The sequence below is a fragment of the Salinispora vitiensis genome (assembly GCF_000378825.1).
GTDB lineage: Bacteria > Actinomycetota > Actinomycetes > Mycobacteriales > Micromonosporaceae > Micromonospora > Micromonospora vitiensis.
In genome coordinates this window covers 863,063-975,997 of record NZ_KB900388.1, presented here as the reverse complement: position 1 = coordinate 975,997, position 112,935 = coordinate 863,063, and the positions used below count along the sequence as shown (strand labels likewise).

Genomic DNA, 112,935 nt, shown 5'->3' with positions numbered 1-112,935 from the left:
CGACGCTGATGGTGCGCTCCGCAGCGGCGCTGAGCACCCCGGAGAGCTACGCCAATCACCTGGCGTTCCTGTGCATGGACCTCGGTGATCCGCAGCTCTACGAACGTGCCCTGGCCATTCACCACACGCAGCAACGAATGATCGAGCAGCTCCTCACCGAGGCAGTGGGCACCGGCGAGCTGCGCACCAACCGTAGCCCCGCGACACTGGCCCGCACGGTGCAGGCGGTCACCGCCGGAGCCGGCCTGAACTGGGCGCTGGAGCGCGAAGGCCGCCTCGAACAGCGGCTTCGGCAGGAGCTCAACGCCGTACTCGCGCCCCACCTGCCGCCGCACGCCGACCCTGATCTGGAGGAGTCATGACCATTGACGTACGCCCGCTGGCCGGAAAGGTGGCCCTAGTCGCCGGCGGCACCCGCGGCGGCGGACGGGGCATCGCCGTCGAGCTCGGCGCCGCCGGCGCCACGGTGTACGTCACCGGACGAAGCAGCACCGGCGAACGCTCCGACCTCGCCCGCCCGGAAACCATCGAACAGACCGCCGAGCGGGTCACCGCCGCCGGCGGACTGGGCATCGCCGTCCGCACCGACCACAGCCGTCCCGACGAGGTCCAGGCGCTCATCGGCCAGGTCGCCAGCGAACAGGACGGCCAACTCGACATCCTGGTCAACTCGGTATGGGGCGGCGATCCACTCACCGACTGGGAACATCCACTGTGGGAACAGGAACTCGACACCGGGCTGCGGCTGCTGCGGCAGGCGGTGGAGACCCACATCATCACCAGCCGTTACGCGCTCCCCCTCCTGGTCGCCCGCCGCAGCGGCCTGGTGGTGGAGGTGACCGACGGCAACACCGCCCGCTACCGCGGCAGCCTCTTCTACGATCTGGCGAAGTCCGCGGTCATCCGCCTCGCCGTCGCCCAGGCGGCTGAGCTCAAGCCCCACGACGTGGCGGCCGTAGCCATCACGCCGGGCTTTCTCCGTTCGGAGGCCGTGCTGGAACACTTCGGTGTCACCGAGGCCAACTGGCGCGACGGGGTGGCCCAGGACCCGAACTTCGCCCACTCCGAAACCCCGGCCTACCTCGGTCGGGCTGTCGCCGCGCTGGCAGCGGACCCCAACATCCTGGCCAAGACCGGGCGCGCGCTGGCCACCTGGGGCCTCTACCGGGAGTACGGGTTCACCGACGCCGACGGCAGCCAACCGGACTTCGCCGCCCACTGGGCCCGAAACCTGGCCGAACAGTACGGGCCCCTCGGGGAGCCACTCTGACCCGCTGCCGCTGCCGGCGCACTTCGGCGGCAGCGGCATGGTGTTCGGTCGTAACGGGTATGGGCAGAGCATGATTCATAACACGATCGTGACGGTGGCTGAGAAGAATCCGGATTTCCGAAGGGTGCTGTGGACCGGTAAGCACCTCCAACTGGTGGTCATGACGATCCCGCCCGGGGGTGAGATCGGCGACGAGGTGCACGAGCACGCGGACCAGATTCTGACCTTCGTCAGTGGCGCCGGCGAAGCGCGGGTTGCCGGCGAGAAGCGCGAAATCGTTCGGAGCAGTCAGATCGTGGTGCCGGCCGGCACCAGACACAACTTCATCAACACCGGGCAAAACCCGTTGGTGCTCTACACGATCTACAGCCCACCGCAGCACGCCGACCAGGCGGTGCACCGCACCAAGGAGGAGGCCGACGCGGCCGAGACAGCGGGCGCGGACGAGCCGCCGACCCGCTGAGCTCCGGCGGGTCGCGGCCTCCGGCGGTCCCCGGGTGTCAGGACTGTCGGACGAGTGCCACCCCGATGTCGCCAAGGTGCCGGGCGTTGAACCGCCGAATCCCCGGTCGCCCTCTTCGGAGGGCGATCGGGGATTCGGGTGGATCAGGAGGACACCTTCAGGAAGTACTTGAGGAGCTTCGCGGTCTCGACGGGCGCTCAAGGCTCGGGAGGTGCCGGCCGCACGGCAGTGGTACGTGCCGGGCGCCGGGGAGGCGATCACTCCGGTTCATGGCAGACTGCCTCGACGTTGTTGCCATCCGGATCGCGGACAAAAGCACCGAAGTAGTTCGGGTGGTATTCCGGCCAGATTCTGGGCGCATGCAACACCTCCGCCCCCGCCGCCACCGCGGCGTCGTGGAACGCCCGTACGGTGACCCGGTCAGCCGCGGTGAAGGCGATGTGCACCTCGACTCCCTCGTCCGCGCCGCTCAGCGGATAGAGCCAGAAGTCAGGAGTGCTGGTGCCGTAGCCGACCTGGGTCGGGGACTCCAACAGGCGACGCCCCCCAAGTGTGGCCAGGACGGCGTCGTAGAAGACACGACTGGCGTCGAAGTCGCGCACATGGATGCCAATGTGGTTGAGCACCGTAACTCCTCAGGGGAAACCGGGCCAGCGGAACCGGACCGGGTCACAAGGTTCAACGAAGCCAGGCTAGGAAGGGGGTGCGACACTTCCACCGCCTCGACCGGGCCAGCCGCCCCGCGCACGGTCGGTCGCCGTCACCACCAACCGAGAGAGCTTCCGGTGACGGAGGTCTCAGGTATTGCGTGCTACCACACACCTACCCATAGGGTCACGGTGATCTGGTTGACGCTTGGGGGCGAGCCACGTGCAGTACGTACGTTTGGGCAGGACAGGGCTGAAGGTCTCGCGGATCTGCCTGGGAATGATGAGCTACGGCGATCGCAGCAAGAGCGACGAGTGGGTGCTCACCGAGGAAGCCGCCGAACCTATCGTCCGGCGGGCGGTGCATGCCGGAGTCACCTTTTTCGACACCGCCAACATCTACTCGTCAGGAACGAGTGAGGAGGTCACCGGCCGCCTGCTAGGCAAGATCTTCTCGCGGCGCGACGACTACGTCCTCGCCACCAAGGTCTTCTTCCCGATGGGCAGGGGGCCCAACGACGGCGGGCTGTCCCGCAAGCACATTCACACTGCCATTGACGAGTCACTGCGCCGGCTCGGCACCGATCATGTGGACCTTTACCAGATCCACCGCTGGGACGACCAGACACCGATCGAGGAAACGATGGAGGCCTTGCACGAGGTGGTGCGCGCCGGAAAAGCCCGGTACATCGGCGCCTCCAGCATGGCCGCCTGGCAGTTCGCCAAGGCGCAACACACTGCCGAGATGTCCGGGTGGACCCGATTCGTTGCCATGCAGAATCACTACAACTTGCTCTACCGAGAAGAAGAACGGGAGATGATCCCGCTCTGCCGCGACCAGGGAGTCGGCGTCATCCCGTGGAGCCCGCTGGCCCGTGGACTGATCGCCCGCGCCGGAGCGACCGAGGCAGCCACCACCGCTCGCGTGTCCAGCGGCGACGCCGACCGCAGGGAGGCGTTGTACGGGCGCGGCGACGAGCGGATCCTCCACCGGGTGGCCCAGGTCGCCAACGAGTGCGCTCTCCCACCAGCACAGATCGGTCTCGCCTGGCTACTGAGTAAGTCTGGGGTGACCGCCCCCATCGTCGGGGCCACCAAGGAGCGGCACATTGATGATGCTGTTGCGGCGGTAGACGTTTCGCTGACCGAGAAGCAGATCGACTACCTCGAAGAGCCCTACCAGTCGCAGACCATCCGCATGTAAACATGCGGTGAGGACCGCCGGAGGAAGGTGGCGCGGGGTGCGGCGCGCAGCCCGGTGCGCGGGCTTTGACCGCGAAGTAGATGCCGTGTTCGCCGAGGAAAGGCACGGTCGTGCAGGCGGATGGACACTGAGATCGATCGCAGCCCGGCCTACCTGTCCTGCTCATCGCCATGGTCACGGCCGACACCGCGGAGCGCCGCGATGCAGGCGGCCACTGCCGGGTGGCCTCCTGCGCCCTTGCGGTACGCGATCCGGGTGCGTCGTCGGATGGCGACAGGTGCGAGGTGGACCCCCGCGGGCGGTTGCCCGACGGCGAGTTGGGGCACCAGCCCGACGCCTTGGCCAGCGGCCACCAGGGCCAGCATGGCGGTGAAGTCGTCGGCGTGGTGGCGCACGGTGGGGCGGAAGCCGGCCAGTTCGCAGGCGTGCAGGGCAACCGAGTGGCACAGCGTCCCCTGGCTACCCACGATCCACTCGGCATCGCGCATCGAGTGCATCGGGTCGCCTCGAAGATCGGGCTCCATTTCGGTCGACAGGGCGAGGAAGACCGTTTCCTCCAGCAGAGGCGTCGAGTCCAGCGCCGGATCCGGATCAACCGGCACGATGTCGTAGTCGTGATCGAGGGCCACATCCAGGCGACGGTCGCGCAGCGCATCGGGCACGGCGACCGGGTCCAGCTCGGTGACCATCAGATCGAGCGCGGGATGGTCGCGGGCCAGCACGACCAGGGCCGGTGCCAACACCGTACGCACGGCGCTTGGATACGCGCCGATGCGCACCGTGCCGAAAAGTCCCCCGCGGGCGGCGGCCAGCGCGGCGTCCGCCGCTTCGAGGGCGGCAAGGACCGCCTCGGCGTGTCCGACCAACGCCTCCCCGGTGGAGGTGAGGGTGACTCGGCGGCCGGCGCGTTCCAGTAGCGCGACGCCGGCTTCTCTTTGCAGCGCGGCGAGCTGCTGGGAGACGGCGGATGGCGTGTAGGTGTGCGCCTCGGCGACGGCGGCGATGGTGCCCAGGCGGGCCAGGTCGCGCAGCAGGCGCAGGCGGCGGACGTCAAGCATCAGCAAATCTTACGTATCTGGTCAGTAATCAAAACTGGTTCTTCATACTTGCGACCGGCAGGCTGAAGGCATGATGCTGACCGGACTGTACGTACCGCTGATCACGCCGTTTGACGATCGGGGTGCTGTCGCCTTCGACGCTCTGACCGCTCTCGCCAACCAGGTCTTGGAAGATGGAGCAGCCGGCCTGGTGGCCCTGGGCACCACCGCGGAGCCGCACGCTCTCACCGACGCCGAGCAGCAAGGCGTGGTCGATGTCGTCGCGGCGGTCTGCCGCGAGCGCGCAGCCCAACTTCTGGTCGGCGCGCAGACCCTCGAGGCACTACGGGTGCTCGGCGGACGGCCGGAGGTCACGGCGGCACTATGCCTGGTGCCGCCGTTCCTACGGCCCGGCGAGGATGCCGTACTCGCGCATTTCGCCCGACTGGCCAAGGAGTCCCCCGTGCCGCTGGTTGCCTACCACGTCCCGTACCGCACCGGGCAGTCGCTCTCCACGGGGACCCTGCGCCGGCTGGCTGGCCTGCCCGGCGTGGTGGGAATCAAACACACTGTCGGCGGCATCGACGCCGACACCATCGCCTTCCTCGCTGACGTACCACCGGGTCACTCGGTACTGTGCGGTGAAGACGTGTATGTCTCCGCGCTGCTTGCTCTTGGTGGGCACGGTGGCATCCTCGCGTCTGCACATGTCGCCACCGCCGACTACGCCTCGCTGATCAGGGCCTGGCAGGCCGAAGACATTACCCGGGCCCGATCGCTCGGCCACCGTCTCGCCACCCTTTCCACAGCGCTCTTTGCCGAACCCAACCCGTCCGTCATCAAAGCGGTACTACACGGCCAGGGGCGCATCCCCACGCCGGCTGTCCGCCCACCGCTGTTGCCCGCTACGCCAGCGGCCACGGCACGGGGCCTGGAGCAGGTGCACGGACAGACCCGCAGGTAGCTTTCCCGTACGTGGCGGGCATTCCTGCGGCGTACGCCGGTACGGAAGCCGCCGCCCCGGCAGCTGATTGACCGGGGCGGCGGTTCAGGTCCGGGTGCAGGGGCGGTCAGAAGTCGTCAGCGGTACGCATCCGGTCCCGGATCCAACTGCCGGCCGGCTTGAGCGGGCCGGTGCCGCCGAAGTCGCCGCTGGCGCACGTTCCCGTGGTGAAGACCGCGCCGGAGCGGAAGTCGTCGGAATAGTTCCAGTTGACCCAACTGATCTTCTTGCTCGCCATCAGGTCGAGGTAGCGCTGGGACATGGTGAAGTCGTTCGGACCGTCGCCGGTGTACTGCTGGGTGCCGAACTCGGTCACGAAGATCGGGATTTGGTCGGCCGCCGCCGCCAGGGTGTTGTAGTACAGGTCGCCGTGCGAGGCCGCGTAGAAGTGAAAGACGTACATCAGGTTGCTGGCCGCCACCGGGTTGGCGGTGATGGCGTCCACGCCGCCGCCGCTTCCGGAGACCCCGAGCGACGACCAGTCGGGGGTGCCGACCAGCACCACAGCCTCCGGGTCCCGCTCCCGGATCACCGGGATGACCTGGTCGGCGTAGCTCTTGACCGTGCCCCAGCTGACCCCATTCGGCTCGTTCGCGATCTCGTAGAGGACGTTCACCTTGTCCCGGTGCCGGTCGGCGATCTCGGCGAAGAAGGTCTGCGCGCGCGACAGGTTGTAGTTGGGGTCTCCCGGCGTGAGCATGTGCCAGTCGACGATCGCGTAGAGGCCGCGGGCGGTAGCCATCTCGATGTACTCATGGACCAGGTCGGTGAAGCCACGCGGGTCGGTCTCGTAGCCACCTTCCTGGATGTACATCGAGATCCGCAGCACGTCGGCGCCCCACTGCTGGGCGAGGACGTCAAGGGAGGCGTTGGTCGCGCAGTTGGCGTACCACTGCAGGCCGTGCGTGCTCATGCCCCGCAGTTGGATCGCCTTGCCGTTGTCGTTACAGAGCTGTTCACCGCAGACCCGCAGCTGTCCGTTCGCCGCAACCGGCGTGCTACCAGGGGGCGCGGTGGTCGGTGACGGTGAGGGTGGACTGGTCGTCGGAGGAGCTGTCGGCTGGCATGGCTGGCCGTTGAGTCGACAGCCGCTCGGACTGCCGGCGCCGGAGCCGAGGAAGCCGAACGTCACGGAAGCCCCCGGTGCGACCGTGCCGTTCCAGTGCTGGTTGGTGAAACGGTAGTCCTGCCCGTCGCGGTCCATCAGCGCGTTCCAGTACGTGCCGATGCTGGTGCCCGCCGGCAGGTCGAAATCGACCTGCCAGCTGTTCAGAGTGCTGCTTCCCCCGTTGGTGATGGTGTATCGGCCTTCCCAACCACTACCCCAGTCGGAAACCTTGACGAACGTCGCGCTCGGCGCGGCCGCCGCGGTGGCGGTGGTGGTGGCCACCATGGCCCCCGCGGCCACGACCGCGAAGACGCCGGCCAGGGCCACAGTCCTCATGCCCAGCTTCATCGGTCCTCCTAGAGACATCGCCCGATCAGCTCGGCCGTGGCTGGGTCGGGACAGGGACTCCACGTGACACGCTTTGTTAATCTACTTAACTGTATCGTGACCTGTCTATAACAAACGTGGCCTGGTTCTGCCCGACTATCGTGCTCACGGATGGGAGTCGAGGCGCTGGGTCGAACCCGCCGCCAGCGCCTCAGAAACGTGCTGTAGGCCGCTGCGGATCATGCCGCCGTACTGGTCGTCGGGAAGGTGCGTAACCAGACTCTGGGCCTGCGCCAGGTACTTCCGCGCTCGCGCGGGATTGCCCAGACGTCGGTGATCATCGGCGAGGTTCAGGTGCAGTGAGGGCAGGAGAAGCCGCACCTGCCACGCATCGTCGTACCGCCGGGCGCGGTCGTCGGTAAGGTCATCCGCGGCGGCGAGGGCACGCTCGTCCCACTCGAGTTCAGCCTGGGTGGTGTCCTGCACATCGGCCAGGTAGTGGGCCAGGGTGCACCGGTGTAGCGCGTCGCCGGTGGCGCCGATCTGCTCCCAGAGCGCGGTGAGAGCGTCGCGGGCTCGGACCCGCTGCCCGGATCGGCCGAGCTCCACCGCGGCGCTGATGCTCGCCATCGTCTCGTCGGGGGTGGTTCGCGCGGACTGGTCCATGGCTCTCCTCAGGTTTCGGATGGTGGGCTGGCCGCTACCGGCATCACCACGGTGGTGAGATCGCCGTCATCGGCGCAGCGGAGAACAGCGGGCAGGTGGGGTTGGCTGATCTGCAGCATCACGTCCGGCCCGATGCTGGCCGTCAGCGCCGGGTACAGCGTGGCGGCGCGGAAGCTGATCGCCACCGGCGCACCGGTGATGTCGGCGGGAACCGCTCTCGGCCTCCCCCGCGTCGCCGACGACGTCACGGTCAGGTCGGCGTTCACCACGCAGTCGAGCCGTACCTGTCGATCATCGGCGATGGCGGCCAGCAGTAGGTCCCGCGGCGCGACCACCCGGGTCCGCACCTCGGGCAGTCCGTCCAGGACGATCCGGTACGCGGGGAAGGCTCCCGCGACTGTCGCCAGCCGCCGTTGACCACCGGGCCCGGTGAGCTGGACGCCCGAATCGCCGTACTCGAGTCGCAGATGCTCCTGGTCGTCGATCCACGGTCGCGCCCCGTCCAGCTGGACCGCGTCCACAACGGCCATCGCCGGCACCCGCCGCCCGTCGGTCGGCAGCGACCGGACCGCCAACCGATACCGGTCGGTCGCCACCAACCGCAGCTCATCCTCGCTCATCTCGACGAGCACTCCGCCGAGCGCGGGAATGCCGGCGCTGGTGTCCGCGGCCGACGCCACCTGCCCGATCGCCTCGGCAAGTAGCTGTCCGGGCAGGACCAGCACGGCATCTTCCCGATCTCGGATCAGACTCAGTGCGGCGGTACGGGCGACGCGGGCGTCCTCGATAGCGCGCTCCATTGAGCTCAAGTGGGCGGCCAACAGCTGCTCGGCCACCGTGGCGGGGCCGGCAAGCACCCGCCGTACCTTCCCCAGCGGCAGCCCCACCTTCCGCAGTTGACGGATCAGGTGGACCTCGTCGAGCTGATCCGGCGAGTAGTACCGGTATCCGGTGATCGGATCGACCGTACGGGGGCGCACGAGACCGCAGTCGTCGTAGAAGCGCAGGGCGCTGGTGCTGACCTGCGCAGCCCGCGCGAAAACCCCGATCGTCATCCGATCGTCTTGTGCTGCCACGCCGACCATCCTGAGCCTTCAACCAACCTGAAGGTCAACAGCCGTGGACTCGTCACGAACTGCCTACCCGCGCCGCACGCCGGTGATCGGACTACCGGGTCCCGTCGTCGTCATCGCGGACGTTGATATTGGTGAGAGCGCCTATTCGACTGTCGCCGGTTCCAGGCCAGTCATCACCATCCGTGATGCTGGTTGAGTCGTCTGACGCCTCGCTGGAAAGGGGCGCCGCACCATCTAAGTGAGATGGTCATGGGTGGAGGGCAGCGAAGAGAAGGCGGTCGTGCATCTCACCTCGGATGTGCAGGTAGTCATGGAGGTGGCCCTCGTACTTCATTCCGATCTTCTCCAGGACGCGGCGGGAGGCGACGTTAGCCGGGTCGCACGTGGCAGCGACCCGGTGCAGTCCTGCCTGTTCGAAGGCGTAGGTGAGCACAGCTGCGGCTGCCTCGGTGGCGTAGCCCTGACCCCAGGCGGATTTAGCCAGGACGTAGCCGAACTCGCCGCGGCGGTGGGCAGCGGCGGTGACCCGGAGCTCGACGGCGCCGATCAGGGCGCCCGAGCGTTCGACGGCGAACGGATGGACGCCGTCCGGCGGGTTCACGGCCAACGAGACGAAGGTCTCCGTGTCAGCGGGACTGTTCGGGCCCCAGTCCATGTAGCGGACCACCTCGGAATCGCCGGCATAAGCGTGGACGGCCGAGACGTCCTCGAAACGGAAGGGCCGCAGGCAGAGACGGGCTGTCCGCAGTTCGTTCACCGCGCCCACCCTAGACGGTCGTTCCATGCGATCACCGGCGAGCAGGCCACCAAACTGGAGAACGTGCTGCGGGTGCCGGAGGGGCAGCGCCGTTCGCAGCTGGATCTGTGGCGGCGTGGCCCGACCAACCCGACGGGCCGGGGCCTGGTGAAGTCGTTGGACCGGCTGGCGGAGATCGCAGGGTTGCACCTGGGTGCGGTGGATATGGCCGCCACGGGTGTGCCGACGCGCCGGTTGATCGAGCTCGCCCGCAGGAGTTCGATGACAAGGCGCCGAGGCTGGCCGCGCTGAGGTACCAGCGCAAGGGCCGAGCGCAATGCGGCCAAGGCGGTGGTGAAGCGGGCGTCTGGGCAGGCCCGGCACGCTCGGCCTTTCGAGGGCGGCCGGCCACCTCTTGCGTTTCGGTGATCACAGGTCGGCCAGCCGTCTGCGCAGGAATGCCCGCTCCCGCTCGTTCGCGGTGAGTTCGAGCGCTGTCTGGTAGGCCGTTGCGGCCTCCGAGGCCCGGCCGAGCCGGCGAAACAGATCCGCTCGCGCCGCCGGGAACAGGTGATAGCCGCGCAACGGTTCGGCGTCCAATGCGTCCAGGGCCACCAGACCAGCCGCCGGGCCGTCGCGCATGGCCACGGCCACGGCGCGGTTGAGGTCGACCACCGGCGATGGGGACACCCGCGCCAACACGTCGTAGAGCGCCACGACCTGCGGCCAGTCGGTCGTAGCGATATCGGCGGCCTCGTCGTGCACGGCAGCGATCGCCGCCTGTATCGCGTACGGCCCATAGCGAGGCCCGCGCAGGGCGGCCACGACCAAGTCCCGACCCTCGGCGATGCGATACTGACGCCTTGGGTCTTGAGTTGCCGGGCATACTCGATCTTGGCGGCGGGATGGGCGACGGACGGCCGACGTGCCGGCCCATTCGACCCCGCGACAGACCCGCGAGCTCACTGTATCCACTTCCTTACGGGCCGTCCCGGGCACTCGTCAGGCTGTCGAGGTGCTCGGCGAGCAACGCGCGGAGGCGGCCGGGCGGCATGAGCTCGGTACGCACCAGCGCGTGCAGGGTGAGCCCGTCGAGCAGGGCATGCAGTCGGGCCTTCTCCGCGCCGAGGTCGGCACCCCGGGCCACCAGCCCGGCCGCAGCGAGGGCGTCGACAGCGACATCGACGACCCCCCGGACGCCGTCGTCGGCCTCGCTGAGCCGCGCCTGGGCGGCCGGGTCAACCTGGGCGTGCAAGGTCAGCCACAGCCACACCTCAGCCGCTCTGCGGCGCTGTCGATCCAGCGGCAGGAACTCCTCCAGCACCCGCTGAACGGTCTCGCGGGGCGGCCCGGTCCAGCTCTCCGCGGCGAAGCGTTCGGTCGCCTTCGCGATCACATGTTCCATGGCGAAGGTCAACAAGTCGGCCTGGGTGGCGAAGTAGTGCCGCAACGCACTGGGTGACCAGCCGGCCTCGGCGGCGATGCTTCGCACCGTGGCCGCGGCGACGCCATCGCGGTAGACGACGCGCCACATCGCCTCGGCCAACTCGGCGCGGCGCGCGTCGTGGTCAACGATCTTCGGCACGGCTCCTCCGGCAGTCGATGACAGCCCCTGCTACGGTGATCGTACAGCGTGCCAAAAAGGGGGTCTGGGGTGCTCATCGCGGTGATCGTCGCCTGTGAAGTGGCCTTCTGGCTGCTAATCGCGGCCGGGCTGCTGGCCCGATACCCGCTTCGCCTTCCCCGCGTCGGCGCCGTCCTGCTCCTGGCGGTCCCGGCGGTCGACCTTGTCCTGCTCGCCGCGACCACGATCGACCTCCGCCGCGGCGGGACCGCCACCGCCGCGCACGGCCTCGCCGCGGCGTACCTCGGTTTCTCCGTGGCGTTCGGTCACCGCATGGTCCGCTGGGCCGACGTACGCTTCGCACACCGTTTTGCCGGCGGGCCACCACCGACTCGGGCGCCCCAGTACGGGCCGGAGCGCACCCGACACGAGTGGCGCGAGTGGGGTCGGGGCCTGCTCGGCTGGGCTGTTGCCTGCGCTCTTCTGCTCGCTGGTATCGCCTTCGTCGGCGACGCCGAGCGGACCCAGCAACTCTGGGGGTGGATCGGGAAGCTCAGCCTGGCGATGGTGATCTGGCTCCTCTTCTGGCCCCTCGCGTACACGGTGTTTCCCAAACGGGAACCACGCCGCCCCGCCAGTGCTGCGGGCCCAGAGGGATGAGTCGTCAACCGGGGCAGCTCCGGTGCTGGTCGGGTCAGACCAGCACGCCACCACCAGCGCGAAACGGTCAGGTATGACATCAGCCCAGCGGGACCCGAGCAGTTCGATCTTGTCGGTGTTGGAAGAACTCAGCGTCACCTGGCGCCGGGGCGGCCCGCCGACGCTACTCACGATCAGCCATCGGCCGCCGAAGCCGACCGTGCCCGCCGTCCTCGCCAACGGCGTCGACGGGGATGGCCCGCTCGAACTCCTGGCCCACTGGCTCGAACAGTGCCGCCGTCATCGTGGCATCGGCAACACGCAGCGGGACCTCGGTGTTGACGCGGTCGCCGTCTCGGGCGAGATCGACGGCCAGCACCTCGGCTACGCCATGGACCGCACCGGCCGGGAGTACCTCGTGCGGGGCCAACGACACGGTACCGAACGGCACCGCAGCAGCGGCACGGATGTCGCGGCCCGCACCCACCTTCCTGCCCTTCTCACCGAGCGGCTCGCCGAGCTGGTCTGGCGGCTGGCGGGCCCGCCGCCGCCCGCCGCCGGTTCTCGGATCCGCGACATGTGGCCCACCGCCGGGCTAATCGACCTGGACGAGGACGAACTCCACGAACGCTACGCACTGCCCTCCCCCACCGAGGGTCACGTACGCCTCGTCGCGGTGTCGAGCATCGACGGTCTCGCGGCGGTGGACGGTTCCAGCGCCGCCCTGACCAGCAGCGGTGACCAGCGGGTCTATCGCCTGATCAAAAGAGACGCCGACCTGTTACTGCTGGGAGCGAACACGGTCCGCGCCGAGCAGTACGGGCAGACCGCCCTGTCGGCTCCCGAGATCGCCCGTCGACGAGCCAACGGCCTACCGTCTTATCCGGCCGTCGCGGTTGTCACCCGCAGCCTCGACCTCGACCTGAGCGGCCCGTTGTTCCAGCCCAGCATCGGAGGTCACGGCCAGCCACGGCCGATCCTGATCGTCCCCGCCGCTGCGGCGGCCGGGGCCAGCACGGCGGTCGCCGAAGCCGCCGAACTCCTGGTCGCCGGCGACTACAACGTCGACCTCAACCAGGCAATCCAGCTGCTTCGACAGCGGGGGCACCGACGCATCGTCTGCGAAGGTGGCCCCGCACTGGCCGGCCAGCTGGCCCAGGCGGACCTGCTCGACGAGATCTGCGTGACGATCACGCCGCAGCTGCTGGCGGTGGCGGGCCCGCGGATCACCGCCGGCCCGGCGGGGCGGCCGGCGGGCGGGCAGTGGCAGCTCCACCGGTCCCTCCTCGACGAGCAGGGCAACCTGTTCCTCCGCTACACCCGCCCTGGCCCGTCCGGCCGGGCCGACGGCCCCCCGACGGTTTGACGTTCCTGGACGCGGCCGCACCGTGGCGGACGTTCGTTCAGGATTCGCTGGAAGATCCGATAGTCCTGCCAGGCACCGTCGACATGCAGGTAGTTGGCGGCGGTGCCGATCAGCGTGAACCCCGCTTTGGTGAGAACGCGCTGACTTCCTCTGTTGCGCACGAGGGTGCCGGCCTCAAGCCGGTGCAGGTCGGCCACTTCGTCGGCGAGGCGGCAGGCGTGCTGAACAACTCGAGTGGCGAGCCCCCGCCCGGCATAGCCACGGTCGACCCAGTAGCCGAGGTTGGCGCTTCGGAACCGTCCGAGTAAGACGTTGGACAGCGTCAGCGTCCCCACAACCCGGCCCCCCTCCTCCAACACCCAGGGCAGAGTCTGGCCCGAATCCAGGAGCCGGAGCTGATCCTGCACCCGACTCCGCTGCCCCTCCATCGTGAAGTAGGCATCCGCCCGCCGTGGCTCCCACGGCTTGAGGTACTCACGATTGAGAAGGTATGCCTCGGTCAGCGGCCCCGCATCGGACTCCTCCACCAGACGCATCACGATCGCATCGACCAGGGGGATCGGAGGGATATTCACACTCGCCAGCCTAGTGCCCTGGCGGCGATGCGCCAGGGCTGGCGCATCCTGGGTGGATTGTGGCAGGTTGAAGGCGACGCGACTGGCGGCACCGAGGATGGAATGACCATCGGGGAGCTCGTCGGAGGGTCGACCGCCTGGGCCTTCCGTGGGGGCAAGGTGAACCATGTCCACGTCAATGTCGATGTCGGTCGCCCGGTCACTGCCGGGTGGACCGGTAGCCGAGCAGATCCTGGCCGAGGTGGCGCAGGAGGTCACCCAGTTACGAGCGGCCGGGATGACCCCGGCCCTGGCCACGGTGCTGGTGGGCGACGACGACGCGAGCGTCGGATACATCCGGATCAAGCAGCGCCAAGCCGAGCAGTTGGGGTTCGCCTCCCCACACGTGCAGCTGCCGGAGTCGGCGTCGCAGGCGGACCTACAGGCGGTGGTGACGCGGTTGAGTGCGGACCCGGCGGTGCACGGCGTGTTGGTGCAGCACCCCGTTCCCCGGCACCTGGACTTCGACCGGGCGATGCAGGCGCTGGATCCGGAGAAAGACGTGGACGGGATGCACCCGGTGAACCTGGGCCGGCTGGCGTTGGGGCTGCCGGGACCGGCACCGTGCACGCCGGCGGGAATCGAGGCGTTGCTGGCGTACCACAGGGTGCCGGTGGCCGGCCGGGAGGTGGTGGTGCTGGGTCGGGGTGCCACGTTGGGGCGTCCGCTGGCAATGTTGCTGGCGCAGAAGCGGCCGACGGCGAACGCCGCGGTGACGGTGGTGCACACCGGGGTGACGGACTGGCCTCGGTACACCCGCCGGGCGGAGATCCTGGTGGCGGCGGCGGGGGTGCCGGGTCTCGTACGCCCGGAGCACCTGCGTCCGGGAGCGGTTGTCGTCGGTGGTGGGGTGCGGTACGCGGGGCGGCGGCTGCTGCCGGACGTGGACGAGGCATGCGCGACGGTGGCGGGGGCGATGACTCCCCGGGTCGGCGGGGTCGGCCCGACGACGGTGGCGATGGTGTTCCGTAACGCGGTGCGGGCGGCACGGCATGCCCTGACTCCACCGCACCCCGGTGAAGGCGAGCACTCGACGCGGACACCGGTACGGCCCGCGGGTTCGAGCTCCTCGGACGGGAGCTAGCTTCGCCCGGGGGTCCGGGGTGCCACCGGGGTGGAGACGATGAAGGAACTGGTGGTCTGGCCGTGGAGCAGGAACCGGTCGAGGACCGCCGCCAGGGCATCCACGGCAGCTACGTGCACCTTGAGGAGGAAACAGTCCTCGCCGGAGATCCGGTGGCACTCACTGACCTCGGGAACGCGTTCGGCCAGGTCTGCGATCTTTGACAGCTGGCCTGGACCGGGTTGGATCCGCACCCAGGCGGCGACCGGGAGGCCCAGGGCCGCGGGGTCGATATCGACGCGGTAGCCGCGGATAACCCCGGCGTGTTCGAGTCGGTGCAGCCGCTCTCGTACCGCCGGCGCGGACATGCCGACCTGGCGCGCCAGCTCGGCGGCGCTGGCGCGTGGATCGTCGTGTAGTACGCCGAGCAGGCGGCGATTGGTGTCGTCGAGCAACGAATTGCTATCTGGAAGGCCAGTGGGGGGTCTCGGCTCCCGATACGTCATCGTCATGCTCCTTAAGCCTTCGATTGTGCATGGCGCTAGGCGCTGTCACCTTCGACGATAGGGCAATGCCACGATCAGTTCTGCGCTCGGACACCCGGACGTCGACGGCCGCATCGCGGATACCACCGCAGGCGTACTTTGTCGTCGGCTCGGTGTTTCACTATCTCGGTCCAGCCTTCGCGGTACTGCTCTTCGTCCGTGTGGACGCCCTGGGCGTGGCGTGGCTGCGAATCGCCGCCGCCGCCGCGGTGTTCGCGTTGTGGCGGCGGCCGTGGCGACACTGGCGGCACCTGGACCGGCCCGCCCGCCGGCTACTGATCGGCTGGGCCGCCGTCCTGGCGGCCATGAACAGCGTCTTCTACCTGGCGCTGGAGCGGCTGCCGTTGGGCACGGTCGCGGCAGTCGAATTCCTACCGGTCATCGTGTTGGCGGCCTACGCGGCCAGAACCCGCCGAAACCTGCTCGCGTTGGTCTGCGCGGTTGCCGGGGTGTACCTGCTCACCGACGTCCGCCTGGTCGCCGAACCGCTCGGAATCGCCTTCGCCGCGGCCAACGCCGTGCTGTTCGCCGCCTACATCGTGCTCGGGCACCGCGTCGCCCGCGGTCAGCAGCTGTCCGGCATCGACGGTCTCGCGCTGTCCATGCTGATCGCCGCCGTCCTCGCGTTACCGGTCGGCATCGTTGACGCCGCACCCGCCGCCTTGGACGTGGTCGCCCTGGCGGCCGGGGTCGGTGTCGGCATCACCTCGTCGGTCATCCCGTACGTCGCCGACCAGCTCGCCATGGCCCGGCTGCCCCGGGCCACCTACGCCCTCCTGGTCTGCCTGTTCCCGGCGACCGCGACCGTGGTCGGGGTCGCCGTGCTGGCACAGGTCCCCACCGCACCGGAGATCGTCGGGGTGGGTCTGGTGATCGCCGGGATCGCCGTCCATCAAAACAGTGAGCCGCCGCGACGACAGCGGGCCCGCACGTGACAGCCGGCCACGCCACCGGCAGCAGCCACGGCATCTAGACTCGGCGTCCGATGGACGAGCAGGCCACCCCCACCGACTCCCGCCCCTGTGCCCACTGCGGACGCCCGGTGCCGCAGCGGGCCGGAGCGGGTCGCCCCTTCCGCTACTGCCGGGACAACGACGGCGCTTGCCAACAGGCCGCCCGGAGCAGCCGGATGCGACACCGCAACGCCCCCGGGCTACCCGGGCAGGTCGCCCGCACCTGGGAGGCGGTGGACCGACTCGACCAGATCGTGGTGTCGCTCACCGAGACGCTGCACGCACAGCTGTCCCCGGTCGGGGTGGAACAGCAACTGGCCCAGGCGCGCGCCGACGCGGCCAACCAGGTGGCGGCGGCGCAGACCGACCGGGACGAGGCGCGCCGCGCCGCCGAAGATGCCACCGCCGCCGCTGTGCAGGCCCGGGAGCGGGCCCGCAGCGCCGCCGCCGAGCAGGAGCGCGCCCGCGCCGAAGCGGCCGGCGCCGTCGCGGAGGCCACCGCCGCCGCGGAACACGCCGACCAGTCCCGTAAGGCTCGAGACCAGGCCCGCCAGGAGGCGAGCGCGGCACAGGCGCTACTGGGGCAGGCCCAGCAGGACCGCGACGCCGCGCGGGCCAGGGAACTCGATGCCCGTACGCAGCTACGCAGCACCGACGCCGAACTCACCGCCCAGCGGCAGCACGCCGCGGACCTGGTCGCGGAACGCGACGCCGCCCGCGCTGACGCCCAACAGGCCGCACAGGCGCAGGCCACGGCGACCGAACAGGCCCGCGGACACCGCGCCGACGCGCAACAGGCCCGCCAGGACGCGCAACGGGCGCAGGAGCGGGCCGCGGCGGCGACGCAGGAGCGGGACCGGGCGGTGGCCGACCGGGACCGGGCCGAGGCGCACCGTCAGCAGGCGGTGGGCGACACGGAGCGGGCGCACGCGGACGCGGCGACCCTCGCCAAGCAGGGCGAAGCACTACGCGGGCAGCTGACCGCCGCCCAGCAGGACGTGACCACCGTGCAAGGCCAGCTGGCGGAGCTGACGGCGCGGCTGCGGGCCGCCGAAGGCGACCGGGACGAGGCGCATCGGCGGGTCGCCCAGCTGGCTGACCAGGTCGCCCAGCTGGCGGCTGCCCTGGCCCACCGGGAGGCGTCCACGCCCGTACGCTGACGCGCGGGCGACATCACCTAGGTTCGGCCACCTGGCGAGCTTTCGGCCAGGTCGGGGCGATCGAACTTTTGGCCAGGTCGGGGCGACCCCCGCCGGGCCGGGCTACCTTCCGGCTACCCTGGTTGCCGGCCCGTCACGTGTCACCGGGCGGGAATGGCCCGACGGACACCGACTGTTACACCGAAACAGACCAGCACCACAACCGAGGGGAAGACGATCATGGGCGAGCGCATGCTGCGCGGAAGCCGTCTGGGCGCGGTCAGCTACGAATCCGACCGTAACACCGAGCTCGCGCCGCGTCAGACCCGCGAATACCTGTGCGCCAAGGGTCACCAGTTCGAGGTGCCGTTCGCCGTTGACGCCGAGGTCCCGATGACCTGGGAATGCAAATTCGACGGCAGCGTCGCCCGGCTGGTTGACGGTAACGAGCCGGAGCAGAAGAAGGCGAAGCCGCCCCGCACCCACTGGGACATGCTGTTGGAGCGGCGATCAATCGCCGAGCTCGAGGACATTCTTGCCGAACGGCTCAAGGAGGTCCGCACCCGCCGCGGCCGCGCCTGAGCCATCCGACCCGACACCCGCCCTGGGCCATCCCGCCCGGGGCGGGTGCCGTGGTCTCGCGGGTCAGCCCAGGCAGGGCACCGGGGTCGCGCGGCTGCCCGGGGCGCCGGTCACGGTCGGCGGGTGCGGTCGGATGTCCGCAGCTCAGCCCTGCCGGGGCTCGACGATCTCGCCCTCGATGGGTTGGCCGCCGTCAACCACGGTCGGCTCCGCCGCCGGCTGCTGCGGGGCACCCCGGTGCACCCGCACCCGGCGCGGCCCGAACAGGTCACCGGCGACCATCGACGATACTCGTCGCTCTGTCGTGCGGCGAACCCCCGCGCGGGCAAGTTGGCGCACCGGCGGCACCAGCAGCACCAGCCCCAGCGCCCCACTGAGCAGCCCCGGAGTGGCCAACAACAGCGCGCCGAGCAACCCCACCAGACCATCGGTGACCTGCGTGCCCGGCGGTTGACCAGACCGCGCGGCGGTCTGGAAGCCCCGCCAGGCGCGCATCCCCTCCCGGCGCAGCAGCGCCATGCCCAGCAGCGATGCTGCGAACACGGCCAGCACCGCAATCCCGAACCCGGCAGCCCGGCCGACGGCCACGAACACCGCCAGCTCCACCAACGCCGCCAGCAACAACGCCAACGGTACGAACCTCAGTCCCCGGCGCATCCTCACCTCACCACCCGACCGCCACGCCCCCACTGCCCGGTGCCCCGGGTGGAGTACGTCGTCCCGCCCGTCCAGCATGACACGGCCACGCCGCCGCCAGCCCACACCACCGCCAGCGGCCGGGGCGCGGGCGCCACCGGGCAGCGGGAGGGGGAGAGTGGCACTACGGCCAACGCACCTGACCCGTGGGTGTGCCGTGTAGCCCTCGGCGCAAGGCCAGCCGCCGGTCCGCCACCGCCCACCCGGTGATCCGCCACAACGCCTCGGCGACGATGAACGGACTCATCTTGCTGCTACCGCGTTCGCGCTCGGCGAACGTGATCGGCACCTCCACGATCCGCGCACCGGCCCGGTGCGCCAGCCGGGACAACTCCACCTGGAAGGAATACCCCTGCGAGCACACCGACGCCAAGTCCAACGCGTCCAGGGCACTGAGCCGATACACCCGGTAGCCGCCGGTGGCGTCGGAGACCGGCATTCCCAGGGCCAGCCGTGCGTACAGGTTGCCGCAGCGCGACAACAGCAGCCGCCGCAGCGGCCAGTTGAGCACCTGCGCGCCCCGGGTCCACCGGGACCCGATCACCACGTCCGCATCACGGGCCGCAGCCAGCATCGCCGGCAGGTCCTCCGGGGCGTGCGAGCCGTCGGCGTCCATCTCCACCACCGCGTCGTAGCCGCGTTGGCGCGCCCACCCAAACCCGGCCAGATAGGCGGCACCGAGCCCCTGCTTACCCTCCCGGTGCAGCACGTGCACCTGCCGATCCCGCCCGGCGAGGGCCTCAGCGACGGCACCGGTGCCATCCGGGCTGTTGTCGTCGGCAACCAGAATGTCCACCGACGGCACCGCCCGACGCACCCGTTCCACAATCCAGGTCAGGTTGTCGGCCTCGTTGTAGGTCGGGATGACCACGAGCACCCGTCCCACCCCGGGATGACCGGTCTCGTCACGCACCGTCCTGCCTCCCTCACGCCGGCGTACCGGCCGTTGCCGCACCGCGGGCACGTCGCCGCACCCCGGCTGCGGCCAAGGCCGCCACGGCCAGGACCGTCAGCGCCACCTCCGGCCACAACCCGACCCGGGTCGCGACGGTGTCGCCGTCGGCCAGGTACAGCTGCCGCACCACGATCGCGCGGGTGTTGAACTCGGTGGCGTCGCTTACCCGCCCATCCGGGGAAACGAACCCGGAAACGCCGACCGTCGAGGCCATCAGTGCCGGACGACCATGCTCGACCGCCCGCAGCCGCACCATGGCCAACTGCTGCCGGGCCTCAGCCACATCGAAGGTGGCGTTGTTGGTCTGCACCACCAGCAGCTGCGCCCCACCGGTAACAGTGTCCCGGACCACCTCGTCGTAGGCGACCTCGAAGCAGATCACATCACCGAGCACCACCGGACCGGCGGTCAGCACGCCCGGGGTGCTACCCGGCACGAAATCAGACCGCACCCGGTCAACCTGCGTGCTGACCAGGCGGGCCACCTCACGAAACGGCACATACTCGGCGAACGGCACCGGATGCCGCTTCGTGTACAACTGGTCGAGGTCCGGGCCGGTCCCCGGCCGCCACAGTAGCCCCGCGTTGCGTACCTGCCCCTCGCCCGGGCCGCGCAGCACCGCCCCGACCAGGATCGGCACACCCACCGCGTCGGCGGCAGACTGGATTCGGTCCCCGGCGGAAGCGTCCTGCAGCGGATCGATGTCGCTGGAATTTTCCGGCCACACCACCAGGTCAGGGCGGGGTCGGGCGCCGGAAGCCACCTGGTCGGCCAGCTCGAGGGTGGCCTGGACGTGGTTGTTCAGCACCGCCTGCCGTTGGGCGTTGAAGTCCAATCCCAGCCGCGGCACATTGCCCTGCACAATCGCCACCGTCACCGCCTCCCCACCACCGGCGGCGCGGATCGGCACGAGCAGCCCCACAGCCGGCACCGCCAGCGCCGCCACCACCGCCCCCGCCACCGGCGTCCACCGCCGGCCCGGGTGCCGGTACGCCGCCCAGCCCGCCCAGGCGGCGGCCACCAGCAGCCCACCGATCACCGCGACCACGAAGGTCACCAGCGGCGCCCCGCCCAGGGCAGCAAAGCGCAGCAGCGGCGACCCGTCCTGGCTGAACGCCAGCCGACCCCACGGGAAACCACCGAACGGAGTGCGGTCACGCAGCGCCTCCTGCGCCACCCACAGCACCCCGGTCAACACCGGCCACCCCCACCGGAACCGGTCAACCAGCGGAGAAACCCAGGCGGTGGCCGCCCCGAGCAGCGCCAGATAGCCGGCCTGCAACAGCGACAGCAGCACCCACGGCAAGGAGCCGGTGTGCAGGTTGGTCCAGCCCAGCAGCGGGGCGAAAAACGCCAGCCCGGTCAGGAACCCGAGGCCAGCGCCGGCACGCGGACGCCGACGGTGGGTGGCACCGGCCAGCAGGGCCACCCCGACCGCCGCCAGCGGCCACACCCCGTACGGCGGAAACGCCAGCAACATCGCCACGCCCCCACCGACCGCCGCCACGATCGCAACAGGCAGCGGCAGCCGACGTTCCCGCATCATTCCCACAGCCCTCGCCGGCATGTCCACGATCACCTGCCGAAGGGTACCCGGCCTGGTCCGCAGCGCTCCGCCGGTGCAGACCACGGCGGCCTCACTTTGACCGGCACCCCGGGGAAAACGGAAATCGGGGCGCGGCAACCGCCGCACCCCGATGCTCCCAGGCCCTTCCCGGCCGGTGGGGCGAGAATGGGACGCGCCGACCTTCGGACCGACCGGACGGCAGACTGGCTGCCCCCGCCTGGCCGTTGTCTACTGGCCGTGCCTCTCACCCTGCCCGTACACCGGTAACCGCGGCCGGTCCGCGCCGCCCCGCCGACCCCCGCCCGCTGGACCTGGCCGCCGCAACCACACTCGGTGTCGCTCGGCCAGCGGACGAAGGGACGAAGCGAACAACAGCCGCTTCCCGTAGTAGGACTCAAAGACGGTACGTGCTCCCCCCGGGGCGCTGTCAACCCGGCCCCGACGAGTCGTCGCCACCACCCCGGCGTGTCGCGCCATCCGCGCCGGCCAGCCCACCCCAGCCAACCGCAAATCGGGCAACCAGGGACATGCGCCTAGCCCCCCGCGCGCAACCGGTCAACAAGAGCGCGCGCCGCGACCGGTTGCTCGGCGCCGAGTAACCCGGCGGCGGCCAGCACATAATCCACGTCAACGACCGGCCGGGCGGCACGCGGCAACGGCCACCCGCCGGCGTAATCGGCCAGCACCCCCGCGAGCATCCCCGCAGCGTCCGCGGACCCGGCATGCCGCAGCACCCCACCCGAACCGACCAGCAACCGGACATCCCGCAGATCCCGTCCCGCGCGTTCACCGGTGGCCGCCCCGCGGGCGTGCCGCCGCAACGCCACCGTGGCCGCCAAGGCAGCCAGCCGCGTATCTACCGCCCGCTGTGCCCCACCCACCGGAAGATACGCCGGGTCGTCGGCGCGCCGCTGCGCCGCCACCGCCAACACCTCGGCGTCGGCCGCGTCGAGCAGCCGCTCCTCCACCGCCGCCCGCACCACACCCGGGGCGCTCCACCGCACCCCCAGGTCCCCCTCGACGGTACGGGCCCGCCACAGGCTGCCCGCCACCTCCCGGCCCGGCCCGCTCTCCCGCTCATCCGGCGTCAGCACCGAGTACACGTCGGTGGTCGCCCCACCGACATCCACCACTGCCAGGTCACCGTCGAGCGTGTCCGCGAGCAACTCCACACCGGTCAGCACCGCATCCGGGGTGGCCGCGCGCACCAGCCGTGGAAACCGCGGGCCCCGCGACAGCCGCTTACCGCCGATCACATGCCGCAGGAACACCGCGCGGATCGCCGCCCGCGCCCCAGCCGGCGCCAACGCCCCGATCCGGGGCAGCACATTCTCCGCCACCGTCACCGGCACCCGCGCCGACACCAGCATCGACACCAGGTCGTCGCGGACCTCGGCGTTACCGGCGAGGACCACCGGAACCCGCCAGCGGGCCCGCGCCAGCCGGGTCGCGTTGTGCGTCAACGTCTCCGCGTCGCCGCCGTCGGTACCCCCGACCAGCAGCAGCACATCCGGGCGGGCCGCCCGGACCGCCGCGAGACCCGCCGCGCCGAGCCGACCCGCAGCCACATGCACCACGTTCGCCCCCGCCGACAGCCCCACCCGACGGCCCGCCTGCGCGGTCACCAACTGTTCGTAGCCGACCACCGCCAACCGCAGCCCGCCCCCGGCAGACGAACACACGTACCACGGCGCGTCCCCCACCGGCAGGCCGTCGGTCGCCACCGCGACCGCCGCGTCCAACCCCCGCAACACGTCACTGCCCACCGTGGTGGGCACCGCCGCCGTCGCCACCAGACCCGCGCCGTCGAGATCGACCACCGCCACCTTCGTGAACGTGGAACCGACGTCCGCGCAGATCGCGACGTTCACGCCACCGGCGGCACGACCACCGTGCCCGTCGCAGAAACCGCCATGATCGGCGGATCACACACCTGCGCGGCGGACTCCCCCCGCTCCGGACAGGCCCGACACACCACCACACAGCTCAACTCCAGCGTGCGGCTGCGCGTACCCACCCGGATGACCCGACCGGTCACCTCCACCACGTCACCGGCGCGCACCGGCGCCAGGAACCGCACCTCCGCATAGCCGGCGAACAACCCCTCATCCCCGTCGGTCCGGATGCAGACCTCCGTGGCGACGTCCCCGAACAGACCCAACGCGTACGCCCCATCGACCAGACTGCCCGCGTAGTGCGCATGCGAGTAGGGCACATACCGTCGGTGCGTCACCGTCACCCCGACCCTCGGGTCACTCATACCGTCGCCGCCCTCCGGCTTGTGATCAACGCATGGACCAGGTAGGAGGCCACCTCAGCCGGGGTGGTGCCACGGCCGAAGATCCGGTCCACCCCCAACTCGGCGGTCATCGCCTCGTCGAAACGCGGCCCACCGACAATCAACAACGGCCGCTTCCCCGCCGGCCACGCCTCCCGAACCGCCGCCGACAGCTCCCGCGTGTTGTGCAGATGCGCATCCCGCTGCGTGACCACCTGCGAGACCAACACCGCATCCGCCCGCTCCGCCCGAGCCGCCGCCACCAAATCCGGCACCCCCACCTGCGCGCCCAGATTGCTGACCCGCAACTCCCGGTAGTACTCCAGCCCCTTCTCCCCGGCAACGCCCTTGACGTTAAGAATCGCGTCGATCCCCACGGTGTGCGCGTCGGTGCCGATACACGCCCCCACCACCGACAGCTTCCGCCGCAGCTGCCGCTTGACCACCGCGTTGACCTCCTTCGCCGACAGCAACGGAAAGTCCCGCTCCACCACCCGCACCGCCGCGGTGTCCACCAGATGGTTCACCCGCCCGTACACCACGAAAAAGGTGAACCCGTCCCCCATCGGCCGGGCATGCACCAGCATCGCCGGATCGATGCCCATCTTCCCGGCCAGCTGAATCGCCGCCCCCTCGGCCCGCTTGTCATGCGGCAGCGGCAACGTGAACGACACCTGCACCATGCCGTCACCGGTCGTGTCCCCGTACGGCCGCACGACCTGCTTCTCCGGCACGACCGTCACGACCCCGCCCCTTCCAGGATCTCCACCGCCGGGTTGTAGTAGTCGCCCTCATGCCGCGCCACCCCGTCCAGCCCCCTACCCCGGTCCGCCGGCCGCTTCATGATCCCGAACGTGCCCTCGCCGATCGCCGTCAGCAACGACCGCTCCCCGATCCGCTCCAACAACTCCACCGCCGAACCCAACACCTGGTGCGCCCGCTGCTGAATGAACCCGCCCGAGGCCGGCACGAAATCCTCGTGCAGCCCACCCGCGGCACCCAGCACATACCGGACGTTCTGCAGGGCGATATCCCGATCCGACAACCACGGCGTCACCACCGCCTCGGTCATCATCCCCACCAGCAGAATCCCCTGCCCGGTCAACGCCCCCACCAGGTTGAAGAAACCATCGAGCAGGTTGCCCCGAAACACATCCCCGGTCATGTGCTTCGTCGGCGGCATCCACTTCAACGGCGCATCCGGGAACAACTCCCGCGCCAACAGCGCATGCGCCAACTCCAACCGCAACGACTCCGGCACATCCGGGTTGACCTCAAACGCGTGCCCCAACCCCAACTGCCAGTCCGCCAACCCCGCCTCATGCGCGAAGTACTCATTGAGCAGCTGCGACACCGTCACCGTGTGCGCCTCGTCCACCGCATCGGCAGTCGTCAGATAGTTGTCCTCACCGGTATTGATGATGATCCCCGCCCGAGCGTGCACCTGCCGGGAGAAACGCTGATCGACGAAGGTACGGATCGGATTGATATCCCGGAACAAGATGCCATACATCGAATCGTTCAACATCATGTCCAGCCGCTCAAGGCCCGCCAACGCCGCCATCTCCGGCATGCACAGCCCCGACGCGTAATTCGTCAACCGCACATACCGGCCCAACTCCCGCGACGACTCGTCCAACGCCGCCCGCATCAGCCGGAAGTTCTCCTGCGTCGCATACGTACCGGCAAAACCCTCCCGAGTCGCCCCCTCCGGCACATAGTCCAACAACGACTGCCCCGTAGACCGGATCACCGCGATCGCATCCGCCCCCGCCCGAGCCGCCGCCTGCGCCTGCGGAACATCCTCGAAAATATCCCCCGTCGCCACGATCAGATAGATCCACGGCCGCCGCCGCGGATCCCCGAACCGTCGCACCAACCGCTCCCGCTCGGCCCGCCGCCGATCAATCCGCCGCACCCCCGCCGCGACCGCCCGCCGCGACGCCCGCCGCGACGCCGTCGCCGCCCGCCCCGCCGGAACCTCAAACCGCACCGACCCGGCCGCCGCCTTCTGCGCCAACAGCGTCACATCCGCCAACTGCTCCCGCGCGAGAGCATCAAAGACCGGAGCAGCCACCCCATGCCCCAAGCCCACATCCGCGACCACCGCATCCACCAACCGGTTCACCCACGGAATCCCATCCGGATCCGCCCCCTGCACCCCGGCCAGCCGCAGCACCGCCCGCTCCACCGACACCGTCGTGTGGCTACGCGCCAACTCCACCACCGGCGCCCCAGCCCGAGCAGCCAACTCCCGCGCCCGCGCCACCAGCACCGGATCCAGATCGAGCTTCCCGGTCACAAGCCGCCCTCCCCATAGATCACGGCACCACGCAGCACCGTACGTCGACACACCGGCAACGGCGTCGGATCCGAAGCACCCCGCGCCTCCGGATCCTCCGCCTGCAACACCGGCAACCCCCGCTCCACCCCCGCCGGGGTATCCCACACCGCGAACGTCGCCGGCGCGCCCAACGCCAACACCCCGTCACCATCCCGCCGCACCGCACGCCAGCCACCCCGCGAATGCGCCGCGAAAGCCGCCCGCACACTCATCCGCTGCGCCGGATTGTGATGCGCCACCGCCGCCCGCACCGACCCCCACGGATCCACCGGAGTCACCGGCGAATCCGACCCGAACGCCAACGACACCCCCACCGAATGCATCGACCCCAAAGGATTCGCGGCCAACGACCGATCCGGCCCCAACCGCGACTCATACATCCGACCCGCGCCACCCCACAACCGGTCAAACGCCGGCTGCACCGACGCCACCACGCCATACTCCACAAACCCGGCGATCATCTGCTTGTTCACGAGCTCCGCGTGCTCCACCCGGTGCCGAGCCGCCCGCACCCGATCCGTGCCCAGCCGCTGGGCCACCGCCGCGAACCCCGCCAACACCGTCGCGATCGCCGCATCCCCAATCGCGTGAAAACCGCCCTGCACCCCGTACCTCGCGCACCCCAACAAGTGATCCCGCACCTGCTCCGTCGACAGATACCCGTACCCGCACCCACCCCCATCCGCATACGGCACCGTCAGCTGCGCCGTCTGCGCCCCCAACGCCCCATCAGCGAAGACATCCCCACCAGCACCCACCGCACCCAACTCCCGCGCCCGCTGCGCACCACCCAACTCACCCCAGTAGCCGTACACCTCCGGCACCCCCACCCCGGAGATCCCCAACAACTCCGTGAAATCCTCCTCGCCGGAAATCTCCGGCCCACCACACTCATGCACCGCCGCGATCCCCAACGACGCCGCATGCCGCAACGCCGCCCGCTGCGCCGCCGCCCGCTGCACCCGACCAACCGTGCCAAACGCCGCCGCCCGCACCACATGATGCGCATCCCGCCGCAACCACCCCGACTCGTCGAAACCAGCCGCGGCAACCACCCCCGGGCACGCAGCCAACAACGCCGTCGACACCAACGCCGAATGCATCGACGCCTGCGACAGATACACCTGCCGCCCGGCCGCCGCCCGGCCCAACTCCTCCGCCCCCGGAGGTACCGGCACCGGCCAGACCGACTCGTCCCAGCCATGCCCCAGCACCACACCATCAGGCGGCAACCCCTCGGCGAACGCCGCCACCGCCGCCAACAACTCCCGCCCCGACCGCACACCCGACACATCCAGCCCCGACAGCCCCAACCCGGTGTCGGTCATGTGCACATGCGCGTCAACGAACGCCGGCGTCACCAACGCCCCATCCAGCTCCACCACCTGATCGGCAACCGGCGCATCAGCGTCCGCGCCCAACCAGGAAATCCGGCCATCAGCTACCAACAAGGCAGTCGCACCCGGGTCAGCAGGGCAATGCAGCACACCGCCGCGGTACAGCGTCGAGGGGTTCGTCATGGCAATCAGTCTGCCGCCAGCCGCGCCTCGAAGAGACGACGCACCCCCGGTTCGCCCCGCACCAGATCCAACGCGAACTCCGCGTGCCCCGGCGCATACCCGTTACCCACCAGCATCGTCACATCCGCCGCCAGGCCCTCCGCACCCAACGCCGCCGCCGCGAAACTCGTCGCCATCGAGAAAAACACCACCGTGCCGCCGTCAGCCGTGGCCAACACCGCCCCATGCTCACAACCCGGCGCATCCACACACACCACCGTCACATCCGCCGGCACCCCCAGCGCCGACGTCACCGCCGTCGACAGCGCCACCGGATCCCGCGCATCGGCCAACACCACCGCATCCGCCAACCCCGCCGCCGCCAACGCGTCCCGCTCCCCCGCCACCGGCACCACCCCGACGGTCCGCGCCGCGCCCGCCCGCCGCGCCGCAGCCAGCGACAGCGACCCACTCTTGCCCGCACCGCCAATCACCGCGACGCTGACCGGCCCAGCCGCCCCCTCCCGCGCCCGCTCGGCCACATACCGCTCCACCACCCGCGCGGTCAGCGCCGGAGCCCCGCACACGTCCAGCGCGGCGAGCGACAACTCCGGATGCAGATCCGCCGGCAACACCGCCGCGATGGAGCGGGCAAACAGAATCGCATGACCGTCACACGGGACCTGCTCACTGCGCCCATCCCACCGGGCCAGCCCATCCGCAACGGCCAACGGCGTCAGCGTCAGCGACACCAGAGTCGCCACCCGGTCGCCCACCCGCAGCCCCAGCGGCGACCGCCGACCAGCCTCCTCAACCGTGCCGATCAACATGCCACCCGAGCCGGTCACCGGGTTCTGCATCTTGCCCCGCGCGGCGATGATCTCCAGCACCTCGGCGCGGACCCGCGCGCCGTCCCCGCCGTGCTTCTCCCGCAACTGCCGGAAGCTCGCCGCGTCCAGGTTCAGCCGCTCCACCCGGATCCGTACCTCGTTCGGGGCGATCGCCGGGCTCGCGTCCAAGCGCCAAGCCCCCTGCGGCAACACCCCCGCGGGCTCCAGGACGCGGTGCAAACCCACCGGTGAAATCACGCCGACCTCCCTGTCCAGCCGCCTGAAGCCCGGACCGCGACTCGCAAAGCGGGAAAACTTACGGCAGAATAGTTACTTCACCGGATAATTTCCAGACCTACGGAGCCACTGATCATCCACACCACCACCCATAAGGAGGGGGCCGTGACCCAGACCCACCCCGCGGAAACCATCTCCGCAGCCCAGCCTGCATCCGCCGCCCCCACCACGGGCCAACCCTACGAATACCGACGAGCCCCCCTCGTCGAACCCGACTGGACCCGCTTCCCCGGCTGGCGCCACATCAGCCGCGACCAGTGGGAATCCGCCCAATGGCAACGCACCAACTGCATCAAGAACATCAAGCAACTCCGCGCCGTCCTCGGCGACCTCGTGGGCGAGACCTTCTACGCCGACCTGGAAGCCGACCAGAAGGCCCTGGCCACCATGTCCATGCTGTTGCCACCCCAGATGCTCAACACCATGGTGCCCTTCGAGGCGATGACCACCGACGCCCTCTACGCCGACCCGATCCGGCGCTACATGGTCCCCGTCGCCTCCGACCGACGCACCGACTGGCCCTCGCACCCGTACGCCAGCCGCGACTCCCTCCACGAACACGACATGTGGGTCGCCGAGGGCCTCACCCACCGCTACCCCACCAAAGTACTCGCCGAACTACTCTCCACCTGCCCGCAGTACTGCGGGCACTGCACCCGGATGGACCTGGTCGGCAACTCCACCCCCGCCATCGACAAACTCAAACTCACCCTCAAACCCGTCGACCGCTACGACGCCCACATCACCTATCTCCGGGCCCACCCGGGCGTCCGTGACGTCGTCGTCTCCGGCGGTGACGTGGCCAACGTGCCGTGGAAGAACCTCGAGTCGTATCTGATGCGCCTGCTCGACATCGAGACCGTGCGCGACATCCGGCTCGCCACCAAAGCCCTGATGGGCCTGCCCCAGCACTGGCTCCGGGCTGATGTTGTCGAAGGCCTCGAGCGGGTCGCCCGTACCGCCGCCCGCCGCGGCGTCAACCTCGCGATCCACACCCACGTCAACCACGCCCAGTCCCTCACCCCGCTGGTCGCCAAAGCCGCCCAGACCGCCCTAAACGTCGGGGTTCGCGACGTCCGCAACCAGGGCGTACTCATGCGCGGCGTCAACGCCACCACGCCCGACCTACTTGATCTCTGCTTCGCGTTGCAGGGCGAAGCCGGCATCCTGCCGTACTACTTCTACCTCTGCGACATGATCCCCAACGCCGAGCACTGGCGGGTCCCGGTCAGCCACGCCCAACAGCTCCAACACGACATCATGGGCTACCTGCCCGGCTACGCCACTCCGCGAATCGTCTGCGATGTTCCCTTCGTCGGCAAGCGCTGGGTGCACATGCTCACCGAATACGACCGAGAGCGGGGCATCTCGTACTGGACCAAGAACTACCGCACCTCCATCGAGTCCGCTGACCTGGAGGCGCTCAACAAGCGGTACGCGTACTACGACCCGATCGACACCCTGCCCGAGACCGGTCAGGCCTGGTGGGCGGCCCACCGCGACGACTGACCCACCACGATCCGCCGCCCAAGTGACCTAGTGGGCGGCACCGGCTACGGGGATCCGGCCGTAGCCAAAACCAGTCGCAACCACGACGGGCCCGGCAGCGACTTCCTGCCGGGCCCGTCGTGGTCAAGCGGTCATGTCACCGCGCCCCAGTCTGATCCGACTGCTCAGCGCGCTCCTCCGTGGCCTGGCGAGCACGGGCGTCGTCCCGCTGCTGGACCCCTTCGACCCGCAGCCGCTCGTCGCCGCAGACATCGCCTACCCGTTCCTTGGTGGCGCCGGTCAGCTCGTCCACCAGGTTCTTCGTCTTGGTGGCGAAGCCCATCGCCGTCCTCCCCTCGTGGCGTTTCGGCCATCGCCATCGGGTTTCCCGTGCCGATGGCGGCTACTCGTCTGGGTCAGTGAGCGAGGGCGCATCGCGTAGTGCATCCTAGGATGCTAGCCAGGAAGAAACGCAGGCCCGGTGGTTGACTGAACGCATGGGTGAGCTCCTCCTGATCAGACACGGTGAGACCACATGGAGCGCCCGTCGACGACACACCTCCTACACCGACCTCGCGCTGACCCCCGACGGCGAACGACAAGCCCGCGCACTCGGCCCGATGCTCACCGGCCGGCGCTTCGCCACCGTCCTGACCAGCCCCTGCGCCCGCGCAGTGCGTACCGCACGGCTCGCCGGCCTCACCCCGACCGGGACGGACAACGACCTCGCCGAGTGGAACTACGGGGAAATCGAGGGCCGCACCACCGCCGAGGTCCACGAAGAAGACCCCGACTGGAACCTCTGGACCGACGGCTGCCCCGGTGGCGAGTCTCCCCGCCAGGTCGGTGCGCGGCTCGACCGACTCCTCACCCGACTGGGCCCCGTCCTCGACCACGGCACCGTCGCCGTGGTCGGACACGCGCACAGCCTCCGGGTGCTCACCGCCCGGTGGCTCGACCTACCGCCCTCCGCCGGGGCGCTGTTCCGGCTGGAAACCGCGACCGTCAGCGTGCTCGGCCACGAACACGGCCGGCCGGTCATCCTTCGGTGGAACCAGCCGGCTCCCCCGGCCCCCGCGGCCGCAACCGCCCGGGCCCCTGGGCAGTGAACTTCGGCGGCCGGCCCTCGTACGGCGTCGACAACACCACCGTGGTCCGCGTGGTAACACTCGCCGCCATCCGGATCTCCTGCAGCACCCGCTCCAGGTCGGTCGGCCCGGCGACCCGCAGCAACAGCAGGTAGAAGTCCTCCCCCGCGACCGAGTAACACGAATCGATCTCCGGTAGGTGGGCCAGCCGCTCCGGCGCGTCATCCGGCTGCGAGGGATCAAACGGCCGAATCGCTACAAATGCCGTCAGTGGTAGGTCCAGCGCCTCGAAGGACACCCGAGCCGTGTACCCGCCGATGACCCCACGCTGCTCCAGCCGGCGGACCCGCTGATGCACCGCGGAGACCGACAACCCCACCCGCTCCGCGAGGTCGGTATAGGACAGCCGGCCGTCCACGGCAAGCTCCGCGACGATGGCCCGGTCGATCTCCTCCACGGCGAGCAACCTACCGGGAAAAGGCCCACCACGCGACGTTGGGTCACCAGAACAACGCGGCGGCCGCGGGTCCGCCCCCTCCGTCAGCCCTTCGCCAGCGCCCGGGAGATCACCATACGCTGGATCTGGTTGGTCCCCTCAACAATCTGCAGCACCTTCGCCTCGCGCATGTACCGCTCCACGGGGTGATCAGCGACGTAGCCCGCACCGCCCAGCACCTGCACCGCGTCGGTGGTCACCCGCATGGCCATATCGGTGGCGAACAGCTTCGCCTTCGCCGCCTCGATCGAGTACGGCCGACCGGCGTCGCGCAGCCGGGCCGCCGCAAGCATCAGGGCCCGGGCCGCCGAGATCTGGGTGGCGGCATCAGCGAGCAGGAATCCCAGCCCCTGGAAGTCGACGATCGCCCGGCCGAACTGCTGCCGCTCCCGGGCATAGCCGACCGCGTAGTCCAGCGCCGCCTGGGCCAGGCCAACCGCGCAGGCCGCGATCCCCAGCCGGCCCGAGTCCAGCGCGGACATCGCGATGCCGAAGCCCCTGCCCTCCCCGCCGATCAGCCGCTCCGCCGGCACCCGCGTCCCATCGAAGACGACCTGCGCCACCGGAGAAGCGTGCAGCCCCATCGTGCGCTCCGGCAGCTGCGGCTCGATCCCAGGCAGGTTCCGGTCCGCGAGCAGGCAGGAGATGCCCGACGCCCCGGCACCGCCGGTACGGCAGAAGATGTTGTAGAAATCCGCCACGTGGGCGTGCGTGATCCACGCCTTCGTGCCGGAGACGACGTACTCCTCGCCGTCGAGGACGGCCCGGGTGGTCAGACTCGCGGCATCCGAACCGCCCTGCGGCTCGGAGAGACAGTACGCGCCCAGCAACTCCCCACCGATCAGCTCGGGCAGCAGCTTCCGCTGCTGCGCCGTGCCGTACTCGGCGAGTGGGAAGCAGGACAGGGTGTGGACGCTGATCGCCTCGGCGGCCGCGAGCCAGCGGCTGGCCAGGATCTCCAACACCTGCAGGTACACCTCGTACGGCTGGGCGGCGCCGCCGTACTCCTCCGCGTACGGCAGGCCGAGCAGGCCCGACCGACCCAGGGTGCGCAGCACCTCCCGGGGGAACTCGGCGCGCTCCTCGTGGTCGGCGGCCTTCGGCGCGAGCTCCCGGTCGGCGAGTTCGGTGGCCAGGTCCAGCAGGTCGTGGGCCTCGTCGGTGGGGAGGATCCGGTCGACAGTCATGGGTTGATGAGCTCCGTGGGGGGTGGGGTTGAGCCGTCGCGCCCACCAGCTTAACGGTCGTTCGGCTCGCCCCACCGCCGCGGCACCGGAACGCGCAGCGGAGGTCATCGGCCGGTCCCCCGCTGCCCACATCCACGCCGATGTCGGTGCGGTGTGCCAGGCTGTCCCGCATGCCAGCCCCGCTGATGCTCGTGGACGCGCCCAGCCTCTACTTCCGGGCATACTTCGGCATTCCGGAGTCCGCCGCGGTCGGGCCCGACGGCCAACCGGTCAACGCGGTCCGCGGCTTCCTCGACATGTTGGCGAGCCTGGTCCGCACCCGCCGGCCGGGCCGGATGGTGTGCGCGATGGACCACGACTGGCGACCCCAGTGGCGGGTGGCCCTCCTGCCGTCGTACAAGGCGCACCGGGTGGCGCCGGAGGGGGGTGAGGTGGTTCCCGACACGCTGGGTCCGCAGGTCCCGGTGATGCTCGACGTGCTCGACGCGCTCGGCGTAACCACCGTCGGCGCCACCGGCTACGAGGCTGACGACGTGCTCGGCACCCTCTCGGTCACCCAGCCGGGCCCGGTCGAGGTGGTCTCCGGCGACCGCGACCTGTTCCAGCTGGTCGATGACGCCCGGCGGGTGCGGCTGCTCTATGTCGGGCGGGGGGTGGCGAAGCTGGCAGACTGCGACGACGCTGCCGTCCAGGCCCGATACGGGGTGCCCGCCGCCCGCTACGCCGACTTCGCCGCGCTGCGCGGTGACCCCAGCGACGGTCTGCCGGGGGTTCCCGGCGTCGGTGAGAAGACCGCGGCCCGGCTCGTTGACCGGTACGGCGACATCGCCGGTGTGCTCGCCGCCCTGGACGATCCGGCTGCCGGTTTCGCGCCGGGGCTACGGGCGAAACTCAGCGCCGCGCGGGAGTACCTGGCCGTCGCCCCGACGGTGGTCCGGGTCGCCCTCGATGTGCCGCTGCCCGCCCTGCCCACCGACCTGCCGGCCGCACCGGCTGACCCCGATCGGCTGCTCGACCTCGCCGAGCGGTGGAACCTAGCCGGCGCCGTCCGGCGCCTGGTTGACGCCCTGGCCCACCGCGCGGACTGACCGCCGTCGCCAGCCGTCCCCGGCGCGCGGTGCCGGGGACGGTGCGGTGCGGTGCGGGGGGGGTGCGGTGCGGGGGGTGCGGTGCCGGACGAGAGGTGACTCGTCAGGCGGTGGCCTGGTAGGAGAGCACCCCGCGGTTCACCGCGACGATGGCCTGCCGCGCGGTGCTACGCAGCTCGGAAGAGGCGCCGCCGGACTCGGCCAGTTGGCCGAGCAGGTCCACCACCTGCCGGGCCCAGCGGACGAAGTCGCCGGCCGGCATCTCGCCGTCGATGTGGCCGCTGACGAGAACCTTCGCGAGTGGCTCACCACGGGCCCAGCGGTAGACCGGCCAGGCGAAGCCGAGATCCGGCTCCCGGGTCACGGTCAGCCCCTGTGCCGCCTCGTCGGCCTCGATCTCCCCCCACAGCTTCAACGTCTCGTCAACCGCCGTCGCCACCGCGCCCCGCGGCAGCGACGCGCGCTCGTCAACGTCCCGGCGGGCCTCGAAGACCACCACCGACACCGCCGCCGCCAACTCGGCCGGGCTGAGCCCATTCCACACGCCACGACGCAGGCACTCGGCGACCAGCAGATCCGCCTCCGTCCAGATCCGGCTCAACATCCGACCGGCGTCGGTGACGCCCCCGTCGACGGCCAGGTAGCCGCGGGCCGTCAACAGCGCCACGATCCGGTCGAAGGTGCGGGCCAGGGAACCGGTCCGGCCGGTCACCCGCTGCCGCAGCTCCTCGGTGTCCTTCTCCAGCCGGCGGCGACGCTCCGCCCAACGGGCGTGCTCCTCCCGTTCCGGGCAGGCGTGGCACGGATGGCGGCGCAGCTCGGCGCGGAGCTGCACCAGCCGGTCGTCCTCCCCGCCACCGCGCCGCGACCGGCCACCCCGCCGGCTGCCGTGCCGGTTCAGCCCGGTGCCGCTGACCGCGGCGGCCAGGTCCCGGCGCGCGGCCGGGGAGCGGTGGTTGAAGTGTTTGGGCACCCGAATCCGGGTGAGCACCTCCGCCGGGGTGGTGAAGTCACCCGGGCCCACCCGGCCCGCCCAACGGTCCTGGGTCAGCACCAACGGACGGGGCTCCCCGAAGCCGGCGGCCGCCGGGTCCAGCACCACCGCAAGGCCAGCGCGCCGGCCGGACGGCACCCGGATCACGTCGCCGACCCGCAGCCGCTCCAGCGAGACGATCGCCGCCGCCTTCCGCTGGCTCTGCCCCTGCCGGGCCAACTCCCGCTCCCGGTCGGCGATCGCCACCCGGATCGCGAAGTAGGCGTCGAAGTCACCGTGCTGGCAGGCCGCCTCCACGCCGTACGCCTGGACCGTCTCGGTGTTGCGCTGCACCTGCCGCGCCAGCCCGACCACCGACCGGTCCGCCTGGAACTGCGCGAACGAGGATTCCAGCAACGCCCGGGCCGGCTCCGCGCCCACGCTGCCGACGAGGTTGACGGCCATGTTGTACGACGGCCGGAAACTCGACCGCAGCGGGTACGTACGGGTGGATGCCAAGCCAGCCACGTGCCGCGGGTCGGTCTCCGGGGACCAGACCACCACCGCGTGCCCCTCCACGTCGATACCACGGCGGCCCGCCCTGCCGGTGAGCTGCGTGTACTCGCCGGGCGTCAGGTCCACGTGCGCCTCGCCGTTGTACTTGACCAGGCGCTCCAACACCACGCAGCGGGCCGGCATGTTGATGCCCAGCGCGAGGGTCTCGGTGGCGAACACCGCCTTCACCAGCCCGCGGACGAACAGCTCCTCGACGACCTCCTTGAACGCCGGCAGCATGCCGGCGTGGTGCGCGGCGAGGCCCCGCTCCAACCCGTCCAGCCAGTCCCAGTAGCCGAGCACCGACAGGTCCTCGCCCGGGATGGTGGTGATCCGACTCTCCACCACCCGACGGATCTCGGCCCGCTCCTCCGGTCCGGTGAGCCGCAGCCCGGCGGCGAGACACTGCTGCACCGCCGCGTCACAGCCGGCACGGCTGAAGATGAACAGGATCGCCGGCAGCAGCCCCTCGCGGTCCAGCCGGTCGACGATGTCCGGGCGCATCGGCCCCCGCCAGCGCGGCCCACGCCGACCCCCCGGGCCGCCACCGCGCCCGTCCCCCAACTCGAGGCGGCGCAGCGTGTCCCGGGTGTAGCGCAGCAACTCCGGATGCACATCGTGCTTGCGCGCGGCGTCGGCGTCGTGGAACAGGTCGAACATCCGCCGGCCAACCAGCATGTGTTGCCACAACGGCACCGGCCGGTGCTCGCTGACCACGACCTCGGTCTCGCCGCGCACCGTGACCAGCCAGTCGGCGAACTCCTCCGCGTTGGACACCGTCGCCGACAGCGACACCAGCGTGACCGAGGCGGGCAGGTGGATGATCACCTCCTCCCACACCCCGCCGCGGAACCGGTCGGCGAGGTAGTGCACCTCGTCCATCACCACGTACGCCAGCCCCTGCAGCGTCGCCGAGCCGGCGTAGAGCATGTTGCGCAGTACCTCGGTGGTCATCACCACCACCGGCGCATCACCGTTGATGGCGTTGTCCCCGGTGAGCAACCCGACCTGGTCGGCGCCGTGCCGGTCAACGAGATCGTGGTACTTCTGATTCGACAACGCCTTGATCGGCGTGGTGTAGAAGCACTTGCGGCGCCCCGCGTCAGCCGAGGTCCCGCCCCGCAGCGCCAGGTGGACGGCGAACTCACCGACGACCGTCTTGCCGGCGCCGGTGGGGGCGCAGACCAGGACGCCGCTGCCGCGCTCCAACGCCTGGCAGGCCTCCCGCTGAAAGTCGTCGAGGTCGACGCCGAGGTCGAGGGCGAACTCGTCCAACGCCGGGGACAGGGGGGCCTGTGCGGCCCGGCGGCGTGCCGCGGCGTACCGCTCGGCGGGGCTCGACATGGGACCAAGATTAGTGCGTGCCGCGCCGGTGCGCCCCACGAGGCCGTCCCGTCCGGAGCCGTCCGGGGCGGTCGGTAGGGTGCACGGCGTGCCGGACCGTACCGAACCCGCTCAGACAACCGCCCCGGGTCGTGCTGTTTCCCCGACGGCATCCCGCCGTCCCGTGGAGGCGGTGCTCTTCGATTTCCACGGGACGCTCGCGCAGGTGGAGGAGGCTACCGCCTGGGTGACCGCGGCGGCTGCCAGCTGTGGAACCGCGCTGGACCGAATCCGCGCCACCGCCCTCGCCGACCGGCTGGTCACCGCCGGCCGGGCCGGGGGGCCACTGCCCCCGCGGGTCCCGCCCGCGCTGGCCGAGCTCTGGGCCGACCGGGACCTGTACCCGCATGCGCACCGCGGCGCGTACACCGGACTCGCGGCGACGGTCGACGCCGGGATCGACGGGCTCGCCGACGCGCTCTACGAGCGGTTGCTGGTGCCCCAGGGGTGGGTGCCGTACCCGGATACGGCCCCCACCCTGGCCGCGCTGCGCGCCGCCGGGGTACGGGTGGGTGTGGTCAGCAACATCGGTTTCGACATCCGGCCGCTCTTTGCCGCCTGGGGGCTCGCCGACCTGGTGGACGGGTACGTGCTGTCGTACGAGGTGGGGCGCTGCAAGCCCGACCCGGGTATCTTCCTGCACGCCTGCGGGACGCTGGCCGTTGACCCGGAACGGGTGCTCATGGTTGGGGACACCCCCGCCGACGCGGGCGCGGTGGCGGCCGGCTGCGCGGTGCTGGTGCTCCCGCCCGGCGAGGCGGGCCGGCCGAACGGGCTCGGCGCGGTGCTGGACTTGGCGGTGCCGGGCTGACCGGCGATCAGCGCAGCAGCCGTACCGCCGCCGGGGCCGCGGTGACCGTCACCGGCAGTTCGGCCACCGGCTCCCCGTCGGCGTAACCGGTGATGCCCGCGGCGGCCACCTCCACCGTCCGGGCCCGGAAGCTGCGCACCAGCGGGTGGTCAACGTGCGTCCCCGGGTAGATGCGGCGTTTGATCCGCAGCAGCGTACGCCGGTTGAACCGCCCGCCGACCACGACGTCGAGCAGCCCGTCGGTCGGGTCGGCGGCGGGGCAGATCCGCATCCCACCGCCGTAGCGGGCGCAGTTGCCGATCGCCACCAGCACGGCGTCCAGCTCGTGGGTCACCCCATCGAGGCGCAACGTGTAACGGCGGGGCCGCAGCCGGGCCAGCTCCACCAGGATCGCCAGGTCATAGCGGCGCGGGCCACGGGGCCACCGCATCCGGTTGGCCCGCTCGTTGATGATCGCGTCGATGCCGGCGGCGAGCACCGCCCCGTACCACCGCTGCGTGCCATCGGCCGCAGTGGTACGAGCCAGGTCGATCGGATGGGAGCGGCCGTGCCGTAGCGCGGCGGCGATCACGTCCGCTGCGGCGAGGGGGTCGGCCGGGAAGCCGGTGTCGCCGGCGAAGTCGTTCCCGGTCCCCGCCGGCACCACCCCGAACGGCACCGCAGTGCCCGCCACCGCCTGTAGCGCCAGGTGCGCGGTCCCGTCACCGCCGACCGCGACCAGCGCTACCGCGCCGTCTGCGACCGCCGCGCGACAGGCCGCCTGAGCCTCCGCCGGAGTCCCCGCCGCGAGCACCCGCACCGGATGACCGCCGGCCGCCAGTCGGTGCACCACAGTGGGCAGCAGCCCGCGATGGCGCCCCCGGCCGGCGCTCGGGTTGGCCAGGACAGCGACTGGACGACCGGTACCGGAAAAATCGACTGCGGTCACGGCGTGCACCGTACCGGGACGGGACCGGTGCCGCACCCCCACCCGACGCCGCGGGCGGGCAGGGGCACCAGCGTCAGGTCATGTCATGTCGTCGTAGCGGCGCTCGATCGGCGTAGGCTTGGCGACCGGCTCCGGCTCCGCGACGGACTCCGGCGCCCCAACTGGGGCGCTCGCCTCGACCGGGTCAGTCCCCTCCGCCAGCGGCGACGCCTCGTCGTCGGCGACGTCGGCGTAGGTCTCCTTGCCCCGGCCCCGACGCTTGTCGTTGAGGAACGCGACACCGACGGCCGCGAAGTAGAGGGCACACAGGCACAACGCCAACGCGGTCATACCGAACGGGTCGGGCGTGGGCGTGACCACCGCCGCGAAGGCGAAGAACACGAACACCGCCACTCGCCACCAGCCCAGCAACCGCTTCGCGCTGGCCACACCGACGAAGTTGAGCATCAACACGATCAGTGGGAACTCGAACGCCACCCCGAACAGCAGGATCAGGTTGGTGACGAACGAGATGTACCGGGTGATGTCGAGGGTGGTGTTGATCTCGGGGCCGGAGACCTGCAGCAGGAACTCCAGGCCCTTGGAGGTCACGAAGTACGCCAGCACCGCGCCAGCGGCGAACAGCGGCGCGGCGAGCGCGGTGAAGGCGTACGCGTAGCGCCGTTCGTGCTTGTGCAGGCCGGGGGCGATGAAGGCCCACAGCTGGTACAACCACACCGGCGCGGCGAGGATCAGCCCCACCCACAGACCGATCTTGAGGTTGAGCAGGAACAGGTCGGCGGGACCGAGCTGCACGAAGTCACAGGTGCCGTCGGTGGTCTGCGCCTGGGGAAGCTCGCAGTAGGGCCGCTGCAGGACGCCGCGCACCGGCCCGGCGAGCCAAAGGCCGACGCCGAAGCCAATCAGGATCGCCAGCGACGCCTTGAACAGCCGGTTACGCAGCTCACGGACGTGCTCGACCAGCGTCATCGAGCCTTCCGAGGCCCGTTGGAAACTGCTCGGGCCGCCTTTACGGAGGGCGAAGGCCACGGTGGTCGGGCCCCTCGATCAGTTGTCGCGGGTGCGCTGCACCGGGTCAACGACCGGCTGCTGCTGCGGCGGGGCCGGATAGGTCGGCTGCTGGGGGTACGGCTGCCCCTGCTGCACCTGCGGCGGCAGGGGCTGGTGGCCAGCCTGGGCGTCGGCCTTCTCGGCCAGGTCACGGTCGTCGTCGTGCAGGCTCTTCGTCTCGGCCTTGATGATCCGCAGCGAACGGCCCAGCGAGCGGGCCGCGTCGGGGAGCCGCTTCGCGCCGAAGAGCAGGATCAGCACGACCACGAGTACGGCGATGTGCCACGGCCTTAGGGCACCCATGGGAAGCTCCGGTCTCTCGGTGTCGGGCAGGTGGTGTCGCAGCCATCGTACGTGCGTCCGGCAGCGTTGCCACCCGCTGGGTGCTACGGGACCATGCCGGCTGGGTGAAGTCTAGGCCAACCGTGGATGTCCCCGGCACGCTGCTTCGTCCCGACCCGGACCACCGTGGGCAGCGCGGGCCACCGTGGGCGGCGCGGTTGCTACCTGCCGTGGCGGGACCGGACCGTGGCGGCCCGGTGCTGGACGGTCGTCAGCTGTTCCTGCAGCCCCTCGGCCCGTGCCTGCAGCGCCACCGCGGTCGTCTGGAGCGCCGCGGCCTCATCCGCGTGCCGTTGCAACGCCACCGCCGCCCGCCGCAGCCGAGGCAACCGGGTCAACACCGGACGCACGGCCAGCCCGAGCAGCACGAACGGGAGCAGCACCAGCGCGACCACGATCCACATCACCACGGCGCCCAGCCTACTGGCCCTTCCCCGCGGCCGCCGCGTCGGCCACTGCGCCCGGTGGCGGGTCGGCCACTGCGCCCGGTGGCGGGGTCGCGTACGCCGAAAGGGCCGCGGTCGCCGCGGCATGCACCTGTGCGGCCAGCTCCGCCGGCGCCACCACGGTGACCTCCGGGCCCAGGCCCAACACGAAGCGGCGGGCCCAGCCCAGGTCGGTGACCCGGAGCGAGACCAGCCACTCGCCGTCACCCGGCTCGACCCGCTCACACGGGTAGTACTCGGTGATCCACCGCTCGCTCCGACCGATTCGCAGGGTGACCAGCGGCAGATCCGCCGTGGGCCGGAACGCACCGCCGCTGAGGTCGTGCGGCACCGCCTGCGCCGGCACCCGCGCCGGCTCGTCCGACCGGGTCACCGCGTCGATCCGGTCGACCCGGAACATCCGCATCCCCTCCGCCCGGCGGCACCAGGCCTCCAGGTACGCCTGACCGCCGATGACGAGCATTCGCAGGGGGTCGACGGTCCGCTCGATCGTCTCGTCCCGGGCCACCGAGTAGTAGGTGATCCGCAACGCCCGGCCGCTCTCCACCGCCGCCCGCAGCTCCGCCACCCGATGGTTGTCCGCCGGCAGCCGTACCGCGACCGGGGTGCCCAGCCGGTCACCCGCGGCATTTTCGATTTTGACCAGAGCCCGCTCCACCGCTTCCCGGTTGGCCACCCCCGGCGTCTCCGCCAGCATGCGCAACGCCACGACCAGCGCGAGGGCCTCGTCGGGAGTCAGCCGCAACGGCCGATCAATACCGGCGTCGTAGGTGATCGTCACCCGGTCGCCGTCGAAGGCCATGTCGATCAGATCCCCCGGGCCGTAGCCCGGCAGCCCGCACACCCAGAGCAGCTCCAGATCCTCCCGCAGCTGCCGCTCGGTCACCCCCAGGTCACCCGCCGCCTCGGCGATCTCGATGCCGGGCCGGGCCAACAGGAAGGGCACCAGGTTGAGCAGCCGGGCCAACCGGTCCGCGGAGGTACGGGACCCGGGCCGGGCCGACCCGGTCATCGAGCACTCCCCGCAACGACGTCGTGGCGCGCGGCGGTTTCCTTGAGTCGCTGGATGACCGCCTCCCGCACCTCCGGTGGATCGAGCACCCGCACGTCCGGGCCGTAGCCGACGAGCTGACCGGCGAGCGCCTCCGGATCCGCGTACGGCAGGACGAGCTGGTCACCGGTGGAGCCCGAGGTCGTCTCCACCGCCCACCGGCGCAGCCCGGCAGCCCGGTTGGGCGCGACGAGCACCCGGGCGCGGCCGGTGCGCTCCACCGGACCGGACGAGCGGGCGACGTAGCTGATCAGGTCCACCTCGGCCGGCGGCTCGTACGCCCCCGACTGGCCCACCGTCCGAACCGCCCCCACCACCCGGGAGAGGCGGAAACAGCGGGCCGCGGCCCGATCCAGGTCGTGCCCCACCACATACCACCGGCCCCGCCAGCAGACCACCCCCCACGGCTGCAGTCGGCGGGCAGACGGCTCGTCCCGGTCCGGCACCCGGTAGTCGAAGGCCACCTCGCGGCGGTCCCGGGCCGCCGCGGTCAGCGGCGCGAAGGCCGGATCGACGGTCACCATCGGCTCCAGGCCGAGCGTGGCCTGTGGGTCCACGTCAACGCCGGCCGCGCGTAGCTTCGCCAACCCGGACGACGCGGCGGCGGCCAGCCCAGCGTGCTGCCACAGCCGGGCGGCGATGCCGACCGCCGCGGCCTCGTCCGGCTCGAGCGGGATCTCGGGCAACGCATACTGCCGGCGGGCGATGCGATAGCCCGGCTCGAGGTCGAAGGCGCTGGCCGTCCCGGTCTCCAGCGGGACACCGAGCTCGCGCAGCTCGGCCTTGTCCCGCTCAAACTTACGTTGGAACGCCTCGTGGTCCCGCACGTCGTGTGGATCATGCTGGTAGCCGGGCACGGTCGCGGCGATCTGCACGGCGGTCAGGAACCGTCGCGTGGACAGAAGACAGATCACCAGGTTGACCAGGCGTTCGGTACGGGTCCGCGACACGCTATGACGCTAGCAGCCAACGCTGCGAACAAATGTACCTATCACGCCGCGCGTCTTGCCCCGGCCGGTCACCGGGACCGGTCCGGCGGCCCCGGGCACCCCGGACGCCGGGCCCACCCGGCTCGACCGCTAGCGTCGCGCGCATGGTGCGATGGCGGTCGGGAACGGTAACGGAAATCCGACGGGAATGGAACGGCGCGGTCGAGTTGGCCGTCACCCTCCCCGACGACTCGACGATGCGCGCGCTGGCCTACCCCGAGTTGGTGGGTCAACCACGCGTCGGCGATCGGGTGCTGCTCAACGTCGGCGCCCTGCTGATGGGTCTCGGCACCGGCGGCTACGCCCTGGTCGTGGCCCTGCCGGACCGGCTGCCACCGGACCCGCCCGCAGCGGCGGACAATCGGGCCGGGGGCCACCTGGTCAAAGCCCGCTACACCCCGTTGCAGCCGATCCTGCTCGGCGTTGACGAGGAGGCGTCCCCGCACCGGGCGGCCCTGGCCGACGCCGACGACCTGGGCGGCCTGCCCGTGGTCACCGCCGACCTGCACTCCGCTCTCCCGGCGGTACTCGCCGGGATCCGCACCGACGCACCCGACGCACGGGTGGCGTACCTGCTCACCGATGGGGGCGCGCTGCCGGCCTGGTTCTCCCGCACCCTGGCCGGGCTCCGCGGACACCTCGCCGGCACGATCAGTGTGGGGCAGGCATTCGGCGGCGACCTGGAGGCGAGCACCCTGCACTCCGGCCTACTCGCCGCGCGGCACGTGCTCCACGCCGACCTGGCCGTCGTCGCCCAGGGGCCCGGCAACCTCGGTACCGGTACCCGCTGGGGTTTCTCCGGGGTGGCGGTCGGCGAGGCGGTCAACGCGATCGCCGCACTGGGCGGGCGGCCGGTCGGGTCCCTCCGCATCTCCGCCGCGGACCCCCGCCCCCGACACCAGGGCGTCTCGCACCACAGCCTGACCGCGTACGGTCGGGTAGCCCTGGCCCCCGCCGAGTTGGTCGTGCCGGACCAACTCGACCCGACGCTGGCCGCAGCGGTCGAGGCGGCTCTGGCCCCGCTCACCGCCCGGCACCAGGTGCGCCGGGTGCCGGTGACCGGCCTCGACGCCGCGCTGCGGGCCAGCCCGGTGGCGCTGTCGACGATGGGTCGCGGCCTGGATGCGGACCACGCTTACTTCCTCGCCGCCGCGGCGGCCGGACGGTACGCCGCGCGGCTCGCCCGCTGACCGCCGCTCAGGCCATCATCACCAGGGCGGCCAAACCCGCCACCATCGCGGCCAGGGCGAGCGCCAGCACCCAGGTGGGCACCGTGTACTCGCCGCGGCGGTTTCGCTCGATCTCGGCACGAATCTTCTGGCGGCGGCGCTCGGTCCAGCTCTGCTTCTCGGAGCCGGAGCCGCCCGGAGGACTTGGCATCATGGCGTGGCCAGCCTACCCCGCAACCGCCGGGCAGGCTCACCGCGCCCGCCACGCTCACATGCTGGCGATCAGCCGCTCCACCCGCTCGTCGTACGCCCGGAAGGGGTCCTTGCACAACACGGTGCGCTGCGCCTGGTCGTTGAGCTTCAGGTGCACCCAGTCAACCGTGAAGTCCCGCCGCTTCTCCTGGGCGTGCCGGATGAACTCGCCCCGCAGTCTCGCCCGGGTGGTCTGCGGCGGCGTCTCCTTCGCCTCGAAGATCTCCGGATCGGTCGCCGCCCGGTCCACCTGGCCCCGCCGTTCCAGCAAGCCGTACAGGCCCCGGCCGCGACGGAGGTCGTGGTAGGCGAGATCCATCTGCGCCACCCGCGGATGCGACAACGGCAGGTCATGCTTGCGTTGATACCGCTCGATCAGACGTAGCTTGGTCACCCAGTCGATCTCCCGGGCCACCGGCTCCAGATCACCGGTCTCCACCGCCCGCAGCACCCGGCCCCAGAGCTCCACCACCCGCTTCGCTGTCTGATCGCCGCCGCGCCGCTCGACAAACTCCGTGGCCTTCGCCAGATATTCCTGCTGGATCTCCAGCGCGCTGATCTCCTTCCCGGAAGCCAGCCGGACCTTCCGCCGCCCGGTGATGTCGTGCGACACCTCGCGGATCGCGCGGATCGGATTCTCCAGCGTCAGGTCCCGTATCACCACCCCGGACTCGATCATCCGGAGCACGATGTCCGCGGCGCCCACCTTCAGCAGGGTGGTGACCTCGTTCATGTTCGAATCGCCGACGATCACGTGCAGTCGGCGGTACCGCTCCGCGTCCGCGTGCGGCTCGTCCCGGGTGTTGATGATCGGCCGGCTCCGGGTGGTCGCCGACGAAACCCCCTCCCAGATGTGCTCGGCCCGCTGCGACAGGCAGTAGACAGCCCCCCGCGGCGTCTGGAGGACCTTCCCCGCACCACAGATCAACTGCCGGGTGACCAGGAACGGGATCAACACATCCGCCAACCGGCCGAACTCGCCGTGCCGGGAGACGAGGAAGTTCTCGTGGCACCCGTACGAGTTCCCGGCCGAATCGGTGTTGTTCTTGAACAGGTAGATCTCACCCGCGATGCCCTCGTCGTGCAGCCGCTTCTCCGCGTCGACGAGCAGTCCCTCCAGGATCCGCTCGCCCGCGCGGTCGTGCGCCACCAGATCGGCCACCGAGTCGCACTCCGGCGTCGCGTACTCCGGATGCGAGCCGACATCCAGGTACAGCCGGGCGCCGTTGCGCAGGAAGACATTGCTCGACCGGCCCCACGACACCACCCGCCGGAACAGGTACCGCGCGACCTCGTCGGGGGACAACCGGCGCTGCCCACGATAGGTGCAGGTGACGCCGTACTCGGTCTCGAGGCCGAAGATTCGCCGCTCCATGATGAGACACTAGCCGCACAAGGCGACATCTGGGCAGTGCTCACCACACCCGTCCCCGCCGGCTCGGGGCCGACTGTGGCCCGCGCCGCCCCGACCCCGGGGTACGGTGCAAGCCGTGAGGATCCTCGTCACTGGCGGGGCCGGCTTCATCGGTTCAGCGTATGTGCGCCGGCTACTCCGCGACACCGAACCGGTTCCGCGGCCAGACCGGGTAACCGTGCTCGACTCGTTCACGTACGCCGGAACCGAAGGCAGCCTCGCCCCCGTCTGGGACGACCCCCGCCTGCACGTCGTCCGCGGCGACGTACGCGACGTGAAGCTGGTGGACGCCACCGTCGCCGGACACGATGTCATCGTCCACTTCGCCGCCGAATCCCACGTGGACCGTTCCATCCACAGCGCCAGCCCGTTCGTCAGCACCAACGTGGGCGGCACCGGTGTCCTCCTCGACGCCGCCCTGCGGCACCGGACCGGACGGTTTCTCCACGTCTCCACCGACGAGGTGTACGGCTCCATCGACCAGGGCTCGTGGCCCCCCTCAGCGCCGCTGAACCCCAGCTCCCCGTACTCGGCCAGCAAAGCCGCCGCCGACCTGCTCGCCCTCTCCTACCACCGCACCCACGGGCTGGACGTGGTCATCACCCGGGGCGCCAACAACTACGGCCCTTTTCAGCACCCCGAGAAGCTGATCCCGCGCTTCGTCACCAACCTTATCGATGGGCACAACCTGCCGCTGTACGGTGACGGCGGTGACATCCGGGACTGGCTACACGTGGAGGACCACTGCACCGGCATCGCGCTGGCGCAGCGGGACGGCCAGGCCGGAATGGTGTACCACCTCGGCGGGGGCACTGCCCTGACCAACCGGGAACTGACCGGCGCGCTGCTCACCACGTTCAACGTCGGCTGGGATCGGGTGACACCGGTAACCGACCGAAAGGGCCACGACCGCCGGTACGCCCTCGACACCACCACGACAAGGCGCGATCTCGGCTGGGAACCCACCGTCGACTTCGATCAGGGTTTGGCCGCCACCATCGACTGGTACCGGGAGAACCGGGCTTGGTGGGAGCCGCTGATCGAGGCGTGAACGGCCGCAGTCGGTGGCCCTGGCTGGCCTAGGAATCGGGGCGTTCCGCCGCCTCGGTCGAGTCCGCCGCCTCGGTCGAGGCTTCCGCCGATGCGGCCGCGGCCTCGCTATCGTCGAGCAGCGCGGCCAACGCCGCGCCGGTTACCCGCCGGAAGGTCCGTCCGGCCCGGCCGCGGTCCAGGATGGCGACCTCCAACTGGTCGGCCGCGATCGTGCGGGCGGCCCCGCCCTCCCCGCCGACGCTACCCAGGGCCTGCACCGCCACCTTGACCGCGTCCCCCAGCGACATGTCCGGCCGGTGGTTCGACTTCAGCACCCCAGCGATCGCCTCGGTCTGACCACCCATCGCCATCCGGCCGGGCTCATCGTTGACAGAGCCGTCGTAGGTCAGCCGGTACAGCTCGTCCTCCGCCGCCGTTGCCCCGACCTGGGCGACACAGATCTCCACCTCGAACGGCTTGGACTGCTCGGTGAAAATCGCCCCGAGCGTCTGCGCGAACGCGTTGGCGAGCGCCCGCCCGGTCACGTCCCGCCGGTCGTAGCTCAGACCGTTCAGGTCAGCCATCCGCACACCCGCCCGCCGCAGGTTCTCGAACTCGTTGTACCGGCCCACAGCGGCGAAGCCGATCCGATCGTAGATCTCACCGACCTTGTGCAGGGCGCTGGAGAGGTTCTCCGCGACGAAGAGCACCCCGCCGGCGTAACTCAGGACCACCGCGCTGCGCCCGCGGGCGATGCCCTTGCGGGCCAGCTCGGAGCGGTCGCGCATGATCTGCTCGGGCGAGGCGTAGAACTGCATGGCCACGATAGAAGTCTCCTAACGGCCTTGTGCTGGTCGATGGGGGTCGGGTAGCGGACTCAGCCGCCCGGATTCTCCATCCGGCCGGCGACCACACTCTCGGCGATCGCCGCCGTCTCCGCCTCGGTGAGTCGGTGCGTGCCCTCCGCCGTGGCGGACATCACCACCGGATAGATCCGCCGGGTCAGGTCCGGCCCGCCAGTGGCGGTGTCGTCGTCAGCCGCGTCGTACAGGGCCTCCACGGCCAGGCGCACCGCATCGTCAACGGAGAGCCCGTACCGGAACCGCTTCTTCAGCGCCGACTTGGCGAACAACGAGCCGGAGCCGACCGCGTCGTAACCGACCTCCTCGTAAGGACCGCCGGTCACGTCGAAGCTGAAGATCCGACCGGCCTTCGCCGGGTCGGTCGCGGCCAGGTCGAACCCGGCGAAGAGCGGGACCACCGCCAGCCCCTGCATCGCCGCGCCGAGGTTGCCCCGCACCATCGCGGCCAACCGGTTGGCCTTACCGTCGAGCGAGAGCATCGCGCCCTCGATCTTCTCGTAGTGCTCCAGCTCGACCCGGAAGAGTCGGATCAGCTCGATCCCGATTCCGGCGGCGCCCGCCATGCCCACCAGGGAGTACGCGTCCGCCGGAAACACCTTCTCGATGTCCCGCTGGGCGATCAGGTTGCCCATGGTCGCGCGGCGGTCACCCGCCAGCACGACCCCACCGGCGGCGGCGATGGCGATGATGGTGGTGGCGTGCGGCGTCAGGTCCGTGGCCATCCCGGGCGGCAGCGGCCGTCGTCCGGGCAGCAACTCCGGCGCCGCCTGGCTCAGGAACGCGGAGAAGGAGGACGTTCCCGCGTTGGTGAAGAGATCCGGAAGACGCCCGGATGGGTCGAAAGCCGCTGCCACGTGGTTCCTCTCAGGTACGTGATCGTCCTGGTCGGTCTGCCCCGGATCTCTCCGGAACCAGCCAGGACCACCGTTGCGGTTAAGGCAGGGTATCCCGCACCCTTCCGGCGCGGTGATCGTGTCCAGGTGGTGGCGACTCCCGCCCGATGCCTATTCGCCACCCTTCTGCACGTAGCCCCGGACGAACTCCTCGGCGTTCTCCTCGAGGACGGAGTCGATCTCGTCGAGTAGGTCGTCCACGTCCTCGGTGATCTCGGCGTGTCGCTCGGCGGCCTCCGCGCTCGCCTCCGTCGTGACGTCCTCGATCTCCTCGCTCTGCTGGGACCGGTTGGTCTGCGACTGCCCACCGCTGTCACGGCTCGCCATGGCTGCCTCCTCCACGATCGTCTGCGACGAACTTACCTCGCGCGGACGACGAAATGGCCCGTCGCGCGCCAGTCACGTGATCCCGGGCCAGCACGTGGGACGGCTCAACCACCGGTGAGCGTCTCCAGCAGGTCCTTGGCGCTCTCGCAGCGGTCAAAGAGCGCACCGACGTGCGCCCGGGTGCCGCGCTCCGGCTCCATCATCGGCACCCGCACCAGCGACTCCCGGCCCACGTCGAAGATGACCGAATCCCAACTCGCCGCAACCACCTCAGAGGCGAACTGGGCGAGGCAGCGACCCCGGAAGTAGGCCCGGGTATCCTCCGGCGGCTCGGTCATCGCTACCTGGGCCGTTTCCGGGGGCAGCAGCGTCCTCATCGCGCCCCGTGACACCAACCGGTGGTAGAGCCCCTTCTCCGGGCGAACATCGGAGTACTGCAGGTCGACCAACTGCAGCTTGGACGCCCCCCAGCCGAGCTTCTCCCGCTCCCGGTAGCCCTCCAGCAACCGCAGCTTCGCCACCCAGTCGAGCTCGTCGGCGCAGAGGAAGACGTCCCGGCCCAGGCGGTCCAGCACGCTCTCCCAGCGGTCCAGCACGTCGGCGGTCTGCTCGTCCACGTCACTGCCGTACCGGTCGTCCACGAAGGAGCGCACCCGCTCGTAGTAGGCCCACTGGACATCCAACGCGGTGAGCCGCCGCCCGTCCCGCAGCCGCATGAGGTGGCCGAGGGAGGGGTCATGGCTGACCGCACGGAGCTCGCTGACCGGGTCCGCGATGCCGAGGTCGGGGACGAGCGCCTTCTCCTCGATCATGGTGAGGATCAGCGCGGTCGTGCCGACCTTGAGGTACGTGGAGATCTCCGACAGGTTGGCGTCGCCGATGATGACGTGCAGCCGGCGGTACTTGTCGGCATCGGCGTGCGGCTCGTCCCGCGTGTTGATGATGGGCCGCTTGAGCGTGGTCTCCAGCCCCACCTCGACCTCGAAGAAGTCGGCGCGCTGGGAGATCTGGAAGCCGCTCTGCCCGCCGTCCTGGCCGAGGCCGACCCGCCCGGCCCCGGCGACGATCTGCCGGGTGACAAAGAACGGAGTCAGATACGTGACGATGTCGGCGAAAGGGGTCTGCCGCCGCATCAGGTAGTTCTCGTGGGCGCCGTAACTGGCACCCTTGTTGTCGGTGTTGTTCTTGTACAGGTGAATGGGGTGGGTACCGGGGATGGTGGCGGCACGTCGGGCCGCCTCGGCCATCACCAGCTCTCCCGCCTTGTCCCAGCGCACCAGGTCCCGCGGCGTGGTCACCTCGGGAGTGGAGTACTCCGGATGGGCATGGTCCACGTAGAGCCGGGCACCGTTGGTGAGGATCACGTTGGCCAGGCCGAGATCCTCGTCGGCGAGGGCCTCGGCCGGGTCGTACGCGGCACCGGAATAGGTGAAGCCGCGGGCGTCGCGCAGCGGCGACTCCTCCTCGTAGTCCCAGCGAGCGCGTCCCCCGCGGTTGAGCTCGGGGCGCGCCCCGTAGGCATTGACCACCTGCGAGGAGGTGACCATCGGGTTGGCCCCGGCCTGACTGGGAACGGAGATGCCGTACTCGACCTCGGTGCCCATGATCCGTCTAACGCTCATCAACCTACCCGCTTCACTCGCCCCGACCGATCCCTTCGTCGAGAGTAGTCGGCACCGCGCCCGATCGTGACACGGCGGTGCGGAGCAATTACCCAGCGAACGTTACGGGCCCGGGTCCAGCAAGGTTACGGGCCCGGGTCCAACCACGACCCGGGCCCGTGTCCTTCGTCGTCAGAGATACTGGCCGGTGTTACTGGCGGTCTCGATGGACCGGCCCGCATCGGCGCCCTTGCCGCCGGAGACGAGCGTACGGATGTAGACGATCCGCTCGCCCTTCTTCCCGGAGATGCGCGCCCAGTCGTCGGGGTTGGTGGTGTTGGGTAGGTCCTCGTTCTCCCGGAACTCATCAACGCAGGCGTCGAGGAGGTGTTGCAGTCGCAGGCCCTTTCGGGCCGAGGTGAGGAACTCCTTGATGGCCATCTTCTTGCCCCGGTCCACGATGTTCTGGATCATCGCCCCGGAGTTGAAGTCCTTGAAGTAGAGGACATCCTTGTCGCCGTTGGCGTAGGTGACCTCGAGGAAGCGGTTCTCCTCGGTCTCCGAGTACATCCGCAGAACGACCGCGTCGATCATTGCCGCCACGGTGGCCTGCGGATCGCTGCCGTGCTCGGCCAGGTCGTCCGGGTGCAGGGGCAGGCCGGGGAGAATGTACTTGGAGAAGATATCCTTCGCCGCCTCGGCATCCGGCCGCTCGATCTTGATCTTGACGTCGAGCCGACCCGGTCGCAGGATCGCCGGATCGATCATGTCCTCCCGGTTGGAGGCGCCGATGACGATGACGTTTTCCAGGCCCTCCACCCCATCGATCTCGCTGAGTAGCTGCGGGACGATGGTGTTCTCCACATCCGACGAGACACCGGAACCCCGGGTACGGAACACGGAGTCCATCTCGTCGAAGAACACGATCACCGGTGTGCCCTCGCCGGCCTTCTCCCGGGCCCGCTGGAAGACCAGCCGGATGTGCCGCTCGGTCTCGCCGACGTACTTGTTGAGCAACTCCGGGCCCTTGATGTTGAGGAAGTAGCTGGTGTGCTTCTCCTCGCCACGTCGCTCGGCGATCTTCTTCGCCAGCGAGTTGGCCACCGCCTTGGCGATCAGCGTCTTGCCACAGCCCGGCGGTCCGTAGAGCAGGATGCCCTTCGGTGGCCGAAGCTGGTGCTCACGGAACAGGTCGGCGTGCAGGAACGGCAGCTCCACCGCATCGCGAATCTGCTCGATCTGCGCGTGCAGGCCGCCGATGTCGGTGTAGTCGACATCCGGCACCTCCTCCAGGACCAGCTCCTCGACCTCACTCTTCGGAATCCGCTCATAGGCGTACGCCGAGCGCGGCTCGATCATGAGGGAGTCACCCGCCCGAATCGGGGCGTCGATCAACGTCTCCGCGAGGTGCACGACGCGCTCCTCGTCTGAGTGGGAGACCACGAGAGCACGGTCGCCGGGAGCGCCGTCCGGCCCGGCGAGCACCTCCTTGAGCATGACCACCTCACCGGCCCGCTCATAACCGAACGCGTCAACGATGTTGAGCGCATCGTTGAGCAGCACCTCCTGCCCCCGGCGCAGCTCTGCGACCTCCAGAGACGGTGAGACGGCTACCCGGAGCTTGCGGCCACCGGTGAACACATCCACCGTGCCATCTTCGTGTCGCGCCAGGAAGACCCCGTAGCCGCTCGGCGGCTGGGCGAGTCGGTCGATCTCCTCCTTGAGCGTCACGATCTGCGCCCGTGCCTCCTTGAGAGTGCTCACGAGCCGCTCATTGTTCTCGGTCAGCCGCGCCAGTTGCGCCTGGGCGGCCGCCAGCCGCTCTTCGAGCTGCCGGACCTGTCGGGGGCTTTCGGTCAACTTACGCCGCACCAGAGCGAGTTCCTCTTGCAGGAACGCGACCTGCGTGGAGAGATCGTGGGCCTCCTTCTCCCACCGTGCGGCGCGCGAGTCCACGTCGTCGCTGCGTGCCACGTCCCACCTCCCCGGGGCTTGAACGTTCTGCCCTAACACTAGCCGCTATGAGGCCGATTCGGTCCCATGCGACACCCTCGTCACCGAACCTTGATCGCTCCGGGTGGGCCCGGGAACACATCCGACGGTTCGGGTACCGTCAAGGCGAACGACGGACGAACCTGGGGGAACGGTGATCGAGGTCGCGACGGACCAGCTACAGGTCTGGGTGGACCAGGACCTGTGCACGGGCGATGGGCTCTGCGTCCAGTACGCGCCAGAGGTCTTCGAGTTCGACATCGACGGACTCGCCTACGTCAAAGGGCCGGACGGTGAGCTGGTGCAGGCCCCGGGCGGCCGGGTGGAGGTGCCGGAACACCTCCGCCTTGAGGTCATCGACTCGGCGAAGGAATGCCCGGGCGAGTGCATCCACGTGCTCCGTGCCGGCGACGGCACGCCAGTCGCCGGCCCGGAAGCCGAAGACTGATCGCCGAGGCCGGCGGATTGACCGACACCCCCGGGCCCGGCACCACCGCCGCGGTCGGCGCCGCTGCCGGGGGTGGTGCTGCCGCACCCGAGTAGCTCCCACCGCACGCGGGCGCGGTCCGGCCCTCAGCCGAGTGGGTGCTGCTCAGTGCAGTGGCCGACCGACGGCCGAGGCGACCAATCGGGCGAACTCCTCAAGGCGGGCAATCTGCCCGGCGCCGCCGTCGTCCAGGGTCTTGCCGAAGCGCAACGCGTCATGCCGGGGAGCGCCGGCCCCCTCCTCGCCCGACGGCACCTCGTCCAATGACCTTAACAACAGGTAAACATCGATGCCGTCCACCCGCACGGTCCCGTCGTCGGCGCGGGTGAGTCGCCGCCGGCAGCCGACCTCGGTGACCGAGGAGACCGGAACCACCCGCAGCGAAGAGGTCATCGAGCCAGGTGGGCCGTCTCCGGGCGGGATGTCCTCGCCGTGCCACAGGACCAGGCGGCCGCCATCACAGATGACCACTTCCTGCCAGACGCCGTTGACCTCGTTGACGAACCGCTCCAGGGTGAAGCCGAGCACGGAGGCGCCGCGGAGCACCCCGCCGAGAGCCTCCAGGGCCACATCCGGGTCGCGCAGATAGGCGCGTGCCGCGGACTCGAGGTCCCGATACGGCGACCAGTCCGGAAACACCGCTGGCACCTCACCGCCGCCCAGGCCCGGCCGTTTCATTCCGCCTCCCCGCACCACCGGTCCACGCCGGTCGGCCGCTGTTGCGTCATTCCCCGCCGTCCTGCTCGACCGTCATGACCGTCATCCCTCCTGCGCCGACTCGGCCTGGGCGGCCGCCGCCTCCCGCAGCGCCGCACGGCGTTGCGCGTAGGCCTCCATCCCCTTGCTGGGCTTGCGCCGGCGAGGTGGGGCGGTAACCCCCGGGGCGAGCTTACGCGCCGACACCAGGAACGCGGTGTGCGCGATCATGCGGTGGTCGGGCCGAACGGCCAACCCCTCCGCGTGCCAGTCCCGGACCAGGGACTCCCAGGCCCGCGGCTCCGTCCAGCCACCCCGCTCCCGCAGCGCCTCCACCAGCTCGGAGAGCTGCGGGGTGGTGGCGACGTACCCGATCAGCACCCCGCCGGGCACCAGGGCCCGCTCGACCATGTCGAGCTTCTCCCAGGGGGTGAGCATGTCCAGGATGACCCGGTCGAAGCCGGTCTCCGGATTCGCCGCCACGTCCCCGACCCGCAGCCGCCAGGCCGGGTGCGGGCCGCCGAAGAACGCCTCGACGTTCCGTCGGGCGATCTGGGCGAAGTCGTCGCGCACCTCCCACGAGTGCAGCTCTCCGGTGGGGCCGACGGCCCGCAGGAGGGAGCAGCTCAGCGCGCCGGACCCGGCCCCCGCCTCCAGCACCCGCGCGCCGGGGAAGACGTCACCCATCGCGACGATCTGGGCCGAGTCCTTCGGGTAGATCACCTGGGCGCCGCGCGGCATCGACAGGACGTAGTCGGCGAGCAGCGGGCGCAGAGCCAGGAACGCCGTACCACCGCCGGCGGTGCTGACGACGCTGCCGTCGGGCTGACCGATCAGGGCGTCGTGGTGCAGGATGCCGCGGTGGGTGTGGAACTCCTTGCCCGGCTCGAGGGTGACGGTGTGCATTCGACCCTTCGGGTCGGTCAACTGCACCCGGTCACCGGGCGCAAACGGCCCCCGGCGCGCTGGAGGCGGTGCGGGGACGTGCTGGTCGGGCGCGTCGGAGGGCGGTGCGGTCACGTGTTCATCTCCGGTGGGGTTCGAGCAGTTGAGCAAGATCCGCGAGGTACAGGATGCCGACGACATCTTCGCCTGAGGTCACCACGTACTGTGCGCCCGGGTGCTGTCGCACGGTCTCCATCACCTGCTCGCCATCGAGACCGACCGGCACTGTCGGCACCTCGGCCAACGGCCGAGCCACCTCGTCAACCGGCAACCAGGGCCGACGGTTGACCGGGACCGCGGCGGCGGCGGCCGGATCGACCAGGGCATGTGGGCAGCCTGCGGAGTCGGTGACCAGCAGCGCGGCCGGGCGGTCGGTTCCGGTGGCGCGACGCTGCGCCTCGGCGAGTGGAGTGCCGGTTGGAACGTCGCAAACCGGACGGGCCAGCCGGGGGAGATCGATCAGCGGGAGCCGGCGGGTGATCCGGGCCAACCGAATCGACTGCCCGGCACCGCGCCAGAGGGTGAACGCGACCAGCAACATCAGCGGCATCGCGAGCAGCACCAGCGGCGTCGAGGGACCGGTCAGGGCTAGCACGACGGCGGCCCCGCCCGTACCGACGGCGACAACCCGACCAACCCAGCCCGCCACCTCGGTGGCCCGATGCCGGTCCCGGGTGGCGGCCCAGACGGCGGCCCGCAGCGCGCGGCCGCCGTCGAGCGGCAACCCGGGCAACGCGTTGAACACCGCGACCACGACGTTGCTCACCGCCAGCTGGAAGGCGAGCTGATGACCCAGGGTGTGCTCGGGTAACGCCAGGGTGACGGCGACCGCCGCCGCACCGAGTACCGCGGAAACCGCCGGACCGGCGAGGGACACCAGCAGATCAACCCGGGGCGTCGGGGCATCGCGGTCCATCTCGGTGTAGCCACCGAGCAGTTCCAGGGTGATGCCCTTGACCCCGATCCCGAACCGGCGGGCGGTGAGGGCATGGCCGAGCTCGTGCAACAGCACCGACCCAAGCAGGGAGACGACGAAGCCGAGGCCGATCAGGTAGCCACTGGCCGGAGAGAGCGCGAGCTCCTGACGGGCGAACTCGGCGTACAGCACGGTAACGGCCAGGGTGAGCAGCAGCATCGACCACTCGAGGTGCAGCGGCACCCCGATCACCCGGCCGACGGTCACCCCGGCTGGCCGGTGCCGGACTCGCCTTCTGGACTCCACCGGCCCGATGCTACGCGGGAGCGGATCATGCCCTGCAGACGGCGCGGGTCAGGCTGTCACCCGGGTGCCCTACCCTTTGCGGTCATGACAGCGGATCCGGTGGCAGCCCAGCAGCTCTCGCCCACGGCGGAGGTGCCGGCCACGGTACGGGCTTCGCTGTCCCCCTCCCGGGCGGCCGACTTCAAGACCTGCCCGTTGCTCTACCGACTCCGCAGCATCGACCGGCTGCCCGAGCAGCCCAGCATGGAGCAGGCCCGGGGCACCCTGGTCCACGCCGTACTGGAACGCCTGTTCGATCTTTCCCCCGCGGACCGTACCCCGAGGGCGGCCAGCGACCTGGTGGCTCCGCAGTGGGAACGGCTGGTCACCGAGCAGCCGGAGCTGGCTGCCCTGTTCACCGACGACACCGAGGCCCGGTCGACGTTCCTGCGCTCGGCCGCGGGGCTGCTTCAGGGCTATTTCGCGGTGGAGGATCCACGCCGCCTGGAGCCGGCCGAGCGGGAGAGTCTGGTCTCCGCGGTGGTGGACGAGGAATTGCTGATCCGGGGCTACCTGGACCGGTTGGACGTGGCGCCGGACGGCGCGCTGCGGGTGGTCGACTACAAGACCGGCGGCGCACCGCGGGAGGCATTCGAGGCGCGGGCGCTGTTCCAGCTCAAGTTCTACGCCCTGGTGCTTTGGCGTACCCGCGGCGTGGTGCCGCGGGTACTGCGGCTGCTCTACCTCAAAGATGCGGAGGTCTGCGACTACACCCCGGACGCCGACGAATTGGTGCGATTCGAGCGCACGGTGGTGGCGCTGTGGCGGGCGATCGAGGCGGCCACCGCCGCCCAGGATTTCCGCCCGCGGCCAAGCCGACTCTGTGACTGGTGCAACCACCAGCGGTTGTGTCCGAGTTTCGGGGGCACGCCGCCGCCGTTCCCGGTCGGCCCGGACCCGGCCAACTCGCTCCGTGACTCGCGGCCCCGGCCGATCTCCCCCGGCGCCGACGAGTGAGTGGACACCGGTTGCCGGTGGTGGTGCCGACATACCGGTCGGGCTGATCCGGCCCCGGCGCTGACAGTCCGCCCCGCGCCGCGGGGTTGTCCCGCTCACCTACCGTGACCAACAGCGGGCATGACGGGTTGACCATCACTGGACCACACCATGCGGGGTCGAGCCGTCGGGACGCGGCTCGACCCCACGGGCGCTCAGGGACAACCCCGAATGTCGATCGGGGGTACCCGCAGCACAAAATCCGCCCCGGCTCCGCCAGAAGTCGGAGGGATCCGGGCAGAGGAACGCCCATGATGGGACTGCCGCGCCGACCGAGGGGGACGGCGTGGACCAAACGACGAGAGGGAGAAGACGTGACCGCGACGGTAGGCCGTCAGGCGCAGGCCGCGGCCCGCGCGAGCGAGGTGTGGAAGGTGTACGGCAGCGGGGAGGCACAGGTGATCGCGCTTCGCGGGGTCAGCTGTGAGTTCGAGCAGGGCCGGTTCACCGCGATCATGGGTCCATCCGGTTCGGGCAAGTCGACCTTGATGCACTGCCTCGCCGGGCTGGACTCCGTAACTCGAGGCACGGTCTCGATCGGCGAGACCACGGTCACCGGCCTGGGGGATGCCGGGCTGACCAAGCTGCGGCGCGATCAGGTCGGATTCATCTTCCAACAGTTCAACCTGCTGCCGACGTTGACCGCGAAGGAGAACATCCTGCTGCCGCTGTCGATCGCCGGGCGCAAGCCGGACCAGGCCTGGTTCGACACGGTGATCGAGACCGTCGGGCTGCGGGATCGGCTGGGTCACCGGCCGGCACAGCTCTCCGGTGGGCAGCAGCAGCGGGTGGCGTGCGCGCGAGCACTGGTCAGCCGCCCGCAGGTGATCTTCGCGGACGAGCCGACCGGCAACCTCGACTCCCGGGCCGGCGCGGAGGTGTTGAAGTTCCTCCGCAACTCGGTGCGGGAGCACGGGCAGACCATTGTCATGGTCACCCATGACCCGACCGCTGCCGCCTACGCCGACCGGGTGGTCTTCCTCGCCGACGGAGAGATCGTCTCCGAGCTGATCCAGCCGACGGCGGAGACGGTGCTGGACACGATGAAGAAGCTCGACACCCAGGTCGAGGTGGGCGACTGATGTTCCGGGCGACCCTCAAAAGCCTGCTGGCACGCAAGCTCCGGCTGCTCCTGTCCGGGTTGGCGGTGGTACTCGGCGTCATGTTCGTCTCGGGCGCGTTCGTGCTCACCGACACCCTCGGCCGTTCCTTCGACGCCGTCTTCGCCGACGCGTACGAAGGGGTAGACGTCAACGTCTCCGCGAAGCCGAGATTGGAGGTGGGTGACTTCGAGGGCGAGGCGGTGGCGGCGCCGGTGCCGGCTGAGACGGTGGAGCGGATCCGGGGCCTTGCCGGGGTGGCCGACGCCACCGGCATCGTGGCCGCCGACGGTGCGCGCCTGATCGGCAGCAACGGCAAGGTGGTCACCTCCTTCGGTCCGCCCCAAATCGGTGCGAACTGGGTGGGCGTGAGCGATCTCGTGCAGCTGCGGGAGGGCCGGGAGCCGCAGGCAGCTGACGAGATCCTGGTCAACGCCGCCCTGGCCAAAGCCGGCCGGGTCGCCGTCGGCGACCGGGTGGGCGTGCTCACGCTCGAGCCGAAGCAGGAGTTCACCATCGTTGGCGTCTTCGGCTACAGCGGAGGCCGCGACTCCATCGGCGGCGTCAACGAGATCATGTTCACCACTCCGGTGGCGCAGCAGTTGATGCTCGGCCAGGGTGACGCCTTTACGAACGTCACGGTCACCGCCGCGGACGGCGTAACCAACGATCGACTGCGCGACGACATCGCCGCCGCGCTCGGGGCCGACTTCGAGGTGAAGACCGGTGCCGAGCTCTCCGCCGACGCCGCGGCGACGCTGAAAGAGGGCTTGTCCTTCTTCAACCGAATCCTGCTCGGCTTCGCCGCGGTGGCACTACTGGTGGGCACGTTTCTGATCATCAACACGTTTTCGATCATCGTGGCGCAGCGCACCCGCGAGTTGGCGCTGATGCGCGCCGTCGGGGCGGGCCGCCGCCAGATCATCGGCTCGGTGATCCTGGAATCGGTGGCGGTCGGCCTACTCGCCTCCGTACTCGGCCTCGGCGCTGGCGTCGGCATCGGCGCGCTGTTGGCGTACCTGTTCGGCAACCTCTCCGGCGGGCTGGACCTGGCGGGGATCGCCGTTCCCCCGGCAGCGGTTATCGGGGCGTTCGGCGTCGGCCTGATCATCACGGTGGTGGCGGCGCTGCTCCCCGCGCTGCGGGCGTCCCGGATCCCCCCGATCGCGGCGATGCAGGATGTCGCGACGCCGGACCGGCCGCTGACCAAGATCACGGTGGCCGGCGCGGCGGTGACCTCGACCGGCGCCACGCTGCTCTTCCTGGGCCTTGGCGGGCACGCCGGCGACAACGCCCTGATCACCATCCTCGGCGGCGTGCTCTTCGCCTTCATCGGGGTGGCGCTCCTGACCCCGATGATCAGCCGGCCGGTGGTCGGTCTACTCGGCGGTATCTTCTCCTGGTGGATGCCGGGCAAGCTGGGCCGGCTCAACTCCGGACGTAACCCGCGCCGCACGGCGATCACGGCGGCCGCGCTGATGGTCGGCATCGCCCTGGTCACCGGGGTCACCGTCATCCTGGATTCCGCCAAGAGCAGCATCAGCGGCCTGGTCCAGGAGAAGATCAATGCCGAGTTGGTGATCGCCGGCGCGCAGACCGGACCCCGACCGTCGACCTTCGACCCGGCGGTGCTGGAGCAGACCGCGGCCCTCCCCGAGGTGGCGCTGGTCGGCGGAGCATACGGCGATCTGGCCCAGGTTGGCGACGAGCGCACCTGGGTGGGCGCCAACACCAACGTGTCGATGCTGACGCAGATCTTCGGCGCACGCGCCACCGCCGGAGACATCAGTCGACTCGGGCCGGATCAGATGCTGATCAGCTCGGATGTGGCGGCCTCGCGCGGACTCTCCGTCGGCTCCACCGTGCCGGTGCAGTTGGCCCGCGCCGAGGCGAAGACCTACACCGTCAGCGGGATCTACGAAGCCGCTGAGTTCCTCGATCCGATCACTTTGCCGGCCACCGCGGCGCAGGGATTCACCATTCCCCAGCCGATGATGGGCTTCATCCAGCTCACGCCCGGCGCCCAGGCCGCTGACGTGCTGCCGCAGGTGGAGACGCTTCTGGCGGACAGCCCGGAGGTGTCGGTGGCCGACCAGGGCGCGTTCGTCGAGCAGCAGACCGAACCGCTCGACGGCCTGTTGCGAATGATCCAGATCCTGCTGATGTTGGCCATCGTGATCGCGGTGCTCGGCATCATCAACACCCTGGCCCTGTCGGTGCTCGAACGGACCCGGGAGCTCGGGCTACTCCGCGCGGTCGGCCTCGGCCGGGCGCAGACCATGGGCATGATCACGGTGGAGGCGGTGGTGATCTCGGTGTTCGGTGCGCTGCTCGGTATCGCCGTCGGCTCCGGCCTCGGCGCGGCCGTCGTCGAGGCGTTGCGCGACGAGGGCATCACCGACCTGGTGTTGCCCTGGGCGGACATGGGGGCGATGGTCGGCCTCGGCGCGCTCGTCGGCGTCCTCGCCGCGGTGATTCCCGCGGTCCGCGCCGCGCGCATCGATGTCCTGGGCGCTATCGCCCACGACTGAGCCAGCCCGGAAGGGCCCCGAACACCGGGGCCCTTCCGCACGCGGAGGGAACGTCGCCGGAGCGGCCGCGCGCTACCGAGCGCCGGATGCGGCGTCCGGCGCTCGGTCCCCGAGCAGCGCCGCCAGGAGCTCCAGGTCGGCCGCGGCCAGGCTCGCCAGTTGGTGGACGTCGGCGCAGGGCTCCACCGGCACCTCCGCCGGTACCGCGAGGACCGCCGCACCCGCGGCGAGGGCACTCGCCACCCCGGTCGGAGAGTCCTCGATCGCCACGCAGCGGCCGATCGGCACGCCGAGCAGCCGGGCCGCGGTCAGGTACGGCATCGGGTGCGGTTTGGCCGCATCCACCTCGTCCCCGCACACCACCGCGTCGAAGCTGTCCCGCCCCAGAGTGTCGAGGGCGACCTCCACCAACGCCCGAGCGCTGGAGGTGACCAGGGCCGTCGGGATCCGCGCGGCACGGACGGCGCGCAGCAGGGTCAGCGCGCCCGGCCGCCACTGCAGCCCGTCGCGGAACAGCTCCAGGATCCGTGCGTTGATCCACGCGGCGCTGGCCTGCAGGTCGCGTTCCGGCTGGTCCAGATCCGCGTGGAGGAGTTGCATCGAGGCCGCCATGCTCGTTCCGATCATGGCCCGGCGGGTGGTCTCGGAGAGCACGCCGCCGTAGGTGACCGCTAGCTCCTGCAGCGCGATGTCCCACAGTTTCTCGCTGTCCACCAGTGTGCCGTCCATGTCGAAAAGGATGGCGGCGGGATGTTGGGCGCTCAGGGTGGGCCTCCTCCGGGTTGGCAACACCACCGATGCTGCCAGCCCGCTGCCCCAGCCCCAACACCGATTCCGCGGACCGGTGACATTTCGCCGCTAGCCGGGAGCAGCGAAAGTTCAGCGTGCCTCCGCCGCCACGTTCAGGACGTACCGGCCGTAGTCGGTGTGCGCCAACTCGGCACCGAGAGCGTGACAGGCCTCGGCGTCGATGAAACCCATCCGCAGGGCCACCTCCTCGAGGCAGGCGATATGGATGCCCTGCCGCTGCTCCAGCGTCTGCAGGTAGTGACTGGCCTGAAGTAGCGAGTCATAGGTACCGGCGTCCAGCCAGGCCAGCCCACGGCCCAGATCGACCAGTCTCGCCTTACCCCGCTCCAGGTAGACCTGGTTGACTCGGGTGATCTCGACCTCGTTACGCGCCGACGGACGAACATTTTTGGCGATATCCACCACGTCGTTGTCGTAGAAGTACAACCCGGTGATCGCCCGATTCGACCGGGGCGCACGTGGCTTCTCCTCGATGGAAATGAGCCGACCCGTCGCGTCGGTCTCCCCCACCCCGTACCGCTGCGGATCGGTGACCGGGTAACCGAACAGCACACACCCGTCGATGTCCCGGCTCTCCGCCTGAAGCCGCTCCGAGAACCGGTAGCCGTGGAAAATGTTGTCGCCCAGAATGAGGGCGACCGGGTCGGGTCCGACGTGCTCCGCACCGATGATGAAGGCGTCGGCTAGGCCCCGCGGAACCGGCTGGGCGGCGTACGAGATCGACAGGCCGAACCGGGAGCCGTCGCCGAGGAGCCGCTCGAACAGCGGTAGGTCCCGGGGCGTGGAAATGAGCAGGATGTCCCGGATCCCGGTGAGCATGAGCACCGAGAGGGGGTAGTAGATCATCGGCTTGTTGTAGACCGGCAGGAGCTGTTTCGACAGCGCCAGGGTCACCGGGTGCAGCCGCGTCCCCGAGCCGCCGGCCAGGACGATGCCCTTCACCTGAGTCCTCCTCACCGCGGGATGTCTCCGTGCCGTCCCGCCGGGCAGTGCCGCGGGCGGGCGCCGCCACCCCTCGACTTGAGGCTGGACACACCCAGGACTTCCAGCCGACCGGTGGCTACCCGGCCGAAGTCTGGCCGGCGGTGCTCCGGCAGCGCTCAAGCCGGGCTCGGGTCGTCCCGGTTTCAGGCCGGCTGCCGCTCCCCCGCCGGTCGGCTCCGCACCGGCCGAGTCACCTGCTTCGACACACACGACGGCATCCCCGCCGTCGCCTCCGACGCCATCCGTCGGTACGTGCTGGGGGGCACGCCCACCAGTTCGGTGAACCGCGTGCTGAACGTCCCCAGCGAGGAGGAGCCGACCGCGAAGCAGACCTCCGTCACGGTCATGTCGCCGCGTCGCAGCAGCGCCATCGCCCGCTCCACCCGCCGGGTCAGCAGGTACGCGTACGGCGACTCCCCGTAGGCGAGGCGGAACTCACGGCTGAGATGCCCGGCGGACATGTTCACCCCGCGGGCTAACGCCTGCACGTCCAGCGGCTGCGCGTACTCCCGGTCGATGCGGTCCCGAACCTGCCGCAGTCGCGCGAGATGGCGCAGGCGGGATCGGACCTCGTCCGGGTTCGGCTGCTGAGCACGCACGCACGTATTCTGCAAAGACTCCCCGGCCCCCGTCCAGCCGTTCGCCGCCGACTCGCCGGAACGAGGTTCGATTCGCCCTCGAGCGCACCCGGAGGTCGGGGCCACAGGATCGAACACGATGCGATCCAACATTGGTCCGGATGCGGCACCGGGTGCCGGCAGCCGCATCGACCGCAGGGCGAAGGAGTCGTTCGTGCCGCCGATCACGTTGCGGGAGCTCGAGCTCCTCATGCGCCAGTACGTCTGGGACGGGGACTGGCAGTCGTTCGAGCACGCCCCAGAACAGCCCTTTGACGAGTTGGGCTACGACTCGCTGGCGCTGTTGGAGACGCACAGCCGGATCAAACGCGACTACGGCGTCCTGATCTCCGAGGACGACCTGGAACGCGTCCACACCCCCCGGGCACTGGTCGACTTCATCAATGACCACCTCGGGTCGTAGCGGCGGATCATCCCGCCGTCAGTCCGCTGGCGGGATGATCCGCTGACGCGCCACGGCGAGCAGGCTGCCGTCCTGGCGGCGACGGAGGCTCACATCGACCACCTCCTCCCCCGCAAGAGCTCGGTACATCATGACGTCGACATCGAGCACGTCGTCGGCGTTGGCGTTGGCCACCAGACAGACCTGCCGGTCCAGAACCCGCCGGCGCAGGAAGCCCGCCACCGACCGGCCGAGCGAGCGCCACAGCTGCAGGACGGCCCAATCCACGATCGAGAAGTACGACGCGAAGTACAGGAGGCCGACACCGTTCAGATCGCGGCTGGCGCTTACCTGATAGGTCAGCGCCACACGTGCCTGCGGCGGTGGCTCCCCCACCGACCGGAACCCGGCGGCCCGACGGACGATCGACACGATTCGCCGCGGTGTGTACTCGTCGGCGATCTGCTCCAGGTGATCCACCCGGAAGCCGGCCGGCGTGGCCCGCCGCAACCCGTGGTTAGTTCCCGCACCGGAGCGCTGAATCCACCGGTTGAACGTCTCGACATGCAGGCAGCCGGGCCGGTCGTAGTTGAAGAAGTCGTCCGTCCCGGCGGCGTCCCCGCTCCGGGCCGTGCCGGATTCCCCCTCGTAACGGCTGATCTGATGCACGGTCAGTACCGAATCACCGCCGCAGGAGAAGACCTTGGAACGTACCCGCAGTCGATCACCGAAGGTCAACTGCTCTACGGAAAGTTCCCGGCAGGCCTGAATTCGGAAGTACGCGAAGGAGAGATAGACCGGGTTACCGTCCGGATCCACCGCGGAGTAGGGGTCAAGGTGGCAGGCGGCGCCCACCGCGTCCCACGTCCAGTCCCCGAGCTGCCCGACGAAGAGCGAGTTGGGGCCGCACATCGCCGGGGTGATCAACTCGACGCGTCCCCACCAGTCGCCCGGGCCGCGAACCAGCGCCGGGCGACCGACCTGGGTGAACGGGGCCGGTTGGTAGGTCACCATCTCGCCTCCACAATTCTGGAGGGAGTGTCCCTCCGTGGCTGGTGTTCGGAGAAAGCCGGGGTCAGGGCGGAGAAAGCCCGAGGCGGGCAGCGGCGGCGGCGAGCTGCTCGGCCTCCCGGTACGGGCCCGCCGGCGGGCCGAGCAGCGCAAGCACCTCGCTGTGCCCGGAGCGAACCTGCGGCAGCCGCCGCGCGAGTGTCGCCAGGCCGTTGCCCGGGCCACACTCGACCAGCAGCTGCGGCCCGGCGTCCGCCAGGGTCGTCAGGGCCGGCCAGAACAGCACCGGGTCCACCGGATGACGCGCCCAGTACCCGGGATCCCGCGCCTCGGCGTCGGTCAGGTAGCCGGCGGTGTACCCGGAAACCAGGGGTATCTGTGGCGGCCTGGCCGGCAGGCTGGCCAGCAACGGGCCGGCTGCGACGGCCACCGGACGGAGCAGCTCGCTGTGGAACGGCACCGTTGACGGCACCGGCGCCCAGGTGTAACCCGCACGGCGGAGCGCGTCCAAGGTGGTCCGCAGTGGCTCGGCCGCACCCGCGATCACGGTCTGTCGGGGCGCGTTGACCGCACCGATGTCGACCCCCGGCCGGAGATGGGGCTGCACCTGGTCCCGGGACGCGGCGACGGCGGCCATCCCGCCCGCCGGCACCGTGGCGAACCGGCCAACCCGATGCCGCACGATCCGGACCGCGCTGGCCGGGTCGAAGATCCCGGCCAGGGTCGCCGCGGCCAGTTCCCCGATGCTGTGCCCGAGTAGAACTGCCGGCCGCAGTCCCCAGTCCAGCAGGAGCCGGCCCAGCGCATAGTCGATCGCGAAAAGCAGCGGCTGGGAGCGATCGGCATGATCGATCGGCACCCGGGGTGAAGCGGCGAGCCAGTCCGAGCGGAGCTCGTCTCCGGCCGCCCCCATCAGCAGGAACAGCTCGTCCATCACCCCCGCGAATGCCGGTACGTCGCGGTACAGCCCGGTACCCATCCCCTGGTACTGGGCGCTCTGGCCCGGCATCAGCAGGGCCACCGGGCCGGTCAGGCGGCCGACAGCCATCGGTTCACGAGGTCAACCAGCTGCTGCGGCGTCTCCGCCGCGCTCACCGCCTGCTCGGAGAGGTCAACGCCGTACTCGCGCCGGATCACGCTCTGGGTCTCCAGGAGCGCGAGGGAGTCGTAGCCGAGGTCAGCGAAGGCCCGTTCGGGGGCCTGCTGGAACGATTCCGTGGACTCGTCGTCCCCCGCGCACCTATGCATGATCTCCTCCAGGGCCGACAGTGTCATCTGCTGCATGCCGTTTCCCTCCTGATCGGGTGGGTATTTCGCGGCCGGTGACTCCGGCTGCTCCGGTGCGGCCGGGGGCCGCGGTGCCAGGCCGGAGCACCATGGCGGAGTTGAAGCCGCCCCGGCCCCGGGCCAGCACCAACGCAGGTCCCGGCTGCCATGGCCGGGGCACACCGGTGACGAGATCCAGCCGCGCTCCCGGCGCCACCGTTCGCACATTGACCGTCGGCGGGATGAGCCCATCTCGCATCGCCAGCAGCGCACCCGCGAGGTCGACCGGGGCGCCGCCGGAGCTCATCCGTCCAGTCATGGTCTTCGGGACCGTGACCGGCACCCCCTGCGGACCGAAGACAGCCGCGATGGTCTCGGCCTCGGCACGGTCGTCGGCCGGCCAACCGGAGCCGTCCGCGAAGACCACCCCGACCTCCCGGGCAGTCACCCCCGCATCGGCGAGAGCGGCCTCCACCGCACGGCCCAGACCCCGCTCACCGCCGTACCGGGCCGCGGCGTCGAACGTCGCGGCGTACCCGGCGATCTCCCCGTAGATCCGGGTACCGCGACGGCGGGCCGCGGCGGCCTCCTCGACCACCAGGACCGCACCCCCCTCACCGGGGACCTGACCCCGGGCACGGCGGTCGAAGGGAAGATAGGCGGTACGCGGATCCTCGTCGGTGCTCAGCGTCCCGTCGCTGATCCGGGCGACCCACCCGTATGGGCAGAACGAGCTGTCGAAGCCGCCGGAGAGCATCAGCCGTGCCCCCTTGCGGATGTTGCGCCGGGCCTGCGCCACCGCGTCGAGCCCGCCGGCCTGGTCACCGACGACGACGCCGGCCGGGCCACGCATGGCGTGCCGGATGGACAGCTGCCCAGTGTTGACGGCGTAGAACCAGGCAAACGACATGTAGACACTGACGCGCTCCGGGCCGGAACGCCAGAGGTTCTCCAACTCCCGCTGGCCGTACTCGAAGCCGCCGAACGCACCGGCCATCGTCACCCCGGTCTCGCCCGGGTCGTAGGTGCCCGGCTCCACCCCGGCGTCGGCCAACGCCCAGGCCGACGCCGTGAGGGCGAGCTGGGTCATCCGGTCGGTCTGCGGTAGCAGCCGGTGGGGCAGGTGCTCAGCCGGGTCAAAGTCGTCGATCTCGCCACCCAGTCGAGCCGGATAGCCCCGTGCGTCAAAGCGGCGGACGGGGCCGATGCCGGATTCGCCGCGGAGCGTCGCGGCCCAGAAGTTCTCGGTCCCGGCGCCGTTCGGCGCCGCGACGCCGATGCCGGTGATCACCGCGGTGGTCATGCCGGGCCCGTGCCCAACCGGGTGAGGACGATCGCGCTCTGAAAACCGCCGAAGCCGCTGCCGACGCTCAACACCGTGTCGAGCCGCTGCTCCCGGGCGTGTAGCGGGACGTAGTCCAGGTCGAGCTCCGGATCCGGCTCGCGCAGGTTCGCGGTGGGTGGGACAACACCCTGGTCGACGGCGAGGGTGCAGGCGGCGATCTCGATCGAGCCGATGGCACCGAGCGAATGACCGATCATCGACTTGATCGAGCTGACCGGGGTCCGGTACGCGTGCGGACCGAGCGCCCGTTTCAGCGCGGCCGTCTCATGTCGATCGTTTTGTTTGGTCGCTGTGCCGTGGGCGTTGACGTAGTCAACGGACTGGGGCGAGCGCCGGCTCTCGGCCAGGGCGGCGGTGATGGCGGCGGCCATCTCGGCGCCGTCGGGCCGCAGGCCGGTCATGTGGTAGGCGTTACTCCGTGAGGCGAAGCCGGCGATCTCGGCATAGATCCGGGCGCCGCGGGCCCGCGCGTGCTCCTCGGTCTCCAGCACCAGCGTGGCGGCGCCCTCGCCGAGGACGAAGCCGTTCCGGGTGCGGTCAAAGGGCCGCAACGCGTGTGCGGCATCGTCGTTGCTCGGCGAGGTAGCCCGGATGGCGTCGAAACAGGCGACCGTGATCGGCGAGATCGGCGCGTCGGTACCGCCGGTGACCATCACGTCGGCAGCGCCCTCCCGGAGCAGATCGGCCGCGTGGCCGACCGCGTCCAGGCCGGAGGTGCATCCCGCCGAGACCACGGTTGCCGGCCCCTGGGCGTTGCACTCCGCGGCGATTTCCGCCGCCATCGAGCCGGGCATGAAGTAGTCGTAGAGGTGTGGGCTGGCATACCGGTGGTCCAGGACCCAGTCCCGACCGGTGTCGCTGAGGGCGAGATACTCGGACTCCAGGTTGCAGGTGGCGCCGACGGCGGTGCCGAGACTCACCCCGACCCGGGTGGGATCGAACCGGTCCGGCTCCAGGCCACTGTCGGCGATCGCCTCCCTCGTCGCGACCAGGGCGAACTGGGCGGCTCGGTCCAGTCGGCGACGCTCTCGGTGGGACAGATCCGCCTGCGCCGGCTCGAAGTCCACCTCGGCGGCGATCCGCGACCGGAACGCGGCAGCGTCGAAAGCGGTGATCGGCCGGGTCGCGGTCCGGCCGGCGGTGATTAGGTGCCAGAACGCCTTCGTACCCACCCCACCCGGCGCCACTACGCCGAGGCCCGTGATCACCACCCTTGGTGCGCTCACCGGGGCACCGCCATGCTCGAGCCGGCACTCTCCCGGTCTGGTCGTGTGCCGCGGGCATGCTCCGCCCACCAGTCGCGGTTGTCGCGGTACCAGTTCACGACCGCGGCCAGGCCCGATTCGAACGACACCTGCGGGGCATAGCCGAGTTCGTGCCGGGCCTTGCCGTCGTCGAGGCGGTAGCGCCGGTCGTGTCCCAACCGGTCGGCGACGAACCGGACCGCGTCCCAGCTGGCCCCGCAGAGTTCCACGAGGAGTGCGGTGAGCTCTCGGTTGGTCAGCTCGACTCCACCACTGAGGTGGTAGATCTCACCCGGGCGCCCCTGCTCCAACGCCAGCTGCACCCCGCGGCAGTGGTCCGCGACGTGCAGCCACTCCCGGACATTCTGGCCATCTCCGTAGAGCGGCACCGGCTGGCCGGTCAGCAGGTTAGTGACGAACCGCGGGATCACCTTCTCGACGTGCTGGTACGGCCCATAGTTATTGGTGCAGCGAGTGATCACCACCGGCAACCCGTGGGAGCGGTGATAGGCACGGGCGAGCAGATCGGCCGCGGCCTTCGAGGCGGCGTACGGGGAGTTCGGCCGGAGCGGATGCTCCTCCGTCCAGGCGCCTTCCGCGATGGTGCCGTAGACCTCGTCCGTCGAGACCTGCACGATCCGTTCGATGCCGAGACGCAGGCAGCACTCCAACAGGGTCTGGGTACCCAGCACGTTGGTCGTCAGGAACGGCGACGCGTCCTGTAGTGACCGGTCCACGTGGCTTTCGGCCGCGAAGTGGACGACCGCGTCCTGCCCCGGCAGCAGGTCAAGAAGGAGTTCCCGGTTACCGATGTCGCCCCGGACGAAGGTCAGCCGACGGTCGGCAGCCGGCAGGTTCGCCCGGCGCCCCGCGTACGTGAGGAGGTCCAGGACGGTGATCTCCGCGTCCTCGTACCCCGGATAGACGCCGTCGAGGAGGTTGCGTACGTACTGCGAGCCGACGAAGCCGGCTCCCCCGGTCACGAGGATTCTCATGTCTGCGAGCCTCGCCGGAGACGGCCGACCCCGGGTGGAGCTCCACTGGAACGGCGGTGGAGCGGGTCCACCACACCGCCCGCCTCCGCACGCCACCAGCCGGGCTCCACCGGGGTACGAGCACGGTGCGCGACGGTGCTCGTCCGACAGGTCGTACGGCTTTGGAGGCCCGCGCGTGAAAGACACGGTCGCTGATCTCGCCATTCTCGGCGGGACTCCGACGTTCCCGCAGATGCTGCAGGTGGGAACGCCCAGCGTGGGAGAGCGGTCGCGGTTGTTCGAGCGGCTGCACACCGCGTTGGACAACAAGTGGCTCACCAATGGCGCCCTGGTCCGGGAGTTCGAGGAACGCATCGCGGCGCTGGCGGGCGTACGGCACTGCGTGGCGACCTGCAGCGGCACCATGGCGCTGCAACTGCTCTACCGCGCCACCGGGCTCACCGGCGAGGTGATCATGCCCGCGATGACCTATGTGGCCACCGCACATGCCGCCTCGATGCTGGGGCTGACGCCGGTCTTCGCCGACATCGATCCGGAGACCGGATGCCTCGACCCGCAGCGGGTGGAGACGGTGCTAACCCCACGCACCTCAGGCATCGTCGGGGTTCATCTCTGGGGACGGCCCAGCCCGGCGGGTGAGCTGGAGAAGGTAGCTGCCGCGCACGGCCTCACGCTCGTCTTCGACGCGGCGCACGCACTGGCGTGCAGCCACCAGGGCCGCCGGATCGGTGGTTTCGGTAGCGCGGAGATGTTCAGTTTCCACGCCACCAAGGTGGTCAACTGCTTCGAGGGCGGTGCGGTGGCAACCAACGACGACGCTCTCGCCGGGGAGCTTCGCGCGCTGCGTACCTTCGGGATCACCGCCGACGGCCGTAGCGTGGGGGTCGGCACCAACGCCAAGATGACCGAGGCATCCGCGGCGATGGGACTGACCTCGCTGGACGCGATGGCCACCACGGTGCGCCACAATCGGGCCAACCACGCGCGCTACCGTGCTGCGCTGCGCGGACTGGGCGGCCTGACTGTCGTCGACTTCGACGAGGCCCAGGAACCCAACTGGCAGTACGTCATCCTCAGGATCGACGAAGCGGTGACCGGCATCCATCGCGACCTGGTGATGCGGATTCTCCGAGCGGAGAATGCGGGCGCGCAGCGCTATTTCTCCCCGGGCTGTCACCAGCTGGAGCCCTATCGGTCCCAGCGGCCGGTCTCCCTGCCGCACACCGAACGCCTCGCGGAGCAGGTCCTCGCCCTGCCGACCGGCCCGGCGGTCGGCGCGGCGGACATCGACCGAATCTGCAGCATCGTGCGCTGCGCGATCTCCCACGGACCGGAGCTCACCAACCGGCTCCGCCCGAGCCCCACCCGCCCTTTCGCCACCTCCTAGAAAGCACCTCAAATCGATGAAGTTCATGTTCACCGTCGGGGGTAGCCAGTCCACCGTGTTCTGCATCGCCCCACTGGCGACCGCGGCCCGGAACGCCGGCCACGAGATCCTGCTGACCGCCGACGAACCGCTACTGGAGACCGCGGCGGCGATCGGGTTGCCGGCGGTCCCGACGCCCCATCCGGGTAAGCCCGCGGCCCGGTTGCGGGCCCTGCTGGAGTTGGCGGGGCAGTGGCCGCCCGATGTGGTGGTCGGTGGCCTGTCATACGTCCCCGGCCTCGTCGCCGTGGAGACCCGGGCGCTGTACGTGCGCCACTACTGGGACATCGTGCCGCTGCGGCCAGAGCCGGGAATCATCCCCGACCTGGAGCGGCTGGGCCTGAGCGGGCCACCGGCGGCCGACCTGTTCATCGACGTCTGCCCGCCGGGCCTCCGGCCGTCGCCTACCCCCGGCGCCCGGCCGATGCGCTGGATTCCGAAGAACCGGCAGGGTTGCCTGCAGCCATGGATGTACACCCGGCCCGCCGACCGCCCGCGGGTGCTGGTTACCGCAGGTACGCGCAACCTCTTCCTGCATGCGCGCAGCAGCGTTATCCGACATCTGGTGGACCAGCTCCTCGCGGCCGGCGCCGAGGTGGTGATCGCGGCTCCGGAGCGCGCCGCCGCGGAGTTCGGCGGGCAGTTCCGCGATGTCCGGGTCGGCTGGGTACCGTTGGATGTCGTCGCCCCCACCTGTGATCTGGCGGTACACCACGGCGGGGCGGCCACCACGATGACGGTGCTGAACGCCGGCGCACCGCAGCTGGTCGTCCCCGACAACGACTACTCCCGGTCCGTCGCGAAGGCCCTCACCGACGTCGGCGCGGGCCTGACCGCCGCCCCGGTGCCCCCGGACGGTGACCGGGCGGCGGTCGAGGCGATCGCCGCGGGTTGCCGGCGAATCCTCGCCGACCCCCGGTTCACCGAACGCGCGCGGTTCCTGGCCGCCGGGGTCGCCGACCTTCCCCCGCCCGCCGAGGTCGTGCACACGGTCGAGAAGCTGGTCGCCAGCCGATAGCCGGGGCCGGGCCTTGGCGGGGAGCCTTGGCCCCGGCCGTCCGCCGCCCCGACCAGGGATCGACGCTGGCTATCCTGAACCACACCAGCAGGCCCACACCGGAGGAGCTCCGTATTGACCACGAAGGTGGGCGTCCTGCTGCACAGTCGTCACCTCGAGACGGAGGCGTGGGAGGACCTGGTCCTTGGTCGCCCCCGGGACGACAGGTTGGGCGACGCGGCCACGCTGGCGCGGGAAGTCCTGACCCTAAGCCGTGATCACGCGCTCAGCTGTGTCGTCATCGGCAGCGGCCTGTCCCAGCGCGACGGCATCAGCGAGGGCGCGTACACGAAACGATTCTTCCTGGCGAACCTCGCCCGGCTCGAGGAGTTTCCCCGGCTACGCCCGCTCCTGGCCCAGCTGTCCGGCCCGCAACGGGCCGCCTTCCAGCAGGCGGTGCGGGACATCATCATCATGCCGCGGGCCGGCAACACGGTCTCCGAGTTGGAGACCGCGGCCGGTATCTTCGCCGCGCACGGCGTGCACCGGGTGCTGCAGATCACTGCCGCCAGTCATGCTCCCCGCTGCCTCCGGGAGCAGACCGTCGCCCGGGCGTACGGTCTGATCGCGCCCGAACAGCAGTGGTACACGGTCGCCACCGACATGGCCTACTGCGGCACCCGCCCTGAGGATGTCTGCGTCATCGAGCCGCTCCACCGACGCGACCAACCGATGACCTTCGTACGGCCCGGGCTCTCCGAGGTCATCGCGCCGTACTTCTTCCTTCCGGACACCGACAAGAAGGCGTTCGTGGCGATGGTCGCGGAGTTCATGGCCGCCCGCGGCAGCACCGCCCAACCGCCGCGGTAGTCCCACCTAGGCCTGGGGTAGATGCGGGAAAACCTCCCCGAGCACCGCACCAGGTGCACGGCCCGTCAGCCGGTGCACGGCCCGTCAGCCGATCCACCCGCTCCGGGCGTCCGCGTGTGACGCGGGGACGCGCACGGCGCGCGAGCGCACCTTGTCGATCAGTTCCGCCTGCAGGTTGATCGCTTTCGCCTGCGGCCGGTAGTCCGCACCATCGAGCACGGACCGGGCGAAGAACTCCGCGATGTTCCGGAACTGATGATCTGCGGCCAGCCGCACCTCCTCGACATGGCCGTCGGCCTCGATCCGGATCACCGGCTGCCGGGTAGCCGGCGGAGTGAAAGCCCGGTCGAGGGTGAGTCGCGCCCGTTCACCCCAGAACGAATAGCAGGATCGGTACGCGTGCTCGAAGCCGAAGGAGAGTTCGGCCGTCACGCCCGACGGGGTGGCCAGCAGGACGTGGCCGGCGAGGTCAACGCCGCGGACCGGACTCGTCCGCAGCACCGAGCCGACGACGTCGAGCTCCGGGCCGAGGAAGTAGGTGGCGGCGCGCAGCGGATAGACGCCGACGTCGAGCAGCGCACCGCCGCCGAGCTCGCCGCGGTAACGCCAGTTCGTCGAAGCCAGTGGCGGGATCCCGAAACGTGCGGTGAGGAGCCGGGTCGCGCCGATCCGGCCCGCAGCGACAAGGTCGCGGACCACCTCGTGCTGACGGTGGTGGAGAAACATGTAGTTCTCCAGTAGCCAGAGTCCCGCCTGCTCCGCCTGGTTCACCAGCCTGCGGGCGGTGACATGGTCACTGGTGAGCGGCTTTTCGGAGAGCACATGCTTGCCGGCCGCCAGGGCCCGGCTCACCCAGTACGCGTGCAGCCCGGTGGGCAGTGGGATGTACACCGCGTCAATGTCGGCCCGGTCCAGCAAGTCGTCGTACCCGTCGGTTGCCCGGCATCCGAACTGCTCGGCGACCGTACGGGCCCGGGCGGGGTCGCGGCTCGCGACCGCTCTCAGCTCAATCCCCGTCACTTCGGTCAATGCCGGCAGAAACCGGCGGAGCGCGATGCTTGCACACCCCAGAACTCCCAGCCGGATGAGAGCGGGCATCCGACACCTCCCTTCACTGGAGCCGGCCGGTAGCCGGCCCGGCGGCGATCACTGGGCCACCTGATAAAGCTGCTGCTCCAGCACCTGGCACTGCTGGTAGTCGGGGAGCAGGCCGGCCTCGACGGTCTCGGCCAGAGTCGGACCGGCCCGGTCCCGGTCGGAGACGATCGGTTCCAGGTCCGTGGGGATCGGCAGCCCCAGAGCGGGGTCAAAGGCGGAGACCACCCGCTCGTGCTCCGGGACATACGCCCCGGTGAGCATGTAGGACATGATGGTGTCGTCGGCGAGCGACACGAAGGCGTGCCCGACCCCGACCGGGAAGTACACCGCCCGGAACTCCCGCGAATCCAGCCGTACCGCGTCCCAACGGCCGAATGTCGGTGAACCGACCCGGACGTCCACGACGATGTCGATCGCCGCACCGGCCGCACAGTAGACGTACTTCGCCGTACCCGGTGGAGCGCTGGTGTAGTGGACGCCACGCACCACACCTCGTCGGGACACGCTGTGATTGGTCTGCGCGACGGGCAACAGAGGGCCGCCGTTCGCCGCGGCGAACGGTGCTCGCTGGAATGGTGACACGAACAGTCCACGGCGGTCGGCGAAAACCTCGGGGGTAAACCTGAACGCACCCCGGACCGCGAGCTTCTCGACCTTCACCTGATCCCCCTAGAGCCGGTCACTTCCGTCGAGCAGGGCCGCAACGGTGCGATGCACCGCCTCCGCAAGCTCCGTGCGCGCGCACCATCCCGAGACCCGCTGGAAGGGCGTCGGGTCGATCTGCATGCTCTGAAAGTCGATCACGGGGGCGTGGGCCGGCGCCGGCACCGAGACCACCGGTACGGCCGGCTCGCCGGTCTGCGCCGCGACCGACCTCGCGACCGTACGGAAGACCGCGCCCAGGGTGTCCGGGCGCCCAGAGCCCACCAGCCAGTGTTGACCGGTCAGCGCATCCGGGCAGCGCATGGCGGCCAGGAAGGCGTCCGCGGCATCCTCGACATACACCAGGTCCCGCCGAACGGTGCCGTCATGCCACATCGTCAGCGGCTGACCGGCGAGGGCCCGGCGGGCCATCGTGACCACCACGCCCTGATCAGCTACCTGGGACAGCGAGCTCTGCCCGAACACGGTCGGCAGCCGCAGGCTGACCCCGCGCAGTACCGACGCCGCGCTGGCGGCCTTCAGTAACCGTTCGGCGGTCAGTTTCTGTCGGCCGTAGGCGGTCTCCGGGTGGTCCGGTTCACTGCCGGTCATCGGCCACTTCGGGGGCTGTCCCACCTGCAGCGTGGTCGCGGCGAACACTACCAACGGAGCGGTCCGGGCCGGCGGTCGTCGGCGGAGAATCTCGATGAGGTCGCGCACGATGCCGACGTTGACGCGTTCACCCTCCGGAGTGTCGGCGTCACGCCACCCACCGCTGTGTTTACCCAGGTGCAGGATGACGTCTGCGCCCGCGACGGCATCGGCCAGGCATGCGGTCTCGGTGAGGTCCCCGGTGCAGACCTCCACCTCGGCCGCCATCTGCTCCGGTAGCGGGCTACGACGACGTGACGCGGCCCGCAGCCGGATCGGAAGCTGCGCCAACCGGGCGGTGACGACCGAGCCCAGGTAGCCGGACGCTCCCAGTACGCTCACCACGGGCGGGTCACTGCCCATCGCCGGCTCCCGGTTCACCGCTCCTCCGATCTCCGGTGTTCGCAGGTTGTTCGCAGGTTGTCGCGCCCCTCCGGCTTTATCGCGGGGCCGGCCGGTCAGCCGCCGCTGTCCGATCGTTTCCGGCGGTAGACGGCCTGCCAGTAGAAGCTCCACGGCACGGCCCACGCGTCCTTGACGGCGCGCCAGTCGGGGCCGGGCCGGTAGGCCGCGAGGAACCCCGGCACGGCGGCCCGCACCGCCTGGTTGTCATGGATATCCAGGACCTGGCGGAGTAGACCGGTCTCCATCGCCCGCCAGCGGGCCTCGTCGCCCTCCACGTGCCCGTCCAGGCTCCGATCCTGGTACTTGCCGACAGGGTTCTTCACATACAGGGCCGCGCACCGACGGTCGATCAGATCGAGGTAGCAGCGTACGGTCTCCGGGGTCATCTCGGCGAAGGAGTTGATGTTGATGCCGAGGTCGAAATCGCTCTCGCTGAGGGCCAGCCCCACGTCCCCGTCCTCCACCGGGACGAAACGGAGCTTCGCGAACTGAGCGTCGTCCAGGACCGCCCGCAGATAGCGCCGGCTGAACCGCATGGTGCTACGCAGATCCACGATGCAGTACGCGGCGATGTCATGGTTCGACAGCAGGGTGTGACAGGTCCGCCCGTAGCCGGCTCCGATCTCGAGCACCCGGGCGCCCCGCAGGTCGACGCTCCGCTCGATGAACCCGACCTCGAGCGTGGCCTGCAGATAGTCCAGGCAGACCGGCACTCCGTGCCACCGCACCGCGACCGGATCACCCACCTCACGCCGGGCCGTCCGACGCAACCGCGCCCAGTCGTCCGGATCAAGTGTGGTCGCCAGATTGTGTACCAGCGTCTTGAGATACCGCACGCCGTTCACCTCGGGGTCCCACAACGACATCTTGTGGTTCGGCCGCTCCGACTTGAAGTGCGAGAGATCTCCTGCCGCGTCCTCGGTGAACCAGTGCCGAGTAATGCGTTCCCACTGTCGGCTCGCTCGGTATACGTCTGTCATCTCGACCGTCTTTCACCCAGGGCGGGTATCGAAACGCTTTTACCCGCTGGACGGTGTGGACGTACTCGATCTCGGACGGAGCCTGACATCCGGTCCGACCCGCCGCAACTCCACGGTTGCGGTGTGCTCCACGTTCAACTGACCGCGGTCCCCAGACGAACGGCTTCCGCGGGCGAGCCCACAAACCGGAATTGAACACGTTCTCGAACGAGCAACCGCACGTTGATAATGGCCTCGAAGCGGGCCGGCGCGGGCCACCCCAACAGTGGAGGGACGACTCAGTGCCAGAAAAGGTGGATGTCGACTCACTCAGCGACCTGGCGACCCCGTGGAGCCTACGGGTGGTGGTAACCCTGGGCGTGGCCGAGCAGCTGGCGGCTGGCGTCACCGAGATCGGAGAGCTCGCGCGCCGCACCGAGTGTGACCGGGACTGCCTGGCCCGGGTCCTGCGCCACCTGGTCGGCAAGGGCGTCTTCGAAGAGCCGGTCGAGGGCGGGTTCGCCCTGAACGAGGCGGCCCGTTCCCTGCTGAGGTCCGGCCGGCTGCGCGGACTGGCGCTGGACGGCCACGGTGGCCGCAGCGCCGCCGCCTGGAACGGACTGCTGGCGACGGTGCGGACCGGACAACCCGGTTACCAGACCGTCTTCGGACGCTCTTACTGGGCCGACCTCGACGCCGACTCCGACCTCGCGGCCAGCTACGACGCGAACATGGGTCGACGGGCCGGCGAGGCATCGGATCCGGCTGTCCTCCTCGACGACACCTGGGCTCAGGTCGGCCACGTCGTTGACGTGGGCGGTGGGACCGGCGAGACGCTCGCCGAAATCCTGCGGGCCCGGCCGACGGTCCGCGGCACCCTGGTTGACCTGCCCCGAACGGTCGCCCGGTCCACCGAGGTCTTCGCGGCCGCGGGGGTCGCCGACCGGGTCGCCGTCCAGGGGCAGAGCTTCTTCGACCCGCTGCCCGCCGGAGCCGATGTCTATCTGCTCAAGCGTCTGCTCCTGGACTGGCCGGACGAGCAGGCTGTCGCACTGCTCACCCGCTGCGCCGAGGCCGCGGCACCGCACGGCCGCGTGGTCGTGGTCGGCGGGGTCTCCCCGGGGCGGTCCGCCGCCTCGGCCGGGCTACTGATGATGGTGCAGACCGGTGGCAAACCCCGGACCCTGGACGAGTTCCGGGACCTCGCCGCGCGCGCCGGCCTCGCCGTGACGGCATCCGGCCACAGCCCGTCGGGCCAGTTCGTCACCGAATGCCGCCCCGAGGCGGGCAGCACCGCACGGAAGACCACCACCCGGCGATGAGGTTCCTCTTCCTCACCACCGGCAGCCACGTCACCGTCTACGCGATCGCCGCCCTGGCCCATGCGGTACGCAACGCGGGGCACGAAGTACTGGTGGCCACGAACGAGCCGCTCATCGACGCGGTGGAGACGGTCGGCCTACCCGGGGTGTCGATCACATCGGCGTCGATCCGGCGCTTCCTCGCCACCGTCGACTCGCCGCACGAGCTGGTGGTGACCGGCCGCGGACTGGGGCGGATGGCCGCCGCCACGCTGGCGAGCCTGAGCGAGCTGGCACAGGACTGGAGGCCGGACGTCATCGTCGGTAGCTCGATGAGCTACGCGGCAGGGTTGCTCGCCGCGGCACGGGACGTCCCCTTCGTACGGCACATCGAGTATCTGCGAATTCCGATGGCGGAGATCGACCCGGTGGCGGCGGAGGAGCTTACGCCGGAGCTGAGCCGCCGGAGTCTGAGCGGGCTACCCAAACCCGACCTGGTGGTTGATGTCAGCCCGCCGTCGCTGCGGTCGTCGCCCGCTGCGGACGTACACCCCATGCGCTACGTGGCCACGAACCCCCAGCGCCGCCTCCAACGGTGGGCATACACCCGTCCGCCGGGCCGCCCCCGGGTGCTGATCACCTCCGGAACGCACCACCGCATGCTCGCCGGCCGCTCGTTACGGCGGCTCGCCGCACAGCTCACCGCCGTGGACGCCGAGGTGGTGATCGCGGCGCCCACCCGGGTCGCCGAGGAGTTCGGTGCGACGGCGGACGACATCCGCATCGGTTGGATCCCGTTGGACACCGTGGCACCCACCTGTGACCTGGCCGTCCACCACGGCGGCGCCACCACCACGATGGCCGTCATCGCCGCGGGAGTGCCGCAGGTGATCACTCCCCCGAATACGCACACTAGAGCGATCGCCGACGCTCTGTCCGACTTCGGGGCCGCCGTGACGGTTCACGCTCCCCCCCAGGCCGATCACGACCTGGCGGACGTACTGGCCGCCCGCAGCCGAGAGCTACTCGCCGACCACCGGTATGCCCGGCAGGCGCAGGCCCTCGCCGCCGAGCTGGCCGTGCTGCCGACCCCGGCCGACACCGTCCGGCGGATGGAAACGCTGACCGCCGGCCGATGAAACCCCGACAGTCCGGATGATCCGGCTGACGAGTAAGGCACTCAACAGGTGTTGGGCACCAAGCCCACAAGCAGTTTGGGGGAATAGTGAAAAGACTTTTCGCTGGTGCGACGGCAGTCGTACTGGGCCTCACGGCACAGGTCATCGCCGTCGCCCCAGCCGGGGCGGCACCGACGGTGGGCAGCACCGCCCGGTCGGCCGGCACAATCTCCTGGTCCCCCTGCCCGGACGACGACCCGGTGATGGAGGATTACCTGGTCGGGCTGGAGTGCGGCTCGCTCGATGTGCCGCTGGACCACTCCCGACCGACTGGCCAGAAGATCACCCTGGCCCTCACCCGGGCCAAGCACACCGCGCCGGAATCCGAGTACCAGGGTGTTGTCCTGCTGAACCGGGGGCAGTGGCCCGGCACCATCGGACGGGACCTGCCCACCCGGTTCGCCAAGGGCTGGAGCGGGCTGCCGACCGAGGTGGGTTCGACCTACGACTGGATCGGGTTCGACCCCCGCGGCGTCGGGGGAAGCGAGCCGTCGATCACCTGCGACCCCACCTACCTGTATCCGGGCGAAGCACGGCCCGACTACGTTCCGGACAGTCGCACTGAGGAAAAGGTGTGGACGAAGCGGGCGCGCGCGTACGCGGAGAGCTGCGGCGAGAAGTACGGCGACACCCTCCGGCACTTCCGGACCACCGACACCGCGCGGGACATGGATCTCATCCGGGCCGCGCTCGGTCAGGAGCAGATCAACTATCTGGGCTACTCCTACGGCACTTACCTCGGCTCGGTCTACGCCTCCCTGTTCCCGGACCGGGTGCGCCGGATGGTCCTGGACAGTGTGGTGCAGCCAAGCACAGTCGGGTACGCCGCGCTGTCCCGTACGAATGCGGCCTTCGAGCAGCGCGCGCAGATCTTCTTCAGCTGGATCGCCGAACACGACTCGTACTACCACCTGGGCGACACGGCCGCGGCGGTCGAGGCGAACTACTACCAGGGCATGGCGGCACTCCGGGAGGCGCCGATCGACGGCCAGATCGGCCCGGCGGAGTACAGCGACATCTTCGCGGTGAACGTGTATCGCAGCTACGTCTGGACCTACCACGCGCAGGTGCTGGCCGACTGGGTGCTGCGGGGTGACCCGGCCGGGCTACGGGCGAACTTCGGTGGCGAGCCGGGCTTCGCGGCGCAGAACACCCACGCCACGTACCGCACCGTGCAGTGCGTCGACGGCTACTGGCCCCGGCGCTGGAACCGCTGGCACACCGACCTGAGCCGCCAGTACGACCGCGGAGACCGCTTCATGACCTGGAACAGCGCATGGTACAACGCTCCGTGTGCGTTCTGGCCGGTGCCAGCCCGCCGGCCAACGGAGGTCGGCGACCGGAACGCGAACATACTGCTGATCCAGGCGGAACACGACGCACTCACCCCGGTGGCCGGCGCCCACGAGGTGCACCGGCGGTTCCCGAACTCCCGGCTGGTCCTAGAGCGCGGCGGCGTCTTCCACGGCGCGTCCCTGACCGCCAACGCCAACGAGTGCCTCAACAACCACGTCACCGCCTACCTACGGGACGGCACCCGGCCGAGCGCCACCACCGGCGTTGACGCCAACTGCGAGGCGAATCCGTTACCAGCACCGGAAGCCGGCTGACCGGCACACGCAACGAGTCCGCCGGCCGACACCTCGGGCCGGCGGACTCGGTTCCGCGCGGACTGGCCCGGTCGAGCCCGGCCGCTACCCGGAGGTCACCTTCCACAGAAAACCGTCCGGATCGGTGAAGTAGCCGGCATAGACTCCCGACCCGGATTTCGCAGCCGGGGCGACGACCCGGCCACCGGCAGCGGTCACTGCCGACAGGAGGGAGTCGACCTCGTCCGGCGAGGGCACCATCCGTTCGAAGGCCGCTGCCCGGAAGTCGGCCCGGTCCTCCTTGGTGCCGACGTCCTTGGCCAGTACCTTTCCGTCCATCAGGCCCAGCCGGCAGCCAGCCGGACTGGGCTGGAAGTCGATGTACTTGCTGCCGTAGTCCCGATCGACCACCATGCCCAGGGCCGCGTAGAAGGACTTGGCAGACTTCGTCGCGGCGACGCCGAGGAGAATACCGACCTCATTCGGCACTGGCGTCTCCTCGGCTGGCCCGGTCGCCTTCGCCTTCGCCGAGGTCAGTTTCCAGACCGCACCGTCCGGAGCCTGAAAGGCGCCGGAGAAACCGGCGAACATGGCCTTCTTCGCCGGTTTGAGAACGCTCGCGCCGTGCCGGGCGGCAGCGTCCAGGATGCTCCGCACCTCGTCGGGCTGGTTGACGATATAGCTGAGGACGTAACCGCGATAGTTCGGCGCCACGGGCTCCGCTTGCGCCGAGGCCGCCAGCTCCGCGATCGGGCACACGGCGAGCCGGGCCACGCCGTGCAGATCCAACTCCACCCGCTCGTCCTGACCGCCGACGGCGGTCGCCGCGAACACGGATTGATAAAAGGCGGGTGCGGCCTGCGCGTCGGTTGCCCCGAGCGTGATCATGTCAGGCAGCAGCATGATGGTGATGGCCTCCTTGGCATCAGTGGGCTTGCGATCAACGAGGGAAATGACGCTTCCGCGCCGCGGTCAACCCGCCTGCTGAATCCGGATCAGATTGCCGGCCGGGTCCCGGAAGGCGCAGTCCCGGACCCCGTAGTCCTGATCGATCGGCTCCTGCACCACCTCGGCTCCGCTGGCCTGCACCCGCTCGAACACCTCGTCGAGGTTGCGGGCGGCGAGGAGAACACCGGCGTACGTGCCCTTCGCCATCATCTCCTCGATCGTGCGCCGCTCGCCGTCGGTGATCCCGGGGTCGGCCGCCGGCGGCTGGAGCACGATTGAGGTCTGCGGCTGGTCGGCCGGGCCCACCGTGACCCACCGCATCCCGTCGTAACCGACATCGTTTCGAATCTCGAAGCCCAGGACTTCCCGGTAGAAGGTGATCGACGCCTCCGCATTCTCGTGCGGCAGAAAGCTCGAGTGAATGGTGATGTTCATAGCACTACGCTAACGGCCGTCCGACCCCGACGCTTCTTGATTCCTGATCCATTCTTCCTGGTCACCGGCGGGAGCCGACGGCTCCAGCAGGTTTCGACTCCCGCTCGGCCCCGGCCTGAGGACCGCCGCGCAAGGTGGCGGAAGGCTCCCGTCCGGCGGACCAGCCCCGCAATCCGGCATCCGGCATCCGGCATCCGGCATCCGGCATCCGGCATCCGGCATCCGGCATCCGGCATCCGGCATCCGGCATCCGGCATCCGGCAGAAGCGAAACGTGGTCGAGAGGAGTGGTCGATGGATTTCGTCAAGGTGTGCCCGGTGACGGCGCTTCCGGCCGAAGGCGCGATCGAGGTGAAGGTCGAGGGCCGAGCGGTGGCCGTGGTCCGGAGTGGGGGACGGGTGTACGCGATCGACGACCGGTGTTCCCACGCGGAGGTTTCGCTCGCCGAGGGCGACGTGTACGACGGCACGATTGAGTGCTGGCTGCACGGCTCCTGCTTCGATCTGCGCACCGGTGAGCCGACCAATCCCCCGGCTACCCGACCAGTCGACACTTACCAGGTACGGGTCGAGGACGGGGACGTCTACGTCGCCTCCGGCGGAGCCCGGCCCTGACCGGCGCGGCGCCCCGGCGCCCCAGCTACCTGACGACGACCCACGGCCACCGACCGGGACGACCCGCCGTGCCGCCCGCGCCGACCGAGGAGGCTGGGTGACCACCACCGCCCCTGATGTGCCGGTACGGCGCATCCTCCGGTTGTTCCGCCCATATGGATGGAGCCTGGTGATCGTCGCCGGCCTGGTCGGCCTCTCATCCCTGTTCTTCCTGGTCAACCCGTTCCTGATCCGAGAGATCCTGGACGTGGCCCTCCCGGAGGGCCGGACGGGTCTACTCACCGTCCTCGCCGGTTGCATGCTCCTCGCGTCCATCGCGAACAGCTCGGTCGTCGTCTGGCAGACCTACCTCTCCACGAAGGTCGGCGAGCAGGTGATGCATGATCTGCGCGCCGCCGTCTACGGACGCCTGCAGCGGATGCCGCTGGCCTTCTTCAGCCGAACCCGCTCCGGCGAGGTGCAGTCGCGGATCACCAACGACATCGGCGACATGCAGGCCACCGTGACCACCACCGCGACGACGCTGGTCTCCGACGTGACCGTGGTCGTGGCCACGATTGTTGGGATGTTGGTGTTGGACTGGCGTCTCACCATCGTGTCGCTGGTGCTGGTGCCGTTCTTCGTCTGGGTCGGGCGACGGGTCGGCAACCAGCGCCGCCGCATCACCCGCGAGCGGCAACGCCAGGCCGCCGCGATCACCGTGATCGTGCAGGAATCGCTCTCCGTCAGCGGTGTGCTGCTGGCCCGGACGATGGGCCGCTCCCGCTCGCTGACCGACACCTTCACCGCGGAATCGCGACTCCTGTCCGACCTGGAGATCCGCTCGCACCTGGCCGGTCGCTGGACCCAGGCGACAACCTGGGTCGTGTTGGCATCGATGCCGGCGGCGACGTACTGGGTGGCGGGACTGAACGGCCGCGGTGGTCAGGCGGCGATCTCCATCGGCACCCTGGTCGCCTTCACCACCTTGCAGCAGACCCTGCTGCGGCCGGCGGTCTCCCTGGTGGAGGTCGCCGTGGAGGTGCAGACCTCGCTCGTCCTGTTCGGCCGGATCTTCGAGTACCTCGACCTGCCCGTCGACCTCGACGAGTCAGCGGGTTCCGCCCCCCTCGCGAAGCCGCGGGGGGAACTCCGGCTCCACCAGGTCGGCTTCACCTATCCGGGTGCGGACCAGCCCACGCTGCGCGACATCGACGTGGCGGTCCCCGCCGGCCGTAGCCTGGCGATCGTCGGTGAGACCGGGTCCGGCAAGACCACTCTCAGCTACCTGATCCCGCGGCTGTACGACCCGACGTCGGGACGGGTGACAATCGACGGTACCGACGTGCGGGACCTACCCGCGGAGACGCTGGCGGCGACGGTCGGCATGGTGTTCCAGGAGACCTACCTGTTCCACACCTCGGTCGCCGAGAACCTGCGCTTCGCCCGGCCCGACGCGACCGACGACGAGCTGGTGGCGGCCGCCAAGATCGCACATATCCACGAGCACCTGCTGTCGCTGCCGAACGGGTACCAGACCGTGGTGGGCGAACGGGGCTTCCGGTTCTCCGGCGGGGAACGGCAGCGCCTGGCGATCGCCCGGGCGGTCCTGCGCGATCCGCCGATCCTGGTGCTCGACGAGGCGACCAGTTCCCTGGACAACCAGACCGAGGAGGCCGTCACGCGGGCCATCGACGCGGCCAGCGCCGGTCGTACCACGATCACGATCGCGCACCGGCTGTCGACGATCCGCGACGCGGACGAAATCATCGTGCTGGATGCCGGCACCATCGTCGAACGCGGCACCCACGCCGAGTTGGTGGAGCTGGGGGGGCACTACGCGATGCTGGTCAACCGCGAGGTCGAGGTGCCGGCCGACGCCCGCTAGGCGCGACGCACATTGGGCACCACGGGGGCAGCCCACCGCCGCTCGTCGCTAGTTGCCCGTGGCCCGCTACGGGTTTCGCACCCAGGCCGAGTGGTGCGGGGTGAAGCCGATGTGTGGGTAGTAGTCGGCAGCCGCCGGCGCCGACAGCAACACGATCTTCGCCTGCGGCGCCTCCTGCTGAGTCGCCGCGATGAGGGCTTTGCCGATGCCGGACCGCTGGTACGCGTGGTCCACGGCGATGTCGGAGAGGTACGTCACGTAGGAGAAGTCGGAAATGCTCCGTGCGATTCCCACCAGCTCACCCCCGACCCGACAGGTCAGCACCAGGTTCGCGTTTCGCACCATCGCGGCCAGTCGGCCCGCCTCCGCGATCGGCCGCCGCGCACCGAGCCCCGACGACCGGTACAGCGCCTCGACCGCAACCAGGTCAAGGTCGGCGCCGTTCTCGCGTTCAATGTGCCAGGTCACGGAGATCTTCCAATCGCTTGCGAATGACGTTGTGGTGAACCAGGAAACGCTCCGGGCGCAGCGGCGCGACATCGATGCCCTCGGCTCGCAGCAGGGTAGCGAAGTCTCCGTCGCCGGCGGCGGCGCCGTTCGCGGCGGCCTGCACCGAACGGTAGGCGCGTTCCCGCTCGGTGCCGCCCGCCAGCAGGTCGGCCAGGACCGCGGAGCTGTAGACCACACCGCCGTTCCCGTCGACCGTGGCCCGCATCCGGTCCGGGAAGACCTCCATCCCCGCCACCAGATCCGCGGCGCGACTCGCCTGGAAGTGCGCGACGATCATCGCGTCGGGCAGGACCACCCGTTCCACCGCGGAGTGGGACAGATCCCGCTCGTGCCACAGCGCCACGTTCTCCACCGTCGTACCCGCGTACCCGCGGAGCAGCCGGGCCAGCCCCACCAGCCGTTCACTGGAGGTCGGATTCCGCTTGTGCGGCATGGCGCTGGAGCCCTGGTAGCCGACCGTACGGCGCTCCTCCACCTCGCGTACCTCGCTGCGCGAGAGCAGCCGGATCTCGGTGGCGACCTGCTCCACGCAGGCGCCGAGTGTGGCGAGGGCGTGCAGCAGTTGCGCGTGTCGATCCCGGGCCACCACCTGGGACGGCGCGGGCTCCACCGCGAGGCCGAGCTCGGCGCAGACGTACTCCTCGACGAAGGGATCAATAAGCGCATAGGTCCCGACCGATCCGGAGATCGTGCCAACCGCGACCTCGGCACGCGCTGCTCGTAGCCGCCGCACGGACCGGTCCAGCGCGAAGGCGAAGCCCGCGAGCTTGTGCCCGAGGGTGGTGGGCTCGGCGTGCATGCCATGGGTACGGCCGATACAGACCGTCTCCCAGTGCGCGAGCGCCTGATCCACCAACACACCGCGCAGCCGCACCACCGCCGCGAGCAGCACGTCACAGGCGCCGGCAAGGGTGGCCCCCAGCGCGGTGTCCACCAGGTCGTAACTGGTCATGCCGAGGTGGACCCAGCGGGCCGAGTCGGCAGGTATGTCCTCGCAGAAGGCCGCGAGGAAGGCGAGAATCTCGTGGTCCCGCTGACGCTCGAACTCGGCCACCCGCGCCACCGACGGCACCCGGGCTTGCTGGATATCGGCCAGGGCCGGCTCGGGGACCCGGCCCAGCAGCGCCTGCGCCCGGGTCGCGAGGAGCTCCACCCTCGACCAGGTGGCGTAGCGCGCCTCGTCCGACCACAGGTCGGCCATCTCCGGCAGAGAATAACGAGAAATCATGACCATGAACCCCTAACGAGAACCGGACCCACGAGCCGCAGAGTAGCGATTCCCCCGGCGCACAGTACAGCACTGATCCAAAACTTATCCATACTTGCCTTCCAGGTTTTCGTAGCTTTTCGTCAGTTGAACGAGGCCGATCCGAGGAGCACCGGAGGTCTTTTCTTCGGAGTTGCCATCCGGATCACCGCGCCACTTCCGAACACTTGCCCAACGAGCGAAGACGGCCTTTATTGGGGTGGTGCCCGCATTAACGCTTCCCGCCATTCGAAGGCCGGTTTGCCGGTCTGTCCGGGAGACTAGACAACTGTTCCTCACCGGCGGTTCGACAGTTGCCGAGCATCTCGGCAACCTGCTCGCGGCGATCCGCGAGACCGATCCGACGATCGGGGCGTTCGTCGCGGTCGCCGACGACCGGGCCCGCGACGAGGCGTACGCGGCCGACCAGCTCCTCTCCACTCTCGGTGCGGCCGCCTTCCGAGACCAGCCACTGCTCGGAGTCCCGATCGCGATTAAGGACCTCATCCAGACCCGGGACCTGCCCACCCGGCGCGGGTCCCTGCTGCCCAACCGCCGTCCGGCGGTGGACGCGCCGGCGGTGGCCCGCCTGCGCGCGGCGGGCGCCATCCTGGTGGGCAAGACCGCGACCTCGGAACACGGGTGGAGCGCCAGCACGGTGAGCCGGGTCGCCGGCCCGACCCGCAACCCGTGGGCACCGGAGCGGACCGCCGGCGGGTCGAGCGGCGGCTCGGCCGCCGCGGTGGCAGCCGGGCTGAGCACCGCGGCGATCGGGACCGACGGGGCCGGGTCGATCCGGATCCCCGCGTCGTTCTGCGGCGTGGTCGGGTTCAAGCCCTCCTTCGGCCGGGTCCCCTACGTGCCACCCGGCGCCGAGCGCCTGTCCCACCTGGGGCCGCTGGCAACCGAGGTCGCCGACATCATCGCCCTGATGGCGGTGCTGGTCGGTCCGGACCGCCAAGATCCGGACTCGGTGCCGGGAACGATTGCGCCAACGGCCCCTCCGGCCGCGCTACGGATCGGCTGGCTCGAGTTCCCCGGGACAACCGATGAGGTCCGTGCGGGCACGGACATGGTGGAACCGGCACTGGCCCGGCTGGGACACCGGGTCGAGCGCATCGCGGTGCCGTTCACCGATCCCTACGGCGCGCTCGTGGACCTCCTCGCCGCCGAGGCCGCTGCAGCGACTCCGGCGGCGGAGGAGCGGCTCTGCGACCCAGGCCGGCTCGCGCTCATCCGGTACGGGCGCACGCTCACCGGCGCCGCCGTCCTCCGCGCCGAAGAGACCCGGATGGCCCTGCGGGCCCGGCTGCACCATGTGATGCAGCGCTACGACCTGCTGGCGATGGCGACCGTCCCGATCACACCCTTCGCCGCTGACGCCGTCGCCCCGCCGGCCACCGCCGACCCGGACGCTCTGCGGTGGCTGGCGTGGTCACCCGCCACCTACCCGTTCAACCTCACCGGCCAGCCGGCCCTCTCCCTGCCCGCCGGGGTGACGCCCCACGGGCTCCCGGTCGGGGTTCAGCTCGTGGGTCGGGTCGGCGACGACGACCTGGTGCTCCGGGCAGCCACCCGGCTGGAAGCGGAGCTGGCCCGCCCAACGTCACGACCGGGCGGCGACCTCGAAGGAGAGCGATGACGATGTCCAGGACCTGGTCTGTGCCCGACAACAACGGCGGCGTCGGCCGGCCCTCGTTTGTGGCCGAGTTCGGCCGCTGGAACGACGAGCAGATCGCCGCCGCCGAGAAGGTCGAGGCGGCGCTCGACGAGGTCGACCTGGTCCGGGTCGTCTTCTGTGATCCGCACGGGTTGGCCCGCTCCAAAACCGTGCCGGCGCACGTCTTCCGTACCGTGCTGCGCAACGGTCTGGACTTCAGCCCCGGGCCGTTCCTCTTCGACACCGGGCACGCCGTCGCCGTGGACTTCCGCACCGACCCCGGCCTCGGGGTGGCGGAGCTGCTTGGCGCTGGCGACTTCGTCCTGGTCCCGGATCCACGCACATTCCAGGTGCTGCCCCGCGGGGACCGGCGGACCGCGTGGGTGGTCGGCGACGAGTACCTCCGGGACGGCACGCCACACCCGCTGGCGACCCGTCACCTCCTGCACCGGGTCTGTGCCCGCTACGCCGAACGCGACCTGGCACCCGTGATTGGACTCGAGGTCGAGTGGTACCTGACTCGCCTGATCACCGGGCCGGTGGGTAACGCGGGCAACGGGTTCGGCCGGCAGGGGGCCGCCCCGGCGGTGGCGGCGATGAACGCCGGATACCAGTTCAACCTGGACAGCTACTACGACGCCGTGGCCGACCTCGCCGACCCCCTGGCGGCCATGCTCATGGCACTCGGCCTGCCGCTACGCACCATCGAACACGAATCCGGGCCCGGGCAGTTGGAGACCACCTTCGACCCGATGCTGGCGCTGGCGGCGGCGGACGCCATGCTGCTGTTCCGGACCCAGGTCAAGCAGGAGTGCCGGCGCCGCGGCTACCACGCGTCGTTCATGACCCTCCCCGGGCTGGAAGGGTTCGACCCGAGCGGCTGGCACCTGCATCAGTCGGTGGTCGACACGACGACGAACCGCAACCTGTTCGCGCCGGACGACGGCAGCGCGGGCCCGCTCTCCGCCGCGGGTGGGGCCTACGTGCGAGGGCTGCTGGCCCATGCCCGCGAGTTCTGCCTGCTGTCCGTCCCGACCGTCAACGGCTACCACCGGCTGTCGCCGCGGTTCCCGCTCTCCCCCACCTCCGTCGACTGGCGCGAGGAGGACCGCGGCGCCATGGTCCGGGTGTTCAACGCCGGCAGCGCCACCCACGTCGAGAACCGGATCGGTGAGCCGTGCGCGAACCCGTACCTGGTCATCGCCGCGCAGTTGCACGCGGGCCTGGCCGGGCTGGACTCGGCGGAGGCCGCCCCGGCTGGTGCACCGGCCCCGACGCTGCCGGCTTCCTTTGACGCGGCGCTGGCCGCGTTCGGCGAGAGCACCCGGGTGGAGGAGCTGCTCGGCGCGCCACTGAAGAACTGCCTGCGCAAGCTCAAGGAGAGCGAGGCGTCCCGGTTCCACGCCTGGTGCGCAACGGAGCACCCGGCGACCGACTCCGTCACCGAGTGGGAGCACCGCGAGTACTTCGGGGTCTTCTGACCACCCGGCCCGGTGGGCCGGACCGTACGGCGAGACGAGAGGAAAGGCAATGTCACGGTACGACTGGGGCGAATCGACTCCGGCCATCGACATGCTCAAGGACACCATCGAGCCGGCCCGGCAGAAAGTGCTTGGCCACCCGGTGTACGGGCAACTGGACAGTGTCGACGCGGTGGTCACCTTCATGGAACACCACGTCTACGCGGTCTGGGACTTCATGTCCCTACTCAAGTCGCTGCAGCGGCAGCTCACCTGCGTCGAGGTGCCCTGGGTGCCGTCCGGGCAGCGCAACAGCAGCCGGCTGATCAACGACATCACCCTGGTCGAGGAGAGCGACGAGCTGGGCGACGGCTTCATCAGCCACTTCGAGCTGTACGTGGACGGCATGCGCCAGGCCGGCGCCGACACCCGCGGGATCGACTCCTTCATCGGCCTGCTGCGCGCCGGCGTGCCGGTTCCCGCGGCGATCACCAAGGCCGGCGTCCCCGGCCCGGCGGCCGAGTTCATCGGCACCACCTGGCGGTTCATCGAGCACGCCCCGGTGCACTGCCAGGCCGCGGCGTTCGCGTTCGGCCGGGAGGACCTGATCCCGGAGATGTTCGACCAGGTCGCCGCGCTCAACACCGGGGTCGGCGTGCTCTCCACCTTCGTCGACTACCTCCGGCGGCACATTCAGGTGGACAGCGAGGAGCACACGCCGATGGCGATGCAGATGCTCGCCGACCTGTGCGGGGACGACAAAGACCGGTGGGAGCAGTGCAAGGAGACCGTCAACACCGCCCTGGCCGCGCGGACCCAGCTGTGGGACGGCATCTCCGCGCAGCTCCGGCGGTCCGCCCGTTGACCGAGGGGAACTTCGCTCCGGGCCGCCGCTGGTCGGCCCGGAGCGTCCCAGTAGGAGGTGAGCAGGATGCCGTGGACACGAGAGGCCGCTGCCCGGGCAGGCGCCGCGCGGGACGCGCGGATCACGCAGCGCACCCGCAACGAGGCGTGGAAGAAGCCACCGCGTCGGATCGAGAAATCCGAGTGCATCACGTGCGACACCTGCCTGCGCAACTGCCCGCCCGAGTTCGGGGCGATCTTCGATCGGGGACTCGACGTCGTGATCATCCCCGAGCTGTGCTCCGGCTGCCCGGTGTGCGTGTTGGTCTGCCCGGTCGACTGCATCTATCCGGATCCGCAGTGGACACCAACCGACGACCTGCTCTGGGATCACATCGGCCTGACCACGGAGGATGGGCATGACACTGCCAGTAGAGCCGGATAGCGGGCTGTCCCGCCGAGCTGCCCTGGCGAAGGCGCGGCAGAGCCGACGGCCGAGCCGACTCGGCCACAAGGCCGGCACCACCGCCACACCCGACTATCCGGTCGGCAACGATGCCGGCTTCCCCGGCCTGCTGGACCGGGTCTGGCAGCAGGCGACAGCCGCACCGGACCCGGCGGTGGCGGTGGAGACGCTGCTGACCCTCGGCGGGCACGTGCCGGCCGATATCCAACTACGGGCGCTGCCCACCGCGGCGGAGTGCGCGGTCCGGGTGCTCTTCGGACGATCGTGGCGGCGCGACGATCCGCCGGCCCGACCGGCAGACCCCGCCGGTACGGCCTTCCTCGGCGAGGTGGGGCTGACCAGGAGCGGCCGGATCGCCGTACGGGTTCCGTCCCAGGGACCGTTGACCAGTTCCGACGACTTGGTCGGCGGGGTACTGCGGGTCCCGTGGTCGGCCCGGGACCTGGCCGACTACCAGGCCGAGCTCACCGCCGCCACCACCCGGCTACACGACTCGGTCGCCGACGGTCGCCGTTGGCTCGCCGAGGCCGGGCCGGACGGCCGGGCGAAGCTGCTCGCGGAGCTGATCGAGGCGGTTCGCCGCACAGCTCCGGTGGTGTTCTACTGCGGTGACCGGCAGTACACCAACTTCCGCGACCGAAACACCCTGACCGGCAAGACGCTGTGGCCGGGACATCCGGACTGCGCCCTGAGCGCGCTGGTCACCGTCCCACTCGACCTGTGGGCCGACGACGACGTGCTGCTGGTGGTGTCGCTCACGCTGCTGGTCCGGTCGGCGGGGTACGCCCGCATCGAGGAGGCGAACGGTACCCAGCTGACCCTGGACCACGTGGCCCATCTCCTGGAACGGACCCGGGTGGCGTACAACAAGATCCCCGGGGGTGATCCGGTGCCGCCGGCCGGCTCGGCCACGGTGACGGCGCTCGACGCGCTGGCGGTGGCGATCGCTCGCCGCCGTCGGGAGATTAGCACCCGGGTGCAGCTCTACCGGGACATCCACGGGCCCCTGATGCACAAGATCGAGCGGGTCGCCGGGCCCGACCCGGGGCGGGCCCGGCGCGCGGAGGCGACGCTCAGCGCCCACCTGCGCGACCGACTCCCCATCGCTGGCGAGACCCTGCGCGAGCTGGGTGCCGCGGTGGCGGCGTCGCCGGGCTGGCTGGCCGAACCGCGGGGCGACTTCGGGACCGGGCTGGAGTCCCTGGTGTACGAGACCGTCGCTGCGGCGACCACGGTCTTCGACGCCGACTTCGCGATGAGCCGGGGGACGCGGTCGTTGACCCGGCTGGTCGAGGCGCTGCGGGACGAACGGTGGGACACGATCGTCTCCTGGGACATCCCGCATTTCTTCTGCTGCGTGGTGCCGGCGCCAGCGGCCCGGCGGCACTTCGGGGACTCCGTCGCCCACCTGGCCGACGCCGCCTGGTCGATGGCCGCGCGCATGCAGTACAACTCGTGGCACTTCCTCGCCGGCAACCTGCCGCCCGTACCGGAGGTGGTGGACCGCGACTATTTCGCCCCGCCCACCATCCCGGATCTCGCATACCACTCCGACCAACACCACCACGGTCACGTCGCCGCCCGGGTACGGTTCAGCATCCGCAGCCCGCAGCCGGTGGTGGTGCTGGGCCGCTCCTTCGCCGGCTTCGTCGACCTGCGGCTGCTGCGCTGCGCGGGGCGGCCCTTCGACGAGCAGGACCTGCTCGCCGCGCATCGGGCCTCGGACTTCATCGCCACCGCCACGACCGAGGCGGCCGCGCTGGTCGCCGCCGGCACCGCCCTCGAGGTCGCCGCCTTCGACAGCCAGTGGCACTGGGCGAGTATCACCGGCCAGTAGCGCGGTGCGGCATCCGGTCGCGGCCCGTGGCGGGGGCGCGGGCCGCGACCGGATGCCGGGCGGAACGTCAGGCCGACGCGGGTTGGGCGCTGGACCGGGTGTGGACGACCCGATAGGTGTTCCAGCTGGTGGTGGTCGTGAGGGAGTTCCGCTTCTCCAGCGACCTACGGCGGGCCGCGGGCTGGTCGGCGGCGGGTCGGGTGCGAAACGCGTCGAAGGCCTCCGGACTGTCCCACTGGGAGTAGACCACCACGAAGTCCCGCTCCTCGCCGACAGCGGCCAGACCACTGCCACCGCCCTGGACGCCCCGGGCCCGAATGCCGCGGAGCAGGCTCTGCGAGCGATAGCCCGGTACGTCCACCAGCCACTGATGGGCCCCGCCCAGGGTGCCGATCAGCTCATCCTGATCAGCGGGGGCCACGCCGAGAATCTCAATCACCGTGTAGTCGTCGCGGGCCGGTGAGATCTCGGTGACCGCACCGAGCGTGGGGTGGCGCTGGCTCACCTCCACCTCGGTCTGCAGCAACCGGATGAAGGTGGCGATCTCGTGGAACACCGGAACCGTACGGTGCTTGAACTCGTCGCCGGCGTACCGCGACTCCAGATCCTGTTTGCCACGCCACTGGATGAAGTTGGCGGTCCCCGGCTCGGCCCGGCCCCGGTGCACCGTACTGGAGATCCAACCGGGGTAGTTCGCGGTGTCGACGATCGCCCGCATCTCGCCGACGAGTCGATCCACTCGCTCGGGGGTATCGGTCTTGAACAGGTTGATGACGGTCAGGTAGCCGTTCTCGGGGTCGATGTAGGGCATGCGTCGTCTCCTCGCTCTGCTGGGACACGCGGCGGGTCTACGCCGCGCGGGGTTCCGGGCCGGGGCGGGCCGGTCAGGGCTGGCCACACCACCGGGTGAGGGCCTCCGACAGGCCGGTGCTGTCCGCAGCTTTCGCACCAAGCCAGGCGACGTAGCCGTCCGGTCGCACCAGCGCGGCGTTGACCTCCGCCAACGCACCGGCGGGCCGCGCGGTCGTGGTGACCACGTCCACCCGGTCCTTCCACGGCGCCGCCACCGCGCGCAGCTCGGCGTCGCCGGCTAGGTCGAGGAGGACGCTTCGGCCGCTGTGCAGGAAGCTGAAGGCCTGGGCCGTGCCGGCCGGCCCGAAGTCACCGGTGAGCTCGGTGTCGGGCAGCCGCCGGCCGAGCAGCGCAGGACCGTCCGCCCCGACGTCGTAGCGGATGTCCAGCCCGGTGACCATGCCGACCAGCAGCTGCTGCGCCTCCTCATAGGCGAGCAGCTCGGTCATCACCGCCCGCATCGGATCCAGTTCGTCGCCGCCCAGATACAGAATGCGCTGTGCGAGGGTGTTGGTCAGGATCCGGGCGGCGACCGGGTGCCGCTCCGTGTGGTAGGTGTCCAGTAAACCGTCCGGAACATGACCATTGATCGCCGCGCCGAGCTTCCAGCCGAGGTTAACGGCGTCGCCGATGCCCGCGCTCATCCCCTGCGCGCCGACCGGCAGGTGGATGTGCGCCGCGTCGCCGAGCAGGAACACCCGGCCACGCCGGTACTCCGCGGCCTGCCGGCTGGCGTCGGTGGTCCAGCTGGTCCACAGCGGCTTCCCACCACTGATGTCCTCACCGGTCAACCGATTCCAGGCGGCGGCGATCATCTCGAAGCTCGGTGCCCCCTCGCCGTCCCGGGTCATGCCGCGTTCGTAGACCACCACCCGGTTGACCTCCGGGCCCAGCGGAAGCACCATGACCATCCCGCCGGGTACCCGCTCCCCGGAAAATCGGGGCCGCAGCGCACAGCCCGCCACGTCGGCGAACCACATCTCGATGGTGGCGTCGGTGCCGGGGAAGTCCACTCCGACCAACTTCCGTACGGTGCTGCGGCCGCCGTCGCAGCCGGCGATGTACCGGGCCCGCAGACGCGTGGAGCCCGTCGGGGTGTCGACCTCCAGCTCGACGCCCCCGTCGATCTCCCGCAGCCCGGTCACCTCGTGGCCCCGGCGGATTTCAGCGCCCTGTTCGGTGGCCCAGCCGGTCAGGATCCCCTCAGTGAGCGACTGCGGCTTGCCCCGGGCCCCGTACGAGCCGCCGGGCACCACCTGAAAGTCCAGCGGCAGCCCACCGAAGTGGCCGAAGGGGATGGTCTGTAGCTCGCCGAAGCGGGGCAGGAGGCCGCGCTGGTCGAACTCCTCGATTGTCCGGGCCGAGAAGCCGAGTGCGCGAGACTGCTTCGTCGGCTCGGTGAGCCGGTCCAGGACGAGCGCCTCGACCCCGGCGAGGCGCAGTTCGCCGGCGAGCATGAGCCCGGTGGGGCCGGCCCCAACAATGATGACATCTGCGTCAAAGTCTGGCATTTTCCTTCCTACCTTCCACCCACAGCAGCTTCTCGATTGCCTGTTCTAGGCCCTCCTCGTCGTCGCCGGCCCAGGCGATGTAGCCGTCCGGGCGTAGGAGGAGGGCGGTGGCGTCCAGGGGAGGAACACCGTCACAACGGGCGCGCACCGTCCGCACCGTGCTGTGGTGCGGACCGTGCGCGTCGGGTCCGAGCCGGACAATGACGGGCTCGGTGTCAGCCAACGGAAGCGGCCCCGAATCGGTTCGCAACCGTAGCGTCGTAGCCCGCCGCCCGATCGGCGACGGGCCGGGTGGGCCAGACCGGTCCCCCAGGTTGGCGGTGGTCTCGGCCAAGTGATCACGGACCGGCCGCAGGCCGACGAGCTCCGCCAGGATCGCCCGCAGCGACTCGACCTCCGCTCCGCCCAGCAGCAGCGTCTCCTGCGCCGTGACGTGCTCCAGCACCCGCGCCGCGACCGGGTGCCGCTCGTCGTGGTAGCTGTCCAGGAGCCCGGGTGCGGCCCAGCCGCGCACCGTCGCCGCCAGCTTCCAGCCCAGGTTCACCGCGTCGTGCAGTCCGACGTTGAGCGCCTGGCCACCGATCGGAAGGTGCCAGTGGGCGGCGTCCCCAGCCAGCAACACCCGACCCCGTCGATACGTACCGACCTGCCCCCGGGAGTTGTCGAAAGCATCCAGCCAGACCGGCGTCCCACCAGAGAGGTCCTCGCCGGTAACCGCCGCCCAAGCCCGGACGACCGCACCGAACTCCGGCCGCCCCATCCGGGCGGGCACCGGCTGGCCGGCCACCTGCACCATCACCCGGGTGACACCGGCTCGGGTCGCCGCCACCGCGAGCCCGCCGGGCCATCGCTCGAACCTACGGTCGCGGATCCGGAGCCCGGTCACATCCGCCCGCAACAGCTCCCTCGTCGCCGCCGCCGCCGACACCGGGAAGTCCCACAGCCGGCGCACGGTGCTGTCCGACCCGTCACAGCCGACCACGAAACCCGCATCGAGGCGCTGCCGACCCGCGGGCCCCCGGAGCTGGCAGACCACGTGGTCCGACCCGGCGGTGAGCCCGGTCAGTTCGTGCCCCCGCAGCACCGTCGCGCCCCAGCGCCGGGCGTACTCGCCGAGCACCGCCTCGGTCCGGTACTGGGGCACCTTCCAGTTGCCCGGATACGCACTGTCCAGGCCGGACAGCTCGAATCCCAGGCCGGCGAAGTGGGCCCGCGACTCGTGCCCGGCCTCGGCGAGCAGCGCACCGAGGCCCCGCTCGTGCAACAGCTCGGCGGTGAGCGTGGAGAGCTGACTCGCCCGGGACTCGGTCATCGCCTCGGCCAGCCGCTCCACGACAACTACCGGCACCCCGGCCCGACCCAGCTCGCCGGCGAGCAGGAGCCCGACCGGGCCGGCACCGACGATGACGACCGGGGTGACCGTCACGGCACTACCCGTCCCCCGCCGGCGCCCTCGGCGTACGCCTTCGCGGCCCGTAGGGTCGTCAGACTGTTGGCACTGAGGGCATTTCGGACGAACTCCCGCGCGGCCGGTAGGTCGGCCTCCGGCCCGAGGACCTCGGCGATCCGCGCGGTATTGATCCGCACGGTGTGCCGGGAGGTAACCAGCACCCGTCCCGGGCCCTGCTCCTCGATCAACCAGCGACCGAGGTGCAGTGTCAGCAGTGCGGGCGGGACGATCTGCTTGTAGACGATGCCGCGGTGCGGCTCGCAGACCCGGACCGAACGCGTCGTGTGCACCGACCCGTCCTTGGTTCGGGTATCCATCTCCAGCACCTGAAGCCCCGGTGTCTCCTCCCCCAGCACCACCCGGGCGACGTGCGGGAGCCGCAGTGGCCAGCGCCGGGCGTCGTTGAGAAAGTCGTAGACCTCCGCGGCACCACCGACGACCGGCACCGTGTCGTCGAAGGAGAAGCGCTGGTCGGCGGCGAGCTCGGCAGCCGACTTGAGCGCCGCCAGCTCCGACGTGCTGTTGCGGTCCACCGCTCGGCGGATCCAGGCCAGATCGGCGGGGTCCTCGCTGGCCGGGAAGAAATCGTGCCGCAGCCGCACCCGGCAGGCGGCGGCGGAGATCGGCTCGACCACCCACGCCCCGCCCATGCCGCCGACCGGAGGCTGCGAGCGCTCCTGCCGGAAGGAGACAGTCCACCGCTCCCGGTCGTGCCGCCGCCGCGAGGTCCACGTCTTGGCGGCGCCGTTGGCGGTCGCCCAAATCCGGATCAGCTCGGCCTCGCCGTCACGTTCGAGACACTCGGCGTGGACCGTCGGTGGGAACACCTCCGGCCACCGGCCGACCTCCTCGATCAACCCGTACACCCGCGCGGCGGGCGCGTCGACGACGACCTGATGCTCCGTCTCGTGCACCGTATCGGTGGTCACGTTCACCCCTTCCCTGGCTACGGCTGTCTAGTGGGCGCGTGCGAGGCGGTCCGGGTCCGAGGGCTCGCCGGTGGATCGGGCCGCACCGAACCAACGCCGCAGGGTGTCAACCAGCTCGCCCCCGCCCGGCGCCACCCAGGCGAGGTAGCCGTCCGGGCGGACCAGCACCGATTCCGGGGGCGGGCCGGCTACACCCAGGCTGGCGGGCATCCTTCGCACCCGTACCAGGTCGACCCGGTCGGACCAAGCGGCGGCCGACCGCTCCGTCGCCGCGGAGTCCGCAGCGGTGATCAGGACACCCCGCGCCGACTGCAGCAGCCGGGCGATCCGGTCCCGGCCGCCCCCGACCAGCTCCAGTTCGCGGTCCGGAATCCGCGCGCCGACCAGCGGTGCGGCCTCCGGGTCCGGTTCGTGTCGAATATCGAGCCCGCTCACCATGCCGGAGAGGTGCCGCGCCACCACCGGGAGCGCGATGAGCTCGGCCACCACGGCGCGCAGCGGCTCGACCGAGTTCCCGCTGAGGTTGAGGATGCCCTGGGCGCGGGTATTGCGCAGGACCCGGGCCCCCACCGGATGCCGCTCCCGGTGATAGGTGTCGAGCAGCCCGGCGTCCGCTGTGCCCCGGACCGTGGCCGCCAGCTTCCAACCGAGGTTGACCGCGTCCTGCACGCCGATGCTCATGCCCTGCCCACCGGCGGGCAGATGAATGTGGGCGGCGTCCCCGGCCAGCAGCACCCGCCCCCGCCGGTACTCGGTCACCTGGCGGGTGGCATCGGTGAACCGGCTCACCCAGCGCGCCGTACCGTGCTGGATGGACTCGCCGGTCAGCCGCTGCCAGGCGTCGGCCACGTCGGCGAAGGTGACCTGCCGGTCCCGATCTGGTGGGGTGCCGGTTTCGCAGACGATGATGCGGGAGTAGCCCTCGCCGAGCGCCCCCGCCATGACCATGCCGTTCGGTAGCAGCTCGCCGATCATCCGCGGCCGGATGTCACAGCCGGTCACGTCCGCCAGGTACATCTCGCAGGTAGCGTCCCGGCCGGGGAAGTCAAAACCGGAGAGCTTGCGTACGGTGCTCCGGCCGCCGTCGCAACCCACCAAATAGTGGGCCGAGTACTCGATCCGGCCGTCCGGTCCCTGCACGGTCGCCGTGACGTGGTCGCCGGTATCGCTCAGCGCGATCAGCTCCTGCCCCCGGCACAGGGTCACCCCGAGCTCCAACGCTCGGTTCTCCAGCATCTCCTCGACGGTGAACTGCGGCGCGCCGCGGACTCCGAAGTGCGAGTCCTCCAGCACCCCGAAGTCGAGTGGAATGCCACCGAAGTGCCCCTGCCGGGTGATCTCGGCGTTCTCCAGCCGCTCCAGCAGGCCTCGCTGCGCGAAGACCTCCGCCGCGCGCGCCGTGAATCCGATGCCACGGGACTCCCAGCTCCGCTCGCTACGCCGTTCGACAACGGTGACGCTCGCGCCGCCGAGCCGGAGCTCGGCCGCGAGCATCAGTCCGGTGGGTCCGGCGCCGATGACGATTACATCCGTATCCATCTGCTGACCTCAGCTCGTCGGTGGCGGCGGTGGGAGCGGCGGTACGGCGAGTCTCATACCGGAACCGCCTCGATGATCGAGACCGGCGAGGCGGTCGGGATGACCCGGGTTACCTTCAGGCCGGCCTCGGCGAACAGCTCGGTGTACTGCGGCCGGGTGCGCTCCTTGGCGCCGAGCAGCAGCAGCAGCCACAGATCTATGATCTTGCCAATGTGGGGCTCGTTCTGCTCCTCGAGCACATACTCGATCACGAGCATGGTCCCGCCCGGGGCGATCGCCCCCCGCACGTTGCGCAGTAGCTGCCGGCAGGCGGGCTCCGGGAAGTCGTGCAGGACGTGCTTGAGTACGTACGCGTCGGCACCGGCCGGCAGCGGGTCGAACTGGCCGCCATGCTCGATCGTCACCCGGTCACCGACGCCGGCCGAGGCGAAGACCGCCGGCGCGTCCGCGGTGGCGACCTCGTTGTCGAACAGGATGCCGTTGGCGCCCCCGGTCTGGGCGAGGATTCCGGCCAGCAGCGTGCCGCGCCCGCCGACTACATCCACCACGGTGCGGAACCGCGAAAAGTCGTACGCGGCGAGCACCGGGTCGGTCTCCGCGCCGGAGAGGCTTCCCATGCCCTGGAAGAACTCGGCCGCGTACGCCGGGTTCGCCATCAGGAATTCAAAGGCGCCCATGCCCCGCAGTTTCGGTAGGTTGGCCGCGCCGGTGCGCACCGACTCGATCAGGTGCCCCCACTCCTCCCAGAGCAGTGGATGCCCCATGAGCATCGCGATGCCGCGCATGGAGTCCGGCGCGTCATCGCGCAGCGCCTCGCCCATCGGGGTGAGCGCGAAGCAGCCATCCGGTCGCAGCGCGAACACCGAGCAGCCGGAGAGCGTACGCAGCAGCCGGTAGGTCGCCTCCGGATCGGAGCCCACTCGTTTGGCGATCTCCTCCGCCGGCAACGGGCCGGCGGCGAGAACGTCGGCGACGCCGAGCGTGGCCGCGGCAGAGATCGCCTGAGTGATCACCGAGCCCTGAATCAGGTCAAGTAACTGGTAGGCAGCGGAATTGTCCCGCACCACGGGAGCAGCAGGAAATGCCGACATAATCCTTTTCCTCCGAGGCAATAGTGAGATGCCAGACGATAGGCCGGGCCGTTTTCTGGTGGCAAGCCCGACCAAGTCGTTCAACTGACGAGTCGACGCGGTTGGAACAGCGCATTCCACCGAGACTCGAGCGATATTTCGCCACTCGTTGACACACTGCCGCGACACCGTATTCGGGAAAGGCGGCCCCATGGCAGAGCACGAACAGCGAGTAGCGCTGATCACCGGTGGAACCAGTGGAATCGGCTTGGCGGTCGCGGAGACGCTCGCCCGCCGCGGCCTCCGGATCTTCATCTGCGCGCGAACTCCGGCGGCCGTCGAGGAGACCGTCGGCAAGCTGCGGGCCGACGGTCACCAGGCCGCCGGCGTCGACGCGGATGTCCGGCGCCAGTCCGACGTCGAGCGCCTCGTGGGCGCTGCCGTCGCGCGGTACGGACACGTTGACGTCCTAGTGAACAACGCCGGGCGCAGCGGCGGCGGGGTGACCGCCAATATCGAGGACGAGCTCTGGACCGACGTCATCGAGACCAACCTGAACAGCGTCTTCCGGGTCACCCGCGAGGTTCTCCGGTCGGGACAGCTGCTGGAGCGCGGCTGGGGCCGGATCATCAGCATCGCGTCCACCGGGGGCAAGCAGGGGGTGGTGCTCGGTGCGCCCTACTCCGCGTCCAAGCACGGGGTGATCGGCTTCACCAAGGCGCTGGGGCTGGAGCTCGCCAAGACCGGGGTCACGGTCAACGCCGTCTGCCCCGGCTACGTCGAGACCCCGATGGCGCAGCGGGTACGGCAGGGGTACGCCGCGCACTTCAAGACGACGGAGGCGGAGATCTTGGAGCGATTCCAAACGAAGATCCCGATGGGCCGCTACTCCACCCCCGAGGAGGTCGCCGGCCTCGTCGGTTACCTGGTGAGTGATGCGGCCGCTCCGGTCACCGCGCAGGCGATCAATGTCTGTGGTGGCCTCGGAAACTACTGATCTCGCAGCTGAGGGCGGTGACGCGACAATGTACAGCACCCTGATCGTAGGTCGAATGCGTCCGCAGTGGTCGGCGGAGGTCGCCCAGCTCTTCGATGCGTTCGACGGTACCGAGATGCCGCACCGCATGGGCACCCGACGCCGCGAGCTGTTCCATTACCGAGGGCTCTACTTTCACCTGCAGGATTTCGACGGCGAAAACGGCGGCGAGCGGATCGCCCAGGCCCGCACCGATCCCCGTTTTCTGCAGATCAGCGACGATCTGAAGCCCTTCATCCAGCCGTATGACCCCGCGACCTGGCGTTCCCCCACGGACGCGCTGGCCACCCGGTTCTATCACTGGGCCGCCAGCGGCTGAAAGGAGGCCGGCGATGTCGGACGAGATCCGCACCCCCGTAGATTTCTGGTTCGACCCGACCTGCCCCTGGGCCTGGATCACCTCCCGGTGGCTGCTCGAGGTCGCCCAGCAGCGGCCGATCACGCCGTGCTGGCACGTCATGAGCCTGGCGCTGCTCAACGAAGGACGCGACGACCTGCCAGCGCGCTACCGGAGCGGGATGCAGGGCGCGTTGGAGGCGGTGCGGGTCTGCGTCGCCGCCGAGCAGAAGTACGGTGCCCCGGCGTTGGGCCGGCTGTACACCGAGCTGGGCACCCGGTTCCACCTCGAGAACGCCCCCCGGCAGCACTCCACCTATGCGGCGGCGCTGGTCGCCGCGAACCTGGATCCCGAGCTGGCCGCAGCAGCGAATTCCACTGAGTACGACGGGGCGCTCCGCGCCGGTCACGACGACGGTGTCGGCCGCGTCGGCGCCGATGTCGGCACGCCGGTGATCGCGGTGGGGGACGTGGCGTTCTTCGGTCCGGTGGTGTCGCCGGCACCACGGGGCGCCGCCGCACTCCGGCTCTGGGACGGCCTGCTGGCGCTGGCCACGACCGAGGGGTTCTTCGAACTCAAGCGCAGTCGTACCCAGGGGCCGATCGTCGGTTGACCACAACCACGGCGGGCGCCGGCACCGGTACGGATGCCGGCGGCCCGGCCGGAGCGCAGCCCCCGCCGTCGGTCACTGACCCGGCCGCGGCGCCGTCCAGGTGGACCGGAGGAACGCCTCCAAGCTGACCAGGTCCGGCCGATTCCGGCGCAACGCCGGCAGGTCAGCGCGGTATCCCCCGTCGTTGAAGAAATCGAACATGGCCGCCAGATCCGGACGGGCGACGCGAAGCTGACCGATCGGCAGCTGCTCGTAGCGCGCCGGCAGGCCAGCGACCCGCCCAAACGCCGCCGCCATCTCGGGTCCGGTGAGTTCGTCCCCGGCGAGCTCCACCTGCCGCCCCAGCCAGCTGTCCGGGTCATCGAAGGCGTCCGCCGCGAAGGCACCGATGTCGCTGGTCGCGATCAGCTGCAACGGCACGTCGGGATGCAGCCACAGACCGAGGACCAGCTCCCCGTCGGCCAACCGCGGACCGGTGTCGTGAAAGACCTCGTGAAACATGGTGGGCCGCAGTACCGTCGCCGGGATGCCCAGCTGCTGGATGTGCTGCTCAACCTGCCACTTGCTCGCGAAGTGGTCAACGCCGTTGGCCCGCTCCGCGCCGCCGACGGAGCTGTAGACCAGGTGGTCCACGCCGGTGCGGGCGGCGGCGTCGGCGACCGCCTTACCTTGCCGTTCCTCGGTGACCACACCGCCCGGGGTCCGGAACGTCTGGACGCTGAACACCCCGTACAGACCGGTCATCGCCGCTGCCAACGACGCCTCGTCGTCGAGATCTCCAGGGACCAGCACGGCGCCCGCGGCGGCCAGGGCCCGGGCCGCGGGCTTGCCCGGATCCCGGACCAGGACGTGCACCGTCCACCCTCGGCGCAGTAGTTCGCGGGCCGTCGCCCCACCCTGCCGGCCGGTACCGCCCAGCACCAGAATCGCCGCATCTGTCGGCACGTTTGCTCCTTCGTGCAGCGCGCACACCCGCGGTGTCCGCGAGGAGGTTCGGATCACCGGGGCGGTGTCCGCGAGGAATTCGGTCACCAGGGCGGTGCCCGCGAGGAGGTTTGGTCACCAGGGCACGACGCCGTCCGCGGAGAGGCAGTAGCCGGAGGGCCCCGCCTCGTCCAGCAACGCCAGCCGGACCGCGATCGCCGCGCCTTCCGCCGGAGTCCGGTTTCCCCGATGACCGTTGAGGTCCGTGGCCACCATTCCAGGGCTCGCCGCGTTCACCTTGATCGGCGTGTCGCGCAGTTCCTTGGCGTACCCGACGGTGATCGCGTTCAGGGCGGTCTTGGAGGACTGGTACGCCAACAGGTTCACCCCGGCCAGCGGCGAGTCCGACTGCGAATTCAGCGTCAGGGAGCCCAGGTGGCTGGAGACGTTCACCACCCGCCCGGCCACCGCCCGAAGCAGCAACGGAAGCACGGCGTTGGTCACCGACACCACCCCGAGGACGTTGGTCTCGTACACCTGGCGGAGGTCATCGGCGCGCACCGTGCTGGGCGCACCGGTGGCAGCACCAGCGATGCCGGCGTTGTTGACCAGGATGTCCAGGCGGCCAAAGCGCTGCTCAACCTCCGCCGCAGCCGCCGACACCGAGGCCGGATCCGTCACGTCCAGGCGTACCGGAACCGCCCGGACGCCCTGGGCCACCAGGGAGTCCACCGCCTGCCTGCCCCGGGCCCCGTCCCGGGACCCGACGAGCACGATGTGCCCTCGCTCCCCCAACTGGCGCGCGATCTCGTACCCGATTCCCTTGTTCGCGCCCGTGATCAGCGCGATCTTCTCGACCGGCACGTCCGAAATTCCTTTCCGTCGCCCTGTCGCGTCCATGCTGAACGGCCGACCGGAATCCGGCATCTCTGAAATTGCCACGCGACAGCGCGGGTTCAACCGAAGCGAAATCCGCAGTCGAACAATTACCCAGAGCATCAATCAATATTGAAACGAGGAGCGTCCGCGGATACTTTGGCCTCGCAATTATCCGGCCGCGAGGCGGAAAGGTCCGGGAAATGGAAACCGATGTGATCGTGGTGGGTGCGGGACCGGTCGGCCTGATGCTCGCCGTTGAACTGCACCTGGGCGGCGCGCGGGTACGGGTCTACGACCGCCTCGCCGCGGCCACCGGCGAGTCCCGTGCTCTCGGCTTCAACCGGCGTGCCGCCGAATCGCTGGACCAGCGCGGGCTGCTCACACGGTTGGCGGGTCTCCGCTGGGGCCCGATGGGACACTTCGGCGGCGTACGCATCGACCTCAGCCGACTCGACGACGACCACAGTGGCATTCTGGGCCTGCCGCAGGCCCGCACCGAGCAGATGCTCACGGACTGGCTGGCGGAACAGGGCGTTCCGGTGCTCCGACGGCACGAGCTCACCGGTGTGCGGGAGACGGGCAACGGCGTCGTCGCCGCCTTCGCCGAGCCCGGCGGAGGCACCGAGGTGCGGGCCCACTACCTGGTCGGCTGTGACGGCGCCCGGAGCACCGTCCGGGCGCTGGCCGGGATCAAGGCATCCGGCCCCGCCGCCACCCGGGGCATGTACACCGCCGAGGTCACCGGAGTCGAGTTGCGCCCCCGTCCGATCGGCGAACGGCGGCCCGGCGGCAGCATGGTGGTGTGCACGCCGGTGGGAGAGGATCGCTACCGCATCGTGATCCACGACCGGGGACTACCGCCGAACCCGGATCCGGACGCACTGACGTTTGCCGAGGTCGCCGACGCGTGGCAACGCCTCACCGGCGAGTCGCTGCACCACGGATCGGCACCGTGGCTGTGGGCCTGCGGCAACGCGGCCGCGGTGGCCGAGGAGTACCGGCGCGGCCGGATCTTCCTGGCCGGCGACGCCGCACACGAGATGCCGCCGCTGGCGGCGTGGGGTCTCAGCGCCGGCCTGCAGGACGCGGTGAACCTGGGCTGGAAGCTGGCGGCGGCGGTGCACGGCTGGGCGCCACCCGACCTGCTCGACACCTACCACACCGAACGCCACCCGATCGGTCGGCAGCTGATCGCCGACGCACAGGCCGCCTCGTCGCTGTACCTCGGGGACGAGGCGGTGGAACCGATCCGCAGCGTGCTGGCGGAGTTGGTCACCTACCCGGACGCGGCCGAGCACCTCGCCGGGCGGGGTAGTGGGCTCGGCATCCGCTACGACCTCGGCCCGGGCGAGCACCCCCTCCTCGGCCGACGCATGCCCCCACACCACCAACTCACCCTCCCCAACGGCACCACCACCCGCATCGCCGACCTACTCCACCCCGCCCGACCCCTCCTCATCACCACCACCACCGCACACCCCACCGCCCACGCCTGGACCGACCGCATCGACATCATCACCGGCACCTGGACCCACCAACCCCACCCCACCCTCCACACCGCCCTCATCCGCCCCGACGGCTACCTCGCCTGGACCGCACCCGGCAGCACCCACAACCTCACCCACGCCCTCACCCGCTGGTTCGGCACCCCCCAGAACGGAACCGCCCGATGACCCGGGACGTGATCGTGGTCGGCGCCGGCCCGGTGGGCCTCATGCTCGCCGGGGAGCTGCGGCTCGGCGGCGTCGATGTGGCGATCTACGAGCGACTGTCGGCGCGGCCGACCGAGTCCCGGGGCGCCAGCTTCACCCGCCGTACCGCCGAGTGCTTCGCGCAACGCGGGCTGCTGGACCGGCTGGGCCCGACCGAGCCCGCGGAGAGCCACTTCGGCGGGGTACCGATCGACCTCGGCCAGCTACCGGAGGACCATGCCGGCGCCCGGGGCATCTCCCAGTACCGGACCGAACGGATGTTGGAAGGCTGGGTGACCGAACTGGGGGTGCCGGTATTCCGCGGCCACGAGGTCACCGGCTTCGAGGAGGGCCCCGACCGCGTCGTCGTCACCGTCGACGGCCCCGCCGGCTCCGGCCGGGCGGCCGCCCGGTTTCTGGTCGGCTGTGACGGCGGGCGCAGCACCGTCCGCGCGCGGGCCGGGATCGACTTCACCGGCTCCGAGCCCACCCGTGGGTTCTACACCGCCGATGTCACCGGCATCGACACCCGGCGTCGGCGGATCGGCGAGAATCTGCCCGACGGCAGCATGGTCATGGCGATGGATCTGGAGGACGGTGTCACCCGGGTCGTCGTACACGAACGGGGCATGCCACCGAGAGACCGGAGCTCGTTGAGCTATCAGGAGCTGGCCGACTCCTGGCAGCGACTCACCGGCGAGTCCATCCATCACGGACGCTGCCACTGGATCAGCTGCTTCACCGACGCGTCCCGGGTCAGCTCCGAGTACCGGCGCGGCCGGGTCTTCCTGGCCGGGGACGCCAACCACGTACAACCGCCGGCGATGGCGCAGGGATTGAGCGTCGGCGTCCAGGATGCGGTGAACCTGGGCTGGAAGCTGGCGGCGGCGGTGCACGGCTGGGCGCCACCCGACCTGCTCGACACCTACCACACCGAACGCCACCCGATCGGGCGACAGTTGGCCCGCAACGCGCGGGCCGCCATTGAGCTGCGACTCACCGGCGCCGAGCTGGACCCGCTCCGCGGCGTCCTCGCCGACCTGATCACCTACCCCGACGCGGCCGAGCACCTCGCCGGGATGCTCAGCGGGCTCGGCATCCGCTACGACCTCGGCCCGGGCGAGCACCCCCTCCTCGGCCGACGCATGCCCCCACACCACCAACTCACCCTCCCCAACGGCACCACCACCCGCATCGCCGACCTACTCCACCCCGCCCGACCCCTCCTCATCACCACCACCACCGCACACCCCACCGCCCACGCCTGGACCGACCGCATCGACATCATCACCGGCACCTGGACCCACCAACCCCACCCCACCCTCCACACCGCCCTCATCCGCCCCGACGGCTACCTCGCCTGGACCGCACCCGGCAGCACCCACAACCTCACCCACGCCCTCACCCGCTGGTTCGGCACCCCCCAGAACGGAACCGCCCGATGACCCGGGACGTGATCGTGGTCGGCGCCGGCCGCGGAGCGGCACCGGCCGCCGGTCCACCCCGTCTCGACTACGGCTAAAGACACCCCTGCCACCCTCAGCCAAACGGCGACCGAGGAGGGCGTACCGGATGTCTCGGCACCACGGGCAAGCTGCGCGGGCCACGGAAGGCTTCAGGCTCGCCAGAGCGGGCAGCGACGAAGCGACGGGCAACGACAAATTCGATCTAAAGAACTTCGAGCGACTGCCGGCACGAGACGTTCCCCTGGACGCCCTGTCACCCAGCCTGCGGCTGCGGCAGGGTGGCACGAGCGGAGCCCACGTCCAGTTACTCGTGGAGGCGGGCGGCACCACGCAGCTACCGCCTCTCCTCGTCCAGGAGGAGGGCTGGCGGGTTATCGATGGGCTGCACCGGCTCGAGGCCGCCCGGATCCGCGGCGATCACGTCATCCCCGCACGCTTCCTGGACTGCACCGACGCCGAGGCGCTGATCCTGGCGATGCAGGCGAACATCGCCCACGGGCTACCACTGTCCCGAGTCGACCGGCTCTCCGGCGCCAACCGGGTGCTGTCGGAGTATCCGGACTGGTCTGACCGGGCCCTCGCCGCCATCACGGGATTGAGCGCGAAGACGATCGCATCGTTGCGTACCCGGTCGCCGGGGGCAGCAGAGGCCGGCAAGCGGATCGGCCGGGACGGAAGGCGTCGTCCGGTCACCGCCGTGGAGGGCCGGCGTCGCGCCGCCGCCTACCTCAGCGCCCACCCGGACGCCCCGCTGCGGCAGGTCGCCCGCGAGGCCGACGTGTCGCTGGGCACCGTCCACGACGTGAGCGCGCGGCTGCGCCGGGGCATCAGTCCGGAGCGCACCGGGCACCGCCTTCCCCCGGTCGAGCCGCCGGTGGGACCGGCCCGGCGAGCCGCGGCGCCCGCCCCCACGTTGCCGGCACCCCGCGGTGGTGCGGTCCGGCGCCGGGGGCCGGCGGACGCGCCACTGACCTGGGCCGGGGTGGCGAACAAGCTGGCTACCGATCCGTCCGTCCGATACACCGAGGGTGGCCGGGCGTTCATTCGGTGGATGGCGTGGCACGCCGGTGCCCCACATCGCTGGCGGGAGGTCGCCGGCTCGATCCCGCCGCACTGGCTGAGCGTGATCGCCCCGCTCGCGGACAGCATCAGTGAGGAGTGGAGCCTCTTCGCCGAACAACTCAAGCGCAAGCAGGAGGACGGACCGTAACGCCACCCGCCCCGCTTCGGCCGACCGCCGCCACCTGCCCGGGTCAACTCTTACTCGACCGGAATTCGCGGGAGCGCGGCGAGACTGCTACGACATCGCAGCCCACGAAAGCAGGCGACATGGTGGACAACGAACAGGATCGGGCAGGTACGGCGCCCCACGTGGTCATCGTCGGGGGCGGCATCACGGGGGTGACCGCAGCGTTCTACCTCCGGAACGAGTCAGTACGAATCACCCTCCTCGAGGCCGCACCGCGACTCGGGGGGAAGCTGTCCACATCGGAGGTGGCGGGCGTCCTCGTTGACGAGGGGGCGGAAGGGCTCTATGCCCGGCGGCCCAAGACCACCCGGTTGCTCACCGCGGCCGGTCTCGGCGATCAGCTCACCCTGGCTGGCGCCACCACGACGGCGATCTGGAGCAGGGGTGCGCTCCGGCCCCTGCCTCCCAGCCAGTTCATGGGCATCCCCGCGGACCTGGAGGCCCTCGCCGAGTCCGGCATCCTCTCACCGGGCGGGGTGGCCGCGGCCCGCCGCGACCTTGGGCTGCCGCCGACTGAACGGGACGGCGACGTCTCCGTCGCGGCCTACGTCTCACAGCGACTTGGCCAGGAGGTGTTGGACCGCCTCGTTGACCCGTTCCTCAGCGATGTCTGTGCTGGCCGCTCCGACCAGCTGTCCTTCGAGGCCATGCTGGCCCCGCTGGCGAACGCGGCCCGCAGGTACCCGTCGCTGGTCCAGGCCGCGGGCTCGCTGGTCCCCCCACCGCCACCGGACGGGCAGGAACCGCCGACCGGGATCGGTACCCTGACCGGCGGGCTCGGCAACCTACCCCAGGTGTTGGTCGACGCAGTTCTCGCCGACTCGCCCGACGCACGGATACGAACCGGGGCCGAGGTCACCGGCCTGGCTCCGGAGCGGCGGGGGTGGCGGCTGACCGTCAACGCCGACGCCGGGACCGAACAGCTCACCGCGGACGCGGTCATCATCGCCGTCCCCGCCGGGCCTGCCGGCCGACTGCTGGCCGGCGTACCCGGAGTGGCGCCGGCCGCCGCCGAGCTGGCGCAGCTCCCGTACGCCAGTGTCGGCAGCATCACGCTGGCCTACCCCCGTACGGCATTCGCCGGTGGGCTCGCCACGCGCGGGCTCTGCGGCTACCGGGTTCCGGCGGTGGACGGACGGGCCGTCAACGAAGTGACCTTCTCCACGGTGAAGTGGCCGCACCTGGCGGGCGAGGTGGAGATTCTGCGCTGTTCGGTCGGGAAGGTCGGCGACGAGGCAGCGCTACACCGCGACGACGCCGACCTCGTCCGGCTGGTGACGGCCGAGGTCGCCGCGGCAACCGGGGCGGTCGGTGCCCCGGTGGCGACCCGGGTCACCCGGTGGCCGAACGCGCTGCCCCAGTACACCGTCGGCCACCTGGATCGGGTGCATCGGATCCGAACGGCGGTAGGTGGCTCGCCGGGGCTCGCCGTCTGCGGTGCCGCGTACGAGGGAGTGGGGGTCGGCACGTGTATCGCCGATGCGCACAAAGCCGTTGACCAGGTGCTCACGGGGCTGCCCAGAACCACCCCCGCCACCTTGAGCTGAGGTGCCCTCCCTGCCCCGGCCGCCGGTGGCGCCGGCGACGTCCGAGCGGTCCGACCGCGGCCGCGTCGGCATCCTCGCCCCACCCCGCTGGGGGTACGCCGCGGACATACCCGTGCCCGCCCGGGCTGACCGGCCGGGCGGGCACGGGGGATCTGCTGTTGCCTGGGGTCAGGCTCGGGCCGGCCCCACGTTCTCCAGGATGCGCCCGAGGGCCCCGGCCAGCTCACCGGTCGGGTTCGCGCCGGCGCCCCTGCTGCGCCACGCCACGTGGTTGTCCGGGCGGACCAGAATGGCGCCCTCGTCGGCGATTTCCCGGACGCGTGACCACCGGTCATCGACGGCCGTGTAGTCAGCGCCGATCCCGATGGCGACGGTATTGATCGGCACCGAGAGTTTCTCCGCCACCGCCGCGGCCGCCGCCCGCCACCGCTCCGCCTTCGGGCCGATGATCAGCACGAAGCTGCCGGCGGAACCGGTCAGGTCGTGGGTGGAGAGGACCCGGCCGGCGCGGGTGATCCAGGCATGCGGCAGCAGATGCCCGGGCCGGGTGGTGGGGTGGTAGACGTCCCGCAACGGCTCCCGCGGGGGCGGCGGGCTCCCGTCGGGGATGACCGCACCCTGTTCGTACGCGAAACCCAGCTCGACGTCGTGTGCCTGACATCCACCCCGGTGGGTGGCGAACAGCTCGGCCGCCCGTGCCCGTGCCGCCGCGGCGATCGGGGATGGGTCGACGAACGCCGCGAACGCTCGCTCCCGACGCTGCGGCGCGGTGTGCTGACCTACCCCGACGGCCTCGAGGATCGCGTGGTGGTGCAGGGCCGCGGAGACCGCCCAGTCGACGTTGTGCCGGCCGATCGGATGCCGCTCGACCTGGTAGGTGTCGAGCAGGCTGTCGGGGGCTCGACCGGTGAGTACCGCGGCGAGCTTCCACGCGAGGTTGTGTGCGTCCTGAATCCCAGTGTTCAGTCCCAGCCCGACGGTGGGTGGCTGCCGGTGGGCGGCGTCACCGGCAAGGAGCACTCGACCGACCCGGTACTGGTCGGCGACCAGGGATTCCACCGACCAGTTCGTGACCTGGCGCAGCGTGAGCTCCAGGTCGGGCAACCCGAGGACCTCACGGATCTTGGGGACGATGCGCTCCGCGGGGTAGCGCTGCGGGTCTCCCGGCGGAAAGTGCAGGACCCACTCCTCGCAGTGCTTGCCCCAGGTGGGGCCCATCTCGATGAGGTTGCTGGACAGGTCGGGGTCGTGCGGATTGAGGAAGTGGGTCAGTAGGGTGCCCTCCCGCCACCACGGCGACAGGTCCGCGGTGAAGTAGGCGGTGGTGACGTCGAGAAACCCCGGAAGGCCCCGCATCTGTACGCCGAGCGCCGCGCCGACGGTACGGCCGCCGTCAGCCGCGATGAGGTAGCGGGCCACCACCGTGGTGACCTCGCCCGTACCGACCGCTCGGACCTGGGCTACCACCCGGTCGCCCTCCTCAGCGAAGGTAACCAGTTCGTGGCCGAACCGGATCTCTCCCGGGGCGCGCCGCTCGGCGTGTTGCCGCAGGATCGGCTCCAACCGGACCTGGGGTAGCTTGACCGGAAGTACCGGCCCAGCCGCCTCGTAGCTCTCCCGCAACGCGCCGCCGCCGAACGCGTCCATCTCCTGAATGACCAGACCGTCGAGGGGTTCGTCCCCACCGAGCGAGGTCAGCCAGCGCAGCTTGCCGAATTCCGCCAGGCAGGCCCCCTGCTGGGCCACCTCGGCATCGAGCTCGTGCTGGCGGAAGATGCCCATCGTCCGCTGGTTGAGATAGTGCGCCTTGGGCATTCTCGACGTACTCGGGTGCCGCTCCACCAGCAGGTGGCGTACACCGTGGTCGGACAGAAAGACGGAGGCAGCCAGGCCACATCCACCGCCGCCCACGATCAGAACCGGAACCTCAATCGTTGCCATAGATGTCCTTCCGAATGGTGACCGCCCGGCCGGGCGGGTACGTGGCCCCGCTCACGGCCTCGCCGGCCCACGGCTGTCGACCGCCGCGTGGAGAGGGAATCGACGATCGGGCCGGACGGCTCGCAGTCTGCCGAGAGCCGCTGCAGTCCCGGTCAAGGACGGATTGATTCGACTACACAATTTCCAGGCCTAAACAGCGAGCAACGGTCAGCGGTTTCGACTGCGTTTCACCGGCGGTTGAACGAAGGCATCCGCCATACCGTCGGCCGTTTTCAGTGGAGCAGTCGACTGCTGCGCATCCGACCGTTGCCATTGGTCAGAGCACCGTTATAGGTTCACCCCGTGGTCGTGGAATAGTCCGGCGCGGACGGAATCGACCACACCACCCTTGCTGCACATCAACTGTCCTGCCACCGATCTGTGGGGCGTGCCGCCCCGGACGGTGTGACCTCCGAAAATGGTGGTGCGCATGAAATCAGTGCGGAACGACGATGTGGCACGACCGGTGATCGGGGTCTGCGCACGCACGACTCCGGTGACGGTGCAGGGGCTCGATACGACCGTCAGCCTGGCGCTGCAGGCCCACGTGGACATGCTCGCGACCGCGGGATGCGCCCCCCTGTTGGTTCCGCTGCTGCCGGGCGCCGAGGACCTGCTGCCGCACCTCGACGGCCTCCTGCTACCCGGGGGGCCAGACCTGGACCCGAAGCTGTACGGGCAGCCCCAGCACACCAGGACCAGATGCGGCAGCCCCGCGGCGGACCAGGTCGAACTGGCCCTGCTCCGAGCAGCGCTCGACGCCGGCCGTCCCGTCCTGGCCATCTGCCGCGGGATGCAGGTGCTCAATGTGTTGTCGGGCGGGACCCTGCACCAGCACCTGCCCGAGGCCGTGAACCACGACGGCCACTGCCCCCAGACCGCGACCTTCACCCTCGGCTGGAACCGCCTGCACCTCCAGCCCGGCAGCCTCGCCGCCGCCGTCTACGGCGGCGATGTCCCCACCGTCGCCTGCCACCACCACCAGGGTGTCGACCGGGTCGGTGCGGGTCTCACCGTGACCGCCCGGGCGGCGGACGGGGTCGTCGAGGCGATCGAGGCGACCGGGCACCCGTTCGCGCTCGGGGTGCAGTGGGAGGCCGGACAGGACTCCGACGACCGACTGCACCGCGCGCTCGCCGACGCCGCCGAACGTGCGAGACAACGACCCCCAACCCCGGGAGATTCTGATGGCATCGCGGATGAACAACCCGTCTCTGGTCGTGCCCGACGCGCTGCCGCCCCTGCTCGAACTCGGTAAAGTGATCAACCAGGTCGGCGTGCCGGTCCGGACGCTCGATCTGGTCCGGATGCGGGTCAGCCAGGTCAATGGCCGAGTCTGGATCCTGCCGGCCGGTCCGGAGGCCGCGTCCCGGATCGACCACCGCCTGCCCATCGTGGCTTCCTGGCGCGAGGCCGACTGTTTCACCGATGCGGAGCGGGCGGCGCTGGCGCTCGCCGAGGCCGCCGCCCGCCTCGGTGAGCGGGTGGATCCGGTGCCGGACGAGGTCTGGGCGGAGGCGGTCCGGCACTACACCGAGCCGGAACTCAGCGCTTTGATCATGCATATCGGGCTGGTGAGCCTCTGGAACTGCATCAATCTAACCACTCGACAGGATCCAGGGGACTGGCGCTGATTCCGGTCCACCCGACCACCAACACCAACACCGGCACCGGCACCGGCACCGGCAGGAGGGGTTCACAAATGTTACGGCTCATCAACACCGGCTTGGGTCGGACCGGCACCACGTCACTGAAGCTGGCGCTGGAGCGCCTCGGCTACGGACCCTGCTCGCACATGTTCAATATCGTCAACGATTCGGAGCGACTCCAGCAGTGGGAAAAGGTCGTCTGCGACGGGCAGCAGCCCGACTGGGAGGCGCTGTTCAACGGCTTCGTCTCCGTCGCGGACGGGCCCAGCGCCATTTACCACAATGAGATCATCCGGGCGTTCCCGAAGGCAAAGGTCATCCTGACCACACGGGACGGCGAGGAGTGGTACCGAAGCACGTACGACACCTTGTACCAATTCGCCGTCCGGAGCCGCGACAACCCGCCGGAACCTGACACGATGCCGGCCCGGATATACCGATTCGTCAACACCATGGTCTGGGACGGTCTCTTCGGTGGACGCTTCGCCGACAAGGGGCACGCCATTCGGGTCTTTCACCGGCACAACGAGGCGGTCGCCAACTCTGTCGCCCCCGACAACCTGCTCACCTATGACGTGCGGCAGGGATGGGAACCGTTGTGCACGTTCCTCGGGGTCCCGGTACCGGCGGCGGA

At 70.3% G+C, this 112,935-nt stretch carries 111 protein-coding genes and 1 riboswitch (2 of these 112 only partly in view); of the genes, 46 read left to right on the top strand and 65 right to left on the bottom strand.

The window, feature by feature from the left end; translation table 11 throughout:
- The 3 genes in view from SALPAC2_RS0104485 to SALPAC2_RS0104475 are tightly spaced (at most 37 nt apart) and all read left to right on the top strand, a layout consistent with a single transcriptional unit that may run on beyond the window.
- Window positions 1-362 carry the 3' portion of a TetR/AcrR family transcriptional regulator gene (locus SALPAC2_RS0104485; RefSeq protein WP_026184421.1) on the top strand. 256 nt of this gene lie to the left of the window's left edge, so 362 of the gene's 618 nt are visible here — the last part of the coding sequence; the start codon falls outside the window, past its left edge; the stop codon is at window positions 360-362.
- Window positions 359-1,270, top strand: a complete 912-nt coding sequence (locus tag SALPAC2_RS0104480) for an SDR family oxidoreductase (RefSeq protein ID WP_018215445.1) — start codon at window positions 359-361, stop codon at window positions 1,268-1,270. The genes SALPAC2_RS0104485 and SALPAC2_RS0104480 overlap by 4 nt, the downstream gene beginning before the upstream one ends.
- A 37-nt stretch (window positions 1,271-1,307) precedes the next feature.
- Window positions 1,308-1,733, top strand: coding sequence for a cupin domain-containing protein (locus tag SALPAC2_RS0104475; RefSeq protein ID WP_397540867.1), 426 nt, complete (start codon window positions 1,308-1,310; stop codon window positions 1,731-1,733).
- Window positions 1,734-1,990: 257 nt separating this feature from the next.
- Here the strand turns inward: SALPAC2_RS0104475 and SALPAC2_RS0104470 are convergent, their stop codons facing one another.
- Window positions 1,991-2,359 (bottom strand): VOC family protein, encoded by a 369-nt coding sequence (locus tag SALPAC2_RS0104470; protein ID WP_018215443.1) that lies wholly within the window; start codon window positions 2,357-2,359, stop codon window positions 1,991-1,993.
- Between the two features lie 244 nt (window positions 2,360-2,603).
- Here SALPAC2_RS0104470 and SALPAC2_RS0104465 point away from each other — a divergent pair, with 244 nt between their 5' ends.
- Entirely contained in the window at window positions 2,604-3,584 is a 981-nt protein-coding gene (locus tag SALPAC2_RS0104465; RefSeq protein WP_033661773.1) for an aldo/keto reductase, read from the top strand.
- Between the two features lie 149 nt (window positions 3,585-3,733).
- On the opposite strand, the gene SALPAC2_RS0104460 is transcribed toward SALPAC2_RS0104465, so the two are convergent.
- On the bottom strand, window positions 3,734-4,642 hold the full coding sequence (locus SALPAC2_RS0104460; RefSeq protein WP_018215441.1) for a LysR family transcriptional regulator: 909 nt from the start codon (window positions 4,640-4,642) through the stop codon (window positions 3,734-3,736).
- Between the two features lie 70 nt (window positions 4,643-4,712).
- On the opposite strand from SALPAC2_RS0104460, the gene SALPAC2_RS0104455 reads away from it, so the two are divergent.
- Complete coding sequence (locus SALPAC2_RS0104455; RefSeq protein ID WP_026184420.1) at window positions 4,713-5,585, top strand: dihydrodipicolinate synthase family protein; 873 nt, start codon at window positions 4,713-4,715, stop codon at window positions 5,583-5,585.
- Window positions 5,586-5,691: 106 nt separating this feature from the next.
- On the opposite strand, the gene SALPAC2_RS0104450 is transcribed toward SALPAC2_RS0104455, so the two are convergent.
- The 4 genes from SALPAC2_RS0104450 to SALPAC2_RS0104435 all read right to left on the bottom strand — a co-directional run bounded on the left by SALPAC2_RS0104450 (window position 5,692) and on the right by SALPAC2_RS0104435 (window position 9,558).
- Window positions 5,692-7,080, bottom strand: coding sequence for a cellulase family glycosylhydrolase (locus SALPAC2_RS0104450; RefSeq protein ID WP_018215439.1), 1,389 nt, complete (start codon window positions 7,078-7,080; stop codon window positions 5,692-5,694).
- 144 nt (window positions 7,081-7,224) lie between these two features.
- Window positions 7,225-7,725, bottom strand: coding sequence for a hypothetical protein (locus SALPAC2_RS0104445; protein WP_018215438.1), 501 nt, complete (start codon window positions 7,723-7,725; stop codon window positions 7,225-7,227).
- Between the two features lie 8 nt (window positions 7,726-7,733).
- Complete coding sequence (locus SALPAC2_RS0104440; protein ID WP_026184419.1) at window positions 7,734-8,810, bottom strand: DNA polymerase III subunit beta family protein; 1,077 nt, start codon at window positions 8,808-8,810, stop codon at window positions 7,734-7,736.
- Between the two features lie 238 nt (window positions 8,811-9,048).
- Complete coding sequence (locus SALPAC2_RS0104435; protein WP_026184418.1) at window positions 9,049-9,558, bottom strand: GNAT family N-acetyltransferase; 510 nt, start codon at window positions 9,556-9,558, stop codon at window positions 9,049-9,051.
- Window positions 9,559-9,621: 63 nt separating this feature from the next.
- Here SALPAC2_RS0104435 and SALPAC2_RS0104430 point away from each other — a divergent pair, with 63 nt between their 5' ends.
- Window positions 9,622-9,849: a hypothetical protein gene (locus SALPAC2_RS0104430; RefSeq protein WP_018215435.1), complete on the top strand. Its 228-nt coding sequence runs from the start codon at window positions 9,622-9,624 to the stop codon at window positions 9,847-9,849.
- Window positions 9,850-9,966: 117 nt separating this feature from the next.
- Here SALPAC2_RS0104430 and SALPAC2_RS0104425 read toward each other — a convergent pair whose 3' ends face one another.
- The gene (locus SALPAC2_RS0104425) at window positions 9,967-10,362 is read right to left on the bottom strand and encodes an RNA polymerase sigma factor (protein WP_026184417.1); all 396 of its coding nucleotides are present in this window, start codon (window positions 10,360-10,362) and stop codon (window positions 9,967-9,969) included.
- A gap of 154 nt (window positions 10,363-10,516) precedes the next feature.
- Window positions 10,517-11,122, bottom strand: a complete 606-nt coding sequence (locus SALPAC2_RS0104420) for a TetR/AcrR family transcriptional regulator (RefSeq protein WP_018215433.1) — start codon at window positions 11,120-11,122, stop codon at window positions 10,517-10,519.
- A 69-nt stretch (window positions 11,123-11,191) separates the two neighbouring features.
- Here SALPAC2_RS0104420 and SALPAC2_RS0104415 point away from each other — a divergent pair, with 69 nt between their 5' ends.
- A complete protein-coding gene (locus SALPAC2_RS0104415; RefSeq protein ID WP_018215432.1) occupies window positions 11,192-11,761 on the top strand; it encodes a hypothetical protein in 570 nt (189 codons plus the stop codon).
- Between the two features lie 73 nt (window positions 11,762-11,834).
- Entirely contained in the window at window positions 11,835-13,106 is a 1,272-nt protein-coding gene (locus tag SALPAC2_RS0104410) for a dihydrofolate reductase family protein (RefSeq protein ID WP_018215431.1), read from the top strand.
- On the opposite strand, the gene SALPAC2_RS0104405 is transcribed toward SALPAC2_RS0104410, so the two are convergent.
- Complete coding sequence (locus SALPAC2_RS0104405) at window positions 13,055-13,681, bottom strand: GNAT family N-acetyltransferase (RefSeq protein WP_026184415.1); 627 nt, start codon at window positions 13,679-13,681, stop codon at window positions 13,055-13,057. The genes SALPAC2_RS0104410 and SALPAC2_RS0104405 overlap by 52 nt on opposite strands.
- Before the next feature lie 68 nt (window positions 13,682-13,749).
- Window positions 13,750-13,831, top strand: a riboswitch (ZMP/ZTP riboswitch).
- Between the two features lie 16 nt (window positions 13,832-13,847).
- Between SALPAC2_RS0104405 and SALPAC2_RS0104400 the strand changes: the two genes are divergently transcribed.
- Entirely contained in the window at window positions 13,848-14,804 is a 957-nt protein-coding gene (locus SALPAC2_RS0104400; protein ID WP_026184414.1) for a bifunctional 5,10-methylenetetrahydrofolate dehydrogenase/5,10-methenyltetrahydrofolate cyclohydrolase, read from the top strand.
- On the opposite strand, the gene SALPAC2_RS0104395 is transcribed toward SALPAC2_RS0104400, so the two are convergent.
- Window positions 14,801-15,289 carry an Lrp/AsnC family transcriptional regulator gene (locus SALPAC2_RS0104395; protein WP_026184413.1) on the bottom strand — a complete coding sequence of 163 codons (489 nt, stop codon included), beginning with the start codon at window positions 15,287-15,289 and terminating at the stop codon, window positions 14,801-14,803. The two genes, SALPAC2_RS0104400 and SALPAC2_RS0104395, sit on opposite strands and share 4 nt — an antisense overlap.
- A 65-nt stretch (window positions 15,290-15,354) precedes the next feature.
- On the opposite strand from SALPAC2_RS0104395, the gene SALPAC2_RS0104390 reads away from it, so the two are divergent.
- The 3 genes from SALPAC2_RS0104390 (at window position 15,355) to SALPAC2_RS0104380 (ending at window position 18,002) form a co-directional block, all read left to right on the top strand.
- On the top strand, window positions 15,355-16,263 hold the full coding sequence (locus SALPAC2_RS0104390) for an EamA family transporter (protein WP_033661772.1): 909 nt from the start codon (window positions 15,355-15,357) through the stop codon (window positions 16,261-16,263).
- Window positions 16,264-16,313: 50 nt separating this feature from the next.
- Entirely contained in the window at window positions 16,314-17,441 is a 1,128-nt protein-coding gene (locus SALPAC2_RS0104385) for a coiled-coil domain-containing protein (protein WP_026184411.1), read from the top strand.
- Between the two features lie 219 nt (window positions 17,442-17,660).
- On the top strand, window positions 17,661-18,002 hold the full coding sequence (locus tag SALPAC2_RS0104380) for an RNA polymerase-binding protein RbpA (RefSeq protein ID WP_012013503.1): 342 nt from the start codon (window positions 17,661-17,663) through the stop codon (window positions 18,000-18,002).
- 144 nt (window positions 18,003-18,146) lie between these two features.
- Here the strand turns inward: SALPAC2_RS0104380 and SALPAC2_RS0104375 are convergent, their stop codons facing one another.
- The 9 genes from SALPAC2_RS0104375 to kdd form a co-directional block, all read right to left on the bottom strand.
- Window positions 18,147-18,659: an FxsA family protein gene (locus tag SALPAC2_RS0104375; protein ID WP_026184410.1), complete on the bottom strand. Its 513-nt coding sequence runs from the start codon at window positions 18,657-18,659 to the stop codon at window positions 18,147-18,149.
- Between the two features lie 163 nt (window positions 18,660-18,822).
- Window positions 18,823-19,611, bottom strand: a complete 789-nt coding sequence (locus SALPAC2_RS0104370; RefSeq protein ID WP_026184409.1) for a polyprenol monophosphomannose synthase — start codon at window positions 19,609-19,611, stop codon at window positions 18,823-18,825.
- Window positions 19,612-19,624: 13 nt separating this feature from the next.
- Window positions 19,625-21,199, bottom strand: coding sequence for an apolipoprotein N-acyltransferase (gene lnt, locus SALPAC2_RS0104365; RefSeq protein ID WP_018215423.1), 1,575 nt, complete (start codon window positions 21,197-21,199; stop codon window positions 19,625-19,627).
- A gap of 554 nt (window positions 21,200-21,753) precedes the next feature.
- Window positions 21,754-23,091 carry a glutamate mutase L gene (locus SALPAC2_RS0104360; RefSeq protein ID WP_018215422.1) on the bottom strand — a complete coding sequence of 446 codons (1,338 nt, stop codon included), beginning with the start codon at window positions 23,089-23,091 and terminating at the stop codon, window positions 21,754-21,756.
- Window positions 23,088-23,480, bottom strand: coding sequence for a 3-aminobutyryl-CoA ammonia lyase (gene kal / locus SALPAC2_RS0104355; RefSeq protein WP_018215421.1), 393 nt, complete (start codon window positions 23,478-23,480; stop codon window positions 23,088-23,090). The genes SALPAC2_RS0104360 and kal overlap by 4 nt, the downstream gene beginning before the upstream one ends.
- Window positions 23,477-24,241 (bottom strand): lysine 5,6-aminomutase subunit beta, encoded by a 765-nt coding sequence (gene kamE, locus SALPAC2_RS0104350; RefSeq protein WP_018215420.1) that lies wholly within the window; start codon window positions 24,239-24,241, stop codon window positions 23,477-23,479. The genes kal and kamE overlap by 4 nt, the downstream gene beginning before the upstream one ends.
- The gene (gene kamD, locus SALPAC2_RS0104345) at window positions 24,238-25,800 is read right to left on the bottom strand and encodes a lysine 5,6-aminomutase subunit alpha (protein ID WP_018215419.1); all 1,563 of its coding nucleotides are present in this window, start codon (window positions 25,798-25,800) and stop codon (window positions 24,238-24,240) included. Before kamD ends, kamE begins: the two co-directional genes overlap by 4 nt.
- Complete coding sequence (locus SALPAC2_RS0104340) at window positions 25,797-27,362, bottom strand: amidohydrolase (protein WP_026184408.1); 1,566 nt, start codon at window positions 27,360-27,362, stop codon at window positions 25,797-25,799. The genes kamD and SALPAC2_RS0104340 overlap by 4 nt, the downstream gene beginning before the upstream one ends.
- Window positions 27,363-27,367: 5 nt before the next feature.
- The gene (kdd, locus tag SALPAC2_RS0104335) at window positions 27,368-28,426 is read right to left on the bottom strand and encodes an L-erythro-3,5-diaminohexanoate dehydrogenase (RefSeq protein WP_026184407.1); all 1,059 of its coding nucleotides are present in this window, start codon (window positions 28,424-28,426) and stop codon (window positions 27,368-27,370) included.
- A gap of 147 nt (window positions 28,427-28,573) precedes the next feature.
- Here kdd and SALPAC2_RS0104330 point away from each other — a divergent pair, with 147 nt between their 5' ends.
- Window positions 28,574-29,977, top strand: a complete 1,404-nt coding sequence (locus SALPAC2_RS0104330) for a KamA family radical SAM protein (RefSeq protein ID WP_018215416.1) — start codon at window positions 28,574-28,576, stop codon at window positions 29,975-29,977.
- A 136-nt stretch (window positions 29,978-30,113) separates the two neighbouring features.
- Here SALPAC2_RS0104330 and SALPAC2_RS0104325 read toward each other — a convergent pair whose 3' ends face one another.
- A complete protein-coding gene (locus SALPAC2_RS0104325; RefSeq protein WP_018215415.1) occupies window positions 30,114-30,299 on the bottom strand; it encodes a CsbD family protein in 186 nt (61 codons plus the stop codon).
- Window positions 30,300-30,453: 154 nt separating this feature from the next.
- Here SALPAC2_RS0104325 and SALPAC2_RS0104320 point away from each other — a divergent pair, with 154 nt between their 5' ends.
- Window positions 30,454-31,065, top strand: a complete 612-nt coding sequence (locus SALPAC2_RS0104320) for a histidine phosphatase family protein (RefSeq protein ID WP_018215414.1) — start codon at window positions 30,454-30,456, stop codon at window positions 31,063-31,065.
- Here SALPAC2_RS0104320 and SALPAC2_RS0104315 read toward each other — a convergent pair.
- Window positions 30,995-31,501, bottom strand: coding sequence for an Lrp/AsnC family transcriptional regulator (locus tag SALPAC2_RS0104315; RefSeq protein ID WP_018215413.1), 507 nt, complete (start codon window positions 31,499-31,501; stop codon window positions 30,995-30,997). The two genes, SALPAC2_RS0104320 and SALPAC2_RS0104315, sit on opposite strands and share 71 nt — an antisense overlap.
- Before the next feature lie 83 nt (window positions 31,502-31,584).
- The gene (locus SALPAC2_RS0104310; protein WP_018215412.1) at window positions 31,585-32,727 is read right to left on the bottom strand and encodes an acyl-CoA dehydrogenase family protein; all 1,143 of its coding nucleotides are present in this window, start codon (window positions 32,725-32,727) and stop codon (window positions 31,585-31,587) included.
- A gap of 170 nt (window positions 32,728-32,897) precedes the next feature.
- On the opposite strand from SALPAC2_RS0104310, the gene SALPAC2_RS0104305 reads away from it, so the two are divergent.
- A complete protein-coding gene (locus tag SALPAC2_RS0104305; RefSeq protein ID WP_018215411.1) occupies window positions 32,898-33,815 on the top strand; it encodes a 5'-3' exonuclease in 918 nt (305 codons plus the stop codon).
- A gap of 103 nt (window positions 33,816-33,918) precedes the next feature.
- On the opposite strand, the gene SALPAC2_RS0104300 is transcribed toward SALPAC2_RS0104305, so the two are convergent.
- The gene (locus SALPAC2_RS0104300) at window positions 33,919-36,687 is read right to left on the bottom strand and encodes a DEAD/DEAH box helicase (RefSeq protein ID WP_018215410.1); all 2,769 of its coding nucleotides are present in this window, start codon (window positions 36,685-36,687) and stop codon (window positions 33,919-33,921) included.
- Window positions 36,688-36,775: 88 nt separating this feature from the next.
- Here SALPAC2_RS0104300 and SALPAC2_RS0104295 point away from each other — a divergent pair, with 88 nt between their 5' ends.
- Entirely contained in the window at window positions 36,776-37,537 is a 762-nt protein-coding gene (locus SALPAC2_RS0104295) for an HAD family hydrolase (RefSeq protein ID WP_026184406.1), read from the top strand.
- Between the two features lie 7 nt (window positions 37,538-37,544).
- On the opposite strand, the gene SALPAC2_RS0104290 is transcribed toward SALPAC2_RS0104295, so the two are convergent.
- From SALPAC2_RS0104290 to SALPAC2_RS0104265, 6 genes are all read right to left on the bottom strand, one after another.
- Complete coding sequence (locus SALPAC2_RS0104290; protein ID WP_026184405.1) at window positions 37,545-38,465, bottom strand: diacylglycerol kinase family protein; 921 nt, start codon at window positions 38,463-38,465, stop codon at window positions 37,545-37,547.
- A gap of 78 nt (window positions 38,466-38,543) precedes the next feature.
- A complete protein-coding gene (gene tatC / locus SALPAC2_RS0104285) occupies window positions 38,544-39,494 on the bottom strand; it encodes a twin-arginine translocase subunit TatC (RefSeq protein WP_026184404.1) in 951 nt (316 codons plus the stop codon).
- Between the two features lie 18 nt (window positions 39,495-39,512).
- Window positions 39,513-39,818, bottom strand: coding sequence for a Sec-independent protein translocase subunit TatA (gene tatA, locus SALPAC2_RS0104280; protein ID WP_018215406.1), 306 nt, complete (start codon window positions 39,816-39,818; stop codon window positions 39,513-39,515).
- 200 nt (window positions 39,819-40,018) lie between these two features.
- Window positions 40,019-40,267, bottom strand: a complete 249-nt coding sequence (locus SALPAC2_RS0104275; RefSeq protein ID WP_018215405.1) for a hypothetical protein — start codon at window positions 40,265-40,267, stop codon at window positions 40,019-40,021.
- Between the two features lie 10 nt (window positions 40,268-40,277).
- Window positions 40,278-41,315, bottom strand: coding sequence for a helix-turn-helix transcriptional regulator (locus tag SALPAC2_RS0104270; protein ID WP_018215404.1), 1,038 nt, complete (start codon window positions 41,313-41,315; stop codon window positions 40,278-40,280).
- Window positions 41,312-42,304, bottom strand: a complete 993-nt coding sequence (locus SALPAC2_RS0104265; protein WP_018215403.1) for a helix-turn-helix transcriptional regulator — start codon at window positions 42,302-42,304, stop codon at window positions 41,312-41,314. The genes SALPAC2_RS0104270 and SALPAC2_RS0104265 overlap by 4 nt, the downstream gene beginning before the upstream one ends.
- 143 nt (window positions 42,305-42,447) lie before the next feature.
- Between SALPAC2_RS0104265 and SALPAC2_RS0104260 the strand changes: the two genes are divergently transcribed.
- Window positions 42,448-43,533, top strand: coding sequence for a DUF3866 family protein (locus SALPAC2_RS0104260; protein ID WP_026184403.1), 1,086 nt, complete (start codon window positions 42,448-42,450; stop codon window positions 43,531-43,533).
- A 7-nt stretch (window positions 43,534-43,540) separates the two neighbouring features.
- Here SALPAC2_RS0104260 and SALPAC2_RS0104255 read toward each other — a convergent pair whose 3' ends face one another.
- Both SALPAC2_RS0104255 and pafA read right to left on the bottom strand, forming a co-directional pair.
- Window positions 43,541-43,726 (bottom strand): hypothetical protein, encoded by a 186-nt coding sequence (locus tag SALPAC2_RS0104255; RefSeq protein ID WP_018215401.1) that lies wholly within the window; start codon window positions 43,724-43,726, stop codon window positions 43,541-43,543.
- A 54-nt stretch (window positions 43,727-43,780) separates the two neighbouring features.
- Complete coding sequence (pafA, locus tag SALPAC2_RS0104250) at window positions 43,781-45,139, bottom strand: Pup--protein ligase (protein ID WP_018215400.1); 1,359 nt, start codon at window positions 45,137-45,139, stop codon at window positions 43,781-43,783.
- A 115-nt stretch (window positions 45,140-45,254) separates the two neighbouring features.
- On the opposite strand from pafA, the gene rfbB (SALPAC2_RS0104245) reads away from it, so the two are divergent.
- Window positions 45,255-46,229 carry a dTDP-glucose 4,6-dehydratase gene (gene rfbB / locus SALPAC2_RS0104245; protein WP_018215399.1) on the top strand — a complete coding sequence of 325 codons (975 nt, stop codon included), beginning with the start codon at window positions 45,255-45,257 and terminating at the stop codon, window positions 46,227-46,229.
- Window positions 46,230-46,257: 28 nt separating this feature from the next.
- Here the strand turns inward: rfbB (SALPAC2_RS0104245) and prcA are convergent, their stop codons facing one another.
- The 5 genes from prcA to arc form a co-directional block, all read right to left on the bottom strand.
- Window positions 46,258-47,034, bottom strand: coding sequence for a proteasome subunit alpha (gene prcA / locus SALPAC2_RS0104240; RefSeq protein ID WP_026184402.1), 777 nt, complete (start codon window positions 47,032-47,034; stop codon window positions 46,258-46,260).
- Between the two features lie 53 nt (window positions 47,035-47,087).
- On the bottom strand, window positions 47,088-47,927 hold the full coding sequence (gene prcB, locus SALPAC2_RS0104235; RefSeq protein ID WP_018215397.1) for a proteasome subunit beta: 840 nt from the start codon (window positions 47,925-47,927) through the stop codon (window positions 47,088-47,090).
- Window positions 47,928-48,077: 150 nt separating this feature from the next.
- The gene (locus SALPAC2_RS0104230; RefSeq protein ID WP_018215396.1) at window positions 48,078-48,293 is read right to left on the bottom strand and encodes a ubiquitin-like protein Pup; all 216 of its coding nucleotides are present in this window, start codon (window positions 48,291-48,293) and stop codon (window positions 48,078-48,080) included.
- 104 nt (window positions 48,294-48,397) lie between these two features.
- The gene (gene dop, locus SALPAC2_RS0104225) at window positions 48,398-49,915 is read right to left on the bottom strand and encodes a depupylase/deamidase Dop (RefSeq protein ID WP_033661769.1); all 1,518 of its coding nucleotides are present in this window, start codon (window positions 49,913-49,915) and stop codon (window positions 48,398-48,400) included.
- A gap of 171 nt (window positions 49,916-50,086) precedes the next feature.
- On the bottom strand, window positions 50,087-51,868 hold the full coding sequence (arc, locus tag SALPAC2_RS0104220; RefSeq protein WP_018215394.1) for a proteasome ATPase: 1,782 nt from the start codon (window positions 51,866-51,868) through the stop codon (window positions 50,087-50,089).
- Window positions 51,869-52,040: 172 nt separating this feature from the next.
- On the opposite strand from arc, the gene SALPAC2_RS0104215 reads away from it, so the two are divergent.
- A complete protein-coding gene (locus SALPAC2_RS0104215; RefSeq protein ID WP_018215393.1) occupies window positions 52,041-52,334 on the top strand; it encodes a ferredoxin in 294 nt (97 codons plus the stop codon).
- Window positions 52,335-52,478: 144 nt separating this feature from the next.
- Here SALPAC2_RS0104215 and SALPAC2_RS0104210 read toward each other — a convergent pair whose 3' ends face one another.
- The 3 genes from SALPAC2_RS0104210 to SALPAC2_RS0104200 all read right to left on the bottom strand — a co-directional run bounded on the left by SALPAC2_RS0104210 (window position 52,479) and on the right by SALPAC2_RS0104200 (window position 55,182).
- The gene (locus SALPAC2_RS0104210; protein WP_018215392.1) at window positions 52,479-53,051 is read right to left on the bottom strand and encodes a hypothetical protein; all 573 of its coding nucleotides are present in this window, start codon (window positions 53,049-53,051) and stop codon (window positions 52,479-52,481) included.
- Between the two features lie 81 nt (window positions 53,052-53,132).
- Window positions 53,133-54,089 (bottom strand): tRNA (adenine-N1)-methyltransferase, encoded by a 957-nt coding sequence (locus tag SALPAC2_RS0104205; protein WP_026184401.1) that lies wholly within the window; start codon window positions 54,087-54,089, stop codon window positions 53,133-53,135.
- A 4-nt stretch (window positions 54,090-54,093) separates the two neighbouring features.
- Window positions 54,094-55,182, bottom strand: coding sequence for a M50 family metallopeptidase (locus tag SALPAC2_RS0104200; protein WP_026184400.1), 1,089 nt, complete (start codon window positions 55,180-55,182; stop codon window positions 54,094-54,096).
- A 138-nt stretch (window positions 55,183-55,320) separates the two neighbouring features.
- Here SALPAC2_RS0104200 and SALPAC2_RS0104195 point away from each other — a divergent pair, with 138 nt between their 5' ends.
- The 3 genes from SALPAC2_RS0104195 to SALPAC2_RS0104185 all read left to right on the top strand — a co-directional run bounded on the left by SALPAC2_RS0104195 (window position 55,321) and on the right by SALPAC2_RS0104185 (window position 59,902).
- Window positions 55,321-56,232, top strand: a complete 912-nt coding sequence (locus SALPAC2_RS0104195; RefSeq protein ID WP_018215389.1) for a RecB family exonuclease — start codon at window positions 55,321-55,323, stop codon at window positions 56,230-56,232.
- Between the two features lie 353 nt (window positions 56,233-56,585).
- The gene (locus SALPAC2_RS0104190) at window positions 56,586-57,353 is read left to right on the top strand and encodes an ABC transporter ATP-binding protein (protein WP_018215388.1); all 768 of its coding nucleotides are present in this window, start codon (window positions 56,586-56,588) and stop codon (window positions 57,351-57,353) included.
- Window positions 57,353-59,902, top strand: coding sequence for an ABC transporter permease (locus SALPAC2_RS0104185; protein ID WP_018215387.1), 2,550 nt, complete (start codon window positions 57,353-57,355; stop codon window positions 59,900-59,902). Before SALPAC2_RS0104190 ends, SALPAC2_RS0104185 begins: the two co-directional genes overlap by 1 nt.
- 72 nt (window positions 59,903-59,974) lie before the next feature.
- On the opposite strand, the gene SALPAC2_RS0104180 is transcribed toward SALPAC2_RS0104185, so the two are convergent.
- The 3 genes from SALPAC2_RS0104180 to SALPAC2_RS0104170 form a co-directional block, all read right to left on the bottom strand.
- Complete coding sequence (locus tag SALPAC2_RS0104180) at window positions 59,975-60,643, bottom strand: HAD family hydrolase (RefSeq protein WP_263404655.1); 669 nt, start codon at window positions 60,641-60,643, stop codon at window positions 59,975-59,977.
- A gap of 138 nt (window positions 60,644-60,781) precedes the next feature.
- On the bottom strand, window positions 60,782-61,654 hold the full coding sequence (gene rfbA, locus SALPAC2_RS0104175) for a glucose-1-phosphate thymidylyltransferase RfbA (RefSeq protein WP_018215385.1): 873 nt from the start codon (window positions 61,652-61,654) through the stop codon (window positions 60,782-60,784).
- Between the two features lie 185 nt (window positions 61,655-61,839).
- Window positions 61,840-62,295 (bottom strand): helix-turn-helix transcriptional regulator, encoded by a 456-nt coding sequence (locus SALPAC2_RS0104170; protein ID WP_018215384.1) that lies wholly within the window; start codon window positions 62,293-62,295, stop codon window positions 61,840-61,842.
- Between the two features lie 118 nt (window positions 62,296-62,413).
- On the opposite strand from SALPAC2_RS0104170, the gene SALPAC2_RS0104165 reads away from it, so the two are divergent.
- Window positions 62,414-62,737, top strand: a complete 324-nt coding sequence (locus tag SALPAC2_RS0104165; protein WP_018215383.1) for an acyl carrier protein — start codon at window positions 62,414-62,416, stop codon at window positions 62,735-62,737.
- Between the two features lie 18 nt (window positions 62,738-62,755).
- Here SALPAC2_RS0104165 and SALPAC2_RS0104160 read toward each other — a convergent pair whose 3' ends face one another.
- The 6 genes from SALPAC2_RS0104160 to rfbB (SALPAC2_RS0104135) all read right to left on the bottom strand — a co-directional run bounded on the left by SALPAC2_RS0104160 (window position 62,756) and on the right by rfbB (SALPAC2_RS0104135) (window position 68,577).
- Entirely contained in the window at window positions 62,756-63,730 is a 975-nt protein-coding gene (locus SALPAC2_RS0104160) for an LnmK family bifunctional acyltransferase/decarboxylase (protein ID WP_018215382.1), read from the bottom strand.
- Between the two features lie 61 nt (window positions 63,731-63,791).
- Window positions 63,792-64,775, bottom strand: a complete 984-nt coding sequence (locus SALPAC2_RS0104155; protein WP_018215381.1) for an acyltransferase domain-containing protein — start codon at window positions 64,773-64,775, stop codon at window positions 63,792-63,794.
- Entirely contained in the window at window positions 64,757-65,002 is a 246-nt protein-coding gene (locus SALPAC2_RS0104150; protein WP_018215380.1) for an acyl carrier protein, read from the bottom strand. The genes SALPAC2_RS0104155 and SALPAC2_RS0104150 overlap by 19 nt, the downstream gene beginning before the upstream one ends.
- Window positions 64,968-66,296: a ketosynthase chain-length factor gene (locus tag SALPAC2_RS0104145; RefSeq protein ID WP_018215379.1), complete on the bottom strand. Its 1,329-nt coding sequence runs from the start codon at window positions 66,294-66,296 to the stop codon at window positions 64,968-64,970. The genes SALPAC2_RS0104150 and SALPAC2_RS0104145 overlap by 35 nt, the downstream gene beginning before the upstream one ends.
- Window positions 66,293-67,564: a beta-ketoacyl-[acyl-carrier-protein] synthase family protein gene (locus tag SALPAC2_RS0104140; protein ID WP_026184399.1), complete on the bottom strand. Its 1,272-nt coding sequence runs from the start codon at window positions 67,562-67,564 to the stop codon at window positions 66,293-66,295. The genes SALPAC2_RS0104145 and SALPAC2_RS0104140 overlap by 4 nt, the downstream gene beginning before the upstream one ends.
- On the bottom strand, window positions 67,561-68,577 hold the full coding sequence (gene rfbB, locus SALPAC2_RS0104135; RefSeq protein WP_018215377.1) for a dTDP-glucose 4,6-dehydratase: 1,017 nt from the start codon (window positions 68,575-68,577) through the stop codon (window positions 67,561-67,563). The genes SALPAC2_RS0104140 and rfbB (SALPAC2_RS0104135) overlap by 4 nt, the downstream gene beginning before the upstream one ends.
- Window positions 68,578-68,752: 175 nt before the next feature.
- On the opposite strand from rfbB (SALPAC2_RS0104135), the gene SALPAC2_RS0104130 reads away from it, so the two are divergent.
- The 3 genes from SALPAC2_RS0104130 (at window position 68,753) to SALPAC2_RS0104120 (ending at window position 71,870) form a co-directional block, all read left to right on the top strand.
- The gene (locus SALPAC2_RS0104130; RefSeq protein WP_018215376.1) at window positions 68,753-69,964 is read left to right on the top strand and encodes a DegT/DnrJ/EryC1/StrS family aminotransferase; all 1,212 of its coding nucleotides are present in this window, start codon (window positions 68,753-68,755) and stop codon (window positions 69,962-69,964) included.
- A 25-nt stretch (window positions 69,965-69,989) separates the two neighbouring features.
- The gene (locus SALPAC2_RS0104125; protein WP_026184398.1) at window positions 69,990-71,021 is read left to right on the top strand and encodes a glycosyltransferase; all 1,032 of its coding nucleotides are present in this window, start codon (window positions 69,990-69,992) and stop codon (window positions 71,019-71,021) included.
- A gap of 114 nt (window positions 71,022-71,135) precedes the next feature.
- Complete coding sequence (locus SALPAC2_RS0104120; RefSeq protein WP_018215374.1) at window positions 71,136-71,870, top strand: YdcF family protein; 735 nt, start codon at window positions 71,136-71,138, stop codon at window positions 71,868-71,870.
- An 84-nt stretch (window positions 71,871-71,954) separates the two neighbouring features.
- Here SALPAC2_RS0104120 and SALPAC2_RS0104115 read toward each other — a convergent pair whose 3' ends face one another.
- The 4 genes from SALPAC2_RS0104115 to SALPAC2_RS0104100 form a co-directional block, all read right to left on the bottom strand.
- Window positions 71,955-72,968, bottom strand: coding sequence for a Gfo/Idh/MocA family protein (locus SALPAC2_RS0104115; RefSeq protein ID WP_018215373.1), 1,014 nt, complete (start codon window positions 72,966-72,968; stop codon window positions 71,955-71,957).
- A 48-nt stretch (window positions 72,969-73,016) separates the two neighbouring features.
- On the bottom strand, window positions 73,017-73,628 hold the full coding sequence (locus SALPAC2_RS0104110) for a dTDP-4-dehydrorhamnose 3,5-epimerase family protein (RefSeq protein ID WP_018215372.1): 612 nt from the start codon (window positions 73,626-73,628) through the stop codon (window positions 73,017-73,019).
- 9 nt (window positions 73,629-73,637) lie between these two features.
- On the bottom strand, window positions 73,638-74,624 hold the full coding sequence (locus SALPAC2_RS0104105) for an NAD-dependent epimerase/dehydratase family protein (RefSeq protein WP_026184397.1): 987 nt from the start codon (window positions 74,622-74,624) through the stop codon (window positions 73,638-73,640).
- 95 nt (window positions 74,625-74,719) lie between these two features.
- Complete coding sequence (locus tag SALPAC2_RS0104100) at window positions 74,720-75,646, bottom strand: putative sugar O-methyltransferase (protein ID WP_018215370.1); 927 nt, start codon at window positions 75,644-75,646, stop codon at window positions 74,720-74,722.
- Between the two features lie 293 nt (window positions 75,647-75,939).
- On the opposite strand from SALPAC2_RS0104100, the gene SALPAC2_RS0104095 reads away from it, so the two are divergent.
- From SALPAC2_RS0104095 to SALPAC2_RS0104085, 3 genes are all read left to right on the top strand, one after another.
- Complete coding sequence (locus tag SALPAC2_RS0104095) at window positions 75,940-76,947, top strand: methyltransferase (RefSeq protein ID WP_018215369.1); 1,008 nt, start codon at window positions 75,940-75,942, stop codon at window positions 76,945-76,947.
- Complete coding sequence (locus tag SALPAC2_RS0104090) at window positions 76,944-78,065, top strand: nucleotide disphospho-sugar-binding domain-containing protein (protein WP_018215368.1); 1,122 nt, start codon at window positions 76,944-76,946, stop codon at window positions 78,063-78,065. The genes SALPAC2_RS0104095 and SALPAC2_RS0104090 overlap by 4 nt, the downstream gene beginning before the upstream one ends.
- Before the next feature lie 86 nt (window positions 78,066-78,151).
- Window positions 78,152-79,714 (top strand): alpha/beta hydrolase, encoded by a 1,563-nt coding sequence (locus SALPAC2_RS0104085; protein WP_026184396.1) that lies wholly within the window; start codon window positions 78,152-78,154, stop codon window positions 79,712-79,714.
- Window positions 79,715-79,798: 84 nt separating this feature from the next.
- On the opposite strand, the gene SALPAC2_RS0104080 is transcribed toward SALPAC2_RS0104085, so the two are convergent.
- Window positions 79,799-80,596, bottom strand: a complete 798-nt coding sequence (locus SALPAC2_RS0104080; protein WP_018215366.1) for a VOC family protein — start codon at window positions 80,594-80,596, stop codon at window positions 79,799-79,801.
- 69 nt (window positions 80,597-80,665) lie between these two features.
- On the bottom strand, window positions 80,666-81,076 hold the full coding sequence (locus tag SALPAC2_RS0104075) for a VOC family protein (RefSeq protein WP_018215365.1): 411 nt from the start codon (window positions 81,074-81,076) through the stop codon (window positions 80,666-80,668).
- Between the two features lie 293 nt (window positions 81,077-81,369).
- Between SALPAC2_RS0104075 and SALPAC2_RS0104070 the strand changes: the two genes are divergently transcribed.
- Together SALPAC2_RS0104070 and SALPAC2_RS0104065 are read left to right on the top strand one after the other, a co-directional pair.
- Window positions 81,370-81,690, top strand: coding sequence for a non-heme iron oxygenase ferredoxin subunit (locus SALPAC2_RS0104070; RefSeq protein WP_018215364.1), 321 nt, complete (start codon window positions 81,370-81,372; stop codon window positions 81,688-81,690).
- Window positions 81,691-81,787: 97 nt separating this feature from the next.
- A complete protein-coding gene (locus SALPAC2_RS0104065) occupies window positions 81,788-83,557 on the top strand; it encodes an ABC transporter ATP-binding protein (protein ID WP_018215363.1) in 1,770 nt (589 codons plus the stop codon).
- A 66-nt stretch (window positions 83,558-83,623) separates the two neighbouring features.
- Here SALPAC2_RS0104065 and SALPAC2_RS0104060 read toward each other — a convergent pair whose 3' ends face one another.
- Complete coding sequence (locus tag SALPAC2_RS0104060; protein ID WP_018215362.1) at window positions 83,624-84,025, bottom strand: GNAT family N-acetyltransferase; 402 nt, start codon at window positions 84,023-84,025, stop codon at window positions 83,624-83,626.
- A complete protein-coding gene (gene purB / locus SALPAC2_RS0104055; RefSeq protein WP_080636991.1) occupies window positions 84,009-85,295 on the bottom strand; it encodes an adenylosuccinate lyase in 1,287 nt (428 codons plus the stop codon). Before purB ends, SALPAC2_RS0104060 begins: the two co-directional genes overlap by 17 nt.
- Before the next feature lie 352 nt (window positions 85,296-85,647).
- On the opposite strand from purB, the gene SALPAC2_RS0104050 reads away from it, so the two are divergent.
- From SALPAC2_RS0104050 to SALPAC2_RS0104030, 5 genes are all read left to right on the top strand, one after another.
- Entirely contained in the window at window positions 85,648-86,955 is a 1,308-nt protein-coding gene (locus tag SALPAC2_RS0104050) for an amidase (protein ID WP_026184395.1), read from the top strand.
- The gene (locus SALPAC2_RS0104045; protein WP_033661767.1) at window positions 86,952-88,454 is read left to right on the top strand and encodes a type I glutamate--ammonia ligase; all 1,503 of its coding nucleotides are present in this window, start codon (window positions 86,952-86,954) and stop codon (window positions 88,452-88,454) included. The genes SALPAC2_RS0104050 and SALPAC2_RS0104045 overlap by 4 nt, the downstream gene beginning before the upstream one ends.
- A 49-nt stretch (window positions 88,455-88,503) precedes the next feature.
- Window positions 88,504-89,298: a DUF3050 domain-containing protein gene (locus SALPAC2_RS0104040; RefSeq protein WP_018215358.1), complete on the top strand. Its 795-nt coding sequence runs from the start codon at window positions 88,504-88,506 to the stop codon at window positions 89,296-89,298.
- Between the two features lie 66 nt (window positions 89,299-89,364).
- Window positions 89,365-89,721, top strand: a complete 357-nt coding sequence (locus SALPAC2_RS0104035) for a 4Fe-4S dicluster-binding protein (RefSeq protein WP_018215357.1) — start codon at window positions 89,365-89,367, stop codon at window positions 89,719-89,721.
- Window positions 89,696-91,579, top strand: a complete 1,884-nt coding sequence (locus SALPAC2_RS0104030; RefSeq protein ID WP_018215356.1) for a hypothetical protein — start codon at window positions 89,696-89,698, stop codon at window positions 91,577-91,579. The genes SALPAC2_RS0104035 and SALPAC2_RS0104030 overlap by 26 nt, the downstream gene beginning before the upstream one ends.
- 67 nt (window positions 91,580-91,646) lie before the next feature.
- Here the strand turns inward: SALPAC2_RS0104030 and SALPAC2_RS0104025 are convergent, their stop codons facing one another.
- The 6 genes from SALPAC2_RS0104025 to SALPAC2_RS0104000 form a co-directional block, all read right to left on the bottom strand.
- On the bottom strand, window positions 91,647-92,390 hold the full coding sequence (locus tag SALPAC2_RS0104025; RefSeq protein ID WP_018215355.1) for an antibiotic biosynthesis monooxygenase family protein: 744 nt from the start codon (window positions 92,388-92,390) through the stop codon (window positions 91,647-91,649).
- 73 nt (window positions 92,391-92,463) lie between these two features.
- Window positions 92,464-93,942, bottom strand: coding sequence for an FAD-dependent monooxygenase (locus tag SALPAC2_RS0104020; RefSeq protein ID WP_018215354.1), 1,479 nt, complete (start codon window positions 93,940-93,942; stop codon window positions 92,464-92,466).
- Complete coding sequence (locus SALPAC2_RS0104015; RefSeq protein ID WP_018215353.1) at window positions 93,929-95,368, bottom strand: FAD-dependent monooxygenase; 1,440 nt, start codon at window positions 95,366-95,368, stop codon at window positions 93,929-93,931. The genes SALPAC2_RS0104020 and SALPAC2_RS0104015 overlap by 14 nt, the downstream gene beginning before the upstream one ends.
- A complete protein-coding gene (locus SALPAC2_RS0104010; protein ID WP_018215352.1) occupies window positions 95,365-96,327 on the bottom strand; it encodes an aromatase/cyclase in 963 nt (320 codons plus the stop codon). The genes SALPAC2_RS0104015 and SALPAC2_RS0104010 overlap by 4 nt, the downstream gene beginning before the upstream one ends.
- A 21-nt stretch (window positions 96,328-96,348) precedes the next feature.
- The gene (locus tag SALPAC2_RS0104005; RefSeq protein ID WP_018215351.1) at window positions 96,349-97,860 is read right to left on the bottom strand and encodes an FAD-dependent monooxygenase; all 1,512 of its coding nucleotides are present in this window, start codon (window positions 97,858-97,860) and stop codon (window positions 96,349-96,351) included.
- 53 nt (window positions 97,861-97,913) lie between these two features.
- Window positions 97,914-98,927 (bottom strand): methyltransferase, encoded by a 1,014-nt coding sequence (locus tag SALPAC2_RS0104000; RefSeq protein ID WP_018215350.1) that lies wholly within the window; start codon window positions 98,925-98,927, stop codon window positions 97,914-97,916.
- A gap of 214 nt (window positions 98,928-99,141) precedes the next feature.
- On the opposite strand from SALPAC2_RS0104000, the gene fabG reads away from it, so the two are divergent.
- From fabG to SALPAC2_RS0103985, 3 genes are read left to right on the top strand one after another with little or no spacing between them, the layout of a single operon-like run.
- Window positions 99,142-99,927 (top strand): 3-oxoacyl-ACP reductase FabG, encoded by a 786-nt coding sequence (gene fabG / locus SALPAC2_RS0103995; protein ID WP_018215349.1) that lies wholly within the window; start codon window positions 99,142-99,144, stop codon window positions 99,925-99,927.
- Between the two features lie 28 nt (window positions 99,928-99,955).
- Window positions 99,956-100,285 (top strand): TcmI family type II polyketide cyclase, encoded by a 330-nt coding sequence (locus SALPAC2_RS0103990; RefSeq protein WP_018215348.1) that lies wholly within the window; start codon window positions 99,956-99,958, stop codon window positions 100,283-100,285.
- A gap of 13 nt (window positions 100,286-100,298) precedes the next feature.
- Window positions 100,299-100,916 carry a mycothiol-dependent nitroreductase Rv2466c family protein gene (locus SALPAC2_RS0103985; protein ID WP_018215347.1) on the top strand — a complete coding sequence of 206 codons (618 nt, stop codon included), beginning with the start codon at window positions 100,299-100,301 and terminating at the stop codon, window positions 100,914-100,916.
- 72 nt (window positions 100,917-100,988) lie between these two features.
- Here the strand turns inward: SALPAC2_RS0103985 and SALPAC2_RS0103980 are convergent, their stop codons facing one another.
- Window positions 100,989-101,861, bottom strand: a complete 873-nt coding sequence (locus tag SALPAC2_RS0103980; protein ID WP_026184394.1) for an NmrA/HSCARG family protein — start codon at window positions 101,859-101,861, stop codon at window positions 100,989-100,991.
- Between the two features lie 114 nt (window positions 101,862-101,975).
- Window positions 101,976-102,704 carry an SDR family oxidoreductase gene (locus SALPAC2_RS0103975; RefSeq protein ID WP_018215345.1) on the bottom strand — a complete coding sequence of 243 codons (729 nt, stop codon included), beginning with the start codon at window positions 102,702-102,704 and terminating at the stop codon, window positions 101,976-101,978.
- 215 nt (window positions 102,705-102,919) lie between these two features.
- Between SALPAC2_RS0103975 and SALPAC2_RS0103970 the strand changes: the two genes are divergently transcribed.
- The 4 genes from SALPAC2_RS0103970 (at window position 102,920) to hemG (ending at window position 108,672) form a co-directional block, all read left to right on the top strand.
- Window positions 102,920-104,392, top strand: coding sequence for an FAD-dependent monooxygenase (locus tag SALPAC2_RS0103970; RefSeq protein WP_018215344.1), 1,473 nt, complete (start codon window positions 102,920-102,922; stop codon window positions 104,390-104,392).
- Window positions 104,389-105,855: an FAD-dependent monooxygenase gene (locus SALPAC2_RS0103965; protein ID WP_018215343.1), complete on the top strand. Its 1,467-nt coding sequence runs from the start codon at window positions 104,389-104,391 to the stop codon at window positions 105,853-105,855. The genes SALPAC2_RS0103970 and SALPAC2_RS0103965 overlap by 4 nt, the downstream gene beginning before the upstream one ends.
- 127 nt (window positions 105,856-105,982) lie before the next feature.
- Window positions 105,983-107,086, top strand: a complete 1,104-nt coding sequence (locus SALPAC2_RS0103955) for a ParB/RepB/Spo0J family partition protein (protein WP_018215342.1) — start codon at window positions 105,983-105,985, stop codon at window positions 107,084-107,086.
- Window positions 107,087-107,205: 119 nt separating this feature from the next.
- Complete coding sequence (gene hemG / locus SALPAC2_RS0103950) at window positions 107,206-108,672, top strand: protoporphyrinogen oxidase (protein WP_018215341.1); 1,467 nt, start codon at window positions 107,206-107,208, stop codon at window positions 108,670-108,672.
- Between the two features lie 168 nt (window positions 108,673-108,840).
- Here the strand turns inward: hemG and SALPAC2_RS0103945 are convergent, their stop codons facing one another.
- On the bottom strand, window positions 108,841-110,613 hold the full coding sequence (locus SALPAC2_RS0103945) for an FAD-dependent monooxygenase (protein ID WP_018215340.1): 1,773 nt from the start codon (window positions 110,611-110,613) through the stop codon (window positions 108,841-108,843).
- A gap of 457 nt (window positions 110,614-111,070) precedes the next feature.
- On the opposite strand from SALPAC2_RS0103945, the gene SALPAC2_RS0103940 reads away from it, so the two are divergent.
- The 3 genes from SALPAC2_RS0103940 to SALPAC2_RS0103930 all read left to right on the top strand — a co-directional run.
- The gene (locus SALPAC2_RS0103940; protein ID WP_018215339.1) at window positions 111,071-111,910 is read left to right on the top strand and encodes a gamma-glutamyl-gamma-aminobutyrate hydrolase family protein; all 840 of its coding nucleotides are present in this window, start codon (window positions 111,071-111,073) and stop codon (window positions 111,908-111,910) included.
- Window positions 111,873-112,286: a carboxymuconolactone decarboxylase family protein gene (locus SALPAC2_RS0103935; protein WP_018215338.1), complete on the top strand. Its 414-nt coding sequence runs from the start codon at window positions 111,873-111,875 to the stop codon at window positions 112,284-112,286. Before SALPAC2_RS0103940 ends, SALPAC2_RS0103935 begins: the two co-directional genes overlap by 38 nt.
- Before the next feature lie 68 nt (window positions 112,287-112,354).
- A protein-coding gene (locus tag SALPAC2_RS0103930; protein ID WP_018215337.1) for a sulfotransferase family protein crosses the window boundary here: on the top strand, window positions 112,355-112,935 show its 5' portion. It continues 85 nt past the right edge of the window; 581 of the gene's 666 nt are visible here — the first part of the coding sequence; its start codon is at window positions 112,355-112,357; the stop codon falls past the right edge of the window.

Excerpts from the sequence above, each read along its gene's own strand:
- SALPAC2_RS0104210 (WP_018215392.1), bottom strand. The coding sequence starts at position 53,051 with ATGAAACGGCCGGGCCTGGGCGGCGGTGAGGTGCCAGCGGTGTTTCCG.
- SALPAC2_RS0104455 (WP_026184420.1), top strand. The coding sequence starts at position 4,713 with ATGATGCTGACCGGACTGTACGTACCGCTGATCACGCCGTTTGACGAT.
- SALPAC2_RS0104480 (WP_018215445.1), top strand. The coding sequence starts at position 359 with ATGACCATTGACGTACGCCCGCTGGCCGGAAAGGTGGCCCTAGTCGCC.
- SALPAC2_RS0103945 (WP_018215340.1), bottom strand. The coding sequence starts at position 110,613 with ATGGCAACGATTGAGGTTCCGGTTCTGATCGTGGGCGGCGGTGGATGT.
- SALPAC2_RS0103965 (WP_018215343.1), top strand. The coding sequence starts at position 104,389 with ATGACCCGGGACGTGATCGTGGTCGGCGCCGGCCCGGTGGGCCTCATG.
- SALPAC2_RS0104070 (WP_018215364.1), top strand. The coding sequence starts at position 81,370 with ATGGATTTCGTCAAGGTGTGCCCGGTGACGGCGCTTCCGGCCGAAGGC.
- SALPAC2_RS0104410 (WP_018215431.1), top strand. The coding sequence starts at position 11,835 with ATGACATCAGCCCAGCGGGACCCGAGCAGTTCGATCTTGTCGGTGTTG.
- SALPAC2_RS0104320 (WP_018215414.1), top strand. The coding sequence starts at position 30,454 with ATGGGTGAGCTCCTCCTGATCAGACACGGTGAGACCACATGGAGCGCC.
- SALPAC2_RS0104340 (WP_026184408.1), bottom strand. The coding sequence starts at position 27,362 with ATGACGAACCCCTCGACGCTGTACCGCGGCGGTGTGCTGCATTGCCCT.
- SALPAC2_RS0103955 (WP_018215342.1), top strand. The coding sequence starts at position 105,983 with ATGTCTCGGCACCACGGGCAAGCTGCGCGGGCCACGGAAGGCTTCAGG.
- SALPAC2_RS0104310 (WP_018215412.1), bottom strand. The coding sequence starts at position 32,727 with ATGACTGTCGACCGGATCCTCCCCACCGACGAGGCCCACGACCTGCTG.
- SALPAC2_RS0104230 (WP_018215396.1), bottom strand. The coding sequence starts at position 48,293 with ATGGCGAGCCGTGACAGCGGTGGGCAGTCGCAGACCAACCGGTCCCAG.
- SALPAC2_RS0104325 (WP_018215415.1), bottom strand. The coding sequence starts at position 30,299 with ATGGGCTTCGCCACCAAGACGAAGAACCTGGTGGACGAGCTGACCGGC.
- SALPAC2_RS0103940 (WP_018215339.1), top strand. The coding sequence starts at position 111,071 with ATGGTGGTGCGCATGAAATCAGTGCGGAACGACGATGTGGCACGACCG.
- SALPAC2_RS0104195 (WP_018215389.1), top strand. The coding sequence starts at position 55,321 with ATGACAGCGGATCCGGTGGCAGCCCAGCAGCTCTCGCCCACGGCGGAG.
- SALPAC2_RS0104105 (WP_026184397.1), bottom strand. The coding sequence starts at position 74,624 with ATGGGCAGTGACCCGCCCGTGGTGAGCGTACTGGGAGCGTCCGGCTAC.
- SALPAC2_RS0104040 (WP_018215358.1), top strand. The coding sequence starts at position 88,504 with ATGTCACGGTACGACTGGGGCGAATCGACTCCGGCCATCGACATGCTC.
- SALPAC2_RS0104020 (WP_018215354.1), bottom strand. The coding sequence starts at position 93,942 with ATGCCAGACTTTGACGCAGATGTCATCATTGTTGGGGCCGGCCCCACC.
- SALPAC2_RS0104045 (WP_033661767.1), top strand. The coding sequence starts at position 86,952 with ATGACGATGTCCAGGACCTGGTCTGTGCCCGACAACAACGGCGGCGTC.
- SALPAC2_RS0104155 (WP_018215381.1), bottom strand. The coding sequence starts at position 64,775 with ATGGCTGTCGGCCGCCTGACCGGCCCGGTGGCCCTGCTGATGCCGGGC.
- dop (WP_033661769.1), bottom strand. The coding sequence starts at position 49,915 with ATGAGCGTTAGACGGATCATGGGCACCGAGGTCGAGTACGGCATCTCC.
- lnt (WP_018215423.1), bottom strand. The coding sequence starts at position 21,199 with ATGATGCGGGAACGTCGGCTGCCGCTGCCTGTTGCGATCGTGGCGGCG.
- SALPAC2_RS0104150 (WP_018215380.1), bottom strand. The coding sequence starts at position 65,002 with ATGACACTGTCGGCCCTGGAGGAGATCATGCATAGGTGCGCGGGGGAC.
- pafA (WP_018215400.1), bottom strand. The coding sequence starts at position 45,139 with ATGGAGCGGCGAATCTTCGGCCTCGAGACCGAGTACGGCGTCACCTGC.
- purB (WP_080636991.1), bottom strand. The coding sequence starts at position 85,295 with ATGATTTCTCGTTATTCTCTGCCGGAGATGGCCGACCTGTGGTCGGAC.
- SALPAC2_RS0104030 (WP_018215356.1), top strand. The coding sequence starts at position 89,696 with ATGACACTGCCAGTAGAGCCGGATAGCGGGCTGTCCCGCCGAGCTGCC.
- SALPAC2_RS0104300 (WP_018215410.1), bottom strand. The coding sequence starts at position 36,687 with ATGTCGAGCCCCGCCGAGCGGTACGCCGCGGCACGCCGCCGGGCCGCA.
- SALPAC2_RS0104185 (WP_018215387.1), top strand. The coding sequence starts at position 57,353 with ATGTTCCGGGCGACCCTCAAAAGCCTGCTGGCACGCAAGCTCCGGCTG.
- SALPAC2_RS0104460 (WP_018215441.1), bottom strand. The coding sequence starts at position 4,642 with ATGCTTGACGTCCGCCGCCTGCGCCTGCTGCGCGACCTGGCCCGCCTG.
- SALPAC2_RS0104090 (WP_018215368.1), top strand. The coding sequence starts at position 76,944 with ATGAGGTTCCTCTTCCTCACCACCGGCAGCCACGTCACCGTCTACGCG.
- kal (WP_018215421.1), bottom strand. The coding sequence starts at position 23,480 with ATGAGTGACCCGAGGGTCGGGGTGACGGTGACGCACCGACGGTATGTG.
- SALPAC2_RS0104380 (WP_012013503.1), top strand. The coding sequence starts at position 17,661 with ATGGGCGAGCGCATGCTGCGCGGAAGCCGTCTGGGCGCGGTCAGCTAC.
- SALPAC2_RS0104100 (WP_018215370.1), bottom strand. The coding sequence starts at position 75,646 with ATGACAGACGTATACCGAGCGAGCCGACAGTGGGAACGCATTACTCGG.
- SALPAC2_RS0104440 (WP_026184419.1), bottom strand. The coding sequence starts at position 8,810 with ATGGTCGGCGTGGCAGCACAAGACGATCGGATGACGATCGGGGTTTTC.
- SALPAC2_RS0104255 (WP_018215401.1), bottom strand. The coding sequence starts at position 43,726 with ATGATGCCAAGTCCTCCGGGCGGCTCCGGCTCCGAGAAGCAGAGCTGG.
- tatA (WP_018215406.1), bottom strand. The coding sequence starts at position 39,818 with ATGGGTGCCCTAAGGCCGTGGCACATCGCCGTACTCGTGGTCGTGCTG.
- SALPAC2_RS0104075 (WP_018215365.1), bottom strand. The coding sequence starts at position 81,076 with ATGAACATCACCATTCACTCGAGCTTTCTGCCGCACGAGAATGCGGAG.
- SALPAC2_RS0104445 (WP_018215438.1), bottom strand. The coding sequence starts at position 7,725 with ATGGACCAGTCCGCGCGAACCACCCCCGACGAGACGATGGCGAGCATC.
- SALPAC2_RS0104080 (WP_018215366.1), bottom strand. The coding sequence starts at position 80,596 with ATGCTGCTGCCTGACATGATCACGCTCGGGGCAACCGACGCGCAGGCC.
- SALPAC2_RS0104395 (WP_026184413.1), bottom strand. The coding sequence starts at position 15,289 with ATGACGTATCGGGAGCCGAGACCCCCCACTGGCCTTCCAGATAGCAAT.
- SALPAC2_RS0104165 (WP_018215383.1), top strand. The coding sequence starts at position 62,414 with ATGCGATCCAACATTGGTCCGGATGCGGCACCGGGTGCCGGCAGCCGC.
- SALPAC2_RS0104450 (WP_018215439.1), bottom strand. The coding sequence starts at position 7,080 with ATGAAGCTGGGCATGAGGACTGTGGCCCTGGCCGGCGTCTTCGCGGTC.
- SALPAC2_RS0103970 (WP_018215344.1), top strand. The coding sequence starts at position 102,920 with ATGGAAACCGATGTGATCGTGGTGGGTGCGGGACCGGTCGGCCTGATG.
- SALPAC2_RS0104390 (WP_033661772.1), top strand. The coding sequence starts at position 15,355 with ATGCCACGATCAGTTCTGCGCTCGGACACCCGGACGTCGACGGCCGCA.
- SALPAC2_RS0104305 (WP_018215411.1), top strand. The coding sequence starts at position 32,898 with ATGCCAGCCCCGCTGATGCTCGTGGACGCGCCCAGCCTCTACTTCCGG.
- SALPAC2_RS0104145 (WP_018215379.1), bottom strand. The coding sequence starts at position 66,296 with ATGACCACCGCGGTGATCACCGGCATCGGCGTCGCGGCGCCGAACGGC.
- SALPAC2_RS0104125 (WP_026184398.1), top strand. The coding sequence starts at position 69,990 with ATGTTCACCGTCGGGGGTAGCCAGTCCACCGTGTTCTGCATCGCCCCA.
- SALPAC2_RS0104035 (WP_018215357.1), top strand. The coding sequence starts at position 89,365 with ATGCCGTGGACACGAGAGGCCGCTGCCCGGGCAGGCGCCGCGCGGGAC.
- SALPAC2_RS0104025 (WP_018215355.1), bottom strand. The coding sequence starts at position 92,390 with ATGCCCTACATCGACCCCGAGAACGGCTACCTGACCGTCATCAACCTG.
- SALPAC2_RS0104475 (WP_397540867.1), top strand. The coding sequence starts at position 1,308 with ATGGTGTTCGGTCGTAACGGGTATGGGCAGAGCATGATTCATAACACG.
- SALPAC2_RS0104270 (WP_018215404.1), bottom strand. The coding sequence starts at position 41,315 with ATGACCGGGTCGGCCCGGCCCGGGTCCCGTACCTCCGCGGACCGGTTG.
- SALPAC2_RS0104400 (WP_026184414.1), top strand. The coding sequence starts at position 13,848 with ATGTCCACGTCAATGTCGATGTCGGTCGCCCGGTCACTGCCGGGTGGA.
- SALPAC2_RS0104115 (WP_018215373.1), bottom strand. The coding sequence starts at position 72,968 with ATGCCCGCTCTCATCCGGCTGGGAGTTCTGGGGTGTGCAAGCATCGCG.
- SALPAC2_RS0103990 (WP_018215348.1), top strand. The coding sequence starts at position 99,956 with ATGTACAGCACCCTGATCGTAGGTCGAATGCGTCCGCAGTGGTCGGCG.
- SALPAC2_RS0104005 (WP_018215351.1), bottom strand. The coding sequence starts at position 97,860 with ATGGATACGGATGTAATCGTCATCGGCGCCGGACCCACCGGACTGATG.
- SALPAC2_RS0104385 (WP_026184411.1), top strand. The coding sequence starts at position 16,314 with ATGGACGAGCAGGCCACCCCCACCGACTCCCGCCCCTGTGCCCACTGC.
- fabG (WP_018215349.1), top strand. The coding sequence starts at position 99,142 with ATGGCAGAGCACGAACAGCGAGTAGCGCTGATCACCGGTGGAACCAGT.
- SALPAC2_RS0103985 (WP_018215347.1), top strand. The coding sequence starts at position 100,299 with ATGTCGGACGAGATCCGCACCCCCGTAGATTTCTGGTTCGACCCGACC.
- SALPAC2_RS0104160 (WP_018215382.1), bottom strand. The coding sequence starts at position 63,730 with ATGGTGACCTACCAACCGGCCCCGTTCACCCAGGTCGGTCGCCCGGCG.
- SALPAC2_RS0104375 (WP_026184410.1), bottom strand. The coding sequence starts at position 18,659 with ATGCGCCGGGGACTGAGGTTCGTACCGTTGGCGTTGTTGCTGGCGGCG.
- SALPAC2_RS0104260 (WP_026184403.1), top strand. The coding sequence starts at position 42,448 with ATGGTGCGATGGCGGTCGGGAACGGTAACGGAAATCCGACGGGAATGG.
- hemG (WP_018215341.1), top strand. The coding sequence starts at position 107,206 with ATGGTGGACAACGAACAGGATCGGGCAGGTACGGCGCCCCACGTGGTC.
- rfbB (WP_018215377.1), bottom strand. The coding sequence starts at position 68,577 with ATGAGAATCCTCGTGACCGGGGGAGCCGGCTTCGTCGGCTCGCAGTAC.